Source organism: Ruegeria sp. BHSA191 (assembly GCF_059613325.1).
The window spans coordinates 1-98,023 of sequence record NZ_JBXWSH010000015.1 but is presented as its reverse complement, the minus strand read 5'-3'; the positions used below and the strand labels follow the sequence as shown (position 1 = coordinate 98,023).

Annotated in this window: 94 protein-coding genes, 2 tRNA genes and 1 riboswitch; of the genes, 62 read left to right on the top strand and 34 right to left on the bottom strand. The window is 63.5% G+C overall.

Annotated features, from left to right (window positions below):
- Window positions 1–175 (top strand): L,D-transpeptidase family protein (locus AC2FNS_RS14415; RefSeq protein ID WP_496803897.1); only part of this gene is annotated, 175 nt, incomplete at its 5' end.
- Here the strand turns inward: AC2FNS_RS14415 and AC2FNS_RS14410 are convergent.
- The 7 genes from AC2FNS_RS14410 to cysQ form a co-directional block, all read right to left on the bottom strand.
- Window positions 159–1,604 carry a nodulation protein NodH gene (locus AC2FNS_RS14410; RefSeq protein ID WP_496711009.1) on the bottom strand — a complete coding sequence of 482 codons (1,446 nt, stop codon included), beginning with the start codon at window positions 1,602–1,604 and terminating at the stop codon, window positions 159–161. The two genes, AC2FNS_RS14415 and AC2FNS_RS14410, sit on opposite strands and share 17 nt — an antisense overlap.
- Before the next feature lie 6 nt (window positions 1,605–1,610).
- The gene (locus AC2FNS_RS14405; RefSeq protein ID WP_496803896.1) at window positions 1,611–3,314 is read right to left on the bottom strand and encodes a DUF5927 domain-containing protein; all 1,704 of its coding nucleotides are present in this window, start codon (window positions 3,312–3,314) and stop codon (window positions 1,611–1,613) included.
- Window positions 3,311–4,297, bottom strand: coding sequence for a glycosyltransferase family 2 protein (locus AC2FNS_RS14400; RefSeq protein ID WP_496711008.1), 987 nt, complete (start codon window positions 4,295–4,297; stop codon window positions 3,311–3,313). The genes AC2FNS_RS14405 and AC2FNS_RS14400 overlap by 4 nt, the downstream gene beginning before the upstream one ends.
- A 184-nt stretch (window positions 4,298–4,481) precedes the next feature.
- The gene (locus AC2FNS_RS14395; RefSeq protein ID WP_496711066.1) at window positions 4,482–5,525 is read right to left on the bottom strand and encodes a glycosyltransferase family 2 protein; all 1,044 of its coding nucleotides are present in this window, start codon (window positions 5,523–5,525) and stop codon (window positions 4,482–4,484) included.
- A 7-nt stretch (window positions 5,526–5,532) separates the two neighbouring features.
- Entirely contained in the window at window positions 5,533–6,516 is a 984-nt protein-coding gene (galE, locus tag AC2FNS_RS14390) for a UDP-glucose 4-epimerase GalE (RefSeq protein WP_496711007.1), read from the bottom strand.
- A 73-nt stretch (window positions 6,517–6,589) separates the two neighbouring features.
- Complete coding sequence (locus AC2FNS_RS14385; protein WP_496681572.1) at window positions 6,590–7,390, bottom strand: 3-deoxy-manno-octulosonate cytidylyltransferase family protein; 801 nt, start codon at window positions 7,388–7,390, stop codon at window positions 6,590–6,592.
- On the bottom strand, window positions 7,390–8,187 hold the full coding sequence (cysQ, locus tag AC2FNS_RS14380) for a 3'(2'),5'-bisphosphate nucleotidase CysQ (protein ID WP_496711006.1): 798 nt from the start codon (window positions 8,185–8,187) through the stop codon (window positions 7,390–7,392). Before cysQ ends, AC2FNS_RS14385 begins: the two co-directional genes overlap by 1 nt.
- Window positions 8,188–8,309: 122 nt before the next feature.
- On the opposite strand from cysQ, the gene AC2FNS_RS14375 reads away from it, so the two are divergent.
- Window positions 8,310–9,131 (top strand): ABC transporter permease, encoded by an 822-nt coding sequence (locus tag AC2FNS_RS14375; protein ID WP_496681567.1) that lies wholly within the window; start codon window positions 8,310–8,312, stop codon window positions 9,129–9,131.
- Here the strand turns inward: AC2FNS_RS14375 and AC2FNS_RS14370 are convergent.
- The gene (locus AC2FNS_RS14370) at window positions 9,128–9,730 is read right to left on the bottom strand and encodes an alpha-ketoglutarate-dependent dioxygenase AlkB family protein (protein ID WP_496711005.1); all 603 of its coding nucleotides are present in this window, start codon (window positions 9,728–9,730) and stop codon (window positions 9,128–9,130) included. The two genes, AC2FNS_RS14375 and AC2FNS_RS14370, sit on opposite strands and share 4 nt — an antisense overlap.
- Before the next feature lie 214 nt (window positions 9,731–9,944).
- Between AC2FNS_RS14370 and dnaK the strand changes: the two genes are divergently transcribed.
- From dnaK to radC, 13 genes are all read left to right on the top strand, one after another.
- Complete coding sequence (gene dnaK / locus AC2FNS_RS14365; RefSeq protein ID WP_496797659.1) at window positions 9,945–11,852, top strand: molecular chaperone DnaK; 1,908 nt, start codon at window positions 9,945–9,947, stop codon at window positions 11,850–11,852.
- 75 nt (window positions 11,853–11,927) lie between these two features.
- The gene (dnaJ, locus tag AC2FNS_RS14360; RefSeq protein ID WP_496681560.1) at window positions 11,928–13,067 is read left to right on the top strand and encodes a molecular chaperone DnaJ; all 1,140 of its coding nucleotides are present in this window, start codon (window positions 11,928–11,930) and stop codon (window positions 13,065–13,067) included.
- A gap of 124 nt (window positions 13,068–13,191) precedes the next feature.
- Window positions 13,192–13,296: riboswitch (TPP riboswitch) on the top strand.
- A gap of 44 nt (window positions 13,297–13,340) precedes the next feature.
- Window positions 13,341–14,144: a bifunctional hydroxymethylpyrimidine kinase/phosphomethylpyrimidine kinase gene (gene thiD / locus AC2FNS_RS14355; protein ID WP_496711003.1), complete on the top strand. Its 804-nt coding sequence runs from the start codon at window positions 13,341–13,343 to the stop codon at window positions 14,142–14,144.
- Window positions 14,141–15,118 (top strand): FAD-dependent oxidoreductase, encoded by a 978-nt coding sequence (locus AC2FNS_RS14350; protein ID WP_496711002.1) that lies wholly within the window; start codon window positions 14,141–14,143, stop codon window positions 15,116–15,118. Before thiD ends, AC2FNS_RS14350 begins: the two co-directional genes overlap by 4 nt.
- Window positions 15,102–15,296: a sulfur carrier protein ThiS gene (thiS, locus tag AC2FNS_RS14345; RefSeq protein ID WP_170342698.1), complete on the top strand. Its 195-nt coding sequence runs from the start codon at window positions 15,102–15,104 to the stop codon at window positions 15,294–15,296. Before AC2FNS_RS14350 ends, thiS begins: the two co-directional genes overlap by 17 nt.
- Before the next feature lie 2 nt (window positions 15,297–15,298).
- Window positions 15,299–16,069, top strand: coding sequence for a thiazole synthase (locus AC2FNS_RS14340; protein WP_496711001.1), 771 nt, complete (start codon window positions 15,299–15,301; stop codon window positions 16,067–16,069).
- Entirely contained in the window at window positions 16,066–16,662 is a 597-nt protein-coding gene (locus AC2FNS_RS14335) for a thiamine phosphate synthase (protein ID WP_496681045.1), read from the top strand. The genes AC2FNS_RS14340 and AC2FNS_RS14335 overlap by 4 nt, the downstream gene beginning before the upstream one ends.
- Entirely contained in the window at window positions 16,659–17,621 is a 963-nt protein-coding gene (locus AC2FNS_RS14330; RefSeq protein ID WP_496803895.1) for a ThiF family adenylyltransferase, read from the top strand. Before AC2FNS_RS14335 ends, AC2FNS_RS14330 begins: the two co-directional genes overlap by 4 nt.
- A gap of 20 nt (window positions 17,622–17,641) precedes the next feature.
- Window positions 17,642–18,577, top strand: coding sequence for an ABC transporter substrate-binding protein (locus AC2FNS_RS14325; protein WP_496710999.1), 936 nt, complete (start codon window positions 17,642–17,644; stop codon window positions 18,575–18,577).
- Window positions 18,574–19,248 carry a thiaminase II gene (gene tenA / locus AC2FNS_RS14320; RefSeq protein ID WP_496710998.1) on the top strand — a complete coding sequence of 225 codons (675 nt, stop codon included), beginning with the start codon at window positions 18,574–18,576 and terminating at the stop codon, window positions 19,246–19,248. Before AC2FNS_RS14325 ends, tenA begins: the two co-directional genes overlap by 4 nt.
- Window positions 19,245–19,973: an ABC transporter ATP-binding protein gene (locus AC2FNS_RS14315; RefSeq protein ID WP_496710997.1), complete on the top strand. Its 729-nt coding sequence runs from the start codon at window positions 19,245–19,247 to the stop codon at window positions 19,971–19,973. Before tenA ends, AC2FNS_RS14315 begins: the two co-directional genes overlap by 4 nt.
- Window positions 19,970–20,704, top strand: coding sequence for an ABC transporter permease (locus tag AC2FNS_RS14310; RefSeq protein ID WP_496710996.1), 735 nt, complete (start codon window positions 19,970–19,972; stop codon window positions 20,702–20,704). The genes AC2FNS_RS14315 and AC2FNS_RS14310 overlap by 4 nt, the downstream gene beginning before the upstream one ends.
- 36 nt (window positions 20,705–20,740) lie before the next feature.
- On the top strand, window positions 20,741–21,496 hold the full coding sequence (gene radC / locus AC2FNS_RS14305) for a RadC family protein (protein ID WP_170457055.1): 756 nt from the start codon (window positions 20,741–20,743) through the stop codon (window positions 21,494–21,496).
- Between the two features lie 3 nt (window positions 21,497–21,499).
- On the opposite strand, the gene AC2FNS_RS14300 is transcribed toward radC, so the two are convergent.
- The 3 genes from AC2FNS_RS14300 to secA form a co-directional block, all read right to left on the bottom strand.
- Window positions 21,500–23,056: a phosphate ABC transporter substrate-binding/OmpA family protein gene (locus AC2FNS_RS14300; RefSeq protein WP_496710995.1), complete on the bottom strand. Its 1,557-nt coding sequence runs from the start codon at window positions 23,054–23,056 to the stop codon at window positions 21,500–21,502.
- A gap of 24 nt (window positions 23,057–23,080) precedes the next feature.
- Complete coding sequence (locus AC2FNS_RS14295) at window positions 23,081–23,977, bottom strand: hypothetical protein (RefSeq protein WP_496797769.1); 897 nt, start codon at window positions 23,975–23,977, stop codon at window positions 23,081–23,083.
- Between the two features lie 106 nt (window positions 23,978–24,083).
- Complete coding sequence (gene secA, locus AC2FNS_RS14290; protein ID WP_496710994.1) at window positions 24,084–26,789, bottom strand: preprotein translocase subunit SecA; 2,706 nt, start codon at window positions 26,787–26,789, stop codon at window positions 24,084–24,086.
- 175 nt (window positions 26,790–26,964) lie between these two features.
- On the opposite strand from secA, the gene AC2FNS_RS14285 reads away from it, so the two are divergent.
- The 13 genes from AC2FNS_RS14285 to AC2FNS_RS14225 all read left to right on the top strand — a co-directional run bounded on the left by AC2FNS_RS14285 (window position 26,965) and on the right by AC2FNS_RS14225 (window position 40,588).
- Window positions 26,965–27,813: a peptidylprolyl isomerase gene (locus AC2FNS_RS14285; protein ID WP_496710993.1), complete on the top strand. Its 849-nt coding sequence runs from the start codon at window positions 26,965–26,967 to the stop codon at window positions 27,811–27,813.
- Between the two features lie 6 nt (window positions 27,814–27,819).
- The gene (argJ, locus tag AC2FNS_RS14280) at window positions 27,820–29,046 is read left to right on the top strand and encodes a bifunctional glutamate N-acetyltransferase/amino-acid acetyltransferase ArgJ (protein ID WP_496710992.1); all 1,227 of its coding nucleotides are present in this window, start codon (window positions 27,820–27,822) and stop codon (window positions 29,044–29,046) included.
- A 55-nt stretch (window positions 29,047–29,101) separates the two neighbouring features.
- The gene (mutT, locus tag AC2FNS_RS14275; protein WP_496681018.1) at window positions 29,102–29,500 is read left to right on the top strand and encodes an 8-oxo-dGTP diphosphatase MutT; all 399 of its coding nucleotides are present in this window, start codon (window positions 29,102–29,104) and stop codon (window positions 29,498–29,500) included.
- A 173-nt stretch (window positions 29,501–29,673) separates the two neighbouring features.
- A complete protein-coding gene (locus tag AC2FNS_RS14270; protein WP_496711064.1) occupies window positions 29,674–31,617 on the top strand; it encodes an AMP-binding protein in 1,944 nt (647 codons plus the stop codon).
- A gap of 77 nt (window positions 31,618–31,694) precedes the next feature.
- Window positions 31,695–32,516, top strand: coding sequence for an ATP-binding cassette domain-containing protein (locus AC2FNS_RS14265; RefSeq protein ID WP_490361278.1), 822 nt, complete (start codon window positions 31,695–31,697; stop codon window positions 32,514–32,516).
- Window positions 32,517–32,545: 29 nt separating this feature from the next.
- The gene (locus AC2FNS_RS14260; RefSeq protein ID WP_170443916.1) at window positions 32,546–33,532 is read left to right on the top strand and encodes a branched-chain amino acid ABC transporter permease; all 987 of its coding nucleotides are present in this window, start codon (window positions 32,546–32,548) and stop codon (window positions 33,530–33,532) included.
- A gap of 3 nt (window positions 33,533–33,535) precedes the next feature.
- Window positions 33,536–33,793 carry a hypothetical protein gene (locus tag AC2FNS_RS14255; RefSeq protein WP_170443918.1) on the top strand — a complete coding sequence of 86 codons (258 nt, stop codon included), beginning with the start codon at window positions 33,536–33,538 and terminating at the stop codon, window positions 33,791–33,793.
- A gap of 3 nt (window positions 33,794–33,796) precedes the next feature.
- Complete coding sequence (locus AC2FNS_RS14250; protein ID WP_005979938.1) at window positions 33,797–34,873, top strand: branched-chain amino acid ABC transporter permease; 1,077 nt, start codon at window positions 33,797–33,799, stop codon at window positions 34,871–34,873.
- A 71-nt stretch (window positions 34,874–34,944) separates the two neighbouring features.
- Complete coding sequence (locus AC2FNS_RS14245; RefSeq protein ID WP_496710991.1) at window positions 34,945–36,228, top strand: ABC transporter substrate-binding protein; 1,284 nt, start codon at window positions 34,945–34,947, stop codon at window positions 36,226–36,228.
- 83 nt (window positions 36,229–36,311) lie between these two features.
- The gene (locus AC2FNS_RS14240; RefSeq protein ID WP_490361275.1) at window positions 36,312–37,145 is read left to right on the top strand and encodes an ABC transporter ATP-binding protein; all 834 of its coding nucleotides are present in this window, start codon (window positions 36,312–36,314) and stop codon (window positions 37,143–37,145) included.
- Between the two features lie 19 nt (window positions 37,146–37,164).
- Window positions 37,165–38,382, top strand: coding sequence for a phenylacetate--CoA ligase family protein (locus tag AC2FNS_RS14235; protein WP_496803894.1), 1,218 nt, complete (start codon window positions 37,165–37,167; stop codon window positions 38,380–38,382).
- Between the two features lie 114 nt (window positions 38,383–38,496).
- Window positions 38,497–40,164 carry an ABC transporter permease gene (locus AC2FNS_RS14230; protein WP_496797765.1) on the top strand — a complete coding sequence of 556 codons (1,668 nt, stop codon included), beginning with the start codon at window positions 38,497–38,499 and terminating at the stop codon, window positions 40,162–40,164.
- Between the two features lie 73 nt (window positions 40,165–40,237).
- Complete coding sequence (locus AC2FNS_RS14225) at window positions 40,238–40,588, top strand: DUF2794 domain-containing protein (RefSeq protein WP_496681005.1); 351 nt, start codon at window positions 40,238–40,240, stop codon at window positions 40,586–40,588.
- Here the strand turns inward: AC2FNS_RS14225 and AC2FNS_RS14220 are convergent.
- The 3 genes from AC2FNS_RS14220 to AC2FNS_RS14210 all read right to left on the bottom strand — a co-directional run bounded on the left by AC2FNS_RS14220 (window position 40,585) and on the right by AC2FNS_RS14210 (window position 43,155).
- A complete protein-coding gene (locus tag AC2FNS_RS14220) occupies window positions 40,585–41,322 on the bottom strand; it encodes a C40 family peptidase (protein ID WP_496710989.1) in 738 nt (245 codons plus the stop codon). The two genes, AC2FNS_RS14225 and AC2FNS_RS14220, sit on opposite strands and share 4 nt — an antisense overlap.
- A complete protein-coding gene (locus AC2FNS_RS14215; RefSeq protein WP_496710988.1) occupies window positions 41,319–42,701 on the bottom strand; it encodes a leucyl aminopeptidase family protein in 1,383 nt (460 codons plus the stop codon). Before AC2FNS_RS14215 ends, AC2FNS_RS14220 begins: the two co-directional genes overlap by 4 nt.
- Window positions 42,702–42,765: 64 nt before the next feature.
- On the bottom strand, window positions 42,766–43,155 hold the full coding sequence (locus tag AC2FNS_RS14210) for a hypothetical protein (protein ID WP_005979954.1): 390 nt from the start codon (window positions 43,153–43,155) through the stop codon (window positions 42,766–42,768).
- A gap of 142 nt (window positions 43,156–43,297) precedes the next feature.
- Between AC2FNS_RS14210 and AC2FNS_RS14205 the strand changes: the two genes are divergently transcribed.
- Complete coding sequence (locus tag AC2FNS_RS14205) at window positions 43,298–43,948, top strand: carbonic anhydrase (protein WP_496681001.1); 651 nt, start codon at window positions 43,298–43,300, stop codon at window positions 43,946–43,948.
- A 41-nt stretch (window positions 43,949–43,989) separates the two neighbouring features.
- Here the strand turns inward: AC2FNS_RS14205 and AC2FNS_RS14200 are convergent, their stop codons facing one another.
- The 4 genes from AC2FNS_RS14200 to AC2FNS_RS14185 form a co-directional block, all read right to left on the bottom strand.
- A complete protein-coding gene (locus AC2FNS_RS14200; protein ID WP_496710987.1) occupies window positions 43,990–44,907 on the bottom strand; it encodes an endonuclease/exonuclease/phosphatase family protein in 918 nt (305 codons plus the stop codon).
- Between the two features lie 158 nt (window positions 44,908–45,065).
- Window positions 45,066–46,088 carry an aspartate-semialdehyde dehydrogenase gene (locus AC2FNS_RS14195; protein WP_496803893.1) on the bottom strand — a complete coding sequence of 341 codons (1,023 nt, stop codon included), beginning with the start codon at window positions 46,086–46,088 and terminating at the stop codon, window positions 45,066–45,068.
- Between the two features lie 103 nt (window positions 46,089–46,191).
- Window positions 46,192–47,223: a glycosyltransferase family 4 protein gene (locus AC2FNS_RS14190; RefSeq protein ID WP_496797767.1), complete on the bottom strand. Its 1,032-nt coding sequence runs from the start codon at window positions 47,221–47,223 to the stop codon at window positions 46,192–46,194.
- 21 nt (window positions 47,224–47,244) lie between these two features.
- Window positions 47,245–48,417 carry an MFS transporter gene (locus tag AC2FNS_RS14185; protein WP_496710985.1) on the bottom strand — a complete coding sequence of 391 codons (1,173 nt, stop codon included), beginning with the start codon at window positions 48,415–48,417 and terminating at the stop codon, window positions 47,245–47,247.
- A 136-nt stretch (window positions 48,418–48,553) separates the two neighbouring features.
- Between AC2FNS_RS14185 and AC2FNS_RS14180 the strand changes: the two genes are divergently transcribed.
- Complete coding sequence (locus AC2FNS_RS14180) at window positions 48,554–49,696, top strand: DUF3095 domain-containing protein (RefSeq protein ID WP_496680989.1); 1,143 nt, start codon at window positions 48,554–48,556, stop codon at window positions 49,694–49,696.
- A 7-nt stretch (window positions 49,697–49,703) separates the two neighbouring features.
- On the opposite strand, the gene AC2FNS_RS14175 is transcribed toward AC2FNS_RS14180, so the two are convergent.
- Both AC2FNS_RS14175 and AC2FNS_RS14170 read right to left on the bottom strand, forming a co-directional pair.
- The gene (locus tag AC2FNS_RS14175) at window positions 49,704–50,471 is read right to left on the bottom strand and encodes an HpcH/HpaI aldolase family protein (protein ID WP_496687753.1); all 768 of its coding nucleotides are present in this window, start codon (window positions 50,469–50,471) and stop codon (window positions 49,704–49,706) included.
- Window positions 50,471–51,904 carry a pyridoxal phosphate-dependent decarboxylase family protein gene (locus tag AC2FNS_RS14170; RefSeq protein WP_496797715.1) on the bottom strand — a complete coding sequence of 478 codons (1,434 nt, stop codon included), beginning with the start codon at window positions 51,902–51,904 and terminating at the stop codon, window positions 50,471–50,473. Before AC2FNS_RS14170 ends, AC2FNS_RS14175 begins: the two co-directional genes overlap by 1 nt.
- A gap of 161 nt (window positions 51,905–52,065) precedes the next feature.
- Here AC2FNS_RS14170 and AC2FNS_RS14165 point away from each other — a divergent pair, with 161 nt between their 5' ends.
- Window positions 52,066–52,764, top strand: coding sequence for a fumarylacetoacetate hydrolase family protein (locus AC2FNS_RS14165; RefSeq protein ID WP_496710983.1), 699 nt, complete (start codon window positions 52,066–52,068; stop codon window positions 52,762–52,764).
- Window positions 52,765–52,789: 25 nt separating this feature from the next.
- On the opposite strand, the gene AC2FNS_RS14160 is transcribed toward AC2FNS_RS14165, so the two are convergent.
- Window positions 52,790–54,034 (bottom strand): winged helix-turn-helix domain-containing protein, encoded by a 1,245-nt coding sequence (locus AC2FNS_RS14160; RefSeq protein ID WP_496710982.1) that lies wholly within the window; start codon window positions 54,032–54,034, stop codon window positions 52,790–52,792.
- Window positions 54,009–55,034, bottom strand: a complete 1,026-nt coding sequence (locus AC2FNS_RS14155; RefSeq protein WP_496687741.1) for a LacI family DNA-binding transcriptional regulator — start codon at window positions 55,032–55,034, stop codon at window positions 54,009–54,011. Before AC2FNS_RS14155 ends, AC2FNS_RS14160 begins: the two co-directional genes overlap by 26 nt.
- A 116-nt stretch (window positions 55,035–55,150) precedes the next feature.
- On the opposite strand from AC2FNS_RS14155, the gene AC2FNS_RS14150 reads away from it, so the two are divergent.
- The 8 genes from AC2FNS_RS14150 (at window position 55,151) to AC2FNS_RS14115 (ending at window position 59,935) form a co-directional block, all read left to right on the top strand.
- Window positions 55,151–55,227 (top strand) — tRNA-Arg (locus AC2FNS_RS14150).
- A gap of 579 nt (window positions 55,228–55,806) precedes the next feature.
- Window positions 55,807–56,970 (top strand): tyrosine-type recombinase/integrase, encoded by a 1,164-nt coding sequence (locus AC2FNS_RS14145; protein WP_496803892.1) that lies wholly within the window; start codon window positions 55,807–55,809, stop codon window positions 56,968–56,970.
- 33 nt (window positions 56,971–57,003) lie between these two features.
- Entirely contained in the window at window positions 57,004–57,651 is a 648-nt protein-coding gene (locus AC2FNS_RS14140) for a hypothetical protein (RefSeq protein WP_496803891.1), read from the top strand.
- Between the two features lie 57 nt (window positions 57,652–57,708).
- Complete coding sequence (locus tag AC2FNS_RS14135; protein ID WP_093963843.1) at window positions 57,709–57,879, top strand: helix-turn-helix transcriptional regulator; 171 nt, start codon at window positions 57,709–57,711, stop codon at window positions 57,877–57,879.
- A gap of 115 nt (window positions 57,880–57,994) precedes the next feature.
- Entirely contained in the window at window positions 57,995–58,279 is a 285-nt protein-coding gene (locus tag AC2FNS_RS14130; protein ID WP_496803890.1) for a hypothetical protein, read from the top strand.
- A gap of 97 nt (window positions 58,280–58,376) precedes the next feature.
- A complete protein-coding gene (locus AC2FNS_RS14125) occupies window positions 58,377–58,547 on the top strand; it encodes a hypothetical protein (protein ID WP_496803889.1) in 171 nt (56 codons plus the stop codon).
- Window positions 58,547–59,002 carry a helix-turn-helix domain-containing protein gene (locus AC2FNS_RS14120; protein ID WP_496803888.1) on the top strand — a complete coding sequence of 152 codons (456 nt, stop codon included), beginning with the start codon at window positions 58,547–58,549 and terminating at the stop codon, window positions 59,000–59,002. The genes AC2FNS_RS14125 and AC2FNS_RS14120 overlap by 1 nt, the downstream gene beginning before the upstream one ends.
- 204 nt (window positions 59,003–59,206) lie before the next feature.
- The gene (locus AC2FNS_RS14115) at window positions 59,207–59,935 is read left to right on the top strand and encodes a VPLPA-CTERM sorting domain-containing protein (RefSeq protein ID WP_496803887.1); all 729 of its coding nucleotides are present in this window, start codon (window positions 59,207–59,209) and stop codon (window positions 59,933–59,935) included.
- A gap of 366 nt (window positions 59,936–60,301) precedes the next feature.
- On the opposite strand, the gene AC2FNS_RS14110 is transcribed toward AC2FNS_RS14115, so the two are convergent.
- Window positions 60,302–60,388, bottom strand: a tRNA-Leu gene (locus tag AC2FNS_RS14110).
- Between the two features lie 211 nt (window positions 60,389–60,599).
- Here AC2FNS_RS14110 and AC2FNS_RS14105 point away from each other — a divergent pair.
- The gene (locus AC2FNS_RS14105) at window positions 60,600–61,583 is read left to right on the top strand and encodes a complex I NDUFA9 subunit family protein (protein WP_496712476.1); all 984 of its coding nucleotides are present in this window, start codon (window positions 60,600–60,602) and stop codon (window positions 61,581–61,583) included.
- Here AC2FNS_RS14105 and AC2FNS_RS14100 read toward each other — a convergent pair whose 3' ends face one another.
- Window positions 61,584–62,387: an undecaprenyl-diphosphate phosphatase gene (locus AC2FNS_RS14100; RefSeq protein ID WP_496680929.1), complete on the bottom strand. Its 804-nt coding sequence runs from the start codon at window positions 62,385–62,387 to the stop codon at window positions 61,584–61,586.
- Between the two features lie 228 nt (window positions 62,388–62,615).
- Between AC2FNS_RS14100 and AC2FNS_RS14095 the strand changes: the two genes are divergently transcribed.
- The 8 genes from AC2FNS_RS14095 (at window position 62,616) to AC2FNS_RS14060 (ending at window position 74,840) form a co-directional block, all read left to right on the top strand.
- A complete protein-coding gene (locus AC2FNS_RS14095; RefSeq protein WP_496712474.1) occupies window positions 62,616–64,049 on the top strand; it encodes an NAD(P)-dependent oxidoreductase in 1,434 nt (477 codons plus the stop codon).
- A 29-nt stretch (window positions 64,050–64,078) separates the two neighbouring features.
- Entirely contained in the window at window positions 64,079–64,516 is a 438-nt protein-coding gene (locus AC2FNS_RS14090; protein ID WP_005979708.1) for a GFA family protein, read from the top strand.
- Window positions 64,513–69,045 (top strand): glutamate synthase large subunit, encoded by a 4,533-nt coding sequence (gene gltB, locus AC2FNS_RS14085; protein WP_496712472.1) that lies wholly within the window; start codon window positions 64,513–64,515, stop codon window positions 69,043–69,045. Before AC2FNS_RS14090 ends, gltB begins: the two co-directional genes overlap by 4 nt.
- Before the next feature lie 184 nt (window positions 69,046–69,229).
- Window positions 69,230–70,144, top strand: coding sequence for a Hint domain-containing protein (locus AC2FNS_RS14080; protein WP_496712471.1), 915 nt, complete (start codon window positions 69,230–69,232; stop codon window positions 70,142–70,144).
- A gap of 43 nt (window positions 70,145–70,187) precedes the next feature.
- Window positions 70,188–70,928 (top strand): monofunctional biosynthetic peptidoglycan transglycosylase, encoded by a 741-nt coding sequence (gene mtgA / locus AC2FNS_RS14075; RefSeq protein ID WP_496683186.1) that lies wholly within the window; start codon window positions 70,188–70,190, stop codon window positions 70,926–70,928.
- A 58-nt stretch (window positions 70,929–70,986) separates the two neighbouring features.
- Complete coding sequence (gene fzlA, locus AC2FNS_RS14070; RefSeq protein WP_496683184.1) at window positions 70,987–71,652, top strand: FtsZ-binding protein FzlA; 666 nt, start codon at window positions 70,987–70,989, stop codon at window positions 71,650–71,652.
- Between the two features lie 75 nt (window positions 71,653–71,727).
- Window positions 71,728–72,765: a tRNA epoxyqueuosine(34) reductase QueG gene (gene queG / locus AC2FNS_RS14065; RefSeq protein WP_496712470.1), complete on the top strand. Its 1,038-nt coding sequence runs from the start codon at window positions 71,728–71,730 to the stop codon at window positions 72,763–72,765.
- Between the two features lie 71 nt (window positions 72,766–72,836).
- On the top strand, window positions 72,837–74,840 hold the full coding sequence (locus AC2FNS_RS14060; RefSeq protein ID WP_496797185.1) for a hydantoinase/oxoprolinase N-terminal domain-containing protein: 2,004 nt from the start codon (window positions 72,837–72,839) through the stop codon (window positions 74,838–74,840).
- A gap of 3 nt (window positions 74,841–74,843) precedes the next feature.
- Here AC2FNS_RS14060 and msrA read toward each other — a convergent pair whose 3' ends face one another.
- Both msrA and msrB read right to left on the bottom strand, forming a co-directional pair.
- Window positions 74,844–75,356, bottom strand: a complete 513-nt coding sequence (gene msrA / locus AC2FNS_RS14055) for a peptide-methionine (S)-S-oxide reductase MsrA (RefSeq protein ID WP_496712468.1) — start codon at window positions 75,354–75,356, stop codon at window positions 74,844–74,846.
- Window positions 75,353–75,802 carry a peptide-methionine (R)-S-oxide reductase MsrB gene (msrB, locus tag AC2FNS_RS14050; RefSeq protein WP_496683177.1) on the bottom strand — a complete coding sequence of 150 codons (450 nt, stop codon included), beginning with the start codon at window positions 75,800–75,802 and terminating at the stop codon, window positions 75,353–75,355. The genes msrA and msrB overlap by 4 nt, the downstream gene beginning before the upstream one ends.
- 144 nt (window positions 75,803–75,946) lie before the next feature.
- Here msrB and AC2FNS_RS14045 point away from each other — a divergent pair, with 144 nt between their 5' ends.
- On the top strand, window positions 75,947–76,468 hold the full coding sequence (locus AC2FNS_RS14045) for a glutathione peroxidase (protein WP_496683174.1): 522 nt from the start codon (window positions 75,947–75,949) through the stop codon (window positions 76,466–76,468).
- Here AC2FNS_RS14045 and AC2FNS_RS14040 read toward each other — a convergent pair.
- The 4 genes from AC2FNS_RS14040 to ade all read right to left on the bottom strand — a co-directional run bounded on the left by AC2FNS_RS14040 (window position 76,444) and on the right by ade (window position 81,145).
- Entirely contained in the window at window positions 76,444–77,331 is an 888-nt protein-coding gene (locus tag AC2FNS_RS14040; RefSeq protein WP_496712466.1) for a DMT family transporter, read from the bottom strand. The genes AC2FNS_RS14045 and AC2FNS_RS14040 overlap by 25 nt on opposite strands.
- Before the next feature lie 133 nt (window positions 77,332–77,464).
- Complete coding sequence (locus AC2FNS_RS14035; protein WP_005979685.1) at window positions 77,465–77,752, bottom strand: HU family DNA-binding protein; 288 nt, start codon at window positions 77,750–77,752, stop codon at window positions 77,465–77,467.
- A gap of 130 nt (window positions 77,753–77,882) precedes the next feature.
- Window positions 77,883–79,346 (bottom strand): AMP nucleosidase, encoded by a 1,464-nt coding sequence (locus tag AC2FNS_RS14030; protein ID WP_496687715.1) that lies wholly within the window; start codon window positions 79,344–79,346, stop codon window positions 77,883–77,885.
- Entirely contained in the window at window positions 79,343–81,145 is a 1,803-nt protein-coding gene (gene ade, locus AC2FNS_RS14025; RefSeq protein WP_496797714.1) for an adenine deaminase, read from the bottom strand. The genes AC2FNS_RS14030 and ade overlap by 4 nt, the downstream gene beginning before the upstream one ends.
- A 127-nt stretch (window positions 81,146–81,272) precedes the next feature.
- Here ade and AC2FNS_RS14020 point away from each other — a divergent pair, with 127 nt between their 5' ends.
- Window positions 81,273–81,698 (top strand): VOC family protein, encoded by a 426-nt coding sequence (locus AC2FNS_RS14020; protein ID WP_496712464.1) that lies wholly within the window; start codon window positions 81,273–81,275, stop codon window positions 81,696–81,698.
- Between the two features lie 3 nt (window positions 81,699–81,701).
- Here AC2FNS_RS14020 and AC2FNS_RS14015 read toward each other — a convergent pair whose 3' ends face one another.
- On the bottom strand, window positions 81,702–82,586 hold the full coding sequence (locus tag AC2FNS_RS14015; protein ID WP_496712462.1) for a LysR substrate-binding domain-containing protein: 885 nt from the start codon (window positions 82,584–82,586) through the stop codon (window positions 81,702–81,704).
- Between the two features lie 114 nt (window positions 82,587–82,700).
- Between AC2FNS_RS14015 and AC2FNS_RS14010 the strand changes: the two genes are divergently transcribed.
- The 6 genes from AC2FNS_RS14010 to queF all read left to right on the top strand — a co-directional run bounded on the left by AC2FNS_RS14010 (window position 82,701) and on the right by queF (window position 86,872).
- Entirely contained in the window at window positions 82,701–83,456 is a 756-nt protein-coding gene (locus tag AC2FNS_RS14010) for a class II aldolase and adducin N-terminal domain-containing protein (RefSeq protein ID WP_496712461.1), read from the top strand.
- Window positions 83,457–83,467: 11 nt separating this feature from the next.
- Window positions 83,468–84,457, top strand: a complete 990-nt coding sequence (locus tag AC2FNS_RS14005) for a sterol desaturase family protein (protein WP_496797713.1) — start codon at window positions 83,468–83,470, stop codon at window positions 84,455–84,457.
- Window positions 84,458–84,629: 172 nt separating this feature from the next.
- The gene (queC, locus tag AC2FNS_RS14000) at window positions 84,630–85,322 is read left to right on the top strand and encodes a 7-cyano-7-deazaguanine synthase QueC (protein WP_496712459.1); all 693 of its coding nucleotides are present in this window, start codon (window positions 84,630–84,632) and stop codon (window positions 85,320–85,322) included.
- Window positions 85,322–85,678, top strand: a complete 357-nt coding sequence (queD, locus tag AC2FNS_RS13995; protein ID WP_496712458.1) for a 6-carboxytetrahydropterin synthase QueD — start codon at window positions 85,322–85,324, stop codon at window positions 85,676–85,678. Before queC ends, queD begins: the two co-directional genes overlap by 1 nt.
- Window positions 85,675–86,394, top strand: coding sequence for a 7-carboxy-7-deazaguanine synthase QueE (gene queE / locus AC2FNS_RS13990; protein WP_496803886.1), 720 nt, complete (start codon window positions 85,675–85,677; stop codon window positions 86,392–86,394). Before queD ends, queE begins: the two co-directional genes overlap by 4 nt.
- A 10-nt stretch (window positions 86,395–86,404) precedes the next feature.
- Complete coding sequence (gene queF / locus AC2FNS_RS13985; protein ID WP_496803885.1) at window positions 86,405–86,872, top strand: preQ(1) synthase; 468 nt, start codon at window positions 86,405–86,407, stop codon at window positions 86,870–86,872.
- Window positions 86,873–86,877: 5 nt separating this feature from the next.
- Here queF and AC2FNS_RS13980 read toward each other — a convergent pair whose 3' ends face one another.
- Complete coding sequence (locus tag AC2FNS_RS13980) at window positions 86,878–87,822, bottom strand: GlxA family transcriptional regulator (protein ID WP_496712454.1); 945 nt, start codon at window positions 87,820–87,822, stop codon at window positions 86,878–86,880.
- Between the two features lie 78 nt (window positions 87,823–87,900).
- Between AC2FNS_RS13980 and AC2FNS_RS13975 the strand changes: the two genes are divergently transcribed.
- The 3 genes from AC2FNS_RS13975 to AC2FNS_RS13965 are packed head-to-tail and all read left to right on the top strand — an operon-like array spanning window position 87,901 to window position 91,903.
- Entirely contained in the window at window positions 87,901–89,061 is a 1,161-nt protein-coding gene (locus tag AC2FNS_RS13975; protein ID WP_496712453.1) for an acyl-CoA dehydrogenase family protein, read from the top strand.
- Window positions 89,058–91,121 (top strand): acetate--CoA ligase family protein, encoded by a 2,064-nt coding sequence (locus AC2FNS_RS13970; protein ID WP_496712452.1) that lies wholly within the window; start codon window positions 89,058–89,060, stop codon window positions 91,119–91,121. The genes AC2FNS_RS13975 and AC2FNS_RS13970 overlap by 4 nt, the downstream gene beginning before the upstream one ends.
- The gene (locus AC2FNS_RS13965) at window positions 91,118–91,903 is read left to right on the top strand and encodes a carnitinyl-CoA dehydratase (RefSeq protein ID WP_496797712.1); all 786 of its coding nucleotides are present in this window, start codon (window positions 91,118–91,120) and stop codon (window positions 91,901–91,903) included. The genes AC2FNS_RS13970 and AC2FNS_RS13965 overlap by 4 nt, the downstream gene beginning before the upstream one ends.
- Before the next feature lie 6 nt (window positions 91,904–91,909).
- On the opposite strand, the gene AC2FNS_RS13960 is transcribed toward AC2FNS_RS13965, so the two are convergent.
- The gene (locus tag AC2FNS_RS13960; RefSeq protein ID WP_496797711.1) at window positions 91,910–92,545 is read right to left on the bottom strand and encodes a class I SAM-dependent DNA methyltransferase; all 636 of its coding nucleotides are present in this window, start codon (window positions 92,543–92,545) and stop codon (window positions 91,910–91,912) included.
- An 87-nt stretch (window positions 92,546–92,632) separates the two neighbouring features.
- Here AC2FNS_RS13960 and AC2FNS_RS13955 point away from each other — a divergent pair, with 87 nt between their 5' ends.
- Window positions 92,633–93,493 (top strand): SDR family oxidoreductase, encoded by an 861-nt coding sequence (locus tag AC2FNS_RS13955; RefSeq protein ID WP_496797710.1) that lies wholly within the window; start codon window positions 92,633–92,635, stop codon window positions 93,491–93,493.
- On the opposite strand, the gene AC2FNS_RS13950 is transcribed toward AC2FNS_RS13955, so the two are convergent.
- The gene (locus AC2FNS_RS13950; RefSeq protein ID WP_496797709.1) at window positions 93,494–95,113 is read right to left on the bottom strand and encodes a GMC family oxidoreductase; all 1,620 of its coding nucleotides are present in this window, start codon (window positions 95,111–95,113) and stop codon (window positions 93,494–93,496) included. It lies immediately after the preceding gene.
- Here AC2FNS_RS13950 and AC2FNS_RS13945 point away from each other — a divergent pair.
- Complete coding sequence (locus AC2FNS_RS13945; RefSeq protein WP_490360091.1) at window positions 95,112–95,357, top strand: hypothetical protein; 246 nt, start codon at window positions 95,112–95,114, stop codon at window positions 95,355–95,357. The genes AC2FNS_RS13950 and AC2FNS_RS13945 overlap by 2 nt on opposite strands.
- Before the next feature lie 60 nt (window positions 95,358–95,417).
- Entirely contained in the window at window positions 95,418–97,625 is a 2,208-nt protein-coding gene (katG, locus tag AC2FNS_RS13940) for a catalase/peroxidase HPI (protein ID WP_496712446.1), read from the top strand.
- Window positions 97,626–98,023 lie beyond the last annotated feature (398 nt).

Below are 98,023 nucleotides of genomic sequence, written 5' to 3'. Positions count from 1 at the left end.
GGTCGATCCCGGCGGCGACATCTTCATCCACGGCCAGCCGAACCTGCGCAAAGAGCGCAAGCGCGCGAAAAAGACCCCGGACTGGACCGCAGGCTGCATCGCCGTCAAGAATGACGAGATCGAAGAGATCTATGCCATGGTCAAGCCCGGCACGGTCATCACGCTGCGTCCGTGACCGGCCGCCAGTCGCCGAAACCGAACTGGACATAGTCGCGCTGATAGGCATCGGCCGCCAGCGCCTCGAGCCGGGCATCGTAGATCTGTTCCAGCCTGTAGGGCGCATCCGGCTCTAACGGGGGCGGCGCGGGCGGTGCGCCGTGGCCAAACCTGCGCGCAAGATCCGGCAGGGCGGTTGCCATCTCATCCTCGCGCAGGATCAGGTCAGGCTGGGCGAAGGCGGCGATGCCCTCCAGCACCTGCGCCTGGCTGCACCACAGCCCATCCACCCGGATCGGGGTCTGCCCCGCGAGGTTCAGCTTCAGAAACTCCAGAAACGCGGCAAAGGCCGTATGATGCTGATCCAGCGTATAATTCTGTTCGCGCAGCTGCCCCGGAATGGGCAGTTTGAACCGATTGCGCAGCGTGGCGCGGATGGCGGCATAGCTGCCCGGCCCGGTGGCAAGGATCTTGTTGCAGAATGTAGTATGGGCGCGGGCCAGCGGGTGTCGCAGCACGGTGAATTTGCGATGCCCCGGGCGCGTCTTCATCCAGCGGCGCACCTGTTGCTGGTTGCGCCGGGTCAGCAGCCCGTCGGGCGGGCAGCCGTCCAGCGCGGCAAGCCAGTGGGTCACCGCCTGCTCGGGTCCGCCGCGCACCGGCAGATATATCAGCGGCGTGTCCGGAGCCGCGACATAGCGGGGCACGCCGGGGCCGCGGCGCGGTTCGAAACTTGGTGGGCGGTGCAGGTTGAACCAATCGGTGTCGCGCAGCGCCTGTTGCATTTCCTCGGGGTTCGAGACCTTGGACAGGGCGGGTGCCGGATTCTGCGGTTTTAGGTCGGGGGCCAGCCGATCCAGCCGCGCAGCCACACCCAGCCAGGCGGCCAGCCCGTTCAGAACCTCCAGATCCGACAGGTCGTCATATCCGATGTGGAAAGCAACCTGTCCGGTGCGTTGCAGGTGGTTCAAGACCGCAAGGCGATGCTCCTGTCTCCGGTCCAGATAGTCGGCGAATTCCTGCGGATCGAAGGGCACCGTCGCATCGCGCCGCTGTTTCACGTTGGTCAGCTTCCACTGCTGGGTGGCGCGGGCGATCTTCAACGAGATGTAGCTGTCCAGCGGGTTGCGGGTCAGGATGATTTTGGCGCAGCGCGGATCGTCCAGCGCCAGCGCTAGCGCGCGCGGGTCGTGCGACGGAAAAAACCGGAACCCGTGCAGGCCGCCCGGTGCCCTGCGCACGGCCTGGATCACCGCGGCGGGGTCCTGGTCGCGCTGGTCGATGGAGAAACCCAGAACATGGGTCTCTTTCGGGTACCCGATAAAATGCGGGTTGAACAGCTCGCCATGGCAGGTCACGCCGTCCAGCGCGTTCAAATGCGTCTCGAGCAGGTTCGAGCCGGTGCGCATGTCGGCCAGGATGATGAAATGGTCAAACGGGCTGGGCATTCTGGATCATTGCACCAGATAGGGCTTGTGATAAGGCCGGGTCTGGCCGCCGAACACGTCGTCGACCGGAAAATCCCCCATCAGGAAGGGGTGCATGCCTTGGTTCTTTAGGTTCTGCAGGAATTTTCCGAACCCGGTCAGATCGACCATCCTGGGCGCTTCGATCAGGTGGCCCGGCTGCGACACGCCCATCTCGTCGATGACGGTCTGCAGATGCTCGATCGGGGATTCGAGGAATTCTGCCATCGACCAGATTCGCACCCGTGCCTTGGTCCAGACGGAATCGAGCACCTCGAGCTGCTCGCTCTCGATCTTCTGCAGCCGCGCGGCCTGGGCGCGGATTTCCCCGAAATTCTGGTTCGACCGGAAAAGGGGCACCGCCCAGGCGCCGGAAACGACCGAAACCTGCGCGTTCTTGTCCCGCGCCAGGAACCAGTTGATCTTTTGCGTATCGGCGGGGCCGAACTGAAAGCACTGCCGCTCGCCGCGGGTGTTCCAGATCAGGTTCGACAGAAAGGCGGTTGGGTTGTAGTCACGCAGCGTCGCGCTGTCGCTGAGCGCGCCGTTGATGAGGGTTTCCCGGCCTGCGAACTCGGCCCGCTCGGGTGCGAACAGATGGCCATGGACCCGCGCGCCGGTGGTGTTTGACAGCCAGTCCTCGAAATCGACGAACAGCTCCGAAAATCCCTGAAACACCGAATAGGGGAACGCGGTCAACCCGTTCTCGCTGCCGTGGCGGGGAAAGCGGCTTTGCATGTACAGCCCGTCGCGTCCGCGGGTGCGACGCTCGACCGCGCGGGAAAACACCCGGTCGATCTTGCCCGGATTGGGTTCGGCAGGTTTCAGCGCGCCGGGCTGGTCGGACAGGAACGCCTGGTACAGCCGGTCGGCTTGTGGCCAGATTTTGCGGGCGACGAAACAGTCGGACCGGCGCAGCAGCTGCAGGTGATCGTCATAGAAGATGTGCGGCCGGCCCTGGTAGTCGAATTTAGACAGGGTCAGCGAACGGCTTTCGATCTGAGTGGAATACAGCCGCGCCAGTGTCTGGAAATAGCTTTCATCCGGAATCCAGACATGCCGGAAATAGCGATCGTAAATCGGGCGTTTCGGGTCCTGCAGGATCGCTGACAGCGTCTGGCGGGTCAGGCACCACCACTGGCTGCCCATGTGGGGCACCAACCCGTCGGGGATTCGCCGCCGGTAGCCGACTGCGCGTTGCAGCTTTACGAACCGGTCGAACAGCTTGCGGTGCTTGCGCCACGAGAACGGAAACCGCAGCGTGAACCGCTCGGCATCCAGCCCGCCCACGGTCCAGCTGACATCGGCGGTGGTGGCGCTTTCGATGAAGTCCGCGCGCGGCCGGTCAGCCAGATAGTCGATCAGGTCCTGCACCGGGCGCAGCGGCAGGCACGCGCCCGAGGACAGAAAGACGTGACGCACGCCCGGGAAGCGGTCCAGCATCAGTTCCGCGGCCGTCTGGGTGGCCGCCACGATCCCCCAGCCGCCCCAGTGACAGACATGGCGGTCACAGAACACGATCAGCGGATCATCGGCGCAGGCCGACACGAAATCGTCATGCACCTGTCGGGCGACCTTGCGATCGACATGGATCACCACAGGGCACCCCGCAGCCGTCCAGTGCCGGGCCACCTGTTCGGCCCGGCCCAGCGCGGTATGGACCAGCATGATGATGCCCAAGCTGCCATTCATGCCCAGTTCCCCTTGGACATCAGGCCCAGAATCTCGAGCTGGCGCCAGTTGATGTATTTCTCGGACCATTTGCACCAGAAGACAGGCCGGTTTTCCAGCTCGGCCAGATAGGCCTTGTATTCCGCCGACCCGCGATAGTGCTGGCCCCGCCGCAGCTCTTCCTGCACCTTGGTGCCCAGGGTGTCGATCAGCTTGGCATGCAGCAAGGCGCCGCTGGCCTTTTCTCCGCCCCATTCGTCATAGACCTGGTTCAGGCCGCGCGGCAGCAAGGCATGGGTCGAACTGACATAGACATATCGCCGGTCCCATCTGACCAGCGGGATCTTGTTCAGGGCCGGGGCCTTTTCCGGCCGGTCCCGGAAGAACATGCGCGCGCGCGGGCCACCCTGGATCCAGAGGTTGCCGTATACGGGGTTTTTGCTGATCACATAGTTGCCCGAGTCGAACCAGGGCGCGATTTCGAACGGGTCCTGACCTTCGTGATACGGGGCCTCCTGGATCGGGCCTTCGGGGTACATGTCCAGCAGCATGGTGCCGAAGCTGCGCACCCCGGTGCCGTCCAGCCAGTCGGTCAGCGCGCGCAGCGGGCGCGTGTCGCAGAAGGGATAGACGAAGAACTCATCCGGATCGACGGTCAGGACCCAGTGGCCATGCGCGTATCGGCGCAGCAGGTGGTTGGACCAGTCAACCCCGAATGTGGCCCGGCGATAGCTGGCCGCCGTATGCCAGACCGAGACGTCGGGCTGCTGTGCCAGGTATTCCAGCGTGCCGTCATCGCTGTCATTGTCCACGAACAGAAAGTGGTCGATGCCCAGCTTTCGGTAGTAGGACAGGAACCAGGGCAGGCGGATCTTTTCGTTGCGCACCACGCTCATCAACAGGATGTCGTCCGAGCGGATCTGGCGGGTCTTGTCCTGAACGGGTTTCAGATCGCGGCCGCGGCGGGCGCAACGCAACAGACGGCGCTTGCGCCGCAGTCTCATCCGATAGGAATCCAAAAGGCTCACGCGACTGCCCAACCTTTTTCCTTACGCGAGCATGCCCGGGGCTGGTTGCGGCCAGAGTGGTGCCGGGCAATGACGTTTTATGACATTTTCGCACCTTACAAGGCAATCTATTTAAATGGCGTTATCCAGACAGGGGTTTTCCGGGTGCGGAGTTCCCCCTTCAGCGCCAGCCGCCCGAAGACATCAGCCCCAACGCCTGCAGATGCACCCAGCCCGCAAAGCGCTCGGAATGGGTGGTCCACAAGTCGGGCCTGGCGATGATGCCATCATAGTATGGCCCGAATTGGTCGGGATCGTGAAAATGCTGGCGCCTGCGCTTTTCCTCCTGCGATTTGGCGACGACCTGCGGCAGGAACTTGGTGTGCAGCATCACCCCCGAAGGCGCCTCGCCCCCCGGCCCGTCATAGGCATGGTTCAGATGTCGGGGCAGCGCCGAGTGGCAGGAATTCACATAGGCGAACCGGCGGTTCCACTTGACCAAGGGGATCTTGTTCAACGTCGGCGCCCGCTCGGGCCGGTCGGCAAAGAAAACCCGGTCACGCACCCCGCCTTGCACCCACAGATTGCCCAGCGGCTGTTGCCGCCGCACGCGATAGGGGCCGGGGTCGAACCAGGGCAGGGTCTCGGTCGGGTCGGTATCGGGGTCGTGCGTCTGGCTGCCCAGCGGTCCCTTGGGATAAAGGTCGAGCATCAGCGCGCCGAAAGCCAGCTGCCCGTTTCCGTCCAGCCATCGGGTCAGGTCATGCAGGGTGCGGCTGTCGTGATGGGCATAGATCAGCAGTTCGTCGGCATCCACCATCAGGGTCCAGTGGCCATGGCCATAGCGCATCTGCAACCAGGTCAGCCAGTCCAGCCCGAACCGCGCCTCGCGATAGCTGGCCCCGGTCTGCCACAGCGAAACGTCCGGCTGGTTGAGCAGGTAGGTGACCGAGCCGTCATCGCTGCCGTTGTCGACCATCAGGAAATGATCGACCCCCAGCCGGCGATAGTGGCGCAGGAACCAAGGAAGGCGCTCCATCTCGTTGCGTAGGGTGGTAAAGGCCAGAATGTCGGTGGGCGCGATCAGCCGGGTCTTGTCCGAAACCGGCGTCAGCGCGTGGCGGCTGCGGAAGGACCGCCACAACAGGCGCTTGCGTTTCAGGCGCAGGCGGTATCTGCGAATCCAGCCCGGGGCGTTTTCGTCATGATGGTGCGCGGCGCCCATGGCACGATCACTTTTCGTAATGGCCATTCTGATGCCAGCGCCAGGCATCGGCGATCATCACTTCCAGCCGCGACCGTTTGGGCCGCCAGCCCAGTTCGGCCTCGGCCCGGGTCGAGCCTGAAACCAGCTTGGTGCAGTCGCCCGCCCGGCGCGGACCGACATTGAAGGGCACCTCGCGGTTGGTCACGCTGTGCGACTGCGCGATCACCTCTTTTACTGAAAACCCGGTGCCGGTGCCCAGATTGAACACCCGGCTGCCCTTGCCCTGTTCCAGCCAGCGCAGGCCCAGCACATGCGCATCCACCAGGTCGCAGACATGGACATAGTCGCGGATGCAGGTGCCGTCGGGCGTGTCGTAATCGGTGCCATAGACGGTCAGCGCATCGCGCTTGCCGTCGATCGCGTCCAATAGCAGCGGAACCAGATGGGTCTCGGGGCGGTGGAACTCGCCCACGTCGCCGTCAGGGTCGGCACCGGCCACGTTGAAATAGCGAAAGATCACGTGGTTCAGCCCGTGCGCCTGTTCGAAATCGCGCAGGATGTCCTCGATCGCGCGTTTCGAGGCGCCATAGGCGTTCAGCGGGTGTTGCGGCGTGGTTTCGTCCAGCACCACGTTGTCCTGGTCGCCATAGGTTGCGCAGGTGGACGAGAAAACGAAATCCAGGCAACCGGCGGCCACGGCCGCCTCGATCAGGTTCAGTGATCCGGTGACGTTGTTGCGCCAGTACCGGCCCGGCTCGCTCATGGCTTCGCCGACCTGGCTGAGCGCGGCGAAATGCATCACCGCCGCCGGTTGGTACTTGGCAAAGACCTGATCCAGCCGCGCGCGGTCCAGCAGATCGCCCTGTTCGAACGGGCCGAATTTCACCGCATCCTGCCAGCCGGTTACAAGGTTGTCATAGGTCACGGGCACATAGCCCGCCTGCGCCAGCGCCTTGCAGGCATGAGATCCGATATATCCGGCACCGCCGGTCACGAGTATGTTTGTCATCCGTGGTCCTGCCGAATGTCTGCCGCTCATGGGCTAATTGCTGCGCTGCCCGCGCGGAACGGGGAATCTGCGCCTATTCCAACCCCATCGCGGCCATCATACTTTCGATTTTGGCCACGTCCTGCGGATTGTTCAACTCCCAGAACTGGCGGCCTTTTGCCTCGACCTCGACACACAGAACCTTGCGTCCGTTTTCCATGAACCGCAGCTGTTCCAGCCCCTCGAGCCGTTCCAGCGGCCCGACCGGCCAACCCGGATAGGCGGCCAGCGCGTCGGGGCGGTAGGCATAGACGCCCACATGATGGAACACCGGCGTCGGATCCGACCCGGCATAGGTGTCGGCGGTGAAGGGGATCACTTCCTTCGAGAAATAGAGCGCGCTGTGATCGGTCGCGAAGACGGCCGTGGTGCCGCCCACCCGGCCGTGCCTGCGGTCGTTCAGCAGCCCGTTCAGCGCCTCGCCGTCGCACCGCAGCACCGGCGTGGCCACGCCGGCCTCAGGCGCAGCGCGCAGGCCATTGACCAAATCCTCGATGAACCAATGCGGAGTCAGGGGGGCGTCGCCTTGCAGGTTGACCACGATCTCGTATCCGCCGCCCAGCCTGTCATGCGCCTCGGCGCAGCGTTCGGTGCCGTTGGCGCAGCTTTCTGAGGTCATCACCACCTCGGCGCCAAAGCCCTCGGCCGCAGCGCGGATGCGGTCGTCATCGGTGGCCACCACCACCCTGTCGACGCCCGAGACCGACATGGCCGCGCGCCAGGACCGCTCGATAAGGGTCATGGGCTTTCCCGTTGCGCCGGTCAGCGGCACCAGCGGTTTGCCCGGATAGCGGGTCGAGGCATAGCGGGCGGGGATCGCGATCAGAACCGACATCAGGCCTCCTTGAGTTCGACGCCCGGGGCATAGGCAATAAAGAACGGGTTGGCATAACCCTCCTTGCCGTAGGTCAGCGGCGTGTGGTCGTCGAAACGCACCACATGGCCCCCGGCTCCGGCCAGCACCGCGTGGCCTGCGGCGGTGTCCCACTCCATGGTTCGCCCGACACGCGGATAGAGGTCGGCTTCGCCCGTGGCCACCAGGCAGAATTTCAGCGACGAGCCCGCCGACTTGCTGTCTTTGACCTGGTATTTGTTGATGTAGTCATCCGTGGCCTGATCGCGATGCGATTTCGAGGCCACCACCAAAAGCGCCGAATTATCCGAATTAGAGACTGAAATCGGCGTGACCTCGCCCGGTTTGTCCTTGTCCAAGGCGCCGGTCTCCTCGACCGAGCGGCCATCGGCCAGGGTATAGAACATACGCCCGCGGGCCGGGGCATAGACCACGCCGCGGGTGGGCACGCCGTTTTCGACCAGCGCGATGTTCACGGTGAAATCCCCGCGCCGGTTGATGAATTCCTTGGTGCCGTCCAGCGGATCGACGATTAGAAAGGTGTCGCCTTGCTGGCTGTGCGACGCGGCCTGTTCCTCGGTCACCAGCAGGATGTCGGGGAAGGCGGCGCGCAGCCCGGCCGAGATCAGCGCATCGGCGGCTTCGTCAGCTTCGGTCACTGGGCTGGAATCGGATTTGACCTTCACGTCAAAATCATCGGCATCGTAGATCTCCATGATCTTGTCGCCCGCTTCCAGGGCCAGGCGTCTGATCACGGGGATGAGGTCGTCATAGGTCACAAAAATGCTCCGTTTCCATGGTTTGTTGATCCGAAAACCTGACGAACTTATGCTGTGCCGGATACGGAACGGCAAGGAATTCGTGCCAGGCTGTCGGAACAAACCCGGGAAAGAGCGTTCGAGTGTTCTATTACAAGCGCAGCAGCAGCCTGCTTGGCAGCGCCTTCACCACGGCGGAACTGGTGTTCCACGCCGTCGTGCGCAACATCCGCTCGCAGCACAGCAACGCCGTTCTGGCCATCGTGATGAACATCCTGCAGGTCGTGCTGCTGGCCAGCGTATTCTACCTGATCATGTCTTTCATGGGTGCCCGGGTGGCCAAGATCCGCGGCGAGTTCATCCTGTACCTGCTGTCGGGCATTTTCCTGTTCATGACCCATATCAAGGCGGTGGGCGCGATCGCCTCGTTGGGGGGCACCAACAACCCGATGATGCTGCATTCGCCGATGAACATGATGGTTCTGCTGCTGGCGGCGGCTTTCGGCGCGCTGTATACGCAGATCGTGTCGATCCTGGTGATCCTGTTCGTCTACAGCGTGGCGGTTACCCCGATCGAGATGCAGGACCCCGGCGGCGCCTTCGCGATGTTGGTGCTGGCTTGGTACACGGGCTGTTCCGTGGGGCTGGTGTTCATGGCGCTCAAGCCGTGGCTGCCGACGGTGTCCCTGATGCTCAGCAACGTCTATCGGCGGTTGAACATGGTGTTTTCCGGCAAGATGTTCGTCGCCAACGCGTTGGGCGGCTATTTGCTGGCGATGTTTGCCTGGAACCCGCTGTTCCATGCGATCGATCAGTGCCGCGGGTTCATCTTTCGCAACTATTTCCCGCGCAACACCAGCTGGGAATATGCGCTTTGGGTCGGCATCGCGCTGATGATGATCGGCCTGCTGGGTGAATTCTATACACGCAAGCACATCTCGAAAAGCTGGGACGCCCGGCGCTAGGTCGCCACGCGCAGGGTCAGGTTGATGCGGCCACCCCGGGGCAGCAGGCGCGACGACCCGAACCGGATCCGGTCGATTCCGTGATAGGCCAGCCGTGCGGGGCCGCCCATGACCACCACGTCGCCCGAGTTCAGCCACACGGATTCGGTTTTTCCGCCGCGGGTGGTGTTGCCGATGCGGAACAGAGCGTCATCCCCCAATGAGATTGACAAGACCGGCCACGAGAAATCGGCCTCGTCCCTGTCCTGGTGCAGGCCCATGCGGGCGCCTTCGCCGTAATAGTTGATCAGGCAGCAGTCCGGGTCGCGGTCCAGCGCGGTCACCTCGCGCCAGATGGTCAGGATCGGCTGCGGGATGTCCGGCCAGGGCATGCCTTTGGGGTGCGCGCCCTGGTAGCGGTATCCGCGGCCGTCCGACACCCAGCCCAACGGCCCGGCCGAGGTCATGCGCACCGACATCTTGCGCCCCGAGGCCGTGCTGGGATGAAACAGCGGCGCGGCTTTCAGAACCGGTCGCAAGGCGTCGACCAGCTGTTGCTGGGCGGCGCCGTCCAGATGGCCTTTTCTGATGTCGAATCCTCGTAAATTCAGGCGAGTCACGGCAGAAACCTCATTCCTTTCGAAATCCTTGCCAAAAAAGGCCCAAGATTCCCGAAAACCTGCATTTCACAGTGCTTGCAGGCCTTGGGCCTCGCCCTTATATACGCCGGGACGCGCGAGGGTGTAGTGCCACCGCGCCCAACAGATCGGGGCTGGGATGCCATAACGGGTTCTGGCCTCGGGACATCGCCTTGAAAAGAAAGGGATCGAAATAATGGGAAAAGTAATCGGGATTGACCTCGGGACCACCAACTCGTGCGTGGCCATCATGGACGGCTCGCAGCCGAAGGTCATCGAAAACGCAGAAGGGGCGCGGACCACGCCCTCGATCGTCGCCTTCACCGAGAATGAGCGACTGGTCGGACAGCCGGCAAAACGCCAGGCGGTCACCAACCCTGAAAACACGATTTTCGGCGTCAAGCGCCTGATCGGCCGCCGGGTCGACGACCCCGAGGTCGAAAAAGACAAGAAGATGGTGCCCTATCGCATCATCGACGGCGGCAACGGCGACGCATGGGTCGAAGCCCGCGGCGAAAAGTACTCCCCAAGCCAGATTTCGGCTTTCATCCTGGGCAAGATGAAGGAAACCGCCGAAAGCTACTTGGGTGAGGAAGTCACGCAGGCCGTCATCACCGTTCCGGCCTATTTCAACGACGCCCAGCGTCAGGCCACCAAGGATGCCGGCAAGATCGCCGGCCTGGAAGTGCTGCGGATCATCAATGAGCCGACCGCCGCCGCGCTGGCCTATGGCCTGGACAAGAAAGACAGCCAGACCATCGCGGTCTATGACCTTGGCGGTGGTACTTTCGACGTGACCATCCTGGAAATCGACGACGGCCTGTTCGAGGTCAAATCGACCAACGGTGACACCTTCCTGGGTGGTGAAGACTTTGACATGCGCATCGTCAACTACTTGGCCGACGAGTTCAAAAAGGAACACGGCGTCGACCTGAGCCAGGACAAGATGGCGCTGCAGCGACTGAAGGAAGCTGCCGAAAAGGCCAAGATCGAGCTCAGCTCGACGACCCAGACCGAGATCAACCAGCCGTTCATCTCGATGGGCTCGAACGGCCAGCCGCTGCACATGGTCATGAAACTGACCCGCGCCAAGCTGGAATCGCTGGTCGGTGACCTGATCAAGAAATCGCTCAAGCCGTGCCAGGCCGCTCTGAAAGACGCCGGCATCTCGGCCAGCGACGTGGACGAGGTGGTTCTGGTCGGTGGTATGACCCGGATGCCGAAGGTCATCGAAGAGGTGACCAAGTTCTTCGGCAAAGAGCCCCACAAGGGCGTGAACCCTGATGAAGTCGTGGCCATGGGTGCTGCTATCCAAGCCGGCGTTCTACAAGGCGACGTCAAGGACGTGGTCCTGCTGGACGTGACCCCGCTGTCGCTGGGCATCGAAACCCTGGGCGGCGTGTTCACCCGTCTGATCGACCGCAACACCACGATCCCGACCAAGAAGTCTCAGGTATTCTCGACCGCCGAGGACAACCAGAACGCGGTGACCATCCGGGTGTTCCAGGGTGAACGCGAAATGGCGGCCGACAACAAGCTGCTGGGTCAGTTCAACCTTGAAGACATCCCGCCGGCTCCGCGCGGCATGCCTCAGATCGAGGTGACTTTCGACATCGACGCCAACGGCATCGTCTCGGTTTCGGCCAAGGACAAAGGCACCGGCAAAGAGCAGAAGATCACCATCCAGGCTTCGGGCGGTCTGTCGGAAGAAGACATCGAACGGATGGTCAAGGATGCTGAAGAGAACGCCGAGGCCGACCGCAAGCGCAAGGAGCTGGTCGAGGCCAAGAACCAAGCCGAAAGCCTGATCCATGCGACCGAGAAATCGATCGAGGAGCATGGCGACAAGGTCGATCCGTCGACCATCGAGGCGATCGAACTGGCCGTGGCCGCGCTTAAGGACGAATTGGAATCGGACAATGCCGACAAGATCAAGTCGGGCATCCAGAACGTGACCGAAGCGTCCATGAAGCTGGGCGAGGCGATCTACAAGGCGCAGTCTGAAGAGGCCAGCGAAGAACCGACCGCCGCCGATGCGGGCCCCGGCGATGACGACATCGTCGATGCCGAGTTCGAAGATCTGGACGATGACAAGCGCACCTAACGGCTAACCGGGCCAGTTCGGGCCGGTCCGGATACCGGGCCGGCCCGTTTTACGTTGAGGCAGAAGGAAACACCGATGTCAAAACGCTGCTACTACGAAGTGCTCGGCGTATCCAAGGGCGCTTCGGCGGAAGAGATCAAGAAGGCCTTTCGCCGAAAGGCGAAGGAGCTGCATCCCGACCGCAACAAGGACAACCCAGAGGCCGAGGCGCTGTTCAAAGAGGCCAACGAGGCCTATGACATCCTGCGCGATGCCGACAAGAAAGCCGCTTATGACCGGTTCGGTCACGCGGCCTTTGAGAACGGCACCGGCGGTGCGCGCCCGGGTGGCGGTTTTGGCTCGGGCGATTTTTCCAGCGCCTTTTCCGACGTGTTCGACGATCTGTTCGGCGATTTCATGGGCGGCCGGCAGGGCGGTGGGCGCCGGGCCGCGCGGGGGTCCGACCTGCGCTACAATCTGCGCGTGACCTTGGAAGAGGCCTACTCGGGGCTGCAGAAAACCATCAACGTGCCGACCGCCGTGGCCTGTTCGTCCTGCGAAGGCACCGGCGCCGAAGGCGGGGTCGAACCCACCACCTGCCCGACCTGTTCGGGCATGGGTAAGGTGCGCGCGCAACAGGGCTTTTTCACCGTCGAGCGCAGTTGCCCGACCTGTGCGGGCCTGGGCCAGATCATCAAGAACCCCTGCAAATCCTGCCACGGCTCGGGTCGGGTCGAGAAGGAACGCGCGCTGTCGGTCAACATTCCAGCAGGTGTCGAAACCGGAACCCGCATCCGCCTGGCGGGCGAAGGCGAAGCCGGCATGCGCGGCGGTCCTCCGGGCGACCTCTACATCTTTGTCGAGGTGACGCCGCACAAGCTTTTCGAGCGGGATGGCATGAACCTGTATTGCCGGGTGCCGGTCAGCATGGCCAAGGCGGCGCTGGGCGGCTCGATCGAGGTGCCCACCATCGACGGTGGCCGCGGACGGGTGCAGATTCCGGCCGGCAGCCAGTCGGGCCGGCAGATGCGTCTGCGCGGCAAGGGCATGCCTGCGCTGAGGGGCGGCGGTGTCGGTGACATGTTCATCGAACTGGCGGTCGAGACCCCGGTCAACCTGACCGCGCGGCAGAAAGAACTGCTGAAGGAGTTTGACGAGCTGGGCGAAGACAACCACCCGGAATCCAAGAGCTTCTTCTCATCCGTCAAATCCTTCTGGGAGCGGATGCAAAGCTGATCCCAGTGTTTCAGACAGCCAAGGGCCGGCGAAACATCGCCGGCCTTTTTCGTTCTGAGTCCAGTTTGGTCCGAAACTGCGCGGAATTGGCCCTTGATTCCTCGCCCCAGCCTTGAGAATGTTCGCCCAACCGTTGGGGTGCCCCGAACCCGGGGCTGAGAGGCGCGCGAGCCAACCCATCGAACCTGATCCGGGCAATACCGGCGGAGGGAACGGTCTAAAACACTCAGACGTTTTCCAAGCCCCGTTGCCCAAGATGAATGGAGCAACGAGATGGCGCATATCGCTTTGACCATCGCGGGATCCGACAGCGGCGGAGGGGCCGGCATTCAGGCCGACCTCAAGGCGATGTCGGCGCTGGGTGTGTTCGGTGCCAGTGTCATCACCGCCGTCACCGCCCAGAACACGCAGGCGGTCACCGCCGTACATGGCATCCCGCTGGACATGATCGCCGCGCAGATCGATGCGGTTCTGTCCGATCTGGACGTGCGCGCGGTCAAGATCGGCATGTTGGCCACGCCCGAAATCATCCAGACCGTCGCCGACGGTCTGTCCGGCTTTACCGGGCCCATCGTGCTGGACCCGGTGATGATCGCCAAATCGGGCGATGCCCTGCTGGCGCGTGAGGCGGTGCAGACGTTGCGCGAGGTGCTGCTGCCCCGCGCCACCGTCCTGACCCCGAACCTGCCCGAGGCGGCCTGCCTGCTGGATCAGATGGTTGCGGAGACCACAGACGAGATGACCGCGCAAGGCCATGCCCTGTGCGATCTGGGTGCGGGCGCGGTTCTGATGAAGGGCGGGCATGGCAAGGGCGATGTCTGCCGGGATCTGCTGGTGTCTCCGGACGGGGTCGTTGCTCAGTTCGAGGCCCCGCGCGTGAACACCAAAAACACCCACGGCACGGGTTGCACCCTGTCCTCGTCCATCGCGGCGGGATTGGCCAAGGGGCTGGGGCTGGCGGATGCCGCGGCGCAGGCACATTCCTATCTACAGGGCGCAATTGCGGCGGCGGACGGTCTTGCAGTCGGGCACGGGCATGGCCCCGTTCACCATTTCTATCGGGTTTGGGAGTCGTGACGGTCTGGTCCGTCATAGGTGCCGGGGTGGCCGGTCTGGCCGTGGCCTCGGAACTGGTCGCGCGGGGTGCGCAGGTACGGGTGTTTGACCCCGGCGGGCCTCCTGGGCCACATGGCTGTTCGTGGTGGGCCGGTGGCATGTTGGCGCCCTGGTGCGAATATGAGAATGCCGAGGAACCCGTGCTGCGACTGGGGCAACAGGCCATCGATTGGTGGGCAGCCCGCACTCCGGTCACGCGGCAAGGAACGCTGGTTGTGGCCAACATGCGAGACCTGCCCGACCTGCGCCGATTTGCCCGCCGGACTGAGGGGTTCACGCAGGTCGATCAAGCGAAAATTGCTGAATTAGAGACTGATTTGCACGGTTTTTCCCAAGGCCTGTTCTTCGCAGACGAGGCCCATCTGGATCCTCGCCGCGCGCTGCAGGACCTGTATCGCGGCCTTCAGGACAAGGGCGTCGCATTCCATCGCAAGCTGGCTCCGTCGCGGCTGGACAACGCCATCGACTGCCGTGGCCTGCACGCGCGCGACATCCTTCACGACCTGCGCGGCGTGAAGGGGGAAATGCTGGTGATCCGCTGCCCCGACGTGACGCTGACCCGTCCCGTGCGGCTTCTACATCCTCGGATGCCGCTCTATGTCGTGCCGCGGGGCGAGGGCGTCTACATGCTGGGCGCCACGATGATCGAATCCGAGGACAGCAGCCGCATCACCGCGCGCTCGATACTGGAACTGCTCAGCGCGGCCTATGCGCTTAACCCGGCCTTCGGCGAGGCCGAGGTGCTGGAAATCGGGGTCGATCTGCGCCCGGCCTTTCCCGACAACCTGCCGCGCATCCGCCGGCTGGGGCGGACGATCTATGCCAATGGCCTCTATCGCCACGGCTACCTGCTGGCCCCGGCCTTGGCCCGGGGCGTGGCCGATCTGGCGCTCGAGAACACACATTCGGAGATGGTCGATGAAGATCGTGCTTAATGGCGAACCGCGCGAGGTGCGCGCCGAAACCCTTGGTGAATTGCTGGCGGAATGCGGCTTTTCCGGCCGCGTCGCCACCGCGGTGAACGAGGAATTCGTGCCCTCCAGCCTGCGCATCGCGCACAAACTGGCCGAGGGCGACCGGGTCGAAGTTGTTGCACCGATGCAGGGGGGCTGAGGATGAAAACGTTTTACGGCACCGAACTGCCCAACCCGCTGATGCTGGGCACCGCGCAATATCCCAGCCCGGCGATCCTGGAACAGGCCTTCCGGACCAGCGGTGCGGGCGTGGCCACGGTGTCATTGCGGCGCGAGGGCGCGGGCGGGGCGGGTCAGGCGTTCTGGTCGATGATCCGCGATCTGGGCGTGCTGATCCTGCCCAACACCGCCGGCTGTCACACGGTCAAAGAGGCCGTCACCACCGCCCACATGGCGCGCGAGGTGTTCGACACACCGTGGATCAAGCTGGAACTGATCGGTCACACCGACAGCCTGCAGCCCGACGTGTTCCAACTGGTCGAGGCCGCGCGCATTCTGACCGACGAGGGGTTCCAGGTGTTTCCCTACACCACCGAAGACCTGATCGTGGCCGAGCGTCTGCTGGCCGCTGGATGTCAGGTTCTGATGCCCTGGGGCGCGCCGATCGGGTCGGGGCGGGGTTTGAACAACGAATACGCCCTGCGCGCGATGCGGGCCGAGTTTCCCGACGTGCCGTTGGTGGTGGATGCGGGCATCGGCCTGCCCAGCCACGCCGCCCACGCGATGGAGCTGGGCTATGACGCGGTTCTGTTGAACACCGCCGTTGCCCGCGCGGGCGATCCGGTGGCGATGGCGCAGGCCATGGCGCTGGCGGTGCGGGCCGGGCAATTGGCGCATCAGGCCGACCCGATCGAGCCGCGCGACATGGCCGAACCCTCGACCCCCGTGATCGGAAAGGCCTTTCTGTCATGACGCTCGACCGCTTTTATCCGATCTTCGATCACACCGACTGGCTGCGGCGGATGCTGCCCCTGGGCGTGAAGTTGGTGCAGCTGCGCATCAAGGATCAGCCCGACGCGGTGGTGCGCGCGGAGATCGCCACCGCGCAGGCCCTGTGCCGCGACCACGGCGCGGTGCTGGTGGTGAACGACTATTGGCAGGCCGCCATCGACGCAGGCTGCGATTGGATCCACCTGGGGCAGGAGGACTTGGACGACGCCGATCTGCCTGCCATCCGCAAGGCCGGGCTGAAACTGGGCGTATCCACGCATGACGATGACGAGCTTGAACGCGTGTTGTCGATGGACCCGGACTATGTGGCACTGGGGCCGGTCTATCCGACCATCCTGAAAAAGATGAAATGGCACCAACAGGGCCTGCCGCGCGTGACCGAGTGGAAACGGCGCGTGGGTGACATCCCTCTGGTCGGCATCGGCGGTATGAGCGTCGAGCGCGCGCCGGGCGTGTTTCAGGCCGGGGCCGACATCGTCTCGGCCGTGACCGACATCACCCTGAACGCCGACCCCGAAGCGCGGGTGCGCCAGTGGATCGAGGTCACGCGATGAGCCGCTATGCCCGCCAGATGATCCTGCCCGAGGTCGGGGCCGAGGGGCAGAACCGCCTTGCCCGCGCGCGGGTTTTGGTCGTCGGCGCCGGCGGGCTTGCCGCGCCCGTGCTTCCGCTGCTGGTCGGGGCTGGGGTGGGGCATCTGACCATCGTCGATCCCGATACGGTGGACCTGTCGAACCTGCATCGCCAGACGCTGTTTGCCGAGTCCGATTGCGGCCGCCCCAAGGCCGAAGCGGCCGCCGAACGCTGCCGGGCACTGAACAGCGAGATTACCGTTGCAGCGCGAAAACAGACTCTAACGCCTGCAAATGCCGCTGAATTGGTGGCCGAGGCCGATTTGGTTCTGGACTGCGCGGACAGTTACGCGGCCAGCTATACGTTGTCGGATACCTGCCTGGCGCAGGGCAAGCCGCTGATCAGCGCCTCGGTTTTGGGCCTGTCGGGGTATGTCGGCGGGTTCTGCGGCCGTGCGCCCTCCTTGCGCGCGGTTTTTCCCGACGCGCCGGACAGTGGCGCCAGTTGTGCCACCGCGGGCGTTCTAGGCCCGGTCATAGCGATGATCGGCGCGATGCAGGCGCAGATGGCGCTGGGCGTGATCCTGGGCCTCGAGCCTTCGCCGTTGGGCCAAATGGTGCAGGTGGACGGGCGCAGCTGGATCAGCAGCGGCTTCCGCTTTGACACCGCGCCGGAACCGGACGGCCATTTCCCCTTTGTTGCTCCCTCGCAACTGACCCCGAACGACCTGGTTGTCGATCTGCGCAGCGTCGATGAGGCCCCCCAGCCGATTCACCCTAACGCTCGCCGATTGACGGTCGAAGCGCTGAAAATAGATCCTAACAAAGGAAAATCGCTGGCCCTCTGCTGTGCCACCGGGCTGCGCGCCTGGCGCGCGGCAGAGGAACTCCACCCCCATTGGCCCGGCCGGATCGTTCTGGTCGCCGCCGCAACGTCGTGAAGCAAAAGGAAACGCAGACCATGAAGAAACTGATCGCCGCCCTTGCCTTGCTGGCCGCCGCGCCCGCCTGGGCGCAGGACAAGATGACCATTCTGCTGGACTGGTTCGTGAACCCCGACCACGGGCCGATCATCGTGGCGCAGGAAAACGGCTATTTCGCCGAACAGGGGCTTGAGGTCGAAATCGTTCCGCCCGCCGATCCGTCCGCCCCGCCGCGCCTTGTGGCCGCCGGTCAGGCCGATTTGGCCGTGTCCTACCAGCCGCAGCTGCACCTGCAGATCCACGAGGGCCTGCCGCTGAAACGGGTCGGGACGCTGGTCGCCACGCCGCTGAACTGCCTTCTGGTGCTCGAGGATGGCCCGATCAACACGCTGGCCGATCTCAAGGGCAAGAAGATCGGCTTTTCGGTTGCCGGTGTCGAAGAGGCGATCCTGACCGCGATGCTGAACGCGCATGGCGTGTCGCTGGACGATATCGAGATGATCAACGTCAACTTCTCGCTGTCGCCGTCGCTGATGACCGGGCAGGTGGACGCCGTGATCGGCGCCTTCCGTAATTTCGAACTGAACCAGATGGATATCGAGGGCGTCCCGGGCCGCTGCTTCTACATCGAGGAAGAAGGCGTGCCGCCCTATGACGAGTTGATCTATGTTGCCAACCCCGAAACGATGGACAAGGACATGATTGCCCGCTTCCTGGCCGCCACTGAGAAGGCCACGCAGTATATCGTGAACAATCCGGAAAAAAGCTGGGAGATCTTCGCCGCCACCTCGCCCGAGTTGCAGGACGAGCTGAACGCCCGCGCCTGGGTCGATACCCTGCCGCGTTTCGCACTGCGCCCGGCGGGATTCGATGCCGGCCGCTATGCCCGGTTCGAGGCCTTTCTGAAAGAGTCCGGCATGATCGACAGTATCAACCCGGTCAGCGACATCACCATCGACGTGACCGCGCAATGAGCGAGTACGGCAAAGCCTTCGCACTGATGCGCGACGCGGCGCACGGGCCGTGGCGGGACTATACCCGCCACGCCTTTGTCGAGGGACTGAAGGACGGCACCCTGCCGCGCGCGGCGTTCCTGCATTACCTGCGGCAGGATTACGTGTTCCTGATCCACTTCTCGCGCGCCTGGGCGCTGGCGGTGGTGAAATCGGAAACCCATGCCGAGATGCTGACGGCCGTGGCCACCGTCAATGCGCTGGTGGCCGAAGAGATGCAGTTGCATATCGGCATCTGCGAGGCCGAGGGCATCAGCCAGGACGAGCTGTTCGCCACCCCCGAACGCCCCGAGAACCTGGCCTATACCCGCTATGTGCTCGAGGCCGGCTACAGCGGTGATCTGCTGGACCTGTTGGCGGCGCTGGCGCCCTGCGTGATGGGATATGGCGAGATCGGCACCTGGCTGGCGGCCGAGGCGACCTCGGACACCTATCGCGATTGGATCGACGCCTATTCCAGCAGTGAATATCAGGAAGCCTGTCAGGCTGTGGGTGAACTGCTGGATTCCGCTCTGATACGGCGACTTGGGGCGGATTTCCGTACCACACCGCGTTGGGATCGCCTGTGCCAGACCTTCCGCACCGCGACCGAGCTCGAGGTGAATTTCTGGCAGATGGGTCTGACCCCATGACCCCGCCCCCCGATCTGATCCTCAGCGGACAGGCCAGCATCGACGGCGCGCAGCTGTTCGCGCCGCTGACCCTGTCGCTGAAGGCCGGGCAGTGGACCTGTCTGCTGGGCGGATCGGGGGTCGGCAAGACCACGGTTCTGCGCCTGATCGCCGGGTTGGCGACGGGGGCCGAGTTCACCGGCGAGATCCGCGCCAGCGACGGACTGCCTGTGGCCGAGCGTGTCGCCTACATGGCGCAGGACGACCTGCTGCTGCCCTGGGCCACGGTCGCGCAGAACGTGGCGCTGGGCGCGCGGCTGCGCGGCGAACGGGTCGATCACGACCGCCGCGCCCGGCTGATCGAACGAATGCGGCTGCAGGACCACATGACCAAGAAGCCCTCGGAACTGTCCGGCGGGCAGCGTCAGCGCGTGGCGCTGGCCCGCACCCTGATGGAGGACAAGCCGATCATCCTGCTGGACGAGCCGTTCTCGGCGCTGGATGCGCGCACCCGTGCAGACATGCAGGACCTGGCCGCCGAGGTGTTGCAGGGCCGCACCGTTCTGCTGGTCACCCACGATCCGGCCGAGGCCGCGCGTTTGGGTCAGTCGATCATGGTGATGACGCGACACGGCCTGACCCCATGCCAGCCGCCCCATGCGGCAGTACCGCGCCGGGTCGACGATCTGGAAACGCTGGAAACGCAGGGGGCGCTTCTGAAGCTGCTGCGCGAGGAGGTGGCATGAAGACGCTCTCGGCCCTTGCCGCGACGCTGTTTGCGCTGGTCCTCTGGCAGGCGATCGTCACCCTGACCGGCCTGCCGAAATTCATCCTGCCTGGACCGGCGGTGGTGGCCGAGACCTGGTGGCAGAACCGCTGGCTGATCGCCGAGCACACCTGGATCACCGCCATCGAGGTGCTGATCGGCCTGGCCTTTGGAACGGTGCTGGGTGTCATAACGGCGCTGCAGCTGGCCAATTCCCGCGCCGCGCGGGTGCTGGTGCAGCCGATGCTTGTGTTCACCCAGGCACTGCCGGTCTTTGCGCTGGCGCCATTGCTGACCCTGTGGCTGGGCTATGGGCTGTGGTCCAAGGTCGCGATGGCCGTGCTGATCATCTATTTCCCCATCACCGCGTCGTTTTTCGACGGGCTGATGCGCACGCCGCCCGGCTATCTGGACCTGGCCCGCACCATGCAAGCCAGCCCACGCAGCGTGTTGTGGCATATCCGCATCCCGGCAGCGCTGCCCTCGCTGGCCTCGGGGATGCGGCTGGCGGCGGTCTATGCCCCGATCGGGGCCGTGATCGGCGAATGGGTCGGCTCGTCTCAGGGGTTGGGATACCTGATGCTGCTGGCCAATGGCCGCGCCAAGACCGACCTGATGTTCGCCGCGATGCTGACGCTGGGGGTGTTCTCGATCCTGCTGCATCTGGTTGTGCGCCGCGCCACAGCCCGCATGGCCGGTGAGGCGCGTTAACCATTCGGAAACCGATTCTGCGGCAATCATGGGCGCATGACCAAGGACGCCTTTGCCGAAGCCCCATCGCTGTTCGAAAGTGACGAAGCGCCGGTCACGCCGCTGCCCACGGGTCGTCTGCCCTCGTATATCAAGGACCACCGCAAGCGCCTGCGCGAACGGTTCATGTCGGGTGGCGCGGGGGCGATGCCGGATTACGAGCTGCTGGAACTGGTCCTGTTCCGCTCGATCCCCCGGCAGGACGTGAAGCCGCTAGCGCGGCGGTTGCTGGATACGTTCGGTGATTTCAACCGGGTGCTGACCGCCCCGGTCGAGCGTCTGCGCCAGATCAAGGGCGTGGGCGATACCGTCATCACCGACCTCAAGATCCTCGAGGCCTGCGCCCATCGCATGGCCCGCGCCCGGGTGATGCAGCGGCATGTGATCTCCAGCTGGGACGCGTTGCTGGACTATTGCCACACCACCATGGCCCATCGCGAGATCGAGCAGTTCCGCGTGTTCTACCTGGACCGCAAGAACGTGCTGATCGCGGATGAGGAGCAGGCCAAGGGCACCGTCGATCACGTACCCGTCTACCCGCGCGAGGTCGCCAAACGCGCGCTGGAGCTGAACGCCTCGGCGCTGATCTTGGTGCACAACCACCCGTCGGGCGACCCGACGCCGTCGCAGTCGGATATCGACATGACCAACCGCATCAACGATGCCTGCGCCGCACTTGGGCTGACCTTGCACGACCACCTGATCATCGGGAAATCGACCGAACTGAGCTTCCGGTCAGAAGGTTATCTCTAACCGCTAGCGCACCCAGACTTCGACGCGACGGTTGGCCTTGCGGCCCCAGTCGGTGTCGTCGCAGGCCAGGGGCATTGCCTCTCCGAACCCCTCGACCGAGATGTCGACGGAGTCGGGCACCGATGTCTGCACCGCCGCCAGAACCGCGTTGCGCACGGTCTGCGCCCGGCGCAGGGCGATCCGGGCATTGGACTCGGCCGGTCCGTCTCCGTCGCTGAAGCCGACGAAGACCAGCTTGCGCCCGTCATATTGGCCGGCCTCCAGCGCCTGCGCCAATTGCTGGATGTTCGACCGTGACTGTGCGTCCGGCCGCGACGATCCCGGCTCGAACCGGAACGATAGCGACAGGCGCGAGAGGGGGCGCAGGGTTTCGACCATGCGTTGCAGCTCCTGCAGCCCCACTTCGGACCCGCCCGAAGTGATGGCATTGGCCAGCCGGTCCCCCTGCAGCCCGATCTGAACGGCCTCGTGCGATTGGTCGGTGAACCCGGCTTTGCGGATCACCATCTGCGCCTCGGGACCCAGGGCATAGGCCAGAAACTGTCGGGCGATCTTGGGCAGGCGCCGCTGTGGCAGATACAGGAACATCGGTAGGGTCAGGGGGTAGTCCTCGGTCTTGATGGCCGGGCGGGTGGCCCGCATCGCGTGACCGCAGCCCCCCGCCAGCGGCAGGGCGCGCAACCCGCGGACCTGGGCCAAGGTGGCGATTCCGATGGCAAAGGGATCGCGCGCGATGGCCGCGACCAGATCGCTGCCCCGTGCATGGCGGATCGCGGTGTCGGCGGGTTGTGCCTGGGCGGGTTGTAACAGCTGGTCCTGCACGGCCTGCGCCAGGCCTGATCCCGCATCGGGCAGATGCAGGGAAATCGGCGCGTCCGGGCCGCCGAGTTCGGCCCAGTTGGTCACCGCGCCGCTGAACACGCGTGCCAAGTCCGCCGGCGAGATCTGCGTCAACGGATTGTCCGGTGCCACCACCGGCACGAGCGCGTCCAGCGCCACCACCCGCGAGCGGCGCGGCCGGGTCAGGTCGCCAAGACCGGCATCACGGGCCGCGGCGATCTCGGGCGCGCGGATCTCGCGCAGCGCCAAGGCGATGTCGGTTTCATCGGCGATCAGATCGGCAAACGCCTGGCCGGTAGGGGTGGCGTGTAGCGTAAATCGGGCCATGGGCGCATCGCGTCCGGCCCGATGCAGGGCCAGTTGAAACCGGTCGGCGCCAAGGTCGGAGCGTATCAGCATCAGCCCTTCGCGTTCGGCAAAGCCTTCGATCAGCGCAGGAAACAGAGTTTCGGCCATCACCGGGGCGCCCGAAAGGTGCAGTTCGGTGACGAAATCGGTCAGGTTGGGGCAGGCCGGGCCATCGCAGGTCACCCCCGAGCCGTCCACCGTCAGCTCTCCGAACCGGGTCCCGACGCGGTAGAACTCGCCGTCATATCCCAGAAGGGTGCCCGTGATCTCGACCTGACCGTCATGCGAGGTCAGTGTGATGTCTTGTGCCAGGGCGCCCGATACACCCGTGAACAGCGACACCGCCGTCACCGCCGCGCGAAGAAATGTCATTAATCCCGTTGACCCGCCTGCCGATTAGTTTGCGGCGATTTTCAGGTCTTGGAACAGATTATTCAACACCAGAAAATCCTGCCGGCTGTCGCAGGCGGGTAGAACAAGCGACAATTCGCGGGACCGCAGTTCCTGGTCGCTCAGCAGCTCGAGCGATTGCATGCTCAGCTCCTGCCCGCAGTTCGCGGGGGTGATTTCAGCCTCGACGGTCAGAGCGACTGATCCGTCGGTTCCGTTGCCGTTCTTGGGAATCGAGTAGATTTCGACCTTGCGGCCGCCGCCGGTGCCATAGTGCTCCACCCGGCCTGTGCCTTGCGCTTCCGCGTTCGACCAGACATGCCCGGCTTCGCCATACGACGCACCGAATTCCAGCGCATGCAGCTGCAGCTCGGTGCTGCCCGACCATTGAAGGGCCACACGGTCGAATCCGGCGATTTCGGGCACATGGGTGGTGGCCACCGTGCCCAGCTTGTCATCGAACGAGATCAGGAAAATCGCGTACTCGGCCAGAACGGGGATGGTCAGATCCAGCCGCCCGTCCTGATCGGTCTGTCCGGTGAAGACCATGCCGCTGTGCAGCAGTTCGACTGTCTGGTTCGGATGGCATGGCGCCGTCACGACGACATGGGCGGAAGCCAGTGGCACGGTCGTCGCCCGGGCACGCAGCCCGCAATCGGCCGCGGCGGTCGCGTCGGCGGGGGCAGGGCGCGCGGTGTCCGGGGTTGGGGTGTCTCCGGTGGCCGGAGAGGCGGAGGTCAGGACGATGTCCTCGAGCCCGGCGATCATCGTACTTTCGGCAACAGCAGTCTGGCCCGCAGAGGGGGATGCGGCCGACTGCGCCGCCGGGCCGTACTGCATCAGATACCCGATGGCCAGCGCGCACGCGACCGTACCGCCGGTGGTCACATAGTTTCGAATCACGAACAAGACACCCTCCCCAGTTGAAGGAGCAAAGGAGACTGTCGTTAAAGATCGCGGCCAATCTGTGGCCGCGACGCGGAGTCATTGTGTCGGAAATTGGGCCAGGTCAGACCAGCCGGCCATGGCAATGCTTGAACTTCTTGCCCGATCCGCAGGGACATTGATCGTTGCGCGAGGGATTGCCCCAGGTTGACGGGTCGTCCTCGACGAAGCCGGGGCGCGCATCGCCCGAGGCCTTGGCTTCGGCCACCGCTTCGGCCCGTTCGGCGGCCTTCTGGATCTGGGCCTGCTGCGCCTGCATCTGGGCCAGCATCTCGCGCTGCTCTTCCTCGCTCAGCGGGCGCACACGTGCCAGATGTTGGGTCACCGTCTCGCGCATGCCGTCCAGCATGTTCTCGAACAGCTGGAACGCCTCGGTCTTGTATTCGTTCAGCGGGTCGCGCTGGGCATAGCTGCGGAACCCGATGACCGAGCGCAGATGCTCCAGCGTCAGCAGGTGCTCGCGCCATTTGCTGTCGATGGTCTGCAGCAGCACCTGCTTTTCGATGTTGCGCATGTTCTCGGGGCCGAAGGCGACGGCCTTCTGGGCCATCATCTCGTCGGCGGCCTTGATCAGGCGCTCACGGATGGCTTCATCGTCCACGCCTTCTTCGGCGGCCCAGTCCTGAACCGGGGCATCCATGTTCAGCTTGTCCTTGACCGCCGCGTGCAGCCCCTCGGTATCCCATTGGTCGGCATAGCTCTTGGGCGGCATATACTGGTCGATCAGGTCGTCGATCACCTGCTCGCGCATGTCTGACACGATGTCGGATAGATCGTCGGAGGACATGATCTCGCGGCGCTGGCTGAAGATCACCTTGCGCTGATCGTTCATAACGTCGTCGAACTTGAGGACGTTCTTGCGCATGTCGAAGTTGCGGGCTTCGACCTTGGCCTGCGCGCGCTCCAGCGATTTGTTCACCCAAGGGTGCACGATCGCCTCGCCTTCTTTCATGCCCAGCGTGGTCAGAACCTTGTCCAGCCGTTCCGAGCCGAAGATGCGCATCAGGTCGTCTTCCAGGCTGAGGAAGAACACGGTGCGGCCCGGGTCGCCCTGACGGCCCGAGCGGCCGCGCAGCTGGTTGTCGATGCGGCGGCTTTCATGGCGTTCCGAGGCCAGAACGAACAAACCTCCGGCCTCCAGCACCTTCTGCTTTTCCTCGGCGTGGCGAGATTCTTCCCGGGCACGCAGTTCCGCCGGGTCGGCGTCGGGGTTCTCGGCAAGCGCCTGCATCACGCTCATTTCCACATTGCCGCCCAGCTGGATGTCGGTGCCGCGGCCGGCCATGTTGGTGGCGATGGTCACCGCGCCCAGACGTCCGGCCTCGGCCACGATCTGGGCCTCCTGCTCGTGCTGGCGGGCGTTCAGGACGTTGTGCTTGATGCCTTGCTTGGTCAGCATCTGGCTGAGCATCTCGGACTTCTCGATCGAGGTCGTGCCAACCAGAACCGGCTGGCCCTTGGCGTTGGCTTTCTTGATCTCTTCGATCATGGCCGCGTATTTCTCGGCCGCGGTGCGATAGACCTGATCATCCTCGTCCGCGCGAGCGATCGGCTTGTTGGTCGGAATCTCGACAACGCCCAAGCCATAGATCTCGGCGAATTCCTCGGCCTCGGTCAGGGCGGTGCCGGTCATGCCGGCCAGCTTGTCGTACAGGCGGAAATAGTTCTGGAAGGTCACGCTGGCCAGGGTCACGTTCTCGGGCTGGATCGGCACCCCTTCCTTGGCCTCAATCGCCTGGTGCAGACCTTCGGACAGGCGGCGGCCCGGCATCATGCGCCCGGTGAATTCGTCGATCAGAACCACGTTGCCGTCGCGGACGATGTAGTCCTTGTCGCGCTGGAACAGCTTGTGCGCGCGCAGGCCCTGGTTGACGTGGTGCACCACCGTGGTGCTTTCGGGGTCGTACAGCGACTGGCCCTCGGGCAGCAGGCCGCGGGCCTGCAGCTGTTCTTCCAGGAACTCGTTGCCTTCATCTGTGAACGTCACGCTGCGGGATTTTTCGTCGATCGTATAATGATCTTCCTGCAGCTCGGGGATCAGCGCGTCGATGGCGGTGTACAGATCCGACCGGTCCTGCGACGGCCCCGAGATGATCAGCGGCGTGCGCGCCTCGTCGATCAGGATCGAGTCGACCTCGTCCACGATCGCGAAATTGTGGTACTTCTGGTAGACGTCCGCCAGGTCCGACTTCATGTTGTCGCGCAGATAGTCGAAGCCCAGCTCGTTGTTGGTGGCATAGGTGATGTCGCAGGCATAGGCGGCCTTTTTCTCGGCATCGGGCTGACCCGACCAGATCACACCGGTCGTCATGCCGAGGGCGCCGAACACCTTGCCCATCCATTCGGCGTCGCGCTTGGCCAGGTATTCGTTGACCGTGACCACATGCACGCCCTTGCCGGTCAGTGCGTTCAGATAGGCGGGGAAGGTGGCGACCAAAGTCTTGCCTTCGCCCGTTTTCATCTCGGCGATGTTGCCCTGATGCAGGAAGATACCGCCCAGAAGCTGCACGTCGAAGGCCCGCAGACCCAGAGCCCGTTTTGCGCCCTCGCGGACGTTGGCGAAGGCTTCGGGCAGCAGGTCGTCCAGACTCTCTCCCTCCTTGGCGCGTTTGCGCAACTCGTCGGTCTTGGCCTTCAGATCGTGATCCGAGAGCTTCTCGAACTCCGGCTCCAGCGCGTTGATCTTTTCGACCAGCGGGCGGGTTGCCTTGATCTTGCGGTCGTTCGGTGTTCCGAACACCTTTTTGGCAAGCGTACCGAGTCCCAGCATGTTCACTCCAGCGGATCTTTTCTTGTCTTGGTTGCGACAGGCTTGCCCACCTTGCGCGCAACCCATAGATAGCTGGGAGGAAAGATGGTCCTGTCAAAGGCTTCAAGCGATGTAAGCGGCAGGTTCCAGAGTGTCAACGCCACGCCCTGTCGCGGCCAGAATATAGGATGAATTCATGCCCAAAGGTCTCACTTTTCTGCCATCGCTGGCGCTTGCGGCCATGATGGCCCTGCCGGTTGCCGCCGAAACCGAACCTTCGGCCGACACGGTTGTGGCGCGCGTCAACGGCGACGAGATCACTTTGGGCCATGTCATCGCCACCGCGGCCAGCTTGCCGCCGCAATATCAGCAGCTGGATGACGAGGTGCTGTACCAGTTCATCGTCGAGCAGCTGATCCAGCAGCAGCTGCTGAGCCAAGAGCAGGAAGACCTGACCCGCCTGAACGCGCTGATGCTGGAAAACGAGGCGCGCTCGCTGAAGGCGGTGCAGACGGTGAACCAGATCACCGATGCCCAGGTGACCGACGACGCGATCCAGGCCGCCTATGACGCGCAGTTCGCCGAGTTCCAGGGCGAGGACGAGTTCAACGCCAGCCACATCCTTGTCGCGACCGAGGACGAGGCCAAAGAGATCAAAGCGCAACTGGATGACGGCGCCGATTTTGCCGAGCTGGCCAAGGAGAAATCCACCGGTCCGTCCGGTCCCAATGGTGGCGCGCTGGGCTGGTTCGGCAAGGGCCAGATGGTGCCCGAGTTCGAACAGGCCGTGATCGGGCTGGAAAAAGGTCAGGTTTCGGACCCGGTGCAGACCCAGTTCGGATGGCATGTCGTGATTCTGAACGACAAACGCAAATCCGAAGCGCCCGAGCTGGCCGAGGTGCGCGACGAGCTGGCCCAGTCCGTCCGTCAGGAGGCCATTCAGGCCAGGATCGACGAGCTGACCCAGGCGGGCAGCGTCGAGCGCCCCGATGTCGAGGGCCTGACCCCGGACGTGGTCCGTAAGCTGGACCTGGTTCAGGAGTAAACCCCATTGGCCAAGATCACCAAGGTGTCTCCGCTGGCCCCCGCGGCCTTTCCTGATCTGCCGGTTATCGACGGTGCGCGATTCGCCACGGTCGCCGCCGGGGTGCGGTATCAGGGCCGCACCGACGTGATGCTGGCGGTGCTCGATCCGGGCACCGCGGTGGCGGGGGTATTCACCCGCTCGGCCACCCGTGCGGCGCCGGTGCTGGATTGCCAGGACAAGATCGGCGGACCCAGCGACGGGCCGGCGGCGATCCTGGTGAACTCGGGCAACGCCAACGCCTTTACCGGGCAGTACGGGCAGGCGTCGGTCGAGCAGATCACCGAAGCCGTGGCGCAGGCGACCGGTGTGGCGCAGAGCCGCGTGTTCACCTCGTCCACAGGGGTGATCGGCGAGCCGCTGCCGCATGACCGGATCGTGGCCCGGCTGGACGAACTGACCGCCGGCCTGCGCGCCGACGCGCTGGAAGAGGCGGCGCGGGCGATCATGACCACCGATACCTTCCCCAAAGGCGCCAGCGCGCAGTTGGAGATTGATGGCAAAACAGTCTCTATTGCGGGGATTGCCAAAGGGTCGGGCATGATCGCGCCCGACATGGCGACGATGCTGGTCTATATCTTCACCGATGCGAAGATCGAGCAACCGGCGCTGCAACGGTTGCTGGCCGAGCAGACCGACCGGACCTTCAACTGCATCACCGTGGACAGCGACACCTCGACCTCGGACAGCCTGCTGCTGTGCGCGACGGGCGCGTCAGGGGTGGAGGCCACCGGCAATGCCGATTTCGCGCGGGCGCTGGAATCGGTGATGCTGGACCTGGCGCATCAGGTGGTGAAGGACGGCGAAGGCGCCACCAAATTCGTCGAGATCCGCGTGACCGGCGCCGCCTCGGACGCCGATGCCAAGGTCCACGGTATGGCCATCGCCAATTCACCGCTGGTCAAGACCGCCATCGCGGGCGAGGATCCGAACTGGGGCCGTGTCGTCATGGCGATCGGCAAATCCGGCGCGGCGGCCGATCGCGACACGCTCAGCATTTCCTTCGGCGATATCCTCGTGGCCGAAAACGGCTGGGTCAGCCCAACCTATCGCGAGGAACACGCCGCCGCTTATATGAAAGGCCAGGAACTGGTGATCGCGGTCGATCTGGGGCTGGGCGCGGGCAAGGCCACTGTCTGGACCTGCGACCTGACGCACGGGTACATCGAGATCAACGCGGACTACCGGTCGTGACATCAGAGCAATTCCAGCAGAAGTGGAGCCCGGTTTTGCGTCCGGGACTGCGACAATGAAAACGGTTCTCGTCTCTGCCGTCGCCTTGATCGACGTGGATGGGCGGGTGCTGCTGGCGCAGCGCCCGGAGGGTAAGTCCATGGCCGGGCTGTGGGAATTTCCCGGCGGCAAGATCGAGCCGGGTGAAACCCCCGAGGCCGCCCTGATCCGCGAATTGCACGAGGAACTGGGCATCGACACCTGGGCCTCGTGCCTGGCGCCGCTGACCTTTGCCAGCCACAGCTATGACGATTTCCACCTGCTGATGCCTCTGTTCGCATGCCGTAAATGGCAGGGCATTCCGCAGTCAAAAGAAGGGCAGGCGCTGAAATGGGTGCGCGCGAACGACCTGCGCAACTATCCGATGCCGGCGGCAGATGTTCCACTGATCCCGATCCTGCGGGATTGGCTGTAACAATTCGTAAGATTCCGGAAAACATCACGAAAAAGTTGACGCTGATCGTCCTCCTTGTCCTTAATCGGGGCAGCGGCGCGCGGGTCTGACCCGGCGACGTCGTTCCGGCCCAAACCGGGGTCGGATGGGGAGGAGAGATAGAATTGGCTCAGACGCAGTCGGGCGCCGAGGGGATGCACTCCCTTCCGGCGCTGCTACACCGCAATGCGACGCAGTTCGGGGATGCCCCGGCCTACCGCGAAAAGGAATTCGGGATCTGGCAGTGCTGGACCTGGGCGGAAACGGCCGCCGAGATCCGTGCGCTGGCGCTGGGGTTCCTGGAGCTCGGCGTTGAAAAGGGCGACCATATCGCCGTAATCGGGCGCAACCGTCCGGCGCATTACTGGTCGATGATCGCGGCCCAGATGGTGGGTGCGGTGCCGGTGCCGCTGTATCAGGACTCGGTCGCCGAAGAGATGGCCTATGTGCTGGAGCACTGCGGCGCGAAATACGTGGTCTGCGGCGACCAAGAGCAGGTCGACAAGGTCATCGAGATCCAGCAGGATCTGCACCAGGTCAAGCATATCCTCTATACCGACAAGCGCGGCATGCGGAAATACGACCACAGCCAGATGAACGCGCTGAGCGACATCATGGCCGAGGGGCGCGCCGGGCATCACCGGTTCGATGCCGAGCTGGACCGCCGCATCGCCGAGATCACCTATGACGACACCTGCGTGATGCTCTATACCTCGGGCACCACGGGCAAGCCCAAGGGCGTGGTTCTGTCGAACCGCAACGTGATCGAAAGCGCAAAGAACTCGGCCGAATTCGACCACCTGACCCGGAACGAGGATATCCTGTCCTATCTGCCGATGGCCTGGGTGGGCGACTTCATCTTCTCGATCGGTCAGGCCTATTGGTGCGGCTTCTGCGTGAACTGCCCCGAAAGCGCCGACACGATGATGACCGACCTGCGCGAGATCGGGCCGACCTATTTCTTCGCGCCGCCGCGGGTGTTCGAGACCCAGTTGACCAACGTGATGATCCGGATGGAGGATGCCAGCCCGATGAAGCAGCGGATGTTCCGCTATTTCATGGATCACGCCAAGAAGGTCGGTGGACGCATCCTGGACGGCAAGCCGGTCAATTTCATGGACCGTTTGAAATACGCGATCGGCAACGTGCTGGTCTATGGGCCGCTCAAGGATACGCTGGGCTATAGCCGCATTCGCGTGGGATACACCGCGGGCGAGGCGATCGGGCCCGAAATCTTCGAGTTCTACCGCTCGCTGGGGATCAACCTCAAACAGCTTTATGGCCAGACCGAGGCGACGGTGTTCATCACCGTCCAGCCCGACGGCGAGGTTCGGGCCGACACGGTGGGCGTCCCGGCCCCCGATGTCGAGCTTAAGATCGCCGAGAATGGCGAGATCTTCTATCGCTCGCCCGGCGTGTTCGTCGAATATTTCAAGAACCCCGAATCCACCGCCTCGACCAAGGACCCCGAAGGTTGGGTGGCCACGGGCGACGCGGGCTTCATCGAGGAAAGCAGCGGCCACCTGCGGATCATCGACCGCGCAAAGGACGTGGGCAAGATGGCCGATGGCTCGATGTTTGCGCCGAAATATGTCGAGAACAAGCTGAAGTTCTATCCCGACATCCTCGAAGCGGTGCTGTTCGGCAATGGTCGCGACCGTTGCGTGGCGTTCATCAACATAGACCTGACGGCGGTGGGCAATTGGGCCGAGCGCAACAACATCGCCTATGCCTCGTACCAGGAACTGGCGGGCCATACGCGGGTGCTGGAGACGATCCGCAGCCACGTGGAAGAGGTCAACAAGTCGGTTGCCGCCGACGAGATGCTGTCGGGTTGCCAGGTGCACCGGTTCGTGGTGCTGCACAAGGAACTGGACCCCGATGATGGCGAGATCACCCGCACCCGAAAGGTGCGCCGCAAGTTCGTCGAGGACAAATACGCCGACATCATCGCCGCGCTCTATGACGGGTCCGAGACGGTCTCGACCACGACCGAGGTGACCTATGAGGACGGACGCAAGGGATCCATCAGCGCCACGCTGCAGATCGTCGACGTGCCGGTCGCGCCGGTGTCGCATCAGAAGGTGGCCGCGGAATGAGGCCGGTCGCGCGCCGCTCGGCCTGCGGCCATCGCCCCGCCCGCCGTCCCGTTCACCCGCAGTTTGAGGAGTAGACGATGCTGGATGCATCCGACGACGGATATGTCACCGAGGATGGCCGCAAGATTGGCGGCGTGGTGATGGAGATGAAGAACATCACCCTGCGGTTCGGCGGCGTGGTGGCTATCAAGGACATCTCGTTCGACATTCGCCAGGGCGAGATCCGCGCGATCATCGGGCCCAACGGTGCGGGCAAGTCCTCGATGCTGAACGTGATTTCCGGCTTCTACGTCCCGCAGGAGGGCGAGGTCTGGTTCCACGGGGCGAAGCGCCCGCCGATGAAACCCTATGAGGTGGCCCGGCAGGGCATCGCCCGGACCTTTCAGAACATCGCCCTGTTTGAAGGCATGAGCGTTCTGGACAACGTGATGACAGGCCGCCTGAATTTCATGAAGACCAACATCGTGCAGCAGGCGATCTGGCGCGGCAAGGCCGAGGCGGAAGAGGTGGAAAACCGCGAGGCGGTGGAAAAGATCATCGACTTTCTGGAAATCCAGCACATCCGCAAGACACCGGTGGCGCGGCTGCCCTATGGCCTGAAGAAACGCGTCGAGTTGGCCCGCGCACTGGCCGCCGAACCCAAGCTGCTGCTGCTGGACGAGCCGATGGCGGGCATGAACGTCGAGGAGAAAGAGGACATGAGCCGCTTTATCCTGGATGTGAACGACGAATTCGGCACGACCATTGCCCTGATCGAGCATGACATGGGCGTGGTGATGGACTTGAGCGACCGCGTGGTCGTGATGGATTACGGCAAGAAGATCGGGGACGGCACGCCGGACGAGGTGCGCAACAACCAGGAAGTCATCGACGCCTATCTGGGGGTCAGCCATGACTGAGCACCGTACGAACTTGAGGGGAGGCGCAGATGCCTGATCAGTTGATTTTCGCGATGGAGGTCTTTCTGAACGGCCTCATGGCCGGGGTGCTGTATGCGCTGGTCGCGCTGGGCTTTGTGCTGATCTACAAGGCGTCTGGGATCTTCAATTATGCCCAGGGGGTTATGGCCCTGTTTGCGGCGATGACGCTGGTGGGGATCATGAACGGGCAGGTGCCCTTTGCCCATCTGATCAACGCCATTTTCGGCACGCATGTCTATACGTTCGGCTGGACCGTTCCGGCGTTTCTGGCGATCATTCTGACGATGGCGGTAATGGTGTTGCTGGCCTGGGCGGTGCAGCGCTTTGTCATGCGCCACCTGGTCGGGCAGGAGCCGATCATCCTGTTCATGGCCACGATCGGCCTTGCCTATTTCCTGGAAGGCGTGGCCGACCTGATGTGGGGGTCCGAGATCAAGACACTGGACGTGGGTCTGCCGCAGGGCATCAACCTGTGGATCGACGAGACCACCTACAACATCTTCGGCTACGGCTTCTTCATCGACAATCTGGACATCGTGGCGACGGTCATCGCGGCGTTGCTGGTGGCCGCGCTGGTCGCGTTCAGCCAGTACACCAAGCAGGGCCGCGCCATGCGGGCTGTGGCCGACGACCACCAAGCCGCACTGTCGGTCGGTATCTCGCTGAACTTCATCTGGATCATGGTCTGGTCGGTGGCCGGGTTCGTGGCGCTGGTCGCGGGCATCATGTGGGGCACCAAGTCGGGCGTGCAGTTCTCGCTGTCGCTGATCGCGCTCAAGGCATTGCCGGTTCTGATGCTGGGTGGGTTCACTTCGATCCCCGGCGCCATCGTCGGCGGGCTGATCATCGGTGTGGGCGAGAAGCTGTTCGAGTTCGCCGTGGGCCCGCTGGTGGGTGGCGCGACCGAGAACTGGTTCGCCTACGTGCTGGCGTTGATCTTCCTGGTGTTCCGGCCGCAGGGCCTGTTCGGCGAGAAGATCATCGAGAGGGTGTAGGCCATGACCAAGCTGATCGCCATCATCAACGTGATCGCGTGGGCGGGGTTCTGGGCCTTTGGGTACATCGCCCTAACCTCGGACGATCTGACCGCCAATCAGCTGACCGTGGCCGCGCTTTTGGCCTTTGCCGGGCTGGTCATGGGCGTTCTGGCTTACATGAAACTGGTGCGCGCCTCGGAGGCGAGCGGATATGCCAAACGGTCCAACCAACTGGACGTCGAAGCCCGCAACCGGGCGCAGGAACAATGGGGAAAGTAAGACATGTTCTATCGTGAGGCAGGAGACTTCAAGACCTCCTACAGGGACGACAACCAGACTTTCCCGATCAAGTTCGACCGGTATCGGTATTATGTGGTGCTGGCGGTGGCGTTCGGGATAATTCCGTTCATCATCAACGACTATTGGGCCAACGCGCTGCTGCTGCCCTTCCTGATCTATGCGATCGCGGCGATTGGGCTGAACATCCTTGTGGGGTATTGCGGGCAGGTTTCCTTGGGCACCGGGGGGTTCATGGCCGTGGGCGCCTATGCCTGCTACAAGCTGATGACCGCCTTTCCCGACGTGTCGATGTTCATCCATGTGATCCTGGCCGGCGGCATCACTGCCATCGTGGGCGTGCTGTTCGGCCTGCCCAGCCTGCGGATCAAGGGGTTCTATCTGGCGGTGGCGACGCTGGCGGCGCAGTTCTTCTTGGTGTGGCTGTTCAACCGGGTGCCGTGGTTCTACAACTATTCGGCCTCGGGGCAGATCAACGCGCCGGAACGTGACGTGTTCGGCATCATCATCACCGGCCCCAACGCGCCGGCCTGGGCGACCTATCTGTTCTGCCTGATCTTCCTGACCGCCTGCGCGATCATCGCCCGCAACCTGACCCGCGGAACCACCGGGCGCACCTGGATGGCGATCCGCGACATGGACATCGCCGCCGAAATCATCGGTGTGAACCCGCTGCGCGCCAAGCTCAGCGCCTTTGCCGTCAGTTCGTTCTTCGTGGGCGTGTCGGGCGCGCTGTTCTTCGCCATCTACCTGGGCGCGGTCGAGGTGGGCGAGGCCTTCGGCATCCAGAAATCCTTCCTGGTGCTGTTCATGGTCATCATCGGCGGGCTGGGCTCGATCTTCGGATCCTTCGCCGGCGCCGCCTTTCTGGTGCTGCTGCCGGTGGTGCTCAAGGTCGTGGGCGCGGACATGCTGGGCTGGCCCACCGACATCGTCGCGCATCTGCAGCTGGTGATCGTGGGCGGGCTGATCATCCTGTTCCTGATCCTCGAACCGCACGGTCTGGCGCAGCTGTGGCGCGTCGCCAAGGAGAAACTGAGACTCTGGCCTTTCCCGCACTAGGGACCGGCCCAATCAAGAAAGGGGCGCAAAGCCCGAACCAACATCGGACAAACCAAGGGAGGAGACACCCGATGAACAAGAAACTGGCAACCATGGCGCTGAGTGCGCTGATGGCCGCAGGTCCGGCAATGGCCGACCTCGTGTTCCCGTCGCTCAGCTACCGCACCGGGCCTTACGCCGCGGGCGGCATCCCCTTCGCGGATGGCTACGCGGATTATTTCACTCTGCTCAACGAGCGGGACGGCGGCATCGGTGGTGTTCCGGCCAAGGTCATCGAGTGCGAAACCGGCTACAACACCGAGAAGGGTGTCGAATGCTATGAATCGACCAAAGGCGAAGGTGCGCTGGTGTATCAGCCGTTGTCAACCGGCATCACCTATCAGCTGATCCCGAAAACCACTGCTGACGACATCCCGATGCACACGATGGGCTATGGCCGCACCTCGGCCAAGAACGGCAAGGTGTTCAGCCACACGTTCAACTATCCGGCCAACTACTGGGACGGCGCCTCGGGTGCGATCAACTATCTGCTGGACGAGAACGGCGGTGACCTGAACGGCAAGAAAATCGCGCTGGTCTATCACAACTCGGCCTATGGCAAAGAGCCGATCCGCACGCTGGAAGAGCTGTCCAAGAAGCACGGCTTCGAGCTGGTGGCCCTGCCGGTCGATCACCCGGGCCAGGAGCAGAAATCGCAGTGGCTGCAGATCCGCCGCGATCGTCCCGACTATGTCCTGATGTGGGGCTGGGGCGTGATGAACCAGGTGGCCATTCAGGAGGCCGCGAACATCCGGTTCCCGATGGAGAACTTCATCGGCATCTGGTGGTCGGGCGCTGAACATGACGTGATGCCCGCCGGTGCGGCCGCCGATGGCTACAAGGCGCTGACTTTCCACAACGTCGGCTCGGACTTTCCGCTGTATGACGATCTGAGGAAATACGTCGTCGATGCAGGCAAGGCCGCCGGTGCCGGCGATCAGGTCGGTACGGTCCTGTACAACCGCGGACTCTATGCCGCGATGCTGGCCGCCGAAGCCGCCAAGAAGGCGCAGGAAATCTCGGGCAAGGCCGACATCACCGGTGCCGACATGCGGGCCGGTATGGAAGCGCTTGAGATGACCGAAGAAAAGATGGCCGAACTGGGACTGCCGAATTTCGGCCCGACCTTCACCGTGAGCTGTGAAAACCACGGCGGCAACGGAATGGTGGGTGTGACCCAGTGGGATGCGGACACCAAGACTTGGTCGCTGATCTCGGACTTCAAGCCGACCGATGGCGACGTGATCGGTGCGCTGATCGAGGAAGACTCGGCCGCTTATGCCGCCGAGAACAACATCGAATCGCGCTGCAACTGAGCGGCACGAACACCGGGGCGGCGGCTGACCGCCGCCCCGAACCGGACAAGCCCCGAACGGGGCAGGCATGAGGACACGCGCTGATGCTGGATGCGGCACAAACCACTGACGTGCAGGCGGAAACCCTGCTTGAGGTCAACAATATCGAGGTGATCTACAACCACGTGATCCTCGTGCTGAAGGGCGTCAGCCTGACCGTGCCCAAGGGCGGGATCACCGCGCTTCTGGGCGGCAACGGGGCCGGCAAGACGACGACGCTCAAGGCGGTGTCGAACCTGCTGAAATCCGAACGTGGTGAGGTGACCAAAGGCTCGATCAAGTATCGCGGCCAGAACGTGCACGAGCGCGACCCGGCCGATCTGGTGCAGAAGGGCGTCATCCAGGTGATGGAAGGCCGCCACTGTTTCGAACACCTGACTGTCGAGGAAAACCTGCTGACCGGGGCCTATACCCGCAAGGACGGCAAGGCCGCCATCCAGCAGGACCTCGAGATGGTCTACAACTATTTCCCCCGCCTGAAAGAGCGGCGCCGCAGCCAGGCGGGCTATACCTCGGGCGGGGAACAACAGATGGTGGCCATGGGCCGCGCGCTGATGAGCCGCCCCGAGACGATCCTGCTAGACGAGCCCTCGATGGGCCTTGCGCCGCAGCTGGTCGAGGAGATCTTCACCATCGTGAAGGACCTGAACGAACAGGAAGGCGTGTCCTTCCTGCTGGCCGAGCAGAACACCAACGTGGCGCTGCGCTTTGCCCATTACGGATACATCCTTGAATCGGGGCGCGTGGTGATGGACGGCCCTGCCGCCGAACTGCGCGAGAACCCGGACGTCAAGGAATTCTACCTCGGCATGTCCGACGAAGGCCGCAAGAGCTTCCGCGACGTGCGGTCCTATCGTCGCCGCAAAAGGTGGCTGTGAGCGGATGGAGGATCTGGCGATGACATTCTACGATGCTCTGGAAACCCGTTCGGCCGACCAGCGCGCCGCCGAGCAATCGGCCGGTCTGCGCGAACAGCTGGCGCGGGCGAAATCCGCGCCCGGTTTCGCGGCCCATTTCGCCGATGTCGATCTGGATGCGATCCAGACCATCGCCGATCTGCCCAGGCTGCCGATTCTGCGCAAGTCCGACCTGACCAAGGCGCAGGGTCAGCACCCGCCCTTTGGTGGCTTTACCGTCAAGCCTGCGCATGGCTTTGCCCATGTGTTCCAGTCGCCGGGGCCGATCTATGAACCCGGCGGAGTCGATCACGACTGGTGGCGCATGGGCCGGTTCCTGCATGCGGCGGGCGTGGGCCAGGGCGATATCGTGCAGAACTGTTTTGGCTATCACCTGACACCCGCGGGCATGATCTTTGAAAACGGCGCCCGTGCCGTGGGCGCCGCCGTGCTGCCCGCCGGCACCGGCCAGACCGAACTTCAGGTGACCGCCGCGCGCGACGTGGGCTGCACCGCCTATGCCGGCACGCCGGATTACCTGAAGGTGATCTTGGACAAGGCCGACGAGATGGGCGTTTCGCTGAACTTCTCGAAGGCCGTCGTGGGCGGCGGGGCTCTGTTCCCCAGCCTGCGCCAGGCCTATGCCGATCGGGGCATCTCCTGTCTGCAGTGCTATGCCACGGCCGATCTGGGCAATATCGCCTATGAAAGCGCCGCGATGGAGGGCATGATCATCGACGAGCATGTCATCGTCGAAATCGTGACCCCCGGTACCGGAACACCGGTGGCGGAAGGCGAGGTCGGCGAGGTCGTGGTGACCTCCCTCAACCCCGACTATCCGCTGATCCGCTTTGCCACCGGTGATCTGTCGGCGGTGTTGCCCGGGCGGTCGCCCTGTGGTCGCACCAACCTGCGCATCAAGGGCTGGATGGGGCGTGCCGACCAGACCACCAAGATCAAGGGCATGTTCGTGCGCCCCGAACAGGTGGCCGCGCTAGTCGCCAAGCATGACGAGATCGTCAAGGCCCGCGTGATCGCCGCCCGGCAGGGCGAGATGGACACGATGACCGTTCAGATCGAAAGCCCAGGCGGCGACGCCGATACCTATGCCAAATCTGTGGTCGAGGTGCTCAAGTTGAAGGGTGCGGTTCAGGTGGTGACGCCCGGCTCGCTGCCCAAGGACGGGCTGGTGATCGAGGATCAGCGCGTCTACGATTGATCCGGCCCTGGATTCTGCGGCCAATTACGCCGCAGAATCCTGTGCCTGCCCACTGGCGTTTCCGAGTTTTTTGGTCGATTAAAGGGGAACCGCAACCTTTGTCGACCCGAGGCCATGGCCCAGATCGAATTTTCAGAACATGGATCGCGCAACCGCGGGGCTCTTGGCACCCGGTTCGTCGGGGCCTTGGCCTATCTGGTGGCGGCAGCCTGCCTGTTGCCGATGGTCGCCGTGGTGCTGGCGGCCGTCACCGGCGGTACCGACACGATCCGGCATCTGCTGGACACGGTCCTGCCCGGCTATGCCACCACCACGGCTATTCTGGTGGTTCTGGTCTCGGCCGGCACCTTCGCCATCGGGGTCGGGGCCGCGTGGCTGGTCACCATGACCCGTTTTCCCGGGGTACGCCTGTTCGAAGTGGCACTGGTGCTGCCGCTGGCCTTTCCGGCCTATGTGCTGGCCTATGCCTATACCTTCATCCTCGATCACCCCGGCATCGTTCAGACCACGCTGCGCCAGGTGACCGGCTGGGGCCCGCGCGACTATTGGTTCCCCGAGATCCGCTCGACCGAGGGTGCGGCAGTCATGCTGATCCTGGTGCTGTACCCCTATGTCTATCTGTTGGCCCGCGCGGCCTTTCTGCAACAAAGCGCCACCGCCTTTCTGGCGGCGCGGGCGCTGGGCAGCAGCCCGTGGTCGGCCTTCTGGCGTGTCTCGCTGCCGATGGCGCGACCCGCCATCGCCGGAGGCGTACTGCTGGCGGTGATGGAGACCATCGCCGATTTCGGCACGGTCGCCTATTTCGGGGTTCAGACCTTTGCCACCGGCATCTATACCAGCTGGTTTTCGATGGCCGACCGCGCGGCGGCAGCGCAGCTGGCGCTGTGCCTTCTGGCCTTTGCGCTGGTGATGGCCGTGACCGAGCGCACCCAGCGCGGCAAAGCCAAATACTACCAGCCGGGCAAACGCCATTCGGCCTTGCCGGCGGCGCAATTGTCCGGTTGGCAGGCCGTGGCGGCGTGGGTCCTGTGTGCCATCCCGGTTCTTTTGGGGTTTCTGTTGCCGGTCGTCGTTCTGGTTCAGATGGGGTTGGAGTCCGAGCAGAACCTGCTGTCGGCACGCTATCTGGGGTTCATTCGCAATTCTCTGACGCTGGCGGGAACGGCGGCGGTGATCACCGTCTGCGCGGCGGTCTGCGTGGGGTTCTATCAACGGCTGCGGCCCGGGCGCGGCTCGGCCATGGCGGCCTATGTGGCGCGGTTGGGCTACGCCGTGCCAGGCGGGGTCATCGCGGTGGGGCTGATCGTGCCCTTTGCTGGATTCGACAATGCGCTGGACGCCTGGATGCGGCAGTCCTTCGGCGTGTCGACCGGGTTGCTGGTCACCGGCTCGATCTGGCTGTTGGTGGCGGCCTACATGGTGCGCTTTTTGGCCGCCGCGCTCAGCGCCTATGAAAGTGGCCAGAGCACGGTGCATGCAAATATGGACGCCGCTGCCCGGTCCTTGGGGCAGACACCATTGGGCACGTTGAGGCGGGTGCATCTGCCGATCCTCACGCCGTCGTTGCTGACGGCGCTGCTGATTGTGTTCGTGGACGTGATGAAGGAACTGCCGGCCACGCTGATCATGCGGCCGTTCAACTTTGATACGCTGGCGGTGCAGGCCTATCGGCTGGCCTCGGACGAACGGTTGGAGGGCGCCGCCGTTCCGTCGCTGGTGATCCTGGCCGTGGGGCTGCTGCCGGTGATCCTGATCTGCCGCCAGGTGGGTCGCAAGCCCTGACCGGCGGTTCAAAAATACCACACCCTGTCGTGACAGACTTGATCTGATCTCCGTTTCCGGCAAGGCTGAAGACATGAACATGCAGCCTCCCAGCCGGAACCCTGCAGGGCCGACCCAGATGCCGGTGGCCTTCAACCGGCAAGAGATGTCATTGATTCTTTCCGTCTATGGACGGATGGTCGCCGCCGGAGAATGGCGCGATTACGGAATATCCAACCTGCGCGACGTGGCGATCTTTTCGGTCTTCCGGCGCACCGCCGAACACCCGATCTACCGCATCGAGAAACACCCGCGTCTGCGGCAGAAACAGGGCATGTTCTCGGTGGTGGGCATGGACGGACGCATCCTGAAACGCGGGCACGACCTGCGCGCCGTCCTGCGGGTGCTTGAGCGCAAGCTGATCCGCTCGGTCGACCCGGATTAGAGCCGCTTGTGCGCCGTGACCGGCCCGTCGCCCTGGGCCTCGATCCGGGCGATGGCCTGATCCATCGGCTCGAATACCACGGCCATGTGGTGGGCATTGGCATGCAGCAGCAGGTTGTCACCGGACACCCAGGCCACATGGCCTTTCCAGAACAGCAGATCGCCACGCTGCGCCGGGGAGCCTTGAGGCAATGCGGTCCCCAGGTCCCGCTCTTGATCGCCGCTGTCGCCGGGGCAGGCCACACCGCAGGCCAGCAGCCCCGCCTGCACCAGGCCCGAACAATCCAGCCCCCACCGGCTGTTGCCACCCCACAGATAGGGCGTGCCCAGAAAAAGTTCGGCCACCGCCACCGGGTCGTTCAGCAGTGTTCCGACCGGTTTGACATGCACTGCGGGGATGAACCCAAGCTCGGTCTCGACAAAGCGGTCTTGCTGCGACAGCACCACGATCCGGCTGCCAAAGCTCAGGCTGACTCGGTCGGGGCTTTTGATGTCGGATTCGGAATAGGCATGGGTCGCCGGGGCCCAGATCCAATGCGTGGCCGGGGCATCCGGGCCCAGCTGGTCCGCGCGCAACCAGCCTTGATACCCATCCTTGTCGGAAACCACCCGGTACCAGCCGCCGGACTGTTCGGTGACGTCAAGGCCGTCGCCATACAGCAGCTGCCGGTCGCGCGAACCCTTGGGGCTGCGCAGCAGGTCCACGACGGGGCGGATGACGCGCGCGCGGTTCACAGGCCCAGCAACCCCGGCAGGGCGGTCAGCAGGGCGCGCGGCCCTTGCCCCAACCCGCCCTTGCTGCGGCCGGGCTCTTTAGCTTTTTGCCAGGAATAGATGTCGAAATGCATGTACCGGCTGTTTTCCACGAACCGCCGCAGGAACAACGCCGCGGTGATCGACCCGGCGAACCCGCCCGCCGGCGCGTTGTCGAGATCGGCGATGCCCGGTTCGATCAAGGTTTCGTAGGGCGTGTGGAACGGCATCCGCCAGACCGGGTCAGCCGCCTGAACAGCGGCCTGCACCAAGGCCTGCGCAGCGGCATCGTCATCGGTGTAGAACGGGGCCAGATCCGCCCCCACCGCCACCCGCGCCGCCCCGGTCAGCGTCGCCATCGAGATCACCAGATCCGGCGCGCCCTCATCCGCCAGCGCCAGCGCATCGGCCAGCACCAGCCGCCCTTCAGCATCGGTGTTGTTGATCTCGACCGTCAGGCCCTTGCGTGAGGTCAGGATGTCGCCCGGCCGGAACGCGTTGCCCGCCACCGCGTTTTCCACCGCCGGGATTAGTACACGCAATTGCAGCGGCAGATCCAGCGCCATGATCATGCGCGCCAGCCCCAGCACGTTCGCCGCGCCGCCCATGTCCTTTTTCATCAAACCCATCGCGGCGGCGGGCTTAAGATCCAGCCCGCCGGTGTCGAAACAGACGCCTTTGCCGACCAGAGTCAGTTTCGGGCCGGATGTGCCCCAGGTCATCTCGATTAGGCGCGGGGCCTGTTCGGCGGCCCGGCCCACGGCGTGGATCATCGGGAAATTCCGTTCCAACAGCGCGTCGCCCTGTGTCACCGAACACTGGGCGCCGAACTCCCCGGCCAGCGCCTCGGCCGCGGCCTGAAGCTGATCGGGGCCCATGTCGGCCGCGGGCGTGTTGACCAGATCGCGGATCAGCGCCTCGGCATTGGCCATGATCTCGACCCGCGCGGCGTTCACCCCGTCCGGCGCGACCAGCCTGGCCTTGGCGGCCGATTGCGTGGCATATCGGTCAAAGGCATAGCCGGTCAGCAACCAGCCCAGCGCCTCGACCTCGGCGCGGTCGGCGGGCAGGCCCGAAGCGATGGCATAGGTGCCCTCGGGCAGCGCCTCGGCCGCGGCGGCCAGCGGGAACCGAACCCGCGCGCGCCGGTCGGCGGTGCCATAGCCGGCCAGTGCACGATCGGGCGCCCCTTCAGCACCCGGGATCAGCAACACCTGCCCCAACGCCCCGGTGAACCTGTTCGCCGCCACCCAGGCCTGAACCTGCGGCGGCTGCGCTTCGAGCCACCCATCGCGTGCGTCCTGGTCGATGACATGCAGCGCAGTGGCCGGTTGGTCGGGGGAAGCGAATGTCAGGGTCATGGGCGCCTCGGTCTGATCAGGGTCGTGCACAGACTAGCGACAGGTATGGCGCCCGCAACCCCCGTCAGATCGAAAGATCCTGCTGGTCCCACACGGCGGTCAGCGACCGTTCGCCCACCCGGATCAGCCGGTTAAGCGTGGCGCCGGCGGCCACCGCATCGCCCGCATCTACGGCCCGGGTCACGTCCGCGGCCACACGGGCCAGCAGGGTCATGCCCACCTGTTCGGCGATCGCGATCAGAGACCTGGCGCATTTGCGCAGGTCGGTCCAGTTGCGCTGACGCCAGTGCCGCTCGCAATTCGACAGACGCACGGCCAGTTCCTCGACCGTGCGGCACAGCACGTCCATCGCGTTCTGGTCGCCCAGCTGCCGGTACAGCCCGCTCAGGCAGTCCGGGTCCAGACGGACGGATTCCTTCTGTTCAAGCGTGACAATCTTGTCCACCACATTCACCCCAATCTTCATGCCCCCACGGCACCGGTGACCCTGCCACACTGAACCTTTGCAATTCCTTGAGGCCAACCGGCAAAATCGCTCGAATTTTTCCTGAATTTGGGTTACAGCGGCCGCCAGAAAGACTATCAGGGACAGCCCAATGCAATTTGCCAAACCTCTGCCGAGCTATCTGGTTCAGCGGTATCACGGCTGGAAGGCCACCACTTATTCCGAGAACCAGGCCTGGTACCGACGCTTGGCAACCGAGGGGCAACGCCCGCGCGCCATGGTGATTTCGTGCTGTGACAGCCGGGTGCATGTCACCTCGATCTTCGGCGCCGATCAGGGCGAGTTCTTCATCCACCGCAACATCGCCAACCTGGTTCCGCCCTACGAGCCCGACGGCGAGCGCCACGGCACCAGCGCGGCGATCGAATATGCGGTGACGGCGCTGAAGGTGGCGCATCTGATTGTGCTGGGCCATTCGCAATGCGGTGGCGTGCAGGGCTGCATCGACATGTGCAAGGGCAACGCTCCGCAGTTGGAGGCCAAGGAAAGCTTTGTCGGCCGCTGGATGGACATCCTCAAGCCCCGGTTCGATCTGGTCGCCGATGTTGACGACAGTACTGAACAGGCCCGCCAGTTCGAGCGGCAGGCGGTCGTCGCCTCGCTCGAGAACCTGATGACCTTTCCCTTCGTCGAAAGCGCCGTGAAAGCCGGCGAGATGTCGATCCACGGGCTGTGGACAGATATCGGCGAGGGCGCGCTGGAATTCTACGACCCCAAGGAGAAGAAGTTCGCCTTGGTCTGATCGGCGCGTACGCGCGCACCCGGCCGATTCGACCCGGCGGGTCAGGGCAGGCGAATCCGCGCCAGTATGCCCAGATGGTCCGACCCCAGATAGGGGCGGAGATGCACCGTGCCGGTCGTGCCCTTGGGGAAAAGGAGGTTGTCGATGGGCATCGGCATCATCCAGCTGCCCAGGGAATGGGTGTTCAGCATCATTCCGAAATTCCGGTTGCCGGTGGCCGAGCGGATTCGCGCCACGCTGCCGCCCCAGGGCACCATGTTGAAATCGCCACCGACCAGAACCGGGCCATCCAGGTTTTCGATATATTCGGCGATTTTGCGGCTTTGGTCGAACTGGTCATACGGAAACGGCCACTGCATGTGGATCGAGACCACCCAGACCGGCCCGTTGTCCGGGGTCAGCACCTTGATCCCGGCCGCACCCAGCCCTGACAGGCAGAAGTCCGACCCGTCGATGGCGGGCAGATCGGTCAGAACCGCCACGTTCTGTTCGGGGCGAAACCTGCAGTACACCGCAGTAGGGTAGTGCTCGAACAGGGTGTGCATGTATTTTCGGTTGTGGCTCGAGACCTCCTGCAGCGTCACGATCCGGGCGCCGGATGCGATGATATCCTCGGCCAGCTCGTATCGAGGCCATGCCTTCCGCATCAGATTCTTCTGATAGAAGGTCAGGCAGCCGTCGTCACAGCTGGTGTCGGCCGGCGCGTAGCCCAGCGCGATCGATGCAGCGGCGACCAGTGAAAACGCCATCGAGACCAGAGCCAGCCGCCAGGCCCGGACCAGCGCCAGCACCAAGGCGCAGACCATCAGCAAGGCCCCGGCCTGAGGGCGCAGCAAGGCCAGCGAATCCCCCACGGCCAGATAGCGCCCGGTGAACCCCATCAGGACGACGCCCGCCAACAGCGCGGCGCACAACGCAATCAAGCGCCGCAAGATGGCTTTTCCGGTCAATGCCTGCATTCAACGCCCCGGGTCTACGGTCAGGTCAGGATATGCGCTCTGACCCGCCTCGCGTCCAGACCCGCTGCCACAATAATGGCTGCCCACGGGCGCCCGTCCCGAAAACACGCAAGGCCGCCTCGGCGGAGGCGGCCTTGCAATTGCATCAGGGCCGGATGTCAGCCCTTTTTCAGAACCTCGCGGCCCAGCAGCTCGGCGATCTGGACGGCGTTCAGGGCTGCGCCCTTGCGCAGGTTGTCCGATACGCACCACAGGTTCAGGCCGTTTTCCACGGTCGAATCCTGACGGATGCGGCTGATGAAGGTGGCGAAATCGCCCGCGCATTCGACCGGCGTGACGTATCCACCGTCCTCGCGCTTGTCGATCACCATCAGGCCGGGGGCCTCGCGCAGGATGTCGCGGGCCTCGTCCTCGTCCAGGAATTCCTCGAACTCGATGTTGATCGCCTCGGAATGGCCCACGAAGACCGGCACGCGCACGCAGGTGGCGGTCAGCTTGATCGACGGATCGACGATCTTCTTGGTTTCGGCGACCATCTTCCACTCTTCCTTGGTCGAGCCGTCTTCCATGAAGACGTCGATATGCGGAATGACGTTGAAGGCGATCTGCTTGGTGAACTTCTTCGGCGGCACATCGTTGATCGGGTTGTAGACGGCCTTGGTCTGGTCCCACAGCTCGTCCATGCCCTCCTTGCCGGCGCCCGAGACCGACTGATAGGTCGAGACCACGACGCGCTTGATGTTGGCGCGGTCATGCAACGGCTTCAGCGCCACCACCATCTGCGCGGTCGAGCAGTTGGGGTTGGCGATGATGTTCTTGTTCTTGTAGTCGTGGATCGCCTGCGGGTTCACTTCCGGAACGATCAGCGGGATCTCGGGGTCGTAGCGATAGAGCGACGAGTTGTCGATCACCACGCAGCCCGCGGCCGCCGCCTTGGGGGCGTAATCCTTAGTCGCGGCCGAGCCCACGGCGAACAGCGCCATGTCCCAGCCGGTGAAATCGAACGTGTCCAGATCCTGGGTCTTGAGTGTCTTGTCGCCAAAGCTGACCTCGGTGCCCAGCGAACGGCGGCTCGCCAGAGCGGCGATTTCGTCAACCGGGAACTGGCGCTCGGCCAGGATGTTCAGCATTTCGCGGCCCACGTTCCCCGTGGCGCCGACGACAACGACGCGATAGCCCATGTCTAGTCTCCTGAATTAAGGACGCGCGTTCATAGCCGCGAAACCGAAAAGAAAAAAGGGTCTTCGCGGCGGAATTGACCGTTTGACGCAGTTTTGCGGCACCTCAGCCGGCCAGCAGCCGTCGATAGAGCGCAACAAGCGCCTGCGCCTCGCCGTTGATGTCGAAATTCCGTTCAACATGGGCGCGGGCGGCCTGACCCGCGCGGGCCAGGGAATCACGGTCCGCCAACATCTCGGCCGCGGCTGCGGCCAGCGCCGGAATGTCGCCCGGAGGCACCACCCGACCCAACGCGGGGTCGGTCACGATCTCGGAAAACGCACCCACATCGGTGGCCACCACGGGCACGCCGCAGGCCATCGCTTCGAGGGGGGTCAGTCCGAACCCCTCCCAGCGTTGGGGGGCGATGAACAGGTCCAGCACCTGGTACCATTGGGCGATCCTGTCCACGGTGACCTCGGGCTTGAAAAGGATGCGGTCGGACAGGCCGGCCTCGGCCACCTTGGCCTTCAGGTCGTTCAGAAAGCCCACATGCTTTTCCGTGGCCCGCCCCATGACGATGCCTGACACGTCGTCGAACTGCCCACACAGCCCGATCATGGCATCCACGAAAGCGTCGGTGCCTTTCTGGTGCCGGATGCGCCCGTAACAACCCAGCAGCAACCCGTCGGGCAGCCCCAGCTTCTGGCGCAGCGCCGCCTTGTCCTGCGGAGGGGTGAAATCCTGCAGATTGATCCCGTGCATGATCACCTGCGCGTCCCGCTCGAGGTATTCGGCCGTCTTGCGTGAGGTGGCCACCACCGCGTCCATCTTGCCGATCAGCCACTTGGTATAGCCCGTATGCGCCCGCTGCGAGGCGCTGGTGAACAGCAGTTTCAGCCGCAGCCGCAGCAGGTCGCGCAGGATCAGGCCCAGCAGCATCTCGGTGTTGCGGCGGGCGTGCCAGACCCGCAGCGTCTTGCGCGACAGAAAGGGCAGGTGGCCCAGCGGGATGTGCGGGATGTCCTCAGGCAGGCCCGGGCCGGTGGCGGCGATGTCGATCCACTGCGCCTGCAACGGCACCAGCCGTGCGATCGTGGCGGTCACGCCCGACAGGCGGCGTTTCAGGTTGGGGGCAAGGACAACGGGGTCTTTCACGGGATGCGCTCCGGCGGGGTCTCACTCCATGCTGTCAAGGCTGAACAGGTAGATCACGCAGCCGATCGCCAGCGTGGCGGCAAAGAAGGCGAATATCGCTGTGTAGGGTGCGGTTGGTCCCATGTCCACCGTCGCCGCATGGATGCGGCCGGTGGCGAATTGCGCCAGCCCCACGCCGCCGATCCCGAACAGGTTCAGCAGGGTCACGCCGCGCCCCACCAGGTGCGCCGGGATGAAGGCGCGCCCATGCGCCATGATCACCGGGAAGGATGCCCCCAGAAACCCGATCAGCGACATCAGCAGAACCGACAGCCAGACGGCGTCCGCGACCCACAGCCCCAACAGCCCCAGCGCCAGTACCGCCAGCGCGTTGCCGCCGAAGATCACCCATTTGCGGGTGTTCAGCAGCCGGTCCAGCGGCCCATAGACAAAGGTGCCCGCGATCATCGCGGCGCCCATGACCAGCGTGGCCTGCCCGATCTGGGTGGCGCTCAGCCCGAACACGTCCAGCAGATAGGGGCCGGCCCACAGCCCCCGCAGCGCGGCCGAGGGCGCATAGGCCACCAGCATCAACGGCAAAATCGCCCACAGAGCTGGCTCGCGCAGCAGGTCCAAAACCGAACCCTTCTGCTCTGACACCACCCGCGCGGGGTCTTTAACCGTGACCCAGATGCCCACGGCCACCGCGCCCGAGATCGCGGCCAGCCCGGCCAGCGTCGCGCGCCAGCCCATTAGCTCGACCGCCAGCGCCGTGGGATACGAAGCTACGAGGTTGCCAACCGACCCCACGCCCAGCATCACCGCGGCCAGGGTCGCGAATTTCGCGGGCGGATACTCGCGGGCAAAGATGAAATACGAGGCCATCAGAACCGGCGAACACCCGACCCCGATCAACGCCATCGCCAACGCCACGTGCAGGGGCGTCGTGGCCAGCGCGAACACCGCGGCCCCACCCGCGCCGCCGATCAGCAGCAGAACCGCCGCCGTCTGCCGCGGGCCAACCCGGTCCAGCGCCCAGCCCACCGGGATCTGCATGGCCGCAAAGACCAGAAACCACAGGCCCGAGGCCCAAGCCAGATCCTCGGGCGTGGCGCCGATGTCGCGGGCCAGATCGGCGGTCAGAACCGCAAGGAACGCGCGGAAGAACTGGCTGAGGACATAGGCCAGACACAAGATCACCAAACCTGCCTGCATGTCAGTCTCCCTAACGTCCGCTTTGGCAGGATGCTTGGCACGTCCCGATGCCATGCACAAGCGCGTGTGATATGTTGCAATGTCGGGACAGGCACGCGGACTGCGCTAACATGATCTTGAGGTAATGGGAGGGACGATGAAAGACGCCGATCTGGGATTCTATGACCGGATTCCCGTCACGCGCGATTTTCTTGCCCTGTCCGACCCGGCGCGGTTCACGCCGGTCCCGGACGGTTGGATCGTCGGCGTGGCCGATATCGTGGACTCGACCGGCGAAATCGCCCGTGGCCGCTACAAAACCGTGAACACGGTGGGTGCGGCGGTGATCTCGGGTATGATCAACGCGCTGGGCGGTCAGAATTTCCCGTATGTATTCGGCGGCGACGGGGCCGGATTCGCCGTCGCGCCCGAACACGAATCCAAGGCACGCGCCACGCTGGCGGCGCTGCGCAGCTGGGCCGCGGCCGAGTTCGACATCGCCCTGCGCGCGGCCCTGGTGCCCGTGTCCGACCTGCGCGCGGCAGGGCACGACCTGCGGGTGGCACGCCATGCGCCGTCCTCAGGGGTGGACTACGCTATGTTCACCGGCGGCGGGCTGGCCTGGGCCGAGGCGCAGATGAAGGCCGGTCGGTACGAGGTTCCGCCCGCCGGGCCCGAGGCGCAGCCCGACCTGACGGGCCTGTCCTGCCGCTGGTCCAACAGCCCGGCGCGGCACGGGCAGATCGTGTCGCTGGTCATCCAGCCGACCGCCCGCGCGACCGAACGCGATTTTGCCGATTTGGCCCAATCGGTCCTGTCCGCCGCCGAGGCGCTGGAGCGCGCGGGTCATCCCGTGCCGGCTGGAGGACCGCCAATGAAATGGCCGCCGCCGGGGCTGGCGCTCGATGCTCATGTCTCGCGCGCGGGGCGCAACCTGGCGGTGCGCAAGGCCGCGCTGCTGGTACAGAACCTGCTGATCTGGCTGTTGTTCAAAACGGGCAAGAGACTGGGCGAGTTTGAGCCGGGCCACTACAAGACCATGGTCAGCCGAAATGCGGATTTCCGCAAATTCGATGACGGGTTGAAGATGACGCTGGATTGCGACGGCGAGACCCTGTCGCGGATCACCCGGCTGCTCGACGATGCGCGCGGGCGCGGCAAGGTTCGGTACGGCATCCATTCCCAGCACGAGGCGATGATGACCTGCGTCGTCCCCGCCGCCACCCGCGACGATCATGTGCATTTCGTCGATGGCGCCTCGGGCGGCTATGCACGGGCTGCCGCCGCGATGCGGGGTTGAGCCGGCTCTAGGCCTTCCACTTCGCGGCCAGCCCGCGCGCCGCCTGCGCCAGAAGCATCACGTCGATGCCGACCGCCAGAAACTGCGCGCCCATGTCGCGATAGGTCTGAACCGCTTCGTCATTGGTACCCAGAATGCCAGGCGCCTTGCCTGCGGCCCGGATCCGTTTCAGCGCATCGGCGATGGCCGAGCGGACCTCGGGCGCGGTGCTGTCGCCCTTGTATCCCATGTCGGTGGACAGATCGGCCGGGCCGATGAACACACCATCCACACCCTCGACCTGCAGGATCTCGTCCAGCGCGGCCAGGCCAGCCCGGTTCTCCACCTGCACCAGCAGGCAGATCTCGTCATCGGCGGTCTGCACATAGTCGCCGACCTGACCGTACATCGTTGCCCGCGACGCCGCCGCCCCGACGCCGCGCGCGCCTGTCGGCGGATAGCGGCAGGCACGCACCAGTTCGCGCGCCTGGTCGGCGCTTTCGACGATCGGCACCAGAACGGTCTGGGCGCCGGCATCCAGCACCATCTTGATCAGCCAGGTCTCGCCCACGGGCACCCGCACCACCGGGTGCGAGCGGCTGTTGGCTAGCGCCATCAGCTGATCGCGGATCGAGCGGATGTCGTTTGGGGCATGTTCGCCATCGATCACCAGCCAGTCGAACCCGGCGGTTCCCATGATTTCGGCGGTGACGGGCTCGGCAAAACTCATCCAGCAGCCAATCTGCATTTCGCCCTGTGTCAGAGCCTGTTTGAACGGGTTTTTGGGGGCGGGCATCAGTTGTCCTCCTTCGGGGGTGTGGGCAAGGTGCGGGCGATTTGGGTGATAACGTCAAAGGCCATCCGGACGTCCTCCTCGGTGGTTTCGAACTGGCCGGCCTGAAAGCGGATGACGATGTCGCCATCGACTCGGGTCTGGGTCAGATAGATGCGGCCGTCATCGTTGATGGCGTTGACCAGCCGCAGGTTCAGGTCGTCCAGATCCGCGGTGCCGGGTGGCTCATAGCGAAAGGTCCAAAGGGACCACATGGGCGGGGTGACGATCCGGAAATCCGGCTCGGCCGCCAGCCGGTCATGCAGGTCGCCCGACCAGTTGACGTGGTTGCGCAGCCGCGCGCGCAGCCCTTCCAGCCCGTAGGCGCGGATCACGAACCACAGTTTAAGCGCCCGGAACCGGCGGCCCAGCGGCACCGACCATTCCGAATAATTGATGATCCCGTCCTGGCCATGGGTTTTCAGGTATTCGGGGCTAATCGCCAGCGTCTGCACCAGATCGTCGGGGTTTTTCAGGAAATGCGCGCAGCAGTCGAACTGAACCCCCAACCATTTGTGCGGGTTGAAAACGATGCTGTCGGCCCGGTCGATCCCCGGCCAATAGTGGCGGTATTCGGGGCAGATCATCGCCGACCCGGCCCAGGCCGCATCCACATGCGTGTACAGCCCGTATTTCTGCGCGACTTTCAGGCACTCATCCACCGGATCGGTCGCGCCGGTTCCGGTGCCGCCGACGCACAGGATCACCCCCGCGGGGTGAAGGCCGGCGTCCAGATCGGCCCGGATCGTGGCCTCGAGCGCCGCCGGGTCCATGCCGCGCCAGTCACCCTTGATCGGGACACGCACCAGGTTGTCCTGCCCGATCCCGGCGACCCAGATGGCGCGGTCGACCGATGTGTGCACCTCGGACGAGCAATAGACGCGCAAGGGTTTCTGCCCGAACAGGCCCTGACGGTTGCCCTGCCAGTTCAGCGCCTTTTCCCGCATGGTCAGAACGGCGGCCAGCGTGGCCGAGGAGGCCGAATCCTGGATCACACCGGCAAACCCTTCGGGCAGGTCCAGCGCCTGCCGCAGCCAGTCCATCATCCGGGTTTCCATCTCGGTCGCCGCGGGCGAGGTTTGCCACAACATGCATTGCGGGGCGATCGCGCTGGCCAGAAACTCGGCCAGCACCGACGGCGCCGAGGCGTTCGAGTTGAAATAGGCGAAGAAGCGCGGATGCTGCCAATGAGTGATGCCGGGCATCACGATCCGCTCGAAATCCTCGAATATCCCCTCGATCGGCTCGCCGGTTTCGGGCGGGGCGGGGGGCAGGGCGTTCAGCACGTCGCCCGGCCGGGTCCGGGCGCGCACGGGGTGATCGCCGACGGTCTGGTGATAATGCTGTGCCCATTCGGCCACCCGCTTGCCCCAGTCCGAGAATTCACTCCATTCCATCGGTCACCTATTTCTTTGCATCTTTTCCGCGCCAGTGATGGACACACTGCGGCGCAGGTCAATCGAAATTCCGAACAGCCCCTCGCGCACCACTGCCCGGAATGCTTGAACGTCCGGGTGTGGTGTCTATGCTGCGGGCAACGGCCACAAACGGACACGCCATGACCCGACCTCTGTTTTCCCTGCCCGACCCCTTGGCGATCCCTGTATCAGGCGAAGATACCACCTATCCGGTTGGGCGCATCTTTTGCGTCGGCCGGAACTATGCCGCCCATGCGGCCGAGATGGGAAACGAGGTCGACCGTGAGGCGCCGTTCTATTTCACCAAGTCCCCGCAGAACGCCACTCTGACCGGGCAGACCGTGCCTTACCCGCCGGGAACCGAGAATTATCATCACGAAATGGAACTGGCCTTGGCCATCGGTCGCCCGGTGTTTCAGGCGACGTCGCAGCAGGCTTGGGATGCCGTGTTCGGATATTGCTGCGCGCTGGACATGACACGGCGCGACCTGCAGATCCGCGAGCGCAACAAGCAGCGCCCCTGGGATCTGGGCAAGGATGTGGAAAACGGCGCGGTCTTCGCACCGCTGACCCGAGCCGCCGATTGGGCGGCGACAGATGACATTCGCATCCATCTGAGCGTCAACGGTGAGGTCCGGCAGGACGCCACCTTGTCCGAACTGATCTGGCAGATCGACGAGATCGTCATGCACCTGTCCCGGTTCTATCACCTGCGGCCCGGCGACCTGATCCTGACCGGAACGCCCGCCGGTGTCGGCCCGGTTGTCGCCGGAGACGTGCTGACCGGCGGTATCGACGGGCTGGACCCCATCCGCCTAACCCTCGGGCCGGCGGAATAGACCCTAAGAAAGGGTTTTCAGCTGCTCAAACAGGCGCGCGAAGCCAGTCTGCGTCAAAAGCGACCCGATCCAGCCCGGCAAAACGGCGCACCCGGTCCAGCTCGGCCTCGAGCCGCCGGGTGCGGGGGTGCGACCACCGGACCCCGCGCTCGGTCCACAGGGCGCGGACCCGCAAGGTGCCTTCGTCGCGATGGGCCTTCATGTCGATCCGTCCGATCAGACGGTCTTTCTCGAGCAGCGGAAAGACGTAGTACCCATAGGTGCGTTTGGCCTCGGGCACGAAGACCTCGATCCGATAGTGGAAGCCGAACAGGCGTTGGGCGCGGGTGCGGTCGCGCAGCATCGGGTCGAACGGGCTGAGCACGCGGATCCGTCCCGGCGCGGGGGCAGGGTCGGCAGCCCGGTCCGTCAGATCGGGCCGCGCAAACACGCGGCGCATTCGACCATCGGCACATTCCACCTCGATTTCCTGCAGATCACCCCGTGTCAGAGCCTGTTTGCACCACTCTTTCGCCTCGGCAGGGGTGACCGTATCCCAAAAGGCGGCCAGTTCGCCCGAGGTGGCAAAGCCCAACCGGTCGAGCGCCGCGCGGCACAGCCAGTCCACCGTCGCGTGATGGTCGCACTCCATCACGCCGGGGCATAGATGGGCATCGATCACGCGCTCGGTCAGGTCGTATTGCTTTTGAAACCCTCGGCGCCCCACCACCGTCAGCGCGCCCGAGCGCCACAGGTATTCCAGCGCCGTTTTCGAGGGGTGCCAATCCCACCAGCCGCCCGAGCTCTTTTTCTCCTCCTGACCCAGATCGGCCGAGCATACCGGACCGTGGTCGCGGATGTGCCGCAGCACGGTCTCGAACTGCTGTTCGAACCCGTCGCGCCGCCAGTTGCGCCAGCGGGCCCGCAGCATCTCGGCGTCGCGCTGGAAGCGCAGATGCCAATGCGGATAGAACGCCATCGGGATTACGGCGGCGTCGTGGGTCCAGTGTTCGAACAGGTCGCGGTCGCGCTCGTACAGGCGTTTGAGGTCGTTCGGCCGATAGGACGGGCGGCGCGAGAACAGGATCATGTCATGAGCGCGGGCAACGGTGTTGATGCTGTCGAGCTGCACGAACCCCAGCCGGTGGATCAGGTGCAGCAGATCGGGCCCCTTGGCCGGAACCGCGGGTTGTTCCGCCAGCACGTGGCGGTCCATGAACAACGCACGGGCGGTTCGGTTGTCCAGCCGGGGTCGCGCGGGTGCCTCAGCGCCGCTTGAGCGTGTCGCCATAGCTGATCTTGGGCGTAAGGGTGATGCGGGTCTCGATCTCGGCGTCGGGATCGGCCCGCTTGGCGGCGATGATTTCGGCCGCCTTGCGCCCGATTTCCAATCGGCAGGCATCCATCGTCGCCAGCTTGCGCGGCAGACCCTGCAGCAGTTCAACGTTGTTGAATCCGGCCAGACCGATCTGCCCGGGCACATCGATACCTTGCTCAAGCAGGTACAGCAGCCCGCCTGCGCCGATCATGTCGTTGGAGTAATACAGGAAATCCAGATCCGGGGAGCGTTCGAGCATGGCTTTGGTCATCTCGCGTCCCTTGGCCAGGGCCGAACCGCCGGAATAGAACTCTCGGTCCTCGATCTCGATTCCGTGTTTGCCCAGAACTTCGGTGAAGCCCTCGAACCGTTTGCGCGCGCGGTGGTCCAACGGCATCTTGGTGCCCATGAAGCCGATATGCTGATACCCGGCCTTCAGGATCGCCTGCGCCATCTCGCGCCCGGCCCGGCGATGCGAAATGCCCACCATCGCGTCCACAGGCTTGCCGTCTGTATCCATGATCTCGACCACCGGAATGCCCGCCGAATCCAGCATGGCCCGCGCGGCCTCGGTGTGTTCCAGCCCGGCGATGATCACGCCCGAGGGACGCCACGAGAGCATCTCGTACAGAACCTTCTCCTCTTTTTCCGGCAGATAGTCGGTGACGCCGACCACGGGCTGCAGCTCGGTATCCTCGAGCACCTGGTTGATGCCGGTCAGCACCTCGGGGAAGACCATGTTCGACAGCGACGGGATGATCACCGCCACCAGGTTCACCCGGCTCGAGGCCAGTGCACCGGCGATCTTGTTGGGCACGTACCCCAGCTCTTTCGCGGCGGCCAGAACCCGGGTTCGGGTGGCCTCGGACACATCGCCCCGATTGCGCAGGACCCGGCTGACCGTCATTTCCGACACACCGGACGCTTCAGAGACATCACGGAGGGTAAGCGGGCGTTTCGTTTCTGTTGTCACCGGGGATACCTGCATTGTTGTTTGCCCCCGATGCTAGCGCGAACGGGGCAATCTGTTCAACTGTTGTGCAAAGGTCATGACAAGCGGGAAAAACCCGGCTAGAGAAGGCGCCGCGCGGCCCCGTGGCTCAATTGGATAGAGCAGCCCCCTCCTAAGGGGCAGGTTGCAGGTTCGAATCCTGCCGGGGTCGCCATAAAAATCAAAATGTTGTGCCAAAATAGCCAGAAGTATGCGCAAAAGAACGAATTAGTGCGCGCAAGGTGGTTGGCTGGGTGATGCGGTAGCCGGCTTTCCGCAGAGAATATAACTTAAAAACAATGGCCTGGGAGTCTTCACCCTGTGCCCTACCGGCTCGCCATCCACTCCCCGTCACCCCCTGATTTGACACGTCGCCCCGGATCGCGTCACTGGAGGCAATCAGGCTCCGGAACCCTTCAGACCCACCCCCACTACCATGACGGTGTGGCGGGCTCGGCCCGTGTCCGGTTCGATCAGCGCATTTTGAGCCGCCAGTCCGATAGAACAATGCTTTCCCGATCAACAAGCCTGTGTGGCCACATCAAGACAGCTTGCGGCAATACCGCGTTTTGGGATATTTTTCATTATAGGGGAATGGTGCCCAGGAGAGGCATCGAATTCCTATATCTTGGGGTACCACGAAACATCAGTATCGCAGTAAATACCAATAAAATATAGGAATCTTTGTTTCAGGTTGTTTCATTCTGCCCCACCATACCCCATATCTAGGGGTGGATAGAGAGGTGGACAGAAAATGGCACGGCCAAAGCACAAGCTTTCCAGCGCCGAACTCAAGGCCAAAGCCCCAGGCAAGTATTCGGACGGGGGCGGTCTATGGTTTCACAAGCGGCACGATGGCGGCGCGCAATGGTTTCTGCGCTACACACTGTTCGGGCGGCGGCATGAAATGGGGCTTGGCAGCTTCCCGGCGGTTTCGTTGAAGGCGGCGCGACAAGAAGCCGAGAAGTGGCAGGCGGTGGTTCGGGATGGCAAAGACGCCATCAAGGAGCGGGAACGCCAGAGCCGTGAAGCGGAACGCAATCTGAACATTCTGGCCGATATCGCCAAGGACGCCTTTGAAAGCCGCAAGGCCGAACTGAAAGGCGACGGGAAGGCTGGGCGTTGGTTCAGCCCCTTGGAACTGCACGTCTTGCCGAAGCTGGGCAAAATGCCCGTATCGCAGATTGACCAGCGCGACATTCGCGACACCCTTGCTCCGATCTGGCACACCAAGGCCGATACGGCGCGCAAAGCCATGAACCGTCTGTCTATCTGTATGCGCCATGCGGCGGCGCTGGGCTTGGATGTGGATCTGCAGGCGACGGAAAAGGCCAAAGCCCTATTGGGCAAGCAGCGGCACAAGGCGACCAACATCCCGGCCATGCCGTGGCAGGATGTGCCCGCGTTCTATCAATCCTTGGATGGCGGCACGACGGTTGAACTGGCGCTGCGCCTTCTGATACTGACGGCGGTGCGCAGCTATCCTTTGCGTCACCTGCACCTAGACCAGATCGACGGCGATATCTGGACCATACCGGCAGAGGCCATGAAAGGCCGCAAGGGCGCGACCAGCGATTTTCGGGTGCCGTTGTCGCAAGAGGCCCAAAGGGTGATTGCTGAGGCCACTCCGTTTGCGAGAGACGGCTATCTGTTTCCGGGCGTCCGAAAGGGCGTGATATCCGACATGACCATGAGCAAACTTATGGAGCGGCGCGGCTTGGTGGAGCGTCCGCACGGGTTTCGATCCAGTTTCCGCGATTGGATTGCCGAGGCGACCAATACCCCGCACGAAGTGGCAGAGACGGCGCTGGGCCATACCGTTGGCGGTGCTGTCGAGCGGAGTTATCGGCGGACGGATTATCTTGAGCATCGCGTAATTCTAGTGGAACGATGGGCAATGCAATTGCTTGGTACCTAACCCCTGTGCATCTCGGCCTCAAGTGGTGAAATCTTGACTGTAGATCTTTTGAAGCTGACGGATCGCCTCGCGCATATTCTGGATAGTCATTTCAATCCGGTGCCGAACACCTATCTGCTCATGGATTCTTCCGGCAAAAGAATTACATGCGCCGCAATTGTGGGGCATTTCGAGCACGGCAGGGAAGCATTTGATTTCGCGTCAAGAAAAACAGACCTGGCACAGCTTGAAATCACCCTTAAGCATCTACGTGCAGCTAGCGCGTCAACACGGCGCTTAAGTGGACCGATTTTTGTTGCACTCAGTGAGATGGAACAACGTCGGATCCGGAGAGTTGGTCTAACTCCGAAGGTCAACAACAGTCCTATCTCCCAAGCAATAAAAAATATTGAAATCTTGCAGCGCTTTTTGGAAGCGCGCGCCATTGACAAACGCGTCGATTGGCAAGCCGCTGCGCTTGCCGGTAGCCTCTCCGGTTTTTGGGGAAAAGTTACAGACGCACCTGCGCCAACCACAATTCATGCTGATGCGCCCGGCCCATTCGGACGATTACTGCAAGATATGCTGGACGAACTGTACTCCACTTTTAAGCCTGGCGCGAAGGTTCCCAGCGCCCGGTCAGCTGTCCGTGCGCTGACCAATGTAACCAATTCAGGCGCAGAATTCAGGTATAAGTGGTGAACCAATCCGAATTTGCAGCATTCATTTTGGGTCCATCAAATACGATGGAGCACCAAAATGCGTTATCTCACCTTCCGCGACCTTCAAGAAAAACTCGGTGGCCGAGGCCGCACCACCATCTACCGTGACGTGGAATTGGGCCGCTTGCCCAAGCCCGTGAAGATCGGTTCGCGCCTGTATTGGGCCGAAGCCGAGATAGACGCCGCAATCGCGGCACATGGGCAATAAGACCCACCCCACCCAGACCTGGCGTCTGGGCGTGGGGCGGGAATGTTCTTTGCGGGAACGTCTGCACCATACGCCCAGCGCCTTGTTTGCTCAACTGTGAAAAGGAGCAACGGCCATGAGCAATAATCAATGGTATTCAAGTCAGAGCCAAGTTTTCTGGACGTGCAAGGCACTTCTGGACGGGCGCACAATCTCACACAAAACTGAAATCCGCGAAGTGCGCGGCTGGCGGTTGGGCGCAATCGTCCATCGCTTGAAATCCGAATACGGCTGGCCGATCCAGGCCGAATACCGAGGGCCGGAGAACGTCGCCTACTACTCGATGCGACCGGGCTTTGACCGGACGGCCCTGCGCTTCCCCAGATCCGCGCGCAGTCTCAGCGATGGGGAGGCTGCATGATGGACCGCTTGCGCATTATTCATCTTCGTCGGCGTTTTGGTCTGTCAGAAGCCCAGGCGCGCTTGGTCGCGGCTCTTGCCTATGGGGAGGCGCGGTGATGGCAGATGACTTCAAGCTGACCCGCAATGGCAAGACGTGGCAAATCATGGCCCGCAAGGGCGCAGGAGCCGCCACAGAGGCCGCTTGGCTGACGCTGGGCGGTTGCCCCGATCAGATTGTCGCTGTGCGCGTCTGGCTGGCTCTGCTGGCCCAAAAGGGGCGCAAATAATGGCAAAGCCCTACAAGCGATACAAAAGGGGGGCTGGGCGGCATGTCCAGCTTCCAGAATGGCTGCAAGCGTCCGAGGCATGGGCAACCCTGTCACCTGGGCCGAGGGCGCTCTACATCGAACTGAAACGCCGTTACAACGGATCGAACAACGGCGATATCTATCTAAGCCATCGTGACGCGGCGACGGCGTTGAACGTCCATCGCAATACGGTTGGCCCGTGGTTCCGGGAACTTCAGGAACGCGGCTTCATCACCATGACCCAAGCCCCGCACCTTGGCCCGTCTGGCATCGGCAAGGCATCGGTCTGGGCGCTGGGCGAACTACCAACCCGTGATGGCAAACCCGCCGAAAAGCGGTTCATGTCCTGGCGGCAAAAACAAAAGCCCCGCACAAAAAACAGGACACCGCGTCACAATGATTGTGACGGTGGAGCGGTGATTGACCTTGGTTGAGCCAAACCCGTCCTGAATACTGTGACGCCAAACCGGAAATCAGCCCGAACGGCGTCACAGAAACCCGGACACATATACATCTAGCCATAGGCTTTGATTAAGTTGGTTTTCACTGTTAGACACTTCCAGAACCGTGGTTAATTGCGTTTTGAAAGTTCATTTGTTAGCATTTTCGATATATTTTGTTCAATTTTGGGGGCGAGGATGAGACTTTTCACCGCCGTTGCTGCATTGATGTTTGCTGGTCAAGCGCAAGCTTTGACAGTCACTTTCGATGGGAATGTCATCGGACCGGGTACAGTTCCGGGAGCAGATTATTTGGCTGAAAGCCAAGGTTTTCTTTATGATGGAAGCTACGCCTACGCAGCCGGGCTTTTTGTGCAACTGCACGATGATAGTGGCTTATTGAGTACAAAAATCCGACCGCAAAATAGTACAAGGTTTACGCCTCACACAATGGATGTTCGAGGCTTCTCTCTCGTCAATAAGGCTGGCAGCGGACCGAAACCAAGTGACCCAAGTGATATCTATTCTTGGGCCACATCTGGAATCGCCCCCCCCGCGTCTTTAACCTTTCAAGGGGTACGAAATAATCAGGTAGTCGCAACACAGTTTGCTGGGCCAACGGATTGGACAACGATCAAGTTCTCAAAATCATTTCGGCGCCTAGATAGTCTAATCCTTAGCCTCAACATTCCGGCATCAGCACAGAGCTTCTTTGGTTCGAGCTTTGGAGTAGACGCAGTTACACCAGGGTTAGTTTGGTGTGAGGAGTGGTGTGGCGAATTTTGGGCTGATAACCTTAACGTGACACCGGTTATCGCACCGGTCCCTTTGCCTGCAAGTGGCGTTCTTCTGTTCGGTGCATTGCTTGGTATGTTTGGGCTGAGGCGCATTGGCCGGTTTTCTAACAACGCAAACACTAAATTCTAAACGCTGAGCCGCGAAACATCAGTGCCGACTCTAGTCCGCTAGATGAGCGTTTTTGACCAAACCCGGCATTGATGATGTGACCGCCCCCAGCGGCATCAATGTGCCAAGGTGAATCTGCAACGATCCGCAAAGTCCTCGGGGGGGGCATCGAAACTGTGCAAACCTTTGTCGGAAAACCGTACAACCCACCCTATTCGCGTTTCCCCAATTCAATACTAATCAACACCAACAAGTATCAACCTTACGAATCCTTAACATGCGCTAAGAAAAAACAGGCAGCGCACAAGAAAGGGTGGATATTAGGGTGGATAGAGCGACAACCTAGCTAGAAAAACTTATAAAATTCAATTGCTTGACTGAAAGTTATGGTGCCCAGGAGAGGACTCGAACCTCCACGTCCATACGGACACTAGCACCTGAAGCTAGCGCGTCTACCAATTCCGCCACCTGGGCAGGTGTCGTGGAGGGGCGTTTAAGCCTAGTCGCGGGGGGCGTCAACAGGATTCGAACAGATTTTTGAAAGTTTTTTTGCCGCCGCCGAAATCGGTTCGGGACCCCTGGGCCAAATGCGGGGTTTTCGTCGCTTGCGCGGCGTTATTGCGCCTTGTTTGCAGCGCTTGCGGACGTTAGATCACATCAAGACCCACACAGTAGGAGCGCTGTCATGTCCAAACTGGTCACGATTTTCGGTGGATCGGGATTCGTCGGTCGCTATGTCGCGCGGCGCATGGCGAATGAGGGGTGGCGCGTCCGCGTCGCGGTTCGGCGCCCGAACGAGGCCATTTTCGTCAAGACCTATGGCGTCGTGGGGCAGGTCGAGCCGATCCTGTGCAACATCCGCGACGACGCTTCGGTAGCAAATGCAATGCGGGGCGCGGATGCGGTGGTGAACTGCGTCGGTGTTCTGAACGATCTGGGTAAGAACGGCTTTGAGGCGGTGCAGGCCGAAGGGGCCGAGCGGATCGCGCGTCTGGCCGCGCAGCAGGGAATCAAGCGGATGGTGCATATTTCGGCCATAGGCGCGGATCCCGATTCCGACAGCGAATACGCGCGCACCAAGGCGCAGGGCGAGGCCGGCGTTCTTACCCATATGCCCGACGCCGTCATCCTGCGGCCCTCGGTGATCTTCGGGCCCGAGGATCAGTTCTTCAACCGGTTCGCGGGAATGACCCGGATGTCGCCGTTTCTGCCGATTTTCGGTGCCGACACCCGGTTCCAGCCGGTCTATGTGGATGACGTGGCGCAGGCCGCGATCAAGGGCGTGTTGGGGCAGGCCGAGCCGGGGATCTACGAGCTGGGCGGCCCCGAGGTCAAAACCTTCCGCGAGCTGATGCAGCAGATGCTTGGGGTGATCCACCGCAGCCGTATCATCATCGGCCTGCCGTTCTGGGTGGGGCGGATCATGGCCGGGGTTCTGGACATCGTGAAATTCGTCAGCTTCCAGCTGTTTCCGAACAACATCCTGACCCGCGACCAACTGAAGAATCTGCGCCGCGACAATGTCGTGTCGGAGGGGACGAAGGGTTTCGCCGATCTGGGGATCGAGCCGGCCACGCTTGAATCGGTGCTGCCGGAATACCTGTGGAAGTTCCGCCCGTCGGGACAGTACGACGAGATCCAGAACTCGGCCCGAAACCTGCGGGCCTGATCAGCCGTAAGCGATGCTCAGCAGGACAACGCCCAGGATCACGCGATAGATCACATAGGGCGTGAAGCTGACGCTGCGCAACAGCCGCATCATCAGGCTTAGCGCCAGCAGGGCCGAGACGAAGGCGAACACGGCGGCAATCGCGCTGTCCTTGGCCAGTTGGGTATCGGCCTGATCGATCACGTCCAGCGACAGCAGAGCACCCGAGGCGAGGATCGTCGGGATCGACATCAGCATCGCGATGCGCGCGCCGTCCTCGCGGGAATAGCCCAGATGCCGCGCGCCGGTGATGCAGATCCCCGACCGCGAGGTGCCGGGAATCAGCGCCAGAACCTGCCACAGGCCCAAGATCACCGCATCGCGCAACCCCCAGTCGGCGGCCTCTTTGGTCTGGGGGCCTTTCTGGTCCATCCAGTACAGCAGCAGCCCGAAGCCCAGCATCGTCCATCCGATCACCGCCACGGACCGCATCGCGCTGCTGAGCCCGGTCAGGTGCAGGATGGCACCGACGATGACGGTCGGGATGGTGGCCACGATCAAGGCCAAGGCCAATCGCGATTGCGGGGTGTCGATGCGTCCGCGCAACGCACAGGGCAGGCCTGCAAGGGCCAGCTTAACGTCGCTCCAGAAATACAGAACCACCGCGCCCAAGGTGCCCACATGCACCGCCACGTCGATGGCCAGGCCCTGATCGTCCATCCCGGTGAGGCTGGGTAGCAAGATCAGGTGGCCCGAGGACGAGATCGGCAGAAACTCGGTGATACCTTGGATGATCGCCACCAGAATCAGCTGAAAAAGACTCATCCGCACACCTGCCCGCTGTCACGTTTTCTTTGTCCGCAATGGGTATAACTGGCATGATGAAAAGGAAAGCGCCGAGATGGGTCCGAATCGGACATAAAAAACAAAAAAATCTGGGTGCTCACGGCGCATTTCCAGCATTTTTTTGAATTTAGGTCAGTACAGTTGACTTTTCATTCGAAAAGCTGTCGCCTAAAGAAACTCGACCAAGCCAATTCATGGAGTCTGACCGTGGCCAAGCAACCGATGCTGAAATTCGTGCAGATCGATCGTGACATGCCCCAAAAGCGTGCTGCTGATGACCGCAAGGATGACTTCCACGAAATCTATGCCGAGTTCGCCGCGGAAAAGGCCGCCGAACAGGCCAGCCGTTGCAGCCAGTGTGGGGTGCCCTATTGCCAGTCGCACTGCCCGCTGCACAACAACATCCCCGACTGGTTGCGCCTGACCGCAACGGGGCGGCTGGAGGAGGCCTATCAGACCAGCCAGGCCACCAACACTTTCCCCGAGATCTGCGGTCGCATCTGCCCGCAGGACCGCCTGTGCGAGGGCAACTGCGTCATTGAACAATCCGGCCACGGAACGGTGACCATCGGCGCGATCGAAAAATACATCACCGACACCGCGTGGGACAAAGGTTGGGTCAAGCCGGTCTCGCCAGCCGCCGAGCGCCCCGAAAGCGTGGGTATCATCGGTGGCGGCCCCGGCGGTCTGGCGGCGGCGGACATGCTGCGCCGGGCCGGGATCCAGGTCACGGTCTATGATCGCTATGACCGCGCGGGCGGGTTGCTGATGTATGGCATTCCGGGCTTCAAACTGGAAAAGGACGTGGTTCAACGCCGCAACGAACTGTTGGCCGAGGGTGGCGTGACCTTTGAGTTGAACTGCAACGTGGATGCGGCCAAGTTCGCCGAGATCCGCGCCAAGCATGACGCCGTGATCATTGCAACGGGCGTCTACAAGTCGCGGGATCTGTCCATGCCCGGCAGCGGTCTGCCTGGCATCGAAAAGGCGATCGATTTCCTGACTGCCTCGAACCGCAAAAGCTTTGGTGACACGGTGCCGGAATATGACAGCGGCCGCCTGAACGCCAAGGGCAAGAAGGTGGTCGTGATCGGCGGCGGCGATACCGCGATGGATTGCGTGCGCACCGCGATCCGCGAAGGCGCGACCTCAGTCAAATGTCTGTACCGCCGCGACCGGGCGAACATGCCAGGTTCGCAGCGCGAAACCCAGAACGCCGAGGAAGAGGGCGTAATCTTCGAATGGCTCAGCGCGCCCAAGGGGTTCGTGGGCGATGAGCGCGTTACCGGTGTAATAGTGCAGAAGATGCGCCTGGGCCAACCCGACGCGACTGGCCGCCAAACGCCCGAAGTAATCGAAGGCGCGGATTACGTCGAAGAGGCCGATCTGGTCATCAAGGCGCTGGGCTTCGAGCCCGAGGACCTGCCCACCCTGTTCGGCCAGCCCGACCTGCCCGTGACCCGCTGGGGCACCGTCAAAGCCGCGTTCGAGACCGGCGAGACCGAGATGGACGGCGTCTATGCCATCGGTGACATCGTGCGCGGTGCCTCGCTGGTGGTCTGGGCGATCCGCGACGGGCGTGACTGCGCGCAGGCCATCATCGACCGGTTCAACGGCAAGGCCGCGCTTGCGGCCGAGTGACACCGCAGCCCAGCGACAGGAGCGACAGGATGCCCGAATTGCAAGGCCAATGCATGTGCGGCGCGGTCACCGTGACCGCGACCCCCGCACGCGACGCGCTGGGTGCCTGCCATTGCGACATGTGCCGCCGCTGGACCAGCAGTGCGCTGGTCACCTTTCCGGCACAACCGGGCTATGCGGCGCTGGGGCCGGTCAAGACCTTCACCTCGTCAGACTGGGCCGAACGCGCCTTCTGCGAGGAGTGCGGCTCGGCCCTGTGGTACCGGATCACGCTGCCGGGCGAGATGCACGGCCAGACACAGATCGCGGCCGGCCTGTTCGACAACGCGGCCGGCAACACGCTGAAACTTGAACTTTACATCGACAAGAAGCCCGAGGGTTACGCGTTCGCAGGTGAACGCCGCCAGATGACCGAAGCCGAGGTCATGGCCATGTACGCCCCGTCGGAAGAAGGAGACAGCCAATGACGAAATATGATGCCGATTGGGTCCGGGCCGAGGAAGCCAAGCGCAAGTGGATGGCCGAAAACGGTCTCTATTCCGAGCAGGAAGAGCATTCCTCGTGCGGGGTCGGCCTGGTGGTTTCGGTTGACGGCAAGAAAAGCCGCAAGGTGGTCGAGGCCGGGATCAATGCGCTCAAGGCAATCTGGCACCGCGGTGCGGTGGATGCCGACGGCAAGACCGGCGACGGCGCGGGCATCCATGTGCAGATCCCGGCCCCCTTCTTCTATGACCAGATCCGCCGCACCGGGCACGAGCCCAAGATGGACCAGCTGATCGCTGTGGGGCAGGTGTTTTTGCCACGCACCGATTTCGGCGCGCAGGAGCGCTGCCGGACCATCGTGGAAACCGAAGTTCTGCGGATGGGTTACTACATCTATGGCTGGCGCCACGTACCGGTGGATGTCACCTGCCTGGGCGAAAAGGCCAACGCGACCCGGCCCGAGATCGAGCAGATCCTGATCTCGAATTCCAAGGGCGTTGACGAGGACACGTTCGAGCGCGAGCTGTACGTCATCCGCCGCCGGATCGAGAAAGCCGCCGCCGCCGCGGGGATTTCAGGTCTGTACCTGGCCTCGCTCAGCTGCCGGTCGATCATCTACAAGGGCATGATGCTGGCCGAGCAGGTCGCCGTGTTCTACCCCGACCTGATGGACGACCGTTTCGAGTCGGCCTTTGCGATCTATCACCAGCGCTATTCCACCAACACCTTCCCGCAATGGTGGCTGGCGCAGCCATTCCGCATGCTGGCCCACAATGGCGAGATCAACACGCTGAAGGGCAACATCAACTGGATGAAAAGCCACGAGATCCGCATGGCCTCGGCAACCTTTGGCGACTATGCCGAAGACATCAAGCCGATCATCGCAGGCGGATCGTCGGATTCGGCGGCGCTAGACTCGGTGTTCGAGGTTCTGGTGCGCGCGGGCCGCTCGGCCCCGATGGCAAAGACGATGCTGGTGCCGGAAAGCTGGTCGAAACAGGCGGTGGAACTGCCGCAGTCCTGGCGCGACATGTATTCCTATTGCAACTCGGTGATGGAGCCGTGGGACGGCCCCGCCGCGCTGGCCATGACCGATGGCCGCTGGGTCTGCGCCGGGCTGGACCGCAACGGCCTGCGCCCGATGCGCTATGTGGTCACCGGCGACGGTCTGGTGATCGCCGGGTCCGAGGCGGGCATGGTCCCGATCGACGAGGCCAGCGTTGTCGAGAAAGGCGCGCTGGGTCCGGGCCAGATGCTGGCCGTCGATATGAAAAAGGGCAAGCTGTATCGCGACAAGCAGATCAAAGACAAGCTGGCCGCGGCCCTGCCGTTCGGCGAATGGGTCAGCAAGATCAACGATCTGGACGAAAAGCTGGCGAAGGTCGCCGAAAAGCCGCTGTTCACCGGTGAAGAGCTGCGCAAGCGCCAGATCGCGGCGGGCTACACGGTCGAAGAGCTGGAGCAGATCCTTGCCCCTATGGCCGAGGACGGCAAAGAGGCCATCGCCTCGATGGGCGACGATACGCCCTCGGCGGTTCTGTCCAAACAGTACCGACCGCTCAGCCATTTCTTCCGCCAGAATTTCAGCCAGGTGACCAACCCGCCGATCGACAGCCTGCGCGAATACCGTGTGATGTCGCTGAAGACACGGTTCGGCAACCTCAAGAACGTGCTGGACGAGGACAGCAGCCAGACCGAGATCATCGTGCTGGAAAGCCCCTTTGTCGGCAATGCTCAGTGGGAAGAACTGGTGGCGAATTTCGATGCGCCGCTGGCCGAGATCGACTGTACCTTCGAACCGGGTCCCGGCGCGCTGAGCGCCGCGCTGGCGCGAATCCGCGCCGAGGCGGAGGAGGCCGTGCGCTCGGGCGCGGGTCACTTGGTTCTGACCGATCAGTATTCCGGCCCCGGCAAAGTGGCGATGCCGATGATCTTGGCCACCAGCGCGGTTCATTCGCACTTGATCCGTCAGGGTCTGCGGACCTTCTGTTCGTTGAACGTACGCTCGGCGGAATGCATCGACCCGCATTATTTCGCGGTGCTGATCGGCTGTGGCGCGACCGTGGTCAACGCCTATCTGGCCGAGGATTCGCTCGCCGACCGGATCGAACGCGGGTTGCTGGAAGGCAGCCTGACCGAAAACGTCGCGCGTTACCGCGAGGCGATCGACCAGGGCCTGCTGAAGATCATGGCCAAGATGGGCATCTCGGTGATCTCGTCCTATCGCGGCGGCCTGAATTTCGAGGCCGTGGGACTGAGCCGCGCCATGGTGGCTGAATATTTCCCTGGCATGACCAGCCGGATTTCCGGTATCGGCGTCACCGGCATTCAGGCCAAGGCCGAGGAAATCCACGCCAAGGGCTGGGAGAGCGGCCTGGACGTTCTGCCCATCGGTGGGTTCTACAAGGCCCGCAAATCCGGTGAGACCCATGCGTGGGAAGCGACCTCGATGCACATGATGCAGATGGCCTGCAACCGCGCCTCGTACGAGCTGTGGAAGCAGTATTCGGCCAAGATGCAGGCGAACCCGCCGATCCACCTGCGCGACCTGATGGATTTCAAACCGCTGGGCAAGCCGATCCCGATCGAGGAGGTCGAGTCGATCACCTCGATCCGCAAGCGGTTCGTCACGCCGGGCATGTCGCTGGGCGCGCTCAGCCCCGAGGCGCACAAGACGCTGAACGTGGCGATGAACCGGATCGGTGCCAAATCCGACTCGGGTGAAGGTGGGGAAGATCCCGCACATTTCGTGCCCGAGCCGAATGGCGACAACCCCTCGGCCAAGATCAAGCAGGTGGCCTCGGGCCGGTTCGGCGTGACCGCCGAATACCTCAACCACTGCGAAGAGCTGGAAATCAAGGTGGCCCAGGGCGCCAAGCCCGGCGAGGGCGGCCAGCTGCCCGGCATGAAGGTCACCGATCTGATCGCGCGCCTGCGTCACTCGACCAAGGGCGTGACCCTGATCTCGCCGCCGCCGCATCACGACATCTACTCGATCGAGGATCTGGCGCAGCTGATCTATGACCTGAAACAGATCAACCCGCGCTGCAAGGTGACTGTGAAACTGGTGGCGTCCTCGGGCGTCGGCACGATTGCCGCCGGGGTGGCCAAGGCCAAGGCCGACATCATCCTGATCTCGGGCCACAATGGCGGCACGGGCGCGTCGCCCGCGACCAGCATCAAATATGCCGGCCTGCCGTGGGAAATGGGCCTGACCGAGGCGCATCAGGTTCTGGCGATGAACAACCTACGCGACCGGGTGACCCTGCGGACCGATGGCGGCCTGCGCACCGGGCGCGACATCGTCATGGCCGCGATGATGGGGGCCGAGGAATACGGCATCGGCACCGCCGCCCTGATCGCGATGGGCTGCATCATGGTGCGCCAGTGCCAGTCGAACACCTGCCCAGTGGGCGTCTGTACGCAAGACGAATCCCTGCGCGCCAAGTTCACCGGCAATGCCGACAAGGTGGTTAACCTGATCACCTTCTACGCGCAGGAAGTGCGCGAGATTCTGGCCAGCATCGGCGCCCGGTCGCTGGACGAGATCATTGGTCGGGCCGATCTGTTGGCGCAGGTCAGCCGCGGGTCGGCGCATCTGGACGATCTGGACCTGAATCCGCTGCTGATCACCGTCGATGGCGCCCAGAACATCGTCTATGACCGCGACAAGCCCCGCAACGAGGTGCCCGACACGCTGGACGCCGAAATCGTGCGCGACGCGGCGCGGTTCCTGAAGGACGGCGAAAAGATGCAGCTGTCTTACGCGGTGCAGAACACGCACCGGACGGTGGGCACCCGGGTCTCGAGCCACATCGTGCAGAATTTCGGCATGCGCAACACGTTCCAGCCGGACCATCTGCATGTGAAATTGCAAGGCTCAGCCGGTCAGTCGCTGGGCGCCTTCGCCGCGCCGGGGCTCAAGCTCGAGGTGTCGGGCGACGCCAACGACTATGTGGGCAAGGGCCTGTCGGGCGGCACCATCGTCGTGCGCTCGCCGCAGGTCAGCCCGCTGCAGGCCGACCGGAACACGATCATCGGCAACACGGTTCTTTACGGCGCGACCGACGGGTACCTGTTCGCGGCTGGCCGGGCAGGCGAGCGGTTCGCCGTGCGCAACTCGGGGGCCAAGGTGGTGGTCGAGGGTTGCGGCTCGAACGGGTGCGAATACATGACCGGCGGGGTTGCGGTGATCTTGGGGGACATCGGCGCGAACTTTGGCGCGGGGATGACGGGTGGCATGGCCTATCTGTACGACCCCGAAGGCAAGGCGCAGCTGCTGATGAACATGGAAACCCTGGTGACCTGCCCCGTTACGGTCGAGCATTGGGAGATGCAGCTGAAATCGCTGATCGAGCGCCACGCCACGGAAACCGGCAGCCGCAAGGCCGCCGACATCCTGCAGCACTGGGACGTGGAAAAGGCCAATTTCCTGCAAATCTGCCCGAAAGAGATGCTGAACAAGCTGGCCTATCCGCTCAGCCACGAGGCGACGGCGGTTCCGGCCGAGTAACCCGGGCCGACCCCGAACAAGACCTGCGCGCCGTAGCCCGGCGCGCGGGTTCTTTGTTTTCATGCGGGCAGACGTCCGGGTGACCGCCCTCGCAGGCGGGGTTATGGGCGAATTGCGCCACAAAATCATCGTGAAATCGGGCCAATCGTTCGATAAGGTCGCAGAAATCGCAGGAGCCTTGGGAATGCCGACCACCTATCTCGATCAGTTTTTTATCATTGATCCCTTCAGCCCGCCTGCGGCAGGGACTGTTATGGTGGTCCAGAAATACAATCTGATCGATCAGAATGATGACGGAGACATCGACCGGTTCGACAATGACTCGGTCAACGGTCAGGATGTTACCAATTCGTGGCCCGGCGACACAGTCACGGTCAACGTGCCCGGCACGGGGAACGTGACTTACACCGGCATCACCTTCTATCTGGCCGATGGCAGCCGCGTGTTCACTCCGACGGATGGGCAGGTGCTGCAGCAGGGCACATTGGTGTCCACGTCATTCGTTTCTTCGCAAGGTCCCCTGACTGTGCCCGGTGAGCTGGGGCCGCCCTGTTTCACGCGCGATACGTTGATCGAGACGCCAAACGGCCCAACGCCGGTTCAGGACCTGAGCGCTGGCGATCTGGTTCTGACCGTCGACAACGGTGCCAAACCGTTGCTGTGGGTCGGAAAGACTTGCGTGCCGGCCATCGGAAAGACCGCACCGATCCGGTTTGCGGCCGGTGTTCTGGGGCTGGATCGCGAAACACTGGTTTCGCCGCAGCACCGAATGTTGATCGACGACTGGCGGGCCGAGTACTTCTATGGCTATCCCGAGATCCTGATCGCGGCGCATTGCCTTGTGAATGGCACCAGCGTGACCCGAGCCGCGGGTGGAGATGTCACCTATTACCATCTGTTGTTCGACCAGCACGAGATCGTGACAGCAAATGGCGCCAGAAGCGAAAGCTATTACCCCGGACATGCCCTGTCGCAATCCGAGCGGGATACCTGCCGCGAGCTTTTCGATCTGTTCCCCGAACTCGACCGTGCGGATCTGGGCACGTTGAAGACCGCGCGCCCGGTCATCCGCCCACGCGATGCGCAGCTGTTCGGCTGACAAAGCCGTTCCAAAATTCGGCTGCGCGGCGTATAGCGGACCCATGGCGAAGAAAGCGGCCCGCAAGAGCAGCGGCAAAAAGAAACAGGCGACCCGGCCGAAAAAGACTCGGACGCTCCTGCCCCGTATCCGGCGATGGGTGGTGCGCGGCGCTTTGGCGGTTGCCGGCGTCTTTCTGGCGCTGGTGTTGATCTATTCGGTGGTGAACCCGCCGATCACCCACACGATCTGGTCGGAATGGCGCCGTCTGGGCAAGGTCGAGCGCGACTGGGTGCCGATCGAGGAGATTGCCCCGGTCATGGCCCGTGCGGCCGTGGCGGCCGAGGATGCCAATTTCTGCCTGCACTGGGGGTTCGACGTGAACGCCATCCGAGACGCGCTGGAGGATGGCGGCAACCGCGGCGCCTCGACCATCACGCAGCAGGTGGTGAAGAACGTGTTCCTGTGGCAGGGGCGCAGCTGGGTCCGCAAGGCGATGGAGACAGTGCTGACCCCGGTGGTCGAAATTTTCTGGAGCAAGAAGCGGATCCTCGAAGTCTATCTGAATGTGGCCGAAACCGGCGAGGGGCTGTTCGGAGTCGAGGCTGCGGCGCGCCGCAATTTCGGTGTAAGCGCCGCGGAGCTGAGCCCGGTGCAGGCCGCCCGCCTGGCCGCGATCCTGCCCGCGCCGCGCGCGCGATCGGTGACGGACCCGTCGGTCTATACCCGGCGGAGGGCCGCCGCGATACTGGATGGGGCGGCCACCATCCGCGCAGATGGCCGCGCCGATTGTTTCGAGGATTGAAACCCTTGCCGCTCAGCGGCTATTGCTGAGCGGTATTCACTGGATCGAATGGACTCTCATGGCGCGTTTGTTTCACGTTCCTCTTTCCCCGTTTTGCCGAAAGGTCCGTCTGGCGCTGGCCGAAAAGAAGATCGAGGTTGAGCTGGTCTCCGAGAAATATTGGGAGAAGGATCCGGATTTCCTGCGTCGCAACCCGGCCGGAAAAGTCCCGGTTCTGCGGCTGGATGGGCGGATCATGGCAGAAAGCACCGCGATTTGTGAATATATTGAGGAAACCCGCCCGGACCCCGCCCTGATGCCCCGCAAACCCGAAGCCCGGTACGAGGTGCGCCGTCTGGTCAACTGGTTCGACGACAAGTTCCACCATGAGGTGACGTCGAAGCTGTTGTACGAACGGGTGAACAAGAAGATGACCGGGCAGGGCTATCCGGACAGCAGGAATGTGAAAGAGGGCGCGCGGGCGATCAAGTTCCACCTGGACTACATGGCCTGGCTGCTGGATCAGCGGCGCTGGCTGGCGGGGGATCAGATGACCTTGGCCGATTTTGCAGCTGCGGCGCACCTGTCGGCGCTGGACTATATTTCAGACGTGGACTGGAACCGCAGCCAGGTGGTCAAGGACTGGTACGCCAAGATCAAATCACGCCCGGCATTCCGATCGATCCTTGCGGACCAAGTACCGGGATTCCGCCCGCCTGCCCATTACGCTGACCTTGATTTCTGATAGGTTGGGTCAGGGGGCTGTCTGCCCCCTCTTGGCCCGTTGGGCCAATTCACCCCCGAGGATATTTTGGGCCAGATGAACAGCGCGACAGCATTGAAGGACAGGTTGGTGGCGCAGGCCCGGGCCGAGGGGTTCGTGTCGTGCCGGATCTGCCGCCCGTGGGACGTACCGGAGGTGCCTGCGCGGTTGGCCGCCTTTCTGGCGGCGGGCTATCACGGGCAAATGGGTTGGATGGCCGAGCGGACCCATTGGCGGGGGGATCCGGCGAAGCTGTGGCCCGAGGCGCGCTCGGTCATCATGCTGGCCGAGAGTTACACGCCGGATCATGATCCGACCGAGGTTCTGGGGCGACCTGATCGCGGGGCGATCTCGGTCTATGCGCAGAACAGGGATTACCACGATCTGGTCAAGAAGCGGCTGAAGCGGCTGGCCCGATGGCTGATTGCCGAGGCTGGCGGCGAGGTAAAGGTGTTCGTCGATACCGCGCCGGTGCCCGAGAAAGCACTGGGCCATGCGGCCGGGCTGGGGTGGCAGGGCAAACATACCAATCTGGTCAGCCGCGATTGGGGCAATTGGGCCTTTTTAGGGTCTGTTTTCACCACTCTGAACCTGCCGGTGGATCCACCGGAAGTGGATCATTGCGGGTCGTGTCGGGCCTGTCTGGATGCCTGTCCGACGGATGCTTTCCCGGCACCCTATCAGTTGGATGCGCGGCGCTGCATTTCCTATCTGACCATCGAGCACAAGGGGCCGGTGGATCAAAAGCTGCGCGGCAAGCTGGGCAACCGGATCTATGGCTGTGATGATTGCTTGGCCGCTTGTCCGTGGAACAAGTTCGCGGTGGCGGCCAGCGACATCCGCTATGCCGCGCGCAAAGACCTGATGGCGCCGCCGCTGGCGGAATTGGCCGGGTTGGACGATGCGGCGTTCCGGGACAAGTTCTCGGGGTCTCCGATCAAGCGGATCGGGCGCGACCGGTTCGTGCGCAACGTTCTGTATGCCATCGGCAATTCCGGGTCGGCCGAGTTGATTCCGGTCGCGCAGGCGCTGACCGAGGATCCCGATCCGACGGTGGCCGACGCGGCGCGCTGGGCGGTCGAACAACTGTCGTGAATGCCGCAAACAGGCTGGACGCGTCGGTTCAATCCGCTACACCCGTGACTGCGAACAGGATGGAGACCCCGATGGCGTTGGCTTTGGGCGTGGATACCGGTGGAACCTACACCGATGCGGTGCTGATCCGGGACGAGGAAGAGGTGATCGCCTCGGCCAAGTCCCTGACCACGCGCGAGGATCTTGCGATCGGCGTCGGGCGGGCGATCCGGGCAGTGCTGGACCGGGCGCAGGTCGCACCCGGCCAGATCTCGATGGCGTCGCTGTCGACGACGCTGGCCACGAACGCGCTGGTCGAGGGGCAGGGCGGGCGCGTTGCGCTGATATATGTTGGGTTTCGGGATGGTGATCTGGACAGGCATGGGCTGCGCGATGCGCTGAAGGGCGACCCGGCGCTGGTGATCGCGGGCGGGCACAGCCATGCCGGGGCCGAGGCCGCGCCGTTGGATACAAGGGCGTTGACCGAATTTCTGGACCAGCAGTCCGGGATTTCCGGGTTTGCGGTCGCGGCCCAGTTCGCCACGCGCAACCCCGCGCATGAGCTTGAGGTTGCGCGGATCATCACCGAGAAGACCGGCGCGCCTGTGACCTGCTCGCATCAGTTGTCGGCCAAGCTGAACGGGCCGAAACGTGCGGTGACGGCGGTGCTGAACGCGCGTCTGATCGGAATGATCGACCGCCTGATCGGCCGGGCTCAGGATGTTCTGCACGAGCTGGGCATCGACGCGCCGATGATGGTGGTGCGTGGGGACGGAGCCTTGATGAGCGCCGAGCAGGCGCGGGAACGGCCGATCGAGACCATCCTCAGCGGTCCGGCGGCCTCGATCGTGGGCGCGCGGTGGCTGACCGGAGTTCAGGACGCGCTGGTTTCGGATATCGGAGGGACGACGACCGATGTGGCGCTGATCCGCGATGGTAAACCCGCGATCGACCCGGCGGGCGCCCGGGTTGGCGGGTTCCGCACCATGGTCGAGGCGGTGGCGATGCGCACTCATGGTCTGGGCGGTGACAGCCAGGTGCATGTGGTGACCGAGGGCCTGCGCGGCGGCGTTTTCCTCGGTCCGCGCCGGGTGCTGCCGGTGTCTCTGATCGCGGCCCAGGCGCCCGAAGTGGTCCATGCCGCTCTGGACGAGCAGTTGCGCGCGACCACGGTGGGCGAGCACGATACCCGTTTCGCCCGCCGTGTGCCCGGCATCCACGCCGAGGGTCTGGGTCCGCGCGAGGCGGGGCTGTTGGAGCGGCTGGGGGACAAGGTTCTGCCCCTGAGCGCCCTGTTGCGCACCCGGATGGAAAACGGTGCTCTGACCCGGCTGGTGGACCGCGGGATCGTTCAGGTCTCGGGGGTGACGCCGTCGGATGCCAGCCACGTTCTGGGGCGTCTGTCCGATTGGGATGCCGATGCCGCGCGCAAGGCGCTGGAACTGATTGCGCGCCGGCGTGTGGGGTCAGGCGACCGGCTGGCGGGCTCGGCCGAAGAACTGGCCGGGATGATCGTGGATCAGTTGACCGAACAGACGATTTTGACCTTGTTAGAGACTGCTTTTGCGGAAGAGGCCGAGGAGTTCGGCCTGCCGCCCGAGGATCTGGCGCGCCATGTGTTGACGCGGCGGGGGTTGCGCGGGCATCGCGGTCTGCTGGCGTTGGATACGAAGCTGAACGTGGATGTGGTCGGGCTGGGGGCCTCGGCGCCAAGCTATTACCCTGCGGTCGGTGAGCGGCTGCGCTGTACAATGGTGCTGCCCGACTATGCCGGGGTGGCCAATGCGATCGGGGCCGTCGTGGGGCGGCTGACCATGCGCCGGGCGGGCACCGTGACTGCTCCGTCCGAAGGCCGGTACCGCGTGCATCTGAACGACGGGCCGCAGGATTTCCCCACGCCTGAACCCGCGCTGGACCTGCTGGAGGCTGAACTGCGGCGCGAGACCGAAAGCGCCGTGCGCGAGGCCGGTGCCCAGGATGTCCGCGTGATCGTCAACCGCGACATCCGCACCGCCCGGATCGAGGGCAAGGATGTCTTTGTCGAGGCGATGCTGACCGTCGAAGCCAGCGGCCGCCCGCGGGTGGCCGTCGGCTGACTGCTATTCTGCAGCGCTGCTGCGTTTGGGCAGAACCCAGTCCGGGCGCGGGAAGTGGCAGGTATAGCCATTGGGGATACGCTGAAGGTAGTCCTGATGCTCGGGCTCGGCCTCCCAGAAATCGCCGACGGGTTCGACCTCGGTCACGACCTTGCCGGGCCACAGCCCGCTGGCATCCACATCGGCGATCGTGTCCAGCGCGATCTGTTTCTGGGTCTCGTCGCAGAAATAGATGGCCGAGCGATAGCTCATTCCGATGTCATTGCCCTGACGGTTCACGGTGGTCGGGTCGTGGATCTGGAAGAAGAACTCAAGCAGATCGCGATAGGTGATCTGCGCGGGGTCGAACCAGATCTCGATCCCTTCGGCATGGGTGCCGTGGTTTCGATAAGTCGCGTTGGGCACGTCGCCGCCGGTATATCCGACGCGGGTGCGCAGAACGCCGGGCAGCTTGCGGATCAGATCCTGCATGCCCCAGAAGCAGCCTCCGGCCAGAACGGCGCGTTGTTCGGTCATTTCGGGTCCTCCACTTGATCGAGGTATTCGCCATAGCCCTCGGCCTCCATGTCGTCACGATGGATGAACCGCAGCGCGGCGGAGTTGATGCAGTAGCGTAGCCCACCCTGGTCCAGCGGACCATCGGGAAACACATGGCCCAGGTGGCTGTCGCCGTGTTTCGAGCGGACCTCCGTCCGGATCATGCCCAGCGAGCGGTCCTCAAGCTCGGTGACGTGGTCATGCACGATGGGTTTGGTGAAACTGGGCCAGCCACAGCCCGATTCGTATTTGTGGGTCGAGGCGAACAGAGGTTCACCCGATACGACATCCACATAAATGCCCGGTTCCTTGTGGTGCAGGTATTTGCCGGTGCCGGGGCGTTCGGTCCCGTTGCGCTGGGTGACGTGGAATTCCTCGGGCGAGAGGGCGGCGACAACCGATGGATCTTTGGTATATTTTGACATGGGTCCTCCGGCGTTATTCCTTTCCCGAGATAATTGGGGTGCGCCGCGACAAAAGCAAAGCCCTGTTTTGCCCGGCTCGCGCGATCGTGCGGGTGATCTGCCGCCGTTCTTCGTGCGTATCAATGACAAAGAGGAGGTCAAGCCATGTTCAGAATGCTGCTGTTGTCTGCCCTGTTGCTGATCGGCCGGATGGTGCAGGCCGCGCCTGTGTCCGGAGAGTTCGCTTCAATTGATGGCGGCACGCTGTCGCTGTCGGATTGGCGCGGCCAGCCGGTTCTGGTGGTCAACACGGCCTCGCAATGCGGGTTCACCGGGCAATATGCTGGGCTGCAAAAGCTGCAGGACACCTATGGATCCGAGGGTTTGGTGGTTCTGGCGGTCCCGTCGGATTCCTTCAACCAGGAATTGGAAACCGCCAGCGAGGTCAAGGAGTTCTGCGAGTTGAACTATGACCTGACCCTGCCCATGACCGACATCACCCCCGTGACCGGCCCGCAGGCCCACCCGTTCTACAAGGCGGTCGCCGCCGAGACCGGGTTTGTGCCCAACTGGAATTTCAACAAGATCCTGCTGAGCCCCGAAGGCGAGGTCGTGGCGACCTTTGGGTCGACGACGCGGCCGGACTCCCGCAAGCTGCGCCGTCAGGTCGAGGCCCTGCTGCGCTGAACCGGCTGGCGTGACAACTGCACGGCCAGAATGCCCAGCGTGGTGACCGCAACACCGACGGCATCCATTGCGCCCAACCGTTCACCCAGAAGAATCGCGGCGATCGTGACCCCGAACACCGGGTTGAGGAAATGGAAGGTCGCCGCGCGGATCGGCCCGATCCGGTTGAGCAGCAGGAACCAGATCAGCGTGGCCAGCAGGCCGGGGAACAGGGTCGTGTAGGTGAAGGCCAGCGCCAGCGGCCAGGTCGGGCGGACATAAATCGTCTCGAACAGCGGGGCGGCGATGAACAGAACCGCCGAGCCGACGAACATCTGCAGGCCGACGACCATCATGAAGTTCCCGCCCGAGGTCGCCCCGCGCACGGCCAGCGTGGCGAAAGTCAGAGCCAGCGCGCCCAGCCCGCAGAGGGCAACGCCGAACAGGTCGATCCCGGCGCTGATCCTGCTGCTCATGATCAGGGCCACACCGGCGAACCCGGCCAGCAGCCCCAGGACACCCAGCGGGCGCAACCGTTCCCCGAACAGCAGCCAACCGGCCAGCGCCACCAGCAGAGGCATGGTCGATGCGATGATCGCCGCGACCGAGGCCTCGACCGTTTGCATCGCATAGAAATTCAGACCCAAATACAGGGCATTCTGGCAGATTCCGAACAGGATGGTCGCGTACCATTGCGACCGCGTCAGGCGCCAGCTCTGGCCCATAGCCGCGGCGATGGCGACACCCAGGATGCCGGAAATCAAAAAGCGAACGGCCAGCGAAAACAGCGGCGAGGCATCCGCGACGATGATCCGCGCCGAGGTGAAGGCCGACGACCAGATGAAGGCAAAGGCCAGCCCCATGGCGATGGCGCGCAGATCCATGACAAGCCTCGTTTGAATTCTGTGGCGACTGTTCCTGATTTTCTCTGGGTCTGCAACCGGCGGATGGCACCGTGCGGCATAGAAAAAGGGCCGCGAAACCGCGGCCCCTGTTTCGTACCACCTTGGGGTGGGATCAGCTGTTGACGCTGTCCTTCAGGGCCTTGGCGATGGTCATTTTCACGACCTTGTCGGCCTCTTTGGTAAAGGTCTCACCGGTGGCCGGGTTGCGCACCTGACGCTCGGGGCGCTCGCGGCAGTAGATCTTGCCGACGCCCGGCAGGGTCACGGCGCCACCGGCCGAAACTTCGCGGGTGATCAGGTTGGTGATCGCTTCCAGCGCCGCGTTCGCGGATTTCTTGTCGGTTCCCATTTCCTCAGCGAGAGCAGCAACCAGCTGAGTCTTCGTCATAGGCTTTGCCATTTCTTGGTCTCCTTAACGTGCCCGATCTATTGGGCCTCACCGCGTAACTGTAACGGGATATTGTGGGCGAACACAACGAATAGTAGCGCCGAACCCCCAAAAAATATGGGGATTTCGTTGCTTTTTTGCGTCAGAGGAAGGCCGTTTCATCGAACGAGCGCAATTTCCGGCTGTGCAGACGTTCCAGCGGCATGCCCCGCAGGTGTTCCATCGCCCGGATTCCAATCGCCAGATGGCGGCCGACCTGAGTTGTATAGAACTCGGACGCCATGCCGGGCAACTTCAATTCGCCATGCAGGGGCTTGTCGGACACGCACAGCAAGGTACCGTAGGGCACGCGGAACCGATAGCCGTTGGCGGCGATCGTTGCGCTTTCCATGTCCAGCGCGATGGCGCGCGACTGGCTCAGCCGTTGCACCGGGCCGGATTGGTCGCGCAGTTCCCAGTTGCGGTTGTCGACCGAGGCCACCGTGCCGGTGCGCATGATCCGCTTCAGCTCATAGCCGTCCAGCTCGGTCACTTCGGCCACGGCGCGTTCCAGCGCGACCTGAACTTCGGCCAGCGGCGGGATCGGCACCCAGACGGGCAGGTCGTCGTCCAGCACCTTGTCTTCGCGCAGATAGGCATGGGCCAGCACAAAGTCGCCCAGGGCCTGCGTGTTGCGCAGCCCTGCGCAGTGGCCAACCATCAGCCAGGCATGTGGGCGCAGCACCGCGATGTGGTCGGTGGCGGTTTTGGCGTTGGATGGCCCGACGCCGATATTGACCAGCGTGATCCCCGACCCGTCGGCGCGTTTCAGGTGATAGGTCGGCATCTGCGGCAGCTTCAGCGGCTGGTCCAGCGGCGCGTCGGGGTCGGTAATCTCGACATTCCCGGTCGAAACGAAACTGGTATAGCCGCTGTCCGGGTCGGCCAGTTGCGCGCGGGCATAGTTCTCGAATTCCGAGACGTAGAACTGGTAGTTGGTGAACAGAACGTGGTTCTGGAAATGGTCCGGATCGGTGGCTGTGTAGTGGGCCAGCCGGGCCAGCGAGTAATCGATGCGTTGCGCTGTGAACAAGGCCAGCGGGCCGACGCCATCCAGCGGTTCGTGCACACCGTTGACGATGTCGTCATTGGTGGTGGTCAGATCGGGCACGTCGAACACGTCGCGCAGGGTGAACCCCGCCGCACCCTGATGCGGAACCACCAGATCGGGGTTGCCGGCCACGGCGAAATGCACCGGCATCGGCGTGGTCGATGGGCCGATGGTCACCGGCTGGTTGTGGTTCTTGATCAGCAGCGCGATCTGCTGCGTGAGGTAGGACCGGAACAGATCCGGCCGGGTTACCGTCGTGGCATGGACCCCCGGCTCGGACACGTGACCAAAGCTCAGGCGGCTGTCCACATGCGCGTAGGACGCCGTACGGATACGGATTTCCGGATAATAGGCTCTGTACCGGACCTTGGGCGCGCCGCTTTCCATCGCCTCGGCAAAGCTTTCGCACAGAAAGGCGGTGGCCTCGTTATACAGCTCTTCCAGCCTGGCAACGGCTGCGGCGGCATCGGTGAAAATCTCGGGGTCCCGTGGTTCGGGCGTTGTTATTTTTGTCATGCGAGGGGTTCCAGAAGGTCAATTTTTTCGAATGTGCGGACATCCACCAGTCCCAGATCGGATATCCGCAGTTCGGGGATCACGACAAGGGCCAGCAGCGAGTGCTGCATGTAGGCATTGTTCAGCTGACAGCCGCAGGTCTGCATCGCCTCGACCATCTTTTGCGCCTTGGCCGCGACGTCGGAGGCCGGGCTGTCGGACATCAGGCCGGCGATGGGCAGTTCGACCAGCGCCAGCTCTTCGCCATCTCGGAAGATGGTGATGCCGCCGCCCACTTCGGCCAGACGATTGGCGGCCAGCGCCATCTGCTCGCGGTCGGTGCCGACCACGATCATGTGGTGGCTGTCATGCGCCACGGTCGAGGCCATGGCCATCCGGCCCTGATAGCCAAAGCCCGAGACGAAGGCGTTGGTGACGCCGCCCGTGGCCCGGTGCCGCTCGACCAGCGCGATCTGGCAGACATCGCCTTCGCCCTCGACCAGCCCGCCGATGATGGGCAGCTCGGCCTTCAGCGCCTGGGTGGGGGCCTGGTTTTCCACCACGCCGATCACGTTGGCGCGGACGCGGTTGGCGCCCTCGGGCGCGGGGATCTCGAAATCGGCGGCGGTCAGGGCATGGCCCAGATGCACCGTGTTGCGCGCCCGGTCGGGCCAGTCGTAATGCGGGCAATCCACCTTGATCGCGCCATTTTCGGCCACCACCTGTCCGCGCGCGATGACCATCTCGATCGGCAAGTCGGTCAGGTCCGAACTGAGGATCACGTCCGCCCGGCGGCCCGGCGTGATCGAGCCGATCTCGCGCTCCAGCCCGAAATGGGTGGCGGTGTTGATCGTGGCCATCTGTAACGCGATCAGCGGGTCGCAGCCACAGGCGATGGCATGACGGACGACGCGGTTCATGTGGCCCTCGTTCACCAGCGTGCCCGAATGGCAGTCATCGGTGCACAGGATGAAGTTGCGCGGGTCCAGCCCTTTTTCGGTGACGGCGGTGATCTGGCTTTCCACGTCATACCAGGCCGAGCCCAGCCGCATCATCGACCGCATCCCTTGTCGCACGCGGGCAATGGCGTCGGCCTCGCAGGTGCCTTCGTGGTCATCCGCCGGGCCGCCGGCGACATAAGCGGCAAAATCAGGCCCTAAATCAGGGGATGCATAGTGTCCGCCCACGGTCTTGCCCGCGCGCTGGGTGGCGGCGATTTCGGCCAGCATTTTGGGGTCTGCATGGATCACGCCGGGAAAATTCATCATCTCGCCCAGCCCGATGATGCCGGGCCAGGTCATGGCCTCGGCCACGTCTTCGGCGGTGATCTCATAACCGGTGGTTTCCAGACCCGGCGCCGAGGGCGCGCAGGACGGCATCTGGGTAAAGATATTGACCGGCTGCATCAGCGCTTCGTCATGCATCATCCGCACGCCGTCCAGCCCCAGCACGTTGGCGATCTCATGCGGGTCGGTGAACATCGACGTCGTGCCATGCGGGATAACAGCGCGGGCGAACTCGGCCGGGGTCAGCATGCCGGATTCGATGTGCATATGCGCGTCGCACAGGCCGGGGATCATGTAGCGGCCCTTGGCCTCGATGATCTGCGTGTCGGGGCCGATGCAGTGGCTGGCGTCGGGGCCGACATAGGCCACGCGTCCGGCGGCGATGGCGATGGCATGATCGGGCAGCGCCTCGCGGCTGTGTACGTTGATCCAGATCCCGCCGCGAATGACCATGTCGGCGGCTTCGCGGCCGGCGGCAACGGCGATCAGGCGGGGGGCGACGTCGGGCCAAGAGGGGAAGGGTGCGTATTCCATGGCACAACTTTCCCGAATGCATCGGAAGGTGCAACCCCTGCCGTGCCACCTTCATGAAACCGTCATCCGGCCTGGTCCGGGGCAGCAAATGCTTGATCCGCGCCGCGATGCGGGGTCTGGTAGGGGCATGGATTACGAAACCATGGATGCCGACAGTTTCGGCCGCAGCCTGCGCGGGATCGGGCTGAACCTGCTGGTGCGCGACGTGCCAGCGGAATGTGCTTTTTTAGAGACTGTTTTTGGCCTGAAATCCCATCAGGTGACGGCGGATTTCGCCATCGTCACCTATGGCGATCAGGTGTTTCAGCTGCATTCGGACGGCACCTATCATTCCAACCCGCTGCTTGGGTTGGTTCCCGAAACGCCCCCGCGCGGTGGCGGGATCGAGATCCACCTGTACGATACCGACCCGGACGACGCGGCGGAGCGCGCCCGGTCCGCTGGCGCGGTCGTGCTGCAGGAGCCGAGCGACAAGCCTCACGGCCTGCGCGAGACCTATATCCTATGCGAGAACGGCTATGCCTGGGTTGCCAGCCGCCCCAAGGACGGATGAAGGTCAGGCGAGGTGTTGCTCGGCGGCGATTTCCGCCTGGATCCATTCGGCAAAGGCCACGGCACCCGGCGTCTCCTCGGCCTGAGGCGACAGCAGAAGGTAGTAGGCTTCGGGCATCGGCGCGCGATGCTCGAACGGCGCGATCAGACGGCCTTCGTCCAGAAGGCGCTTTGCGATGGTATCATGGGCCAGGCACAGCCCGCCGCCGGCCATCGCGACGGACAGGCCGACCATATAGGTCGTGGCGTAAGTAATCGGCGGATTTTCCCAGTTTAGACCCTGATCTTCGGCCCAGCTGACCCAGTTCGACAGAAGGTTCGAACAGTCGTACAGCGGTTGCTGCTGAAGGTTTTCCAGCGTGACCGGATAGTCGGGGGCACAGACGGGGTAGTAGTGATCGCTGCGCAAAAGCTCAGTGCGGACCGTGTCGGCCGGGCGCAGGGAATAGCGGATTTCCACCGCCGCGCCTTCGGCCATCTCGCGCGGCTCCCACAATTCGGTGAAGATGTTCAGGTGAACATCGGGGTGCAGCGCGCGGAACGCGGGCAGGCGGGGGGCCAGCCAGTTCACCGAAAAGGTGATGTTGCACTGCACCTGAACGGTATTTTCCTGTTGCCCGGTCACGGCCTGGGTGCCGCGTACCAGCGTCCGGAACGCTTCGCGCACCACGGGCAGATAGGTGATCCCGGCCTCGGTCAGTTCCAATGCGCGGGGGCGACGGTGAAACAGGGGCTGGCCCAGATAACCCTCGAGTGACTTGATCTGCTGGCTGACGGCGCTTTGCGTCATGTTCAGATCGCTCGCCGCGCCGGTGAAGGACAGGTGGCGGGCCGCGGCCTCAAAGGTCCGCAGCCAGCCAAGCGGGGGAAGAGGGTTCCGAGGTTTCATAATCCAATCATAAGCTCAGCTAATGCCAAAACGCCAATTTTTTCGTTGGTCAATTGCGCCCCGGCCCGGCACGGTTTGTATCAGCCCTCTGCACAAGCCGAACGGAGCCTCCGGATGAGCGTCACCAATCTGAAGCCGAATATCGACCATTGGCAGGAGCGCGTGGACATGGCCGCGGCCTTCCGTTGGACCGAAAGGTTGAACATGCATGAAGGAGTCGCCAACCATTTCAGCCTTGCCGTGAACGAGTGTGGCACGCAGTTCCTGATGAACCCGAACCAGATGCATTTCGCGCGCATCCGTGCCTCGGACCTTCTGCTGCTGGATGCCAACGATCCCGACACGATGAGCAAGCCCGGCGCACCGGACCCCACCGCATGGGGGCTGCATGGCTCGATTCACCGCAGGTGCCCGCATGCGCGTTGCGTGATGCATGTGCATTCGATCTTTGCCACCGTCCTGGCCTCCTTGGCCGACAGCACCCTGCCGCCGATCGACCAGAACACAGCAACCTTTTACAACCGCTATGTCATCGACGAGGAATTCGGCGGTTTGGCCTTTGAAAGCGAGGGCGAGCGCTGTGCCACGATGCTGTCCGACCCGAAAAAGAAGGTCATGATCATGGGCAACCACGGTGTGTTGGTGATCGGCAGCGATGCGGCAGATGCCTTCAATAGACTCTATTATTTCGAGCGCGCCGCCGAGACCTATATTCGCGCCCTTCAGACGGGCCGGCCGTTGCGGGTGCTTTCGGACGAGATCGCCGAAAAGACCGCGCATGAGCTGGATGACTATCCGGGGCAGGCCGAGGCCCATCTGCGCGAGATCAAGGCCGTTCTGGATGCCGAAGGCTCGGATTACGCCACCTAGAGGGTTTTGCCATGACCGATGCCTCGCATGATCCCGAAGCTGCCCGCTGGCACTATCGGCCATCTGATCCAGTGGTGTTGAACCCTTTGTTCAGCTGGCCGCCCAGACCGATGGCGGTAGTGAAATGGTACAGCGGTGCGTGGTTGCAGATCACCGCGCTGACCCTGTGCATAGTGTTGGCACTGACAGCTTATGTGCTTTTCCTGCCGCCGCTCAAGGCGATGCAAAGCTTCGCACCCGGTTGGATGTTCCGCATCTGGCTGCTGAACATGGTGCCTCAGACCCTTGTCGCGGGCGGGCTGCACTGGTGGCTCTACATCCGCAAGGGCCAGGGCATGTACAAGAAGTTCGACCGCCGGGATCTGACGCGCAAGAACGGCATCTTCACCTTCAACAACCAGGTCTGGGACAACATCTGGTGGACGCTGGGCAGCGCCATGACGGTGGCGACCGTCTATCAATGGGGAATCTACTGGGTGATGGCCAACGGTTGGGTGCCAACCGTCACATGGGAACAGGCGCCGGTCTGGTGCGTGGTCTGGATGCTGTTCATCCCGATGTGGTCCGGGCTGCATTTCTATTGGGTACACCGGCTGGAGCATCATCCGAAACTGTTCAAGCATGTGCACGCCGTGCATCACCGGAACGTCAATGTTGGTCCGTGGTCGGGCATCTCGAACCACTGGTACGAGAACCTGCTGTATTTCACGACCTATTTCATCCACCTGATCGTGCCGTCGCACCCGCTGCACCTGTTGTTCCATGCCTACTTCCAGCAGGTCAGCCCGATCCTGTCCCATTCGGGGTTCGAAAAGCTGAAAGCGGGGGACACGGAAGCGGCGAGGGCGGGCGATTTCTTTCACCAACTGCACCACCGGTATTTCGAGTGCAACTATGGCACTTCCGAGATTCCCTTCGACCGGTGGTTCGGCACCTATCACGACGGCTCGGCCGAGGCTACGGAACGCACCCGCGCCTACAAGAAAAAACGGTTCGGCTGAAGGGCACCAGCCGCACCCCAAGCTGTGACACCGTCTGGACAAGCCGCCGATGGGCGGCTTTCCGTTTTGATGGGTCTTTACCTTTCCGCGCGGGGTCTGATAGACACCGCTGGTCCGGATGAACCGGGCGCCGGTCGCAGCCTACCCGGCTTACAAAACAAGGATCTGAAAAGTGAAGACAATCGTCATCTGCTCGGGCGGACTGGATTCGGTTTCTCTGGCGCACAAGGTTGCCGCCGAAAACGAACTGATCGGCCTGATCTCTTTCGACTACGGTCAGCGTCACCGCAAGGAGGTCGAGTTTGCCGCCCGCTGCGCGGAGCGGCTGGGCGTGCCGCATGACCTGATCGACATGAGCCATATCGGCAAGCATCTGTCGGGCTCGGCCCTGACCGATGACGTCGACGTGCCCGACGGGCACTATGCCGAAGAGAACATGAAGGTCACCGTGGTCCCGAACCGCAACGCCATCATGCTGGCCATCGCCTTTGGCGTGGCCGCCGCCAAGCAGGCGGATGCCGTGGCGACGGCGGTGCATGGCGGGGATCACTTCATCTACCCCGACTGCCGGCCGGAATTCACCGAAGCCTTCGAGGTCATGCAGACCAAGGCATTGGACGGATATGCCAATGTCAGGCTCTATACGCCCTTCGTTCACATCCCGAAATCGGCCATCGTGACCGAGGGCGCAAAGCACGGAACGCCCTTCGCCGACACCTGGTCCTGCTACAAGGGCGGCGAGACCCATTGCGGCCGTTGTGGAACCTGTGTCGAACGGCGCGAGGCGTTTCACATCGCCGGCATTGAAGACCCGACCGTCTATGCCGATCCCGAGTTCTGGAAAGCCGCGGTGGAGGGGCACTGATGTTCCGTATCACCAAGGAATTCCACTTCTCGGCCTCGCATCAGCTGTGCCACCTGCCCGACGACCACCCCTGCGCGCGTCTGCACGGGCACAATTACATCGTCGAGGTGGAACTGGCCGCCGAAGAGCTGGATGCAAATGGTTTCGTGGTGGACTACCGCGATCTGAAGCCGCTCAAGACTTATATCGACGAGGAGCTGGATCACCGGCACCTGAACGACGTGTTCGGGCATGACATGGTCACCTCGGAGCGGCTGGCGAAAGAGATCTTTGACTACTGCAAGGCGCGCTGGGCGCAGACCAGCGCCGTGCGGGTCAGCGAGACGCCCAAGACCTGGGCGGAGTATCGGCCGTGAAACTGCTGCGCATCGCCGAGATCTTCGGCCCCACGATCCAGGGCGAAGGCGCCGTGATCGGGGTGCCGACCGTCTTCGTGCGGGCGGGTGGCTGCGATTACCGCTGCAGCTGGTGTGACAGCCTGCATGCGGTGGACAGCGCCTATCGCCATGACTGGACGCCGATGACCCCCGAACAGATCTGGGCGCAGGTCGAAGCCCTGTCCGGCGGCACACCCCTGACCGTGTCGCTGTCGGGCGGCAACCCGGCCATTCAGGATTTCGGCCCGCTGATCGCGCTGGGCAAATCCAAGGGCTATGACTTCGTGATGGAAACCCAGGGCTCGGTGGCGCAGGACTGGTTCCGCGAATTGTCCACCCTGATCCTCAGCCCGAAACCGCCCTCGTCCGGCGAAACCGTCGACTGGGCGCGGTTCGAGGACTGCATCACCAGGGCCGACGGCGCGCCCACCGTCATGAAGATCGTGGTCTTCGATGATGAGGATTACCGCTGGGCCCGCGCCGCGGCCGAGCGGTTTCCAGCGCTGCCGCTTTATCTGCAACCGGGCAACCACACCCCGCCGCCACCCAACGCCGAGGATGCCGAGATCGACATGGACGGGATCATGTCCCGCTATGAATGGCTGATCGACAAGACCCTCGGCGACCGCTGGTTCACCCCCACCATCCTGCCGCAGCTGCATGTCCTGATCTGGGACAACAAGCGCGGTGTATGAGGCTCTAACAATGACAAACCAAGACATCTATGCAAACCTGACCCAACTGGGCAGCAAGACCGACCTGCCGAACTCGCCCGAAGAGGCGGTGCTGGAGCGGGTGCCGAACCCGCAGGCTGGCACCGATTATGCCGTGCGCTTCACCGCGACGGAGTTCACCTCGCTCTGCCCGCTGACGGCGCAGCCGGATTTCGCGCATATCGTGATCGACTATGTGCCGGGTGACTGGCTGGTGGAAAGCAAGTCGCTCAAGCTGTTCCTGGGTTCGTTCCGCAACCATGGCGCGTTCCACGAAGATTGCAGTGTCACGATCGGCAAGCGGCTGGAAGAGGTGCTGGAGCCGAAATGGCTGCGTGTCGGCGCCTATTGGTATCCGCGCGGCGGTATCCCGATCGACGTGTTCTATCAGACCGGGCCGGAGCTGCCGGGCGTGTGGATCCCCGATCAGGGCGTTCCCACCTATCGCGGGCGCGGCTGACCGCGTTACGAGGCCGCCCGGATCGCGCGCGGCGAGGTGCCGAACTCGGCGCGGAAAGCGCGGGTCATCGCGCTGGGGTCGTCATAGCCCGCGCGCAGGGCGATCTCGCCGATGGGCAGATCGGTCTCGGATACCAGCTTGCGGGCCAGGTTCAGGCGCAGGCGGCGATAGACCTGCGCGGGGCTGGCCCCCAGATCGGCCCGCATCCGCGATTCCAGCGCCTTTTGCGAGCGGCCGACGCGCCGTGCGACCTCGGGGATGGGCAGGGGCGTTTCCAGATGTTCCTGCATCAGCGCCAACGCTTTGTTGACGAAGGCGCTGGCCGACCCGGCCCCGCCCATATGTGAACGGGCGGAATCGCGGGTCATGAACAGCTGCGCCACTTCCAGCGCCAGTGCCTGACCGTGATCCCGCCCGATCAGGTGCATCACCAGGTCAAACGCCGCCATCGCGCCCGAGCAGGTGATGCGGTCTCCGTCGATGACATAGCGTTCGCGGTAGGTTTCCACCTCGGGGAAGCGTTCCGAGAACCCCGTCAACTCCTCCCAGTGGATGGTCGCGCGATGCCCGTCCAGCAAGCCGGCCTCGGCCAGCAGCCAGCTGCCCGTGTCCATTCCGGCCATGATGCGGAACCGTTGCGCGGCGGCGCGCAGGCTGGCCTGCATGCGCCAGCCGCCGTGATCGCGAAAGCCATAGGATGGCATGACCGCCAGCAGGTCGCCGGACACGTTGCCGAGCCTGTCATGCGGCGACACCTGAAGCCCCGAGGATGAGGTCACCGGCCCCGCGTTCAACGACAGAAACTGCCACCTGTAGAGCGTGCGCCCCGACAGCGTGTTGGCCGCGCGCAGCGGCTCGACTGTGTTGGCCAAACAGTGGTTCGAAAACCCGTCGAACAGCAACACGCCGAAATGCTGCATCGCAGAGGTCGATTTAGTCCATTTCTGCATATTGAATGTCTATTACTGCATGAAAACGCGCGCAAGACGGGTCAGGCTGTTCGCAACATCTGCACTTGGAGAACCACCATGCAATTCGGGCTGTCCGAAGAACAGGAAATGATCGTCTCGACCGTCCGCATCTTTGTGGAAAAAGAGATCTATCCCCACGAAGAGCTGGTCGAGCGCACCGGAGAGGTGCCGAAAGAGATCGCCGACGAGATCAAGCGCAAAACGATCGAACTCGGCTTCTACGCCTGCAACTTCCCCGAAAGCGTGGGTTGCGCCGGGTTGAACCACCTGGAATTCGCGCTGGTCGAACGGGAACTGGGCCGTGGGTCGATGGCGCTGAACCATTTCTTCGGGCGGCCGCAGAACATCCTGATGGCCTGTCAGGGCGATCAGGTCGAACGCTATCTGATGCCCGCCGTGCGCGGCGAGAAGATGGATGCGCTGGCGATGACCGAACCGGGCGCGGGTTCGGATGTGCGGGGCATGAAGTGTTCCGCCGATCGTGATGGCGGCGATTGGGTGGTGAACGGCACCAAGCATTTCATCTCGGGCGCGGAACATGCCGATTTCATCATCGTCTTCATCGCCACGGGCGAGGATCAGACGCCGAAAGGCCCCAAGAAGCGCATCACCGCCTTCCTGGTCGATCGCGGCACGCCGGGGTTCACCATCCGCGACGGCTACAAATCGGTCAGCCATCGCGGCTACAAGAACATGGTGCTGGAGTTCGACGACTGCCGCCTGCCCGACGCGCAGGTGCTGGGCGAGGTCGATGGCGGGTTCGAGGTGATGAACACCTGGCTTTACGCCACCCGCATCACCGTGGCCGCCATGTGCGTGGGTCGCGCGCGGCGGGCCTTCGACTATGCGCTGGACTATGCCGCCACGCGCGAACAGTTCGGCCAGAAGATCGGCAAGTTCCAGGGCGTCAGCTTTCAGATCGCCGACATGATCACCGAGATCGACGCCGCCGACCTGCTGACCCTGGCCGCTGCCGACCGGCTGGACAAGGGCCTGCCCGCCAACCGCGAGATCGCCTCGGCCAAGCTTTTTGCCTCGGAGATGCTGGCGCGGGTGACCGATGCGGCGATCCAGGTACATGGCGGGATGGGTCTGATGGATGACTATCCGCTGGAACGGTTCTGGCGCGATGCCCGGGTGGAGAGGATCTGGGACGGTACCAGCGAGATCCAGCGCCACATCATCAGCCGCGACCTGCTGCGCGCGTTGGGGGCATGAACGTGGCGCCGGGCCTGAACGGCGCGGCGGATGTGCTCACGCCGGGAAAACTCGCCGCGCTGAGGCGGATGCTGGGGTTTCGTTCGCTGGCGGTGATCGGCGGGGGCGCTTGGTGTGCCGAGGTCATCCGGCAGGTGCGGAAACTGGGGTTCACCGGTCCGGTCTGGCCGGTGCATCCCAAGGCCGACGAGGTGGCGGGCGAGCGCGTCTTTGCCACGATCGAAGACCTGCCCCAAGCGCCCGACGCGGCCTTTGTCGGCATCAACCGCCGCGCCACCATCGAGGCGGTTGAGGTTCTGTCCCGCATTGGCGCGGGCGGGGCGGTGTGTTTCGCCTCGGGCTTTACCGAGGCGCTGGCTGAGGATGCGGACGGGCCGGACTTGCAGGCGCAGCTTGTGGCTGCAGCGGGGGACATGCCGATCCTCGGCCCCAACTGCTATGGCTTCGTCAACGGACTGGACCGGGTGGCGATCTGGCCCGACCAGCACGGGATGCGCCCGGTGGAGCGGGGCGTCGCCATTCTAACGCAAAGCTCAAACATCGCCATCAACATGACCATGCAGCGCCGGGCGCTGCCGCTGGCTTTCATGCTGACCTGCGGGAATCAGGCACAGTCCCACCACGCCGAAATCGCCATGGCGCTGCTGGAGGATGACCGGATCACCGCCATCGGTGTGCATGTCGAGGGCTTTGGCGACCTGCGCAAATGGGAGGCGCTGGCGGCCAAGGCGCGTGACCGGGGCGTACCGATCGTGGCCCTCAAGGTGGGGCGGTCAGCTCAGGCGCAGGCGGCCACCATTTCGCACACCGCCTCGCTGGCGGGGGGCGATGCCGGGGCGCAGGCGTTTTTGGTCCGGCTGGGAATCGCGCGGCTGAACGACGTGCCCGAGTTTCTGGAAACACTGAAGCTGTTGCATGTCACCGGGCCGCTGGACGGGACCGGAGTGGCGACAATCAGCTGTTCCGGTGGCGAGGCCAGCTTGGCCGCCGACATGGCCGAAGGAACCGGCCTGCACTTTCCGCCGCTGACCGCGGATCAAGTCTCGGGCCTGCGCGCGGCGCTGGGGCCGATGGTGGCGCTGGCCAATCCACTGGACTACCACACCTATGTCTGGCGCGACGCTGACGCGATGGCACGGGCGTGGTCGGCGATGACGGGGCCGCATGTGGCGATGACGATCTCGATCGTTGACTACCCTCACACCGATGCCACCGATTGGGACTGCGCCACCCGTGCGGCGTTGACCTGCGCGCGCGGAACCGGTCGCCCCTTTGCCGTGGCCGCGACCTTGCCGGAACTGATGCCCGAGGACGTAGCCGAGCGGTTGATGGCGGGCGGTGTCGTGCCCTTCGCCGGGCTGCGCGAGGCGCTGACGGCGACACGCGCTGCAGCACGCCCGCATCCCGAACCGCAGGAGCCAGTTTTGCTGCCCGCCGCCAATGCGGCCACAACCGCTCTGACCGAGGCTCAGGCCAAGGCCGAACTGGCCGCTTGCGGCGTGCCGGTTCCCCGCTCGGTCGTCGCGCGGGCGGATCGGGCGGAAAAGGCGGTGGACGGTCTGAGCGGACCCTTTGCGGTGAAAGGCGTTGGCCTGGCGCACAAATCCGAACATGGCGCGGTGCGGCTGGGCGTTTCTGGACAAGATCTGCCCGAGGTCGCGAGATCAATCGGCACCGATGAGGTTCTGATCGAGGAAATGGCCCCGACCGGGATTGTCGAGCTGTTGATCGGCGTCACCCGCGACCCGGCGCATGGCTATGTGCTGACCCTTGGGGCGGGCGGGGTTCTGACCGAGATCCTGCGCGACTCGACCTCGATCCTGATCCCGTCCACGCCGTCCGCGGTACGCGATGCGTTGGGCAAGCTGGCCTGTGCGCCCGTGTTGAGCGGATATCGGGGCAAGCCCGGTGTGGATATCGATGCGGTCGTGCGGGTGGCCATGGCGGTACAGAACTACGTCATTGCCAACGCGGCGGTCGTGGACGAAGTTGAAATCAACCCTCTCATCTGCGCGGCCGACAGTGTGGTCGCCGTTGATGCCCTGATCCGAAAGGCATGACCATGAACCCGATCAAAACCCACCGCGATGGTGCAATCCTTCAGGTCACGTTGGACCGGCCCAAGGCGAATGCCATCGATTTGGCGACCAGCCGGGTGATGGGCGAAGTGTTCCGCGACTTCCGCGATGACCCGGGCCTACGCGTGGCGATCCTGACGGGGGGCGGAGAGAAATTCTTTTGCCCCGGCTGGGATCTGAAGGCCGCGGCTGAGGGCGATGCCGTGGATGGGGATTACGGGGTCGGCGGTTTCGGTGGCCTTCAAGAGCTGCGGGACATGAACAAGCCGGTGATTGCCGCCGTGAACGGGATTGCTTGCGGCGGCGGTTTGGAACTGGCCTTGAGTGCCGACATGATTCTGGCGGCCGATCACGCCACCTTTGCCCTGCCGGAAATCCGCTCGGGCACGGTGGCGGACGCGGCCAGCGTCAAGCTGCCCAAGCGCATACCTTACCACATCGCGATGGAACTGCTGCTGACCGGCCGCTGGTTCGACGCCGAAGAGGCGCATCGCTGGGGCTTGGTGAATGAGATCGTCCCGGCCGACCAGCTGATGGACCGTGCATGGGAGCTGGCTCGCCTGCTGGCCAGCGGTCCGCCGCTGGTCTATGCCGCAATCAAAGAGATCGTGCGCGAGGCCGAGGATTCCAAGTTCCAGGACATCATGAACCGCATCACCAAGCGGCAGCTGCGCACGGTCGATGTTCTCTATGGCTCCGAGGACAATCTGGAAGGCGCCCGCGCCTTTGCCGAGAAACGCGACCCGGTCTGGAAGGGTCGCTGAGGCGGATCAGGATTTCTCGAACAGGGCGATCAGCGCGGTGTCGTCCTTGTTGGGGCCTGAGGCGAGGTCGCCGTAGATGCGGACCGGGGTCAGGGTCAGATGTTCCATACGGCCCTCGGCCTGCAGATTGTCGAAGGCGGTTGCGAATCCCAGCGCCTCGAAGTGTTTGGCGTTGATCGACAGGGCGAATTGCGCCTCGGGCCGGGCCACCCGCAGCAGGGCGGGCAGAACCTCGGGGCCCAGATGGCCGTGGGTGAAGGTGCCCGACGACACGATGCCCGAATAGCTGTCACGTGGAACCGGGATGCCCTCGTTCAGGTCAGCCTCGATCGCGTCGCGGTAGATGTCCTTGCGCATTGCCTTGTCCAGCATCTCGGCGCTGATGTCGGTGGCGTCGATCGGCCCCACGCCCAGATCGGCCAGAACCGCGCCGCACAGGCCGGTGCCCGCGCCCACATCCAGCACCGGACCCTGCCCCCCGGCGCCGACAAAGGCGCGGGCGGTATGGATGTGCAGCTGGTAATCCTCGCGCGCGGCGAATCCGCGATCGTAATCTCCCGCCCATTCGGCATAGAGCCGTTTGTTGTCTGCCGGAGTTTTCAGCGCATAAGCCGCGTGCAGGCTGGGTTTGTCATCGCTCATCACACCATGAAGGCGCAGGCGGAGATTCGAATCAAGTGCGTCCATCCGGCGCTTGCATCCCGCCCGCGGCGCGATCAACAAGGGGCCATGACTGGAACTCTTTTTTCATTCGGGCACGGCTATACCGCGCGCGCGCTGTCGCGCCGGCTGGCCCCCAAGGGTTGGCGCATCGTCGGAACCACCCGCGATGCCGCCGAGAAAGACGCCATCCGCGCCACCGGGGCCGAACCGCTGGTCTGGCCGGGCGAGGACCCCGATCTGAACGGGGTCACGCATCTGTTGATTTCGACCGCGCCCACGGCCAAGGGAGATCCGGTTCTGGCCGCCCTGCGGGATGAGCTCGCCGCCCGCGCCGGGCGGTTCGACTGGGTCGGGTACCTGTCGACCACCGCCGTTTATGGCGACCACCAGGGGGGCTGGGTCGATGAGTCCACGCCGGCGACCCCGACGGCCGAGCGCGGGCGCTGGCGGTTGCAGGCCGAGCAGGACTGGGCCGCAATTCCCGGCCTGCCGCTGCACATCTTTCGCCTTGCGGGCATCTACGGGCCGGGGCGGGGGCCGTTCTCCAAGCTGAAGAAAGGCGGGCTGCGGCGGATCATCAAGCCGGGGCAGGTGTTTTCGCGCATTCATGTCGAGGACATCGCACAGGTGCTCGAGGCGTCGATGCTCCGTCCCGATCCGGGCGCGATCTACAATGTCTGCGATGACGAACCGGTGCCGCCGCAGGACGTGATCGGCTATGCCGCGCAGCTTCAGGGGCTGCCGCTGCCGCCTGCGGTGGATTTCGATACGGCCGACCTGACGCCGATGGCCCGCAGCTTCTACAACGAGAACAAGCGCGTTCGGAACGACCGGATCAAGACCGATCTGGGCGTGAAGCTGAAATACCCCAACTATCGCGTGGGCCTTGAGGCGCTGCACGCGGATCAGGCGTTGAACGGCGACTGATCAGGCCACATCCGCCAGGATCATGTCGGCGGCCTTTTCCGCGATCATGATCGTGGGCGCGTTGGTGTTGCCTGAAACCAGCGTCGGCATGACCGAAGCATCGACCACCCGTAGCCCCTGCATCCCGCGCACCCGCAGCTGTGGATCGACCACCGCCATGTCGTCCACTCCCATCTTGCAGGTGCCCACGGGGTGATAGATCGTATCGGCCCGCGCGCGGATATGGCGTTCCCAATCCGTGTCGGTCCGGGCGGTGTCGGTGCCGAACATTTCCTTGTGGCGGTATTCGGCAAGGGCCGGAGCCTCGAGGATTTCGCGCGTCATCCGCGCGCCCTTGATCATTGTGTCCAGATCGCGCGGGTCGGACAGATAGGCCGGGTCGATCGCCGGGGCGGCAAAGGGGTCGGCGCTGTGCAGCGAGACGGTGCCGCGGCTTTCGGGGCGCAGCTTGCAGATATGGCAGCTGAACCCATAGCCCAGATGCAGCTTGCGCGCGTGGTCGTCCACCAGCGCGATGGTGAAATGCAGCTGGATGTCGGGGCGGTCCAGATCGGGAGAGGTCTTCAGAAAGGCGGCGCCTTCCGCAAAGGGGGTGGCAGCCATCGACACCCCGGTCTTGCGCCACCGCATGAGGTGTTTGATCAGCCCCACCGTACCGGCGGCGCCGATGCCGAAATTGTCTGTGTCCTTTGTCTTGTAGGCCAGGATGAAATCCAGGTGATCCTGCAGGTTCTTGCCCACGCCTGGCAACGCGTGGCGGACGGCGATGCCATGCGGCGTCAGGTCCTCGGGGTCGCCGATGCCCGACAGCTGCAGCAGTTGCGGCGATTTCAGCGCACCCGAGCAAACCAGAACCTCGCGCGTGGCGGTGACGGTGAGGTCGGCGCCCTTACTGCCCTGGCGATAGATCACGCCCGTGGCGCGGTGGCCGTCAAAGGTGATCTCGCGCGCCTGCGCCCCGGTGATGACCGTCAGGTTCGGCCGGTCCATGACTGGAAACAGATAGGCCGCGGCGGCCGAGCACCGCTCGCCGTTTTTGGCGGGGTCATGGAACTGGGTGACTTGGTACAGCCCCGCGCCTTCGTTGTCGCCGCGATTGAAATCGTCGGTCACCTTGTGCTGCAACTGGGCGGCGGCCTCGACGAAGGCGCGCGTGATCGGGCGTTCTTCTTTCTGATCGGACACCTGAAGCGGGCCGTCGGCGCCATGCAGGTCATCCGCGCCGCGTTCGTTGTTCTCGGACCGTTTGAAATAGGGCAGGACGCTGTCCCAGTCCCAGCCCTCGCAGCCCAGATCGGCCCAGCCGTCATAATCCTGCCGTTGCCCGCGCACATAGAGCATCGCGTTGATCGCGCTGGATCCGCCCAGGGCCCGGCCGCGCGGCTGATAGCCCTTGCGGCCGTCCAGCCCCGGTTGCGGCACCGTCTCGAAGGCCCAGTTGTTGATCCTGGGTCGCCCCGGCAGCATTGCGACCACCCCGGCGGGCATTCGGACCAGAATGCCGTTTCCGCCCCCGCCCGCCTCAAGCAGGCAGACCCGCGTGCCCGGATTGGCGCTCAGACGGTTGGCCAGCACACATCCCGCGGACCCTCCGCCGACGATGACGTAGTCGAATTGCATGGCGATCCTCCCCTGTGGCCCGCGCGGTGTCGCGCGTCACAGCCCGCAGTTTGAAGCACCGGCCGCAAAAGGCAATCTGGGCGTTGGGGAACGCCGCGTCATGTGGATGGGGATCGGTTTGAAGGAACCCGGCAGAGCCATAATCAATATCTATCAAATCAATCCGAAAACAAAATTTTTTCTCATGGCTGGGATTTGCTATGACTCGGGGTATTCCAGCGGACTGCGGTCCGCCCCTTTTTGACGTGCCATTCGCACGGTTGCCTCGCAAACAGACTGACACCAGCCAGGATCGGAGATTGAGATGGACGGAAGCGACACCCCCAACACGGGCCAATGCCCCATCATGCACGGCGCCGGAACCCGATCGAATCGGGACTGGTGGCCCAACCAGCTGAACCTGGCGATCCTGCATCAGCACCAGCCGGTCAGCAATCCTCTGGGCGCCGATTTCAACTATGCCGACGTGTTCAAGAAGCTGGATTACCAGGCGCTCAAGCAGGACCTGTATGATCTGATGACGGATTCGCAGGATTGGTGGCCGGCGGACTATGGCCACTACGGCGGACTGTTCATCCGCATGGCCTGGCACAGCGCCGGAACCTATCGTACCGCGGATGGTCGGGGCGGGTCCTCGACCGGTTCCCAGCGGTTCGCGCCGCTCAACAGTTGGCCCGACAACGGCAACCTGGACAAGGCGCGCCGCTTGCTGTGGCCGATCAAGCAGAAATACGGCAACCAGATTTCCTGGGCCGACCTGATGATTCTGGCCGGCAACTGCGCCATCGAATCGATGGGCGGCAAGACCTTCGGCTTTGCCGGCGGCCGCGAGGATATCTGGGCGCCCGAGGAAGACATCTATTGGGGCCCCGAGGCCGAATGGCTGGCCACCAGCGATACCGAAGGCAGCCGTTATACCGGCGACCGCGAGCTGGAAAACCCGCTGGCCGCCGTGCAGATGGGCCTGATCTACGTGAACCCCGAAGGCCCCGACGGCAAGCCGGACCCGGTGGCCTCGGGCCGTGACATCCGCGAGACTTTCGCGCGGATGGCTATGAACGACGAGGAAACGGTGGCGCTGACCGCGGGCGGCCATACATTCGGCAAGATGCACGGCGCGGGCGATCCCAGCCATGTGGGCCCCGAGCCCGAAGCCGCCCCGATCGAGGCGATGGGGTTCGGCTGGCTGTCCACCTTCGGCAAGGGCAAAGGGCGCGACACTATCACCAGCGGGCTGGAAGGTGCCTGGACCGCGAACCCGATCCGGTGGGACAACGGCTATTTCGACGTGTTGTTCAAATATGATTGGGAACTGGTCAAAAGCCCGGCCGGGGCCTGGGTCTGGACACCCAAGGACATCCAGCCCGAGGACATGGCTCCCGATCCGGAAGACCCGTCGAAGCGGGTTCCGATCTTCATGTCGACCGCCGACATGGCGATGCGGATGGATCCGATCTATGGCCCGATCTCGAAGCGGTTCCACGAGAACCCCGAAGAATTCGCCGATGCCTTCGCGCGCGCCTGGTTCAAGCTGACCCACCGCGACATGGGCCCCAAGATCCGGTATATCGGCCCCGAGGCGCCGGACGAGGAGCTGATCTGGCAGGACAACGTGCCGCCGGTGGATCATGACCTGATCGACGCGGAGGATATCGCCGATCTCAAGGCCCGGATTCTGGACAGCGGCTTGTCGATCCCACAGCTGGTCTCGACCGCTTGGGCGTCGGCCTCGACTTTCCGCGGCTCTGACAAGCGCGGAGGCGCCAACGGTGCGCGGATCCGGCTGGCCCCGCAGAAGGACTGGGCCGTGAACGAGCCGGAAAAGCTGTCCCAGGTGCTCTCGGTCCTCGAAGGCATCCAGGCAGCGTTCAACGCGGCGCAAAGCGGAAACAAGAAAGTGTCGCTGGCCGATCTGATCGTTCTGGGCGGGGCCGCCGCCGTCGAACAGGCCGCCGCTGCCGCCGGGCACAAGGTCGAGGTCCCCTTCGCCCCGGGCCGCACGGACGCATCGCAGGAGCAGACGGATGTCGAATCCTTCTCGGTGCTCGAACCCATGGTCGACGGGTTCCGCAACTATCAGCGCCAGGAATACAGCGTCTCGCCCGAGGACCTGCTGGTGGACAAGGCCCAGCTTTTGACCCTGTCGGCGCCCGAGATGACCGTTCTGGTCGCCGGGCTGCGGGTTCTGGGTGCAAACCACGGCGGATCGACGCATGGCGTGTTCACCGACCGGGTCGGAGCGCTGAGCACCGATTTCTTCACCAACCTGCTGGATATGGGAATCGAGTGGAAACCTGCGGAGGACCAGCCGGGCGTGTATGAAGGCCGCGACCGGGCCACGGGCGACGTGAAATGGACTGGCACGCGCGTCGATCTGGTGTTCGGCTCGAATTCGCAACTGAGGGCGATTTCCGAGGTTTACGGGCAGGCGGATGCGGACGGCAAGTTCGTGTCTGACTTCGTCGCCGCCTGGACCAAGGTGATGAACGCGGACCGGTTCGACCTGGTCTGAGCCGCAGGTTCGCTGACCCATGGAGGCCGCCCCGATATTGATCGGGGCGGCCTTTTGTCTTGCTGCGAATGCTCCGACCCATGTCCCGACAGCGGATTCCCACTGCGATTCCGCGTTGCGGCATCATTTGCTAAAGTTTCTCGGGGCAAAACGGGCGTACAGTTGGATGAAAGCTGCATGATGAAGTCGTTAATTGTATGTAATTTAATAGGAAAATCGTCAACTGAGAAAAAAATGGAAGTTTTTTGAAAATGGGTCTTGCAGGTCCCGGACCTAATCCGTAAATACCCCTTCACCGGCGCTGGTGAGGCGTTGGTGACGGGCTGGAGAGGCGGCCTGACGGACTGGAAAGACGGTTGTGACGCTCAGGAGAGACTGGGGCATCTTGAGGATTTGTT

Coding starts and splice junctions, on each gene's coding strand:
- AC2FNS_RS14325 (WP_496710999.1), top strand. CDS start 17,642: ATGAAGAAACTGATCGCCGCCCTTGCCTTGCTGGCCGCCGCGCCCGCC.
- AC2FNS_RS14015 (WP_496712462.1), bottom strand. CDS start 82,586: ATGAAACCTCGGAACCCTCTTCCCCCGCTTGGCTGGCTGCGGACCTTT.
- AC2FNS_RS14270 (WP_496711064.1), top strand. CDS start 29,674: ATGCACTCCCTTCCGGCGCTGCTACACCGCAATGCGACGCAGTTCGGG.
- dnaJ (WP_496681560.1), top strand. CDS start 11,928: ATGTCAAAACGCTGCTACTACGAAGTGCTCGGCGTATCCAAGGGCGCT.
- dnaK (WP_496797659.1), top strand. CDS start 9,945: ATGGGAAAAGTAATCGGGATTGACCTCGGGACCACCAACTCGTGCGTG.
- AC2FNS_RS13975 (WP_496712453.1), top strand. CDS start 87,901: ATGCAATTCGGGCTGTCCGAAGAACAGGAAATGATCGTCTCGACCGTC.
- AC2FNS_RS14235 (WP_496803894.1), top strand. CDS start 37,165: ATGACATTCTACGATGCTCTGGAAACCCGTTCGGCCGACCAGCGCGCC.
- AC2FNS_RS14045 (WP_496683174.1), top strand. CDS start 75,947: ATGTTCAGAATGCTGCTGTTGTCTGCCCTGTTGCTGATCGGCCGGATG.
- secA (WP_496710994.1), bottom strand. CDS start 26,789: ATGCTGGGACTCGGTACGCTTGCCAAAAAGGTGTTCGGAACACCGAAC.
- gltB (WP_496712472.1), top strand. CDS start 64,513: ATGACGAAATATGATGCCGATTGGGTCCGGGCCGAGGAAGCCAAGCGC.
- queD (WP_496712458.1), top strand. CDS start 85,322: ATGTTCCGTATCACCAAGGAATTCCACTTCTCGGCCTCGCATCAGCTG.
- AC2FNS_RS13950 (WP_496797709.1), bottom strand. CDS start 95,113: ATGCAATTCGACTACGTCATCGTCGGCGGAGGGTCCGCGGGATGTGTG.
- AC2FNS_RS14185 (WP_496710985.1), bottom strand. CDS start 48,417: ATGCAGGCAGGTTTGGTGATCTTGTGTCTGGCCTATGTCCTCAGCCAG.
- AC2FNS_RS14030 (WP_496687715.1), bottom strand. CDS start 79,346: ATGACAAAAATAACAACGCCCGAACCACGGGACCCCGAGATTTTCACC.
- AC2FNS_RS14130 (WP_496803890.1), top strand. CDS start 57,995: ATGAGCAATAATCAATGGTATTCAAGTCAGAGCCAAGTTTTCTGGACG.
- mutT (WP_496681018.1), top strand. CDS start 29,102: ATGAAAACGGTTCTCGTCTCTGCCGTCGCCTTGATCGACGTGGATGGG.
- msrB (WP_496683177.1), bottom strand. CDS start 75,802: ATGTCAAAATATACCAAAGATCCATCGGTTGTCGCCGCCCTCTCGCCC.
- AC2FNS_RS14385 (WP_496681572.1), bottom strand. CDS start 7,390: ATGTCGGTTCTGATCGCGATCCCCGCCCGCTATGCCTCGACCCGCTAT.
- queG (WP_496712470.1), top strand. CDS start 71,728: ATGAACAGCGCGACAGCATTGAAGGACAGGTTGGTGGCGCAGGCCCGG.
- AC2FNS_RS14080 (WP_496712471.1), top strand. CDS start 69,230: ATGCCGACCACCTATCTCGATCAGTTTTTTATCATTGATCCCTTCAGC.
- katG (WP_496712446.1), top strand. CDS start 95,418: ATGGACGGAAGCGACACCCCCAACACGGGCCAATGCCCCATCATGCAC.
- AC2FNS_RS14285 (WP_496710993.1), top strand. CDS start 26,965: ATGCCCAAAGGTCTCACTTTTCTGCCATCGCTGGCGCTTGCGGCCATG.
- AC2FNS_RS14335 (WP_496681045.1), top strand. CDS start 16,066: ATGACGCTCGACCGCTTTTATCCGATCTTCGATCACACCGACTGGCTG.
- AC2FNS_RS14035 (WP_005979685.1), bottom strand. CDS start 77,752: ATGGCAAAGCCTATGACGAAGACTCAGCTGGTTGCTGCTCTCGCTGAG.
- AC2FNS_RS14205 (WP_496681001.1), top strand. CDS start 43,298: ATGCAATTTGCCAAACCTCTGCCGAGCTATCTGGTTCAGCGGTATCAC.
- thiS (WP_170342698.1), top strand. CDS start 15,102: ATGAAGATCGTGCTTAATGGCGAACCGCGCGAGGTGCGCGCCGAAACC.
- AC2FNS_RS13960 (WP_496797711.1), bottom strand. CDS start 92,545: ATGAGCGATGACAAACCCAGCCTGCACGCGGCTTATGCGCTGAAAACT.
- queF (WP_496803885.1), top strand. CDS start 86,405: ATGACAAACCAAGACATCTATGCAAACCTGACCCAACTGGGCAGCAAG.
- AC2FNS_RS14260 (WP_170443916.1), top strand. CDS start 32,546: ATGCCTGATCAGTTGATTTTCGCGATGGAGGTCTTTCTGAACGGCCTC.
- AC2FNS_RS14245 (WP_496710991.1), top strand. CDS start 34,945: ATGAACAAGAAACTGGCAACCATGGCGCTGAGTGCGCTGATGGCCGCA.
- mtgA (WP_496683186.1), top strand. CDS start 70,188: ATGGCGAAGAAAGCGGCCCGCAAGAGCAGCGGCAAAAAGAAACAGGCG.
- msrA (WP_496712468.1), bottom strand. CDS start 75,356: ATGACCGAACAACGCGCCGTTCTGGCCGGAGGCTGCTTCTGGGGCATG.
- AC2FNS_RS14310 (WP_496710996.1), top strand. CDS start 19,970: ATGAAGACGCTCTCGGCCCTTGCCGCGACGCTGTTTGCGCTGGTCCTC.
- AC2FNS_RS14005 (WP_496797713.1), top strand. CDS start 83,468: ATGACCGATGCCTCGCATGATCCCGAAGCTGCCCGCTGGCACTATCGG.
- AC2FNS_RS14115 (WP_496803887.1), top strand. CDS start 59,207: ATGAGACTTTTCACCGCCGTTGCTGCATTGATGTTTGCTGGTCAAGCG.
- AC2FNS_RS14250 (WP_005979938.1), top strand. CDS start 33,797: ATGTTCTATCGTGAGGCAGGAGACTTCAAGACCTCCTACAGGGACGAC.
- AC2FNS_RS14225 (WP_496681005.1), top strand. CDS start 40,238: ATGAACATGCAGCCTCCCAGCCGGAACCCTGCAGGGCCGACCCAGATG.
- AC2FNS_RS14230 (WP_496797765.1), top strand. CDS start 38,497: ATGGCCCAGATCGAATTTTCAGAACATGGATCGCGCAACCGCGGGGCT.
- AC2FNS_RS14405 (WP_496803896.1), bottom strand. CDS start 3,314: ATGAATGGCAGCTTGGGCATCATCATGCTGGTCCATACCGCGCTGGGC.
- AC2FNS_RS13980 (WP_496712454.1), bottom strand. CDS start 87,822: ATGCAGAAATGGACTAAATCGACCTCTGCGATGCAGCATTTCGGCGTG.
- AC2FNS_RS14020 (WP_496712464.1), top strand. CDS start 81,273: ATGGATTACGAAACCATGGATGCCGACAGTTTCGGCCGCAGCCTGCGC.
- AC2FNS_RS14090 (WP_005979708.1), top strand. CDS start 64,079: ATGCCCGAATTGCAAGGCCAATGCATGTGCGGCGCGGTCACCGTGACC.
- AC2FNS_RS14120 (WP_496803888.1), top strand. CDS start 58,547: ATGGCAAAGCCCTACAAGCGATACAAAAGGGGGGCTGGGCGGCATGTC.
- AC2FNS_RS14040 (WP_496712466.1), bottom strand. CDS start 77,331: ATGGATCTGCGCGCCATCGCCATGGGGCTGGCCTTTGCCTTCATCTGG.
- AC2FNS_RS14200 (WP_496710987.1), bottom strand. CDS start 44,907: ATGCAGGCATTGACCGGAAAAGCCATCTTGCGGCGCTTGATTGCGTTG.
- AC2FNS_RS14240 (WP_490361275.1), top strand. CDS start 36,312: ATGCTGGATGCGGCACAAACCACTGACGTGCAGGCGGAAACCCTGCTT.
- thiD (WP_496711003.1), top strand. CDS start 13,341: ATGGCGCATATCGCTTTGACCATCGCGGGATCCGACAGCGGCGGAGGG.
- AC2FNS_RS14105 (WP_496712476.1), top strand. CDS start 60,600: ATGTCCAAACTGGTCACGATTTTCGGTGGATCGGGATTCGTCGGTCGC.
- AC2FNS_RS14180 (WP_496680989.1), top strand. CDS start 48,554: ATGAAAGACGCCGATCTGGGATTCTATGACCGGATTCCCGTCACGCGC.
- AC2FNS_RS14160 (WP_496710982.1), bottom strand. CDS start 54,034: ATGGCGACACGCTCAAGCGGCGCTGAGGCACCCGCGCGACCCCGGCTG.
- AC2FNS_RS14315 (WP_496710997.1), top strand. CDS start 19,245: ATGACCCCGCCCCCCGATCTGATCCTCAGCGGACAGGCCAGCATCGAC.
- AC2FNS_RS14400 (WP_496711008.1), bottom strand. CDS start 4,297: ATGAGACTGCGGCGCAAGCGCCGTCTGTTGCGTTGCGCCCGCCGCGGC.
- AC2FNS_RS14170 (WP_496797715.1), bottom strand. CDS start 51,904: ATGGAATGGAGTGAATTCTCGGACTGGGGCAAGCGGGTGGCCGAATGG.
- AC2FNS_RS13945 (WP_490360091.1), top strand. CDS start 95,112: ATGGCGATCCTCCCCTGTGGCCCGCGCGGTGTCGCGCGTCACAGCCCG.
- fzlA (WP_496683184.1), top strand. CDS start 70,987: ATGGCGCGTTTGTTTCACGTTCCTCTTTCCCCGTTTTGCCGAAAGGTC.
- AC2FNS_RS14010 (WP_496712461.1), top strand. CDS start 82,701: ATGAGCGTCACCAATCTGAAGCCGAATATCGACCATTGGCAGGAGCGC.
- AC2FNS_RS14195 (WP_496803893.1), bottom strand. CDS start 46,088: ATGGGCTATCGCGTCGTTGTCGTCGGCGCCACGGGGAACGTGGGCCGC.
- galE (WP_496711007.1), bottom strand. CDS start 6,516: ATGACAAACATACTCGTGACCGGCGGTGCCGGATATATCGGATCTCAT.
- AC2FNS_RS14165 (WP_496710983.1), top strand. CDS start 52,066: ATGACCCGACCTCTGTTTTCCCTGCCCGACCCCTTGGCGATCCCTGTA.
- AC2FNS_RS14145 (WP_496803892.1), top strand. CDS start 55,807: ATGGCACGGCCAAAGCACAAGCTTTCCAGCGCCGAACTCAAGGCCAAA.
- AC2FNS_RS14395 (WP_496711066.1), bottom strand. CDS start 5,525: ATGGGCGCCGCGCACCATCATGACGAAAACGCCCCGGGCTGGATTCGC.
- AC2FNS_RS14060 (WP_496797185.1), top strand. CDS start 72,837: ATGGCGTTGGCTTTGGGCGTGGATACCGGTGGAACCTACACCGATGCG.
- radC (WP_170457055.1), top strand. CDS start 20,741: ATGACCAAGGACGCCTTTGCCGAAGCCCCATCGCTGTTCGAAAGTGAC.
- AC2FNS_RS13970 (WP_496712452.1), top strand. CDS start 89,058: ATGAACGTGGCGCCGGGCCTGAACGGCGCGGCGGATGTGCTCACGCCG.
- tenA (WP_496710998.1), top strand. CDS start 18,574: ATGAGCGAGTACGGCAAAGCCTTCGCACTGATGCGCGACGCGGCGCAC.
- AC2FNS_RS14255 (WP_170443918.1), top strand. CDS start 33,536: ATGACCAAGCTGATCGCCATCATCAACGTGATCGCGTGGGCGGGGTTC.
- ade (WP_496797714.1), bottom strand. CDS start 81,145: ATGGAATACGCACCCTTCCCCTCTTGGCCCGACGTCGCCCCCCGCCTG.
- AC2FNS_RS14410 (WP_496711009.1), bottom strand. CDS start 1,604: ATGCCCAGCCCGTTTGACCATTTCATCATCCTGGCCGACATGCGCACC.
- AC2FNS_RS14340 (WP_496711001.1), top strand. CDS start 15,299: ATGAAAACGTTTTACGGCACCGAACTGCCCAACCCGCTGATGCTGGGC.
- AC2FNS_RS14135 (WP_093963843.1), top strand. CDS start 57,709: ATGCGTTATCTCACCTTCCGCGACCTTCAAGAAAAACTCGGTGGCCGA.
- AC2FNS_RS14125 (WP_496803889.1), top strand. CDS start 58,377: ATGGCAGATGACTTCAAGCTGACCCGCAATGGCAAGACGTGGCAAATC.
- AC2FNS_RS13965 (WP_496797712.1), top strand. CDS start 91,118: ATGACCATGAACCCGATCAAAACCCACCGCGATGGTGCAATCCTTCAG.
- AC2FNS_RS14265 (WP_490361278.1), top strand. CDS start 31,695: ATGCTGGATGCATCCGACGACGGATATGTCACCGAGGATGGCCGCAAG.
- AC2FNS_RS14300 (WP_496710995.1), bottom strand. CDS start 23,056: ATGACATTTCTTCGCGCGGCGGTGACGGCGGTGTCGCTGTTCACGGGT.
- AC2FNS_RS13955 (WP_496797710.1), top strand. CDS start 92,633: ATGACTGGAACTCTTTTTTCATTCGGGCACGGCTATACCGCGCGCGCG.
- AC2FNS_RS14100 (WP_496680929.1), bottom strand. CDS start 62,387: ATGAGTCTTTTTCAGCTGATTCTGGTGGCGATCATCCAAGGTATCACC.
- AC2FNS_RS14330 (WP_496803895.1), top strand. CDS start 16,659: ATGAGCCGCTATGCCCGCCAGATGATCCTGCCCGAGGTCGGGGCCGAG.
- AC2FNS_RS14215 (WP_496710988.1), bottom strand. CDS start 42,701: ATGACCCTGACATTCGCTTCCCCCGACCAACCGGCCACTGCGCTGCAT.
- AC2FNS_RS14175 (WP_496687753.1), bottom strand. CDS start 50,471: ATGCCCGCCCCCAAAAACCCGTTCAAACAGGCTCTGACACAGGGCGAA.